This is a genomic window from Shewanella sp. BC20 (genome assembly GCF_003129585.1).
Taxonomy (GTDB): Bacteria; Pseudomonadota; Gammaproteobacteria; order Enterobacterales; family Shewanellaceae; genus Shewanella; species Shewanella seohaensis.
Genome location: NZ_NHRI01000008.1, coordinates 57,672 through 173,014, shown reverse-complemented (window position 1 = coordinate 173,014; position 115,343 = coordinate 57,672). Strand labels below are relative to the sequence as shown.

At 47.2% G+C, this 115,343-nt stretch carries 100 protein-coding genes, 1 tRNA gene, 1 pseudogene and 1 riboswitch (2 of these 103 cut by a window edge); of the genes and pseudogenes, 46 read left to right on the top strand and 56 right to left on the bottom strand.

Annotated elements, in window-relative coordinates:
• Positions 1-65, bottom strand: the start of a protein-coding gene (gene gtfA, locus CBX96_RS10595) for a sucrose phosphorylase (RefSeq protein ID WP_109286666.1). 1,420 nt of this gene lie to the left of the window's left edge; 65 of the gene's 1,485 nt are visible here — the first part of the coding sequence; the start codon lies at positions 63-65; its stop codon lies beyond the left edge, outside the window.
• A 256-nt stretch (positions 66-321) separates the two neighbouring features.
• On the opposite strand from gtfA, the gene CBX96_RS10590 reads away from it, so the two are divergent.
• The 4 genes from CBX96_RS10590 to mog all read left to right on the top strand — a co-directional run bounded on the left by CBX96_RS10590 (position 322) and on the right by mog (position 5,989).
• A complete protein-coding gene (locus tag CBX96_RS10590; protein ID WP_109286665.1) occupies positions 322-1,542 on the top strand; it encodes a sugar MFS transporter in 1,221 nt (406 codons plus the stop codon).
• Between the two features lie 259 nt (positions 1,543-1,801).
• Complete coding sequence (locus CBX96_RS10585; protein WP_011620901.1) at positions 1,802-4,198, top strand: TonB-dependent receptor domain-containing protein; 2,397 nt, start codon at positions 1,802-1,804, stop codon at positions 4,196-4,198.
• Between the two features lie 92 nt (positions 4,199-4,290).
• A complete protein-coding gene (locus tag CBX96_RS10580; RefSeq protein ID WP_109286664.1) occupies positions 4,291-5,250 on the top strand; it encodes a carbohydrate kinase in 960 nt (319 codons plus the stop codon).
• A gap of 205 nt (positions 5,251-5,455) precedes the next feature.
• Positions 5,456-5,989: a molybdopterin adenylyltransferase gene (gene mog / locus CBX96_RS10575; RefSeq protein WP_006083754.1), complete on the top strand. Its 534-nt coding sequence runs from the start codon at positions 5,456-5,458 to the stop codon at positions 5,987-5,989.
• Positions 5,990-6,022: 33 nt separating this feature from the next.
• Here mog and CBX96_RS10570 read toward each other — a convergent pair whose 3' ends face one another.
• Positions 6,023-6,241 carry a hypothetical protein gene (locus CBX96_RS10570; RefSeq protein WP_086902921.1) on the bottom strand — a complete coding sequence of 73 codons (219 nt, stop codon included), beginning with the start codon at positions 6,239-6,241 and terminating at the stop codon, positions 6,023-6,025.
• A gap of 151 nt (positions 6,242-6,392) precedes the next feature.
• On the opposite strand from CBX96_RS10570, the gene CBX96_RS10565 reads away from it, so the two are divergent.
• Entirely contained in the window at positions 6,393-7,436 is a 1,044-nt protein-coding gene (locus tag CBX96_RS10565; protein ID WP_109286663.1) for a GlxA family transcriptional regulator, read from the top strand.
• A gap of 3 nt (positions 7,437-7,439) precedes the next feature.
• On the opposite strand, the gene CBX96_RS10560 is transcribed toward CBX96_RS10565, so the two are convergent.
• The 4 genes from CBX96_RS10560 to CBX96_RS10545 form a co-directional block, all read right to left on the bottom strand.
• The gene (locus CBX96_RS10560) at positions 7,440-7,700 is read right to left on the bottom strand and encodes a hypothetical protein (protein WP_011624712.1); all 261 of its coding nucleotides are present in this window, start codon (positions 7,698-7,700) and stop codon (positions 7,440-7,442) included.
• Between the two features lie 49 nt (positions 7,701-7,749).
• Complete coding sequence (locus CBX96_RS10555; protein WP_109286662.1) at positions 7,750-8,889, bottom strand: ABC transporter permease; 1,140 nt, start codon at positions 8,887-8,889, stop codon at positions 7,750-7,752.
• Between the two features lie 88 nt (positions 8,890-8,977).
• Positions 8,978-9,712, bottom strand: a complete 735-nt coding sequence (locus CBX96_RS10550; protein ID WP_023265913.1) for an ATP-binding cassette domain-containing protein — start codon at positions 9,710-9,712, stop codon at positions 8,978-8,980.
• A 2-nt stretch (positions 9,713-9,714) separates the two neighbouring features.
• The gene (locus tag CBX96_RS10545; protein ID WP_109286661.1) at positions 9,715-11,316 is read right to left on the bottom strand and encodes an alpha/beta hydrolase; all 1,602 of its coding nucleotides are present in this window, start codon (positions 11,314-11,316) and stop codon (positions 9,715-9,717) included.
• Between the two features lie 92 nt (positions 11,317-11,408).
• On the opposite strand from CBX96_RS10545, the gene CBX96_RS10540 reads away from it, so the two are divergent.
• The 7 genes from CBX96_RS10540 to CBX96_RS10510 all read left to right on the top strand — a co-directional run bounded on the left by CBX96_RS10540 (position 11,409) and on the right by CBX96_RS10510 (position 19,728).
• On the top strand, positions 11,409-11,774 hold the full coding sequence (locus CBX96_RS10540; protein WP_109286660.1) for a GntR family transcriptional regulator: 366 nt from the start codon (positions 11,409-11,411) through the stop codon (positions 11,772-11,774).
• A 46-nt stretch (positions 11,775-11,820) separates the two neighbouring features.
• Positions 11,821-12,684 (top strand): ABC transporter ATP-binding protein, encoded by an 864-nt coding sequence (locus CBX96_RS10535; protein ID WP_109286659.1) that lies wholly within the window; start codon positions 11,821-11,823, stop codon positions 12,682-12,684.
• Entirely contained in the window at positions 12,681-13,991 is a 1,311-nt protein-coding gene (locus tag CBX96_RS10530; protein WP_011620911.1) for a hypothetical protein, read from the top strand. Before CBX96_RS10535 ends, CBX96_RS10530 begins: the two co-directional genes overlap by 4 nt.
• A 128-nt stretch (positions 13,992-14,119) precedes the next feature.
• Complete coding sequence (locus CBX96_RS10525; RefSeq protein ID WP_109286658.1) at positions 14,120-15,913, top strand: long-chain fatty acid--CoA ligase; 1,794 nt, start codon at positions 14,120-14,122, stop codon at positions 15,911-15,913.
• Between the two features lie 140 nt (positions 15,914-16,053).
• Positions 16,054-18,543 (top strand): toxin-antitoxin system YwqK family antitoxin, encoded by a 2,490-nt coding sequence (locus CBX96_RS10520; RefSeq protein WP_109286657.1) that lies wholly within the window; start codon positions 16,054-16,056, stop codon positions 18,541-18,543.
• A 107-nt stretch (positions 18,544-18,650) separates the two neighbouring features.
• Positions 18,651-19,061, top strand: coding sequence for a thioesterase family protein (locus CBX96_RS10515; RefSeq protein WP_011624719.1), 411 nt, complete (start codon positions 18,651-18,653; stop codon positions 19,059-19,061).
• A gap of 118 nt (positions 19,062-19,179) precedes the next feature.
• Positions 19,180-19,728: an HPP family protein gene (locus CBX96_RS10510; RefSeq protein WP_089066628.1), complete on the top strand. Its 549-nt coding sequence runs from the start codon at positions 19,180-19,182 to the stop codon at positions 19,726-19,728.
• 19 nt (positions 19,729-19,747) lie between these two features.
• Here CBX96_RS10510 and CBX96_RS10505 read toward each other — a convergent pair whose 3' ends face one another.
• The 3 genes from CBX96_RS10505 to CBX96_RS10495 all read right to left on the bottom strand — a co-directional run bounded on the left by CBX96_RS10505 (position 19,748) and on the right by CBX96_RS10495 (position 21,370).
• Positions 19,748-20,530 (bottom strand): hypothetical protein, encoded by a 783-nt coding sequence (locus tag CBX96_RS10505; RefSeq protein ID WP_109286656.1) that lies wholly within the window; start codon positions 20,528-20,530, stop codon positions 19,748-19,750.
• Positions 20,531-20,615: 85 nt separating this feature from the next.
• On the bottom strand, positions 20,616-20,882 hold the full coding sequence (locus tag CBX96_RS10500) for a GNAT family N-acetyltransferase (protein WP_109286655.1): 267 nt from the start codon (positions 20,880-20,882) through the stop codon (positions 20,616-20,618).
• A 59-nt stretch (positions 20,883-20,941) separates the two neighbouring features.
• Positions 20,942-21,370, bottom strand: a complete 429-nt coding sequence (locus CBX96_RS10495) for a thioesterase family protein (RefSeq protein ID WP_041416664.1) — start codon at positions 21,368-21,370, stop codon at positions 20,942-20,944.
• 183 nt (positions 21,371-21,553) lie between these two features.
• Between CBX96_RS10495 and CBX96_RS10490 the strand changes: the two genes are divergently transcribed.
• Together CBX96_RS10490 and CBX96_RS10485 are read left to right on the top strand one after the other, a co-directional pair.
• Positions 21,554-21,907: a MerR family transcriptional regulator gene (locus CBX96_RS10490; RefSeq protein WP_109286654.1), complete on the top strand. Its 354-nt coding sequence runs from the start codon at positions 21,554-21,556 to the stop codon at positions 21,905-21,907.
• A gap of 71 nt (positions 21,908-21,978) precedes the next feature.
• Positions 21,979-22,557 carry an NAD(P)H-dependent oxidoreductase gene (locus CBX96_RS10485; protein WP_109286653.1) on the top strand — a complete coding sequence of 193 codons (579 nt, stop codon included), beginning with the start codon at positions 21,979-21,981 and terminating at the stop codon, positions 22,555-22,557.
• Between the two features lie 123 nt (positions 22,558-22,680).
• Here CBX96_RS10485 and mtnC read toward each other — a convergent pair whose 3' ends face one another.
• Positions 22,681-23,361, bottom strand: a complete 681-nt coding sequence (gene mtnC / locus CBX96_RS10475) for an acireductone synthase (RefSeq protein WP_011620924.1) — start codon at positions 23,359-23,361, stop codon at positions 22,681-22,683.
• Between the two features lie 242 nt (positions 23,362-23,603).
• On the opposite strand from mtnC, the gene CBX96_RS10470 reads away from it, so the two are divergent.
• Together CBX96_RS10470 and CBX96_RS10465 are read left to right on the top strand one after the other, a co-directional pair.
• Positions 23,604-24,761 carry an alpha/beta hydrolase-fold protein gene (locus CBX96_RS10470; RefSeq protein ID WP_258294449.1) on the top strand — a complete coding sequence of 386 codons (1,158 nt, stop codon included), beginning with the start codon at positions 23,604-23,606 and terminating at the stop codon, positions 24,759-24,761.
• Between the two features lie 210 nt (positions 24,762-24,971).
• Complete coding sequence (locus CBX96_RS10465; RefSeq protein ID WP_109286651.1) at positions 24,972-25,400, top strand: hypothetical protein; 429 nt, start codon at positions 24,972-24,974, stop codon at positions 25,398-25,400.
• A gap of 105 nt (positions 25,401-25,505) precedes the next feature.
• Here CBX96_RS10465 and CBX96_RS10460 read toward each other — a convergent pair whose 3' ends face one another.
• Positions 25,506-27,704: a TonB-dependent receptor domain-containing protein gene (locus CBX96_RS10460; RefSeq protein WP_109286650.1), complete on the bottom strand. Its 2,199-nt coding sequence runs from the start codon at positions 27,702-27,704 to the stop codon at positions 25,506-25,508.
• 354 nt (positions 27,705-28,058) lie between these two features.
• Between CBX96_RS10460 and CBX96_RS10455 the strand changes: the two genes are divergently transcribed.
• Together CBX96_RS10455 and CBX96_RS10450 are read left to right on the top strand one after the other, a co-directional pair.
• Positions 28,059-29,072, top strand: a complete 1,014-nt coding sequence (locus CBX96_RS10455; RefSeq protein WP_109286649.1) for a DUF3137 domain-containing protein — start codon at positions 28,059-28,061, stop codon at positions 29,070-29,072.
• Between the two features lie 84 nt (positions 29,073-29,156).
• Entirely contained in the window at positions 29,157-29,888 is a 732-nt protein-coding gene (locus CBX96_RS10450) for a hypothetical protein (RefSeq protein WP_181382187.1), read from the top strand.
• Positions 29,889-29,978: 90 nt separating this feature from the next.
• Here the strand turns inward: CBX96_RS10450 and CBX96_RS10445 are convergent, their stop codons facing one another.
• Positions 29,979-31,871, bottom strand: coding sequence for a DUF885 family protein (locus CBX96_RS10445; protein ID WP_258294448.1), 1,893 nt, complete (start codon positions 31,869-31,871; stop codon positions 29,979-29,981).
• A gap of 367 nt (positions 31,872-32,238) precedes the next feature.
• On the opposite strand from CBX96_RS10445, the gene CBX96_RS10440 reads away from it, so the two are divergent.
• The 3 genes from CBX96_RS10440 (at position 32,239) to CBX96_RS10430 (ending at position 34,345) form a co-directional block, all read left to right on the top strand.
• Positions 32,239-32,955, top strand: coding sequence for a hypothetical protein (locus tag CBX96_RS10440; protein ID WP_109286646.1), 717 nt, complete (start codon positions 32,239-32,241; stop codon positions 32,953-32,955).
• A gap of 170 nt (positions 32,956-33,125) precedes the next feature.
• The gene (locus CBX96_RS10435) at positions 33,126-33,554 is read left to right on the top strand and encodes a MarR family winged helix-turn-helix transcriptional regulator (RefSeq protein WP_011715375.1); all 429 of its coding nucleotides are present in this window, start codon (positions 33,126-33,128) and stop codon (positions 33,552-33,554) included.
• A gap of 35 nt (positions 33,555-33,589) precedes the next feature.
• Positions 33,590-34,345, top strand: a complete 756-nt coding sequence (locus CBX96_RS10430; protein ID WP_109286645.1) for a siderophore-interacting protein — start codon at positions 33,590-33,592, stop codon at positions 34,343-34,345.
• A gap of 125 nt (positions 34,346-34,470) precedes the next feature.
• Here the strand turns inward: CBX96_RS10430 and CBX96_RS10425 are convergent, their stop codons facing one another.
• Entirely contained in the window at positions 34,471-35,070 is a 600-nt protein-coding gene (locus CBX96_RS10425; protein WP_109286644.1) for a hypothetical protein, read from the bottom strand.
• Positions 35,071-35,745: 675 nt separating this feature from the next.
• The gene (gene hutI, locus CBX96_RS10420; RefSeq protein ID WP_011620931.1) at positions 35,746-36,972 is read right to left on the bottom strand and encodes an imidazolonepropionase; all 1,227 of its coding nucleotides are present in this window, start codon (positions 36,970-36,972) and stop codon (positions 35,746-35,748) included.
• Positions 36,973-37,169: 197 nt separating this feature from the next.
• On the opposite strand from hutI, the gene hutC reads away from it, so the two are divergent.
• From hutC to selB, 9 genes and pseudogenes are all read left to right on the top strand, one after another.
• Positions 37,170-37,877 (top strand): histidine utilization repressor, encoded by a 708-nt coding sequence (hutC, locus tag CBX96_RS10415; protein WP_109286643.1) that lies wholly within the window; start codon positions 37,170-37,172, stop codon positions 37,875-37,877.
• A 123-nt stretch (positions 37,878-38,000) separates the two neighbouring features.
• On the top strand, positions 38,001-39,671 hold the full coding sequence (gene hutU / locus CBX96_RS10410) for a urocanate hydratase (protein ID WP_109286642.1): 1,671 nt from the start codon (positions 38,001-38,003) through the stop codon (positions 39,669-39,671).
• A 47-nt stretch (positions 39,672-39,718) separates the two neighbouring features.
• Positions 39,719-41,260, top strand: a complete 1,542-nt coding sequence (hutH, locus tag CBX96_RS10405) for a histidine ammonia-lyase (protein ID WP_109286641.1) — start codon at positions 39,719-39,721, stop codon at positions 41,258-41,260.
• A gap of 608 nt (positions 41,261-41,868) precedes the next feature.
• On the top strand, positions 41,869-44,883 hold the full coding sequence (gene fdnG / locus CBX96_RS10400) for a formate dehydrogenase-N subunit alpha (RefSeq protein ID WP_109286640.1): 3,015 nt from the start codon (positions 41,869-41,871) through the stop codon (positions 44,881-44,883).
• Between the two features lie 2 nt (positions 44,884-44,885).
• On the top strand, positions 44,886-45,800 hold the full coding sequence (gene fdxH / locus CBX96_RS10395) for a formate dehydrogenase subunit beta (RefSeq protein WP_011624734.1): 915 nt from the start codon (positions 44,886-44,888) through the stop codon (positions 45,798-45,800).
• A complete protein-coding gene (locus CBX96_RS10390) occupies positions 45,797-46,438 on the top strand; it encodes a formate dehydrogenase subunit gamma (RefSeq protein WP_011624735.1) in 642 nt (213 codons plus the stop codon). Before fdxH ends, CBX96_RS10390 begins: the two co-directional genes overlap by 4 nt.
• Positions 46,438-47,346, top strand: a complete 909-nt coding sequence (gene fdhE, locus CBX96_RS10385; RefSeq protein ID WP_011620939.1) for a formate dehydrogenase accessory protein FdhE — start codon at positions 46,438-46,440, stop codon at positions 47,344-47,346. The genes CBX96_RS10390 and fdhE overlap by 1 nt, the downstream gene beginning before the upstream one ends.
• Before the next feature lie 57 nt (positions 47,347-47,403).
• The gene (gene selA, locus CBX96_RS10380; RefSeq protein WP_109286639.1) at positions 47,404-48,825 is read left to right on the top strand and encodes an L-seryl-tRNA(Sec) selenium transferase; all 1,422 of its coding nucleotides are present in this window, start codon (positions 47,404-47,406) and stop codon (positions 48,823-48,825) included.
• Positions 48,822-50,645, top strand: a pseudogene (gene selB / locus CBX96_RS21755) (selenocysteine-specific translation elongation factor); the annotation flags it as partial. The gene selA and the pseudogene selB, both read left to right, overlap by 4 nt.
• 69 nt (positions 50,646-50,714) lie before the next feature.
• Here selB and CBX96_RS21560 read toward each other — a convergent pair.
• Positions 50,715-50,809: transfer RNA gene (locus tag CBX96_RS21560), tRNA-Sec, on the bottom strand.
• A gap of 141 nt (positions 50,810-50,950) precedes the next feature.
• Between CBX96_RS21560 and fdhD the strand changes: the two genes are divergently transcribed.
• The 3 genes from fdhD to yedF all read left to right on the top strand — a co-directional run bounded on the left by fdhD (position 50,951) and on the right by yedF (position 53,360).
• Complete coding sequence (gene fdhD, locus CBX96_RS10370; RefSeq protein ID WP_109286638.1) at positions 50,951-51,787, top strand: formate dehydrogenase accessory sulfurtransferase FdhD; 837 nt, start codon at positions 50,951-50,953, stop codon at positions 51,785-51,787.
• A gap of 125 nt (positions 51,788-51,912) precedes the next feature.
• The gene (yedE, locus tag CBX96_RS10365) at positions 51,913-53,127 is read left to right on the top strand and encodes a selenium metabolism membrane protein YedE/FdhT (RefSeq protein ID WP_011620943.1); all 1,215 of its coding nucleotides are present in this window, start codon (positions 51,913-51,915) and stop codon (positions 53,125-53,127) included.
• Entirely contained in the window at positions 53,127-53,360 is a 234-nt protein-coding gene (gene yedF / locus CBX96_RS10360) for a sulfurtransferase-like selenium metabolism protein YedF (RefSeq protein WP_011070517.1), read from the top strand. Before yedE ends, yedF begins: the two co-directional genes overlap by 1 nt.
• 61 nt (positions 53,361-53,421) lie before the next feature.
• Here the strand turns inward: yedF and CBX96_RS10355 are convergent, their stop codons facing one another.
• Entirely contained in the window at positions 53,422-54,765 is a 1,344-nt protein-coding gene (locus tag CBX96_RS10355; RefSeq protein WP_109286637.1) for a M48 family metallopeptidase, read from the bottom strand.
• Positions 54,766-54,881: 116 nt separating this feature from the next.
• Positions 54,882-55,496 carry a hypothetical protein gene (locus CBX96_RS10350; protein WP_109286636.1) on the bottom strand — a complete coding sequence of 205 codons (615 nt, stop codon included), beginning with the start codon at positions 55,494-55,496 and terminating at the stop codon, positions 54,882-54,884.
• Between the two features lie 354 nt (positions 55,497-55,850).
• Here CBX96_RS10350 and CBX96_RS10345 point away from each other — a divergent pair, with 354 nt between their 5' ends.
• The gene (locus tag CBX96_RS10345) at positions 55,851-56,447 is read left to right on the top strand and encodes an MliC family protein (protein WP_375136846.1); all 597 of its coding nucleotides are present in this window, start codon (positions 55,851-55,853) and stop codon (positions 56,445-56,447) included.
• Positions 56,448-56,449: 2 nt separating this feature from the next.
• Here CBX96_RS10345 and CBX96_RS10340 read toward each other — a convergent pair whose 3' ends face one another.
• Entirely contained in the window at positions 56,450-57,439 is a 990-nt protein-coding gene (locus tag CBX96_RS10340; RefSeq protein WP_109286634.1) for a DUF481 domain-containing protein, read from the bottom strand.
• A 123-nt stretch (positions 57,440-57,562) separates the two neighbouring features.
• Positions 57,563-58,183 (bottom strand): DUF3157 family protein, encoded by a 621-nt coding sequence (locus CBX96_RS10335; RefSeq protein WP_109286633.1) that lies wholly within the window; start codon positions 58,181-58,183, stop codon positions 57,563-57,565.
• Positions 58,184-58,375: 192 nt separating this feature from the next.
• On the opposite strand from CBX96_RS10335, the gene CBX96_RS10330 reads away from it, so the two are divergent.
• The gene (locus CBX96_RS10330) at positions 58,376-58,759 is read left to right on the top strand and encodes a DUF1090 domain-containing protein (RefSeq protein ID WP_109286632.1); all 384 of its coding nucleotides are present in this window, start codon (positions 58,376-58,378) and stop codon (positions 58,757-58,759) included.
• Between the two features lie 231 nt (positions 58,760-58,990).
• Positions 58,991-60,259, top strand: coding sequence for a mechanosensitive ion channel family protein (locus tag CBX96_RS10325; protein ID WP_011620950.1), 1,269 nt, complete (start codon positions 58,991-58,993; stop codon positions 60,257-60,259).
• Here CBX96_RS10325 and CBX96_RS10320 read toward each other — a convergent pair.
• Both CBX96_RS10320 and CBX96_RS10315 read right to left on the bottom strand, forming a co-directional pair.
• Positions 60,256-60,879, bottom strand: a complete 624-nt coding sequence (locus CBX96_RS10320; protein WP_109286631.1) for a LysE family translocator — start codon at positions 60,877-60,879, stop codon at positions 60,256-60,258. The genes CBX96_RS10325 and CBX96_RS10320 overlap by 4 nt on opposite strands.
• Positions 60,880-60,904: 25 nt before the next feature.
• On the bottom strand, positions 60,905-61,465 hold the full coding sequence (locus CBX96_RS10315) for a lysophospholipid acyltransferase family protein (protein ID WP_086902887.1): 561 nt from the start codon (positions 61,463-61,465) through the stop codon (positions 60,905-60,907).
• Between the two features lie 129 nt (positions 61,466-61,594).
• Between CBX96_RS10315 and CBX96_RS10310 the strand changes: the two genes are divergently transcribed.
• Positions 61,595-62,044, top strand: coding sequence for a DUF4440 domain-containing protein (locus tag CBX96_RS10310; RefSeq protein WP_088212699.1), 450 nt, complete (start codon positions 61,595-61,597; stop codon positions 62,042-62,044).
• A gap of 4 nt (positions 62,045-62,048) precedes the next feature.
• Here the strand turns inward: CBX96_RS10310 and CBX96_RS10305 are convergent, their stop codons facing one another.
• Positions 62,049-62,849 (bottom strand): NRDE family protein, encoded by an 801-nt coding sequence (locus CBX96_RS10305; RefSeq protein ID WP_109286630.1) that lies wholly within the window; start codon positions 62,847-62,849, stop codon positions 62,049-62,051.
• Between the two features lie 63 nt (positions 62,850-62,912).
• Positions 62,913-64,550 (bottom strand): metal transporter, encoded by a 1,638-nt coding sequence (locus CBX96_RS10300; protein WP_109286629.1) that lies wholly within the window; start codon positions 64,548-64,550, stop codon positions 62,913-62,915.
• A 294-nt stretch (positions 64,551-64,844) separates the two neighbouring features.
• Here CBX96_RS10300 and CBX96_RS10295 point away from each other — a divergent pair, with 294 nt between their 5' ends.
• Together CBX96_RS10295 and CBX96_RS10290 are read left to right on the top strand one after the other, a co-directional pair.
• The gene (locus CBX96_RS10295; RefSeq protein WP_089066652.1) at positions 64,845-65,438 is read left to right on the top strand and encodes a YhgN family NAAT transporter; all 594 of its coding nucleotides are present in this window, start codon (positions 64,845-64,847) and stop codon (positions 65,436-65,438) included.
• Positions 65,439-65,734: 296 nt separating this feature from the next.
• A complete protein-coding gene (locus tag CBX96_RS10290; RefSeq protein ID WP_109286628.1) occupies positions 65,735-68,545 on the top strand; it encodes an immune inhibitor A domain-containing protein in 2,811 nt (936 codons plus the stop codon).
• A 59-nt stretch (positions 68,546-68,604) separates the two neighbouring features.
• Here the strand turns inward: CBX96_RS10290 and CBX96_RS10285 are convergent, their stop codons facing one another.
• The gene (locus CBX96_RS10285) at positions 68,605-69,174 is read right to left on the bottom strand and encodes a chorismate lyase (RefSeq protein WP_109286627.1); all 570 of its coding nucleotides are present in this window, start codon (positions 69,172-69,174) and stop codon (positions 68,605-68,607) included.
• A 101-nt stretch (positions 69,175-69,275) separates the two neighbouring features.
• On the opposite strand from CBX96_RS10285, the gene CBX96_RS10280 reads away from it, so the two are divergent.
• Together CBX96_RS10280 and rlmF are read left to right on the top strand one after the other, a co-directional pair.
• Positions 69,276-69,686, top strand: a complete 411-nt coding sequence (locus CBX96_RS10280) for a flagellar basal body-associated protein FliL (protein ID WP_011620960.1) — start codon at positions 69,276-69,278, stop codon at positions 69,684-69,686.
• A 59-nt stretch (positions 69,687-69,745) separates the two neighbouring features.
• The gene (rlmF, locus tag CBX96_RS10275) at positions 69,746-70,840 is read left to right on the top strand and encodes a 23S rRNA (adenine(1618)-N(6))-methyltransferase RlmF (RefSeq protein ID WP_109286626.1); all 1,095 of its coding nucleotides are present in this window, start codon (positions 69,746-69,748) and stop codon (positions 70,838-70,840) included.
• Positions 70,841-70,883: 43 nt separating this feature from the next.
• Here the strand turns inward: rlmF and CBX96_RS10270 are convergent, their stop codons facing one another.
• The 4 genes from CBX96_RS10270 to glp are packed head-to-tail and all read right to left on the bottom strand — an operon-like array spanning position 70,884 to position 73,949.
• Complete coding sequence (locus tag CBX96_RS10270; protein ID WP_089066656.1) at positions 70,884-71,180, bottom strand: DUF333 domain-containing protein; 297 nt, start codon at positions 71,178-71,180, stop codon at positions 70,884-70,886.
• A gap of 25 nt (positions 71,181-71,205) precedes the next feature.
• Entirely contained in the window at positions 71,206-71,868 is a 663-nt protein-coding gene (locus CBX96_RS10265; protein WP_109286625.1) for a Bax inhibitor-1 family protein, read from the bottom strand.
• A 54-nt stretch (positions 71,869-71,922) separates the two neighbouring features.
• Positions 71,923-72,684, bottom strand: coding sequence for a molybdopterin-synthase adenylyltransferase MoeB (gene moeB, locus CBX96_RS10260; protein ID WP_109286624.1), 762 nt, complete (start codon positions 72,682-72,684; stop codon positions 71,923-71,925).
• Between the two features lie 11 nt (positions 72,685-72,695).
• Complete coding sequence (glp, locus tag CBX96_RS10255; RefSeq protein WP_109286623.1) at positions 72,696-73,949, bottom strand: gephyrin-like molybdotransferase Glp; 1,254 nt, start codon at positions 73,947-73,949, stop codon at positions 72,696-72,698.
• 328 nt (positions 73,950-74,277) lie between these two features.
• Here glp and ftnA point away from each other — a divergent pair, with 328 nt between their 5' ends.
• Entirely contained in the window at positions 74,278-74,814 is a 537-nt protein-coding gene (ftnA, locus tag CBX96_RS10250; protein WP_011620966.1) for a non-heme ferritin, read from the top strand.
• A gap of 73 nt (positions 74,815-74,887) precedes the next feature.
• On the opposite strand, the gene CBX96_RS10245 is transcribed toward ftnA, so the two are convergent.
• Both CBX96_RS10245 and ribB read right to left on the bottom strand, forming a co-directional pair.
• Positions 74,888-78,121: an EAL domain-containing protein gene (locus tag CBX96_RS10245; RefSeq protein WP_109286622.1), complete on the bottom strand. Its 3,234-nt coding sequence runs from the start codon at positions 78,119-78,121 to the stop codon at positions 74,888-74,890.
• Positions 78,122-78,484: 363 nt separating this feature from the next.
• Entirely contained in the window at positions 78,485-79,138 is a 654-nt protein-coding gene (gene ribB, locus CBX96_RS10240) for a 3,4-dihydroxy-2-butanone-4-phosphate synthase (protein WP_109286621.1), read from the bottom strand.
• A gap of 211 nt (positions 79,139-79,349) precedes the next feature.
• A riboswitch (FMN riboswitch) is annotated at positions 79,350-79,584 on the bottom strand.
• Between the two features lie 240 nt (positions 79,585-79,824).
• Between ribB and CBX96_RS10235 the strand changes: the two genes are divergently transcribed.
• Together CBX96_RS10235 and CBX96_RS10230 are read left to right on the top strand one after the other, a co-directional pair.
• Entirely contained in the window at positions 79,825-81,960 is a 2,136-nt protein-coding gene (locus CBX96_RS10235) for a S9 family peptidase (RefSeq protein WP_109286620.1), read from the top strand.
• A 10-nt stretch (positions 81,961-81,970) separates the two neighbouring features.
• Positions 81,971-82,414 carry a GIY-YIG nuclease family protein gene (locus CBX96_RS10230; RefSeq protein WP_109286619.1) on the top strand — a complete coding sequence of 148 codons (444 nt, stop codon included), beginning with the start codon at positions 81,971-81,973 and terminating at the stop codon, positions 82,412-82,414.
• A 289-nt stretch (positions 82,415-82,703) separates the two neighbouring features.
• Here the strand turns inward: CBX96_RS10230 and CBX96_RS10225 are convergent, their stop codons facing one another.
• From CBX96_RS10225 to CBX96_RS10215, 3 genes are all read right to left on the bottom strand, one after another.
• On the bottom strand, positions 82,704-83,396 hold the full coding sequence (locus tag CBX96_RS10225; RefSeq protein WP_109286618.1) for a hypothetical protein: 693 nt from the start codon (positions 83,394-83,396) through the stop codon (positions 82,704-82,706).
• A gap of 121 nt (positions 83,397-83,517) precedes the next feature.
• Positions 83,518-83,988, bottom strand: a complete 471-nt coding sequence (locus CBX96_RS10220) for a hypothetical protein (protein WP_109286617.1) — start codon at positions 83,986-83,988, stop codon at positions 83,518-83,520.
• A gap of 280 nt (positions 83,989-84,268) precedes the next feature.
• Positions 84,269-85,045: a hypothetical protein gene (locus tag CBX96_RS10215; RefSeq protein WP_109286616.1), complete on the bottom strand. Its 777-nt coding sequence runs from the start codon at positions 85,043-85,045 to the stop codon at positions 84,269-84,271.
• A gap of 270 nt (positions 85,046-85,315) precedes the next feature.
• Here CBX96_RS10215 and CBX96_RS10210 point away from each other — a divergent pair, with 270 nt between their 5' ends.
• Positions 85,316-86,083, top strand: coding sequence for a bifunctional 2-polyprenyl-6-hydroxyphenol methylase/3-demethylubiquinol 3-O-methyltransferase UbiG (locus tag CBX96_RS10210; RefSeq protein WP_109286615.1), 768 nt, complete (start codon positions 85,316-85,318; stop codon positions 86,081-86,083).
• A gap of 24 nt (positions 86,084-86,107) precedes the next feature.
• On the opposite strand, the gene CBX96_RS10205 is transcribed toward CBX96_RS10210, so the two are convergent.
• From CBX96_RS10205 to CBX96_RS10195, 3 genes are all read right to left on the bottom strand, one after another.
• Entirely contained in the window at positions 86,108-88,105 is a 1,998-nt protein-coding gene (locus tag CBX96_RS10205; RefSeq protein ID WP_109286614.1) for a M14 family metallopeptidase, read from the bottom strand.
• A 131-nt stretch (positions 88,106-88,236) separates the two neighbouring features.
• Positions 88,237-89,355 carry an FUSC family protein gene (locus tag CBX96_RS10200; protein WP_011624770.1) on the bottom strand — a complete coding sequence of 373 codons (1,119 nt, stop codon included), beginning with the start codon at positions 89,353-89,355 and terminating at the stop codon, positions 88,237-88,239.
• Between the two features lie 263 nt (positions 89,356-89,618).
• Complete coding sequence (locus CBX96_RS10195; protein ID WP_109286613.1) at positions 89,619-90,848, bottom strand: dicarboxylate/amino acid:cation symporter; 1,230 nt, start codon at positions 90,846-90,848, stop codon at positions 89,619-89,621.
• Between the two features lie 460 nt (positions 90,849-91,308).
• On the opposite strand from CBX96_RS10195, the gene CBX96_RS10190 reads away from it, so the two are divergent.
• Positions 91,309-91,662, top strand: a complete 354-nt coding sequence (locus CBX96_RS10190; RefSeq protein WP_109286682.1) for a hypothetical protein — start codon at positions 91,309-91,311, stop codon at positions 91,660-91,662.
• Between the two features lie 81 nt (positions 91,663-91,743).
• Here the strand turns inward: CBX96_RS10190 and CBX96_RS10185 are convergent, their stop codons facing one another.
• The 20 genes from CBX96_RS10185 to CBX96_RS10090 all read right to left on the bottom strand — a co-directional run.
• Positions 91,744-93,477 (bottom strand): hypothetical protein, encoded by a 1,734-nt coding sequence (locus CBX96_RS10185; RefSeq protein WP_109286612.1) that lies wholly within the window; start codon positions 93,475-93,477, stop codon positions 91,744-91,746.
• 373 nt (positions 93,478-93,850) lie between these two features.
• Entirely contained in the window at positions 93,851-95,170 is a 1,320-nt protein-coding gene (locus CBX96_RS10180; protein WP_109286611.1) for a hypothetical protein, read from the bottom strand.
• A 156-nt stretch (positions 95,171-95,326) separates the two neighbouring features.
• Positions 95,327-95,833, bottom strand: coding sequence for a hypothetical protein (locus CBX96_RS10175; protein ID WP_109286610.1), 507 nt, complete (start codon positions 95,831-95,833; stop codon positions 95,327-95,329).
• Positions 95,834-96,057: 224 nt separating this feature from the next.
• Entirely contained in the window at positions 96,058-98,028 is a 1,971-nt protein-coding gene (locus CBX96_RS10170; protein ID WP_109286609.1) for an IPT/TIG domain-containing protein, read from the bottom strand.
• 305 nt (positions 98,029-98,333) lie between these two features.
• A complete protein-coding gene (locus CBX96_RS10165; RefSeq protein ID WP_109286608.1) occupies positions 98,334-99,047 on the bottom strand; it encodes a hypothetical protein in 714 nt (237 codons plus the stop codon).
• Positions 99,048-99,158: 111 nt separating this feature from the next.
• A complete protein-coding gene (locus CBX96_RS10160; RefSeq protein ID WP_109286607.1) occupies positions 99,159-99,650 on the bottom strand; it encodes a hypothetical protein in 492 nt (163 codons plus the stop codon).
• A gap of 348 nt (positions 99,651-99,998) precedes the next feature.
• On the bottom strand, positions 99,999-100,472 hold the full coding sequence (locus CBX96_RS10155; protein ID WP_146194338.1) for a hypothetical protein: 474 nt from the start codon (positions 100,470-100,472) through the stop codon (positions 99,999-100,001).
• Between the two features lie 47 nt (positions 100,473-100,519).
• Positions 100,520-102,541: an IPT/TIG domain-containing protein gene (locus CBX96_RS10150; RefSeq protein WP_181382186.1), complete on the bottom strand. Its 2,022-nt coding sequence runs from the start codon at positions 102,539-102,541 to the stop codon at positions 100,520-100,522.
• A gap of 269 nt (positions 102,542-102,810) precedes the next feature.
• On the bottom strand, positions 102,811-103,488 hold the full coding sequence (locus tag CBX96_RS10145) for a hypothetical protein (protein ID WP_109286604.1): 678 nt from the start codon (positions 103,486-103,488) through the stop codon (positions 102,811-102,813).
• A 61-nt stretch (positions 103,489-103,549) separates the two neighbouring features.
• Positions 103,550-104,473: a hypothetical protein gene (locus CBX96_RS10140; protein ID WP_109286603.1), complete on the bottom strand. Its 924-nt coding sequence runs from the start codon at positions 104,471-104,473 to the stop codon at positions 103,550-103,552.
• 284 nt (positions 104,474-104,757) lie between these two features.
• Positions 104,758-105,264, bottom strand: a complete 507-nt coding sequence (locus tag CBX96_RS10135) for a hypothetical protein (RefSeq protein WP_109286602.1) — start codon at positions 105,262-105,264, stop codon at positions 104,758-104,760.
• An 84-nt stretch (positions 105,265-105,348) separates the two neighbouring features.
• Positions 105,349-106,029 (bottom strand): hypothetical protein, encoded by a 681-nt coding sequence (locus tag CBX96_RS10130; protein ID WP_109286601.1) that lies wholly within the window; start codon positions 106,027-106,029, stop codon positions 105,349-105,351.
• Between the two features lie 196 nt (positions 106,030-106,225).
• Positions 106,226-106,462 carry a hypothetical protein gene (locus CBX96_RS10125; RefSeq protein WP_109286600.1) on the bottom strand — a complete coding sequence of 79 codons (237 nt, stop codon included), beginning with the start codon at positions 106,460-106,462 and terminating at the stop codon, positions 106,226-106,228.
• Between the two features lie 23 nt (positions 106,463-106,485).
• Positions 106,486-106,878, bottom strand: coding sequence for a hypothetical protein (locus tag CBX96_RS10120; protein ID WP_146194337.1), 393 nt, complete (start codon positions 106,876-106,878; stop codon positions 106,486-106,488).
• 245 nt (positions 106,879-107,123) lie between these two features.
• Complete coding sequence (locus CBX96_RS10115) at positions 107,124-107,813, bottom strand: hypothetical protein (protein ID WP_109286598.1); 690 nt, start codon at positions 107,811-107,813, stop codon at positions 107,124-107,126.
• Between the two features lie 149 nt (positions 107,814-107,962).
• Entirely contained in the window at positions 107,963-108,406 is a 444-nt protein-coding gene (locus tag CBX96_RS10110) for a hypothetical protein (RefSeq protein ID WP_023265420.1), read from the bottom strand.
• Positions 108,399-110,348 (bottom strand): hypothetical protein, encoded by a 1,950-nt coding sequence (locus CBX96_RS10105; RefSeq protein ID WP_146194336.1) that lies wholly within the window; start codon positions 110,346-110,348, stop codon positions 108,399-108,401. The genes CBX96_RS10110 and CBX96_RS10105 overlap by 8 nt, the downstream gene beginning before the upstream one ends.
• 390 nt (positions 110,349-110,738) lie before the next feature.
• Positions 110,739-111,503 carry a hypothetical protein gene (locus CBX96_RS10100; RefSeq protein ID WP_109286596.1) on the bottom strand — a complete coding sequence of 255 codons (765 nt, stop codon included), beginning with the start codon at positions 111,501-111,503 and terminating at the stop codon, positions 110,739-110,741.
• A gap of 156 nt (positions 111,504-111,659) precedes the next feature.
• A complete protein-coding gene (locus CBX96_RS10095) occupies positions 111,660-112,091 on the bottom strand; it encodes a hypothetical protein (RefSeq protein WP_109286595.1) in 432 nt (143 codons plus the stop codon).
• Positions 112,079-115,343, bottom strand: the 3' portion of a protein-coding gene (locus tag CBX96_RS10090; RefSeq protein WP_181382185.1) for a hypothetical protein. 845 nt of this gene lie beyond the right edge of the window; the window shows 3,265 of its 4,110 coding nt (coding positions 846-4,110); its start codon lies off the right edge, out of view; its stop codon occupies positions 112,079-112,081. The genes CBX96_RS10095 and CBX96_RS10090 overlap by 13 nt, the downstream gene beginning before the upstream one ends.

The window sequence follows — 115,343 nt, the reverse complement described above, 5'->3', positions numbered from 1 at the left end:
AGTTGTTTGAGTCCGGCACCGGTTATCCGATCGACATAGGTGATCAATTGCACTTGATTTTTCATACTTTGCCCACGCTTGAGTAGCCTTCCCAGAGTAAAGTTTGCTGGCGGTTATTTATAAATTGCACAAACAAACTTAATCGATTAAGTTGTATATTTAACCAATGTGAAACATTATTCAAGTGGTTTGTTAGATTTTTGAGTTAGTCTTGGTTTTGGGGGGATTAACTCACTGCTGTACATAAATAATGCCTAAAGCTGTTTGGGGCTTAGCTAGCTTCAAAGGGGATTTAGCGCGATAACGATAAGGTGAAACAGTATGGTAAGTGATTCAAATTCTGCAGAAAATCGCCATCACACTCGAATTAGAGTGCTGACGTATTTAATGTTTTTTATGTTCGCTATGACCTCAGATGCCGTGGGCGTGATCATTCCTCAGCTCATTTCTGAGTTTGGCCTCTCTTTATCACAGGCGAGCGCCTTTCATTATATGCCGATGATTTTTATTGCAATAAGTGGTCTATTCCTCGGTTTTTTGGCGGATAAAATAGGGCGTAAACTAACCATTTTATTAGGGCTGTTGTTGTTCGCCATTGCCTGTTTTTTATTTGCGCTTGGGGAGTCGTTTTATTATTTCCTGCTGCTTTTGGCCTTGGTGGGCTTGGCAATTGGGGTATTTAAAACCGGGGCCTTAGCCCTGATCGGTGATATTTCTCGGTCGACAAAACAGCATTCCAGCACCATGAATACGGTCGAAGGATTTTTTGGGGTCGGCGCCATGGTGGGGCCAGCCATCGTCAGCTATCTGCTTATCAGTGGTGTGTCATGGAAGTATTTGTATTTTGGGGCGGGTGTGTTTTGTCTGCTGCTCTGTTGGCTAGCGTTTAGGGCCGATTATCCGCAGGTTAAGCGATCTTCAACGGAAACAATTAATCTGACGAATACCTTCAGTATGATGAAAAATCCTTATGCATTAGGGTTTTCCCTTGCGATTGGTTTGTATGTGGCCACCGAAGTGGCGATTTATGTATGGATGCCTAGCTTGCTGCAAGAGTATCAGGGGGATTACACACTACTTGCGGCCTATGCCTTGACCATCTTTTTTACCCTGCGAGCGGGTGGACGGTTTTTGGGTGGGTGGATATTAAATCACTTTTCGTGGCAACAGGTTATGTTCTGGTTTAGCTTAGCGATCAGCCTTTGCTACCTCGGCTCTATGCTCTATGGCGTTGAGGCCGCTGTTATTCTCTTGCCCCTCTCAGGGCTGTTTATGTCAATGATGTATCCCACTTTAAACTCCAAGGGGATCAGTTGTTTCCCCGTGGCACAGCACGGCTCTGTGGCTGGAGTTATCCTGTTTTTTACCGCGGTTTCTGCGGCGTTGGCTCCCCTGTGCATGGGGTTAGTTGGGGATATTTTCGGCCATGTGAAGTATGGCTTTTACCTCGCAACCGGGTTTGCCGTTTTGTTGTGCCTGTTAGCGGGGGTTAATCTGATTAAAGATCCTTCTCAAGCTCTGTTAAGCCGTGAAACCGCTTGAATTGAAATGTGACAGAAAAATTTTTTCTGTCACATTTTTTCGATTAATCAATTAATTGCTAGCTGTTCCCACTTTAAGTTTGTTGGCTTGTACAAAAAACGCACTTGCTTTTTGTTATTTAGTTGCTAACTTGTTAACTTAATCGATTAAGATGTTTTTGGGAACCAAACAAGACTCACTAATCGATTAACAACAATTCAGTAGAAGTTGCCGTGGGGAGATATAGGCAGCTTCTCAAAATATGGGTGGGGACATAAAAATGATAAATCGCACATCACAACAATTCTTGTTAAGTACCATCGCCGTCTTGGTGAGTTCTCAGCTTTGGGCTGCCGATGCACCCGCGCAGGAAGAAACCAAGAAAGATGCGTTAGGCCTCGAGCGTATTACCGTTACGGGCGTTGCTCGTGGTACCCGCGTCATGGACTCGAGCGTGTCTGTTAGCAGCGTATCACTCGCCGAGTTGGAGGTTAGTACTCCCCGTTCATCTGCCGAAGCATTCCGGATCATTCCGGGGATGAAGGTGGAATCAACGGGTGGTGAAGGTAACGCTAACATTGCTGTCCGTGGCTTACCTGTGGCATCGGGCGGTGCTAAGTTTCTTCAAATCCAAGAAGATGGATTACCTATTCTGCAGTTTGGCGATATTGCCTTTGGTAATGCGGATATCTTCTTACGCTTAGATTCTACAGTGCAAACTATTGAATCGATTCGCGGTGGTTCGGCGTCTACTGCGGCCAGTAATGCTCCCGGCGGTATTATTAACGTGATCAGTAAAACTGGTAGCTCGGATGCTGGCAGTGTGTCTACCACCTTTGGCTTGGACTACGATACCTTCCGCACCGACTTTGAATATGGCACGAGTATCAATGACAGTCTGCGTTTCCATGTGGGGGGATTTGTGCGGACTGGCGAAGGTCCTCGCCAAGCTGGTTATGATGCCAACAAGGGCGGCCAGGTAAAAGCCAACATTACCAAAGAGTTCGATAGTGGCTATGTTCGTCTTTATTTTAAACACTTAGATGATAAGAGTATTGGCTACTTACCTATGCCAATGTATTCGGACGGTAGTTCTGTCCCAGGTTTTAATGCGAAATCCGATGCTATTCAATCAGCTTATTTCCTCTCAACCCTGAGTTTGGGCGCCGATGGTGAGCGTCGTCGCGGTGATATGCGCGATGGTATGAACCCTGAGGTTAACTCTGTGGGTTTAGAAGCGTCTTTTGATTTAGGCAATGATTGGCAGGTCGAAAACCGTTTCCGTTTCTCGGATGTGAGCGGTAATTTTATGGCGCCATTTCCTGCCGAAGTGGCTAATGGTGCCGACATTGCGGCCAGTATTGCCGGCACTGGCGCCAAGTTGATTTATGCCAATGGTCCCGATGCGGGCAATCCTATGGATGGACTCGCTATGCGTATCCATACCTTCGACGTCAAGATGAATGACTTTGGCTCAATCGTAAACGACTTAAAATTGACGAAAACCTTTGACGATACCAGCGTTACTCTGGGTTATTACAATGCCACCCAAAATATCAATATGACCTGGATGTGGAACTCCTATCTGATGGAAGTCAAAGGGGATAACGCCGCATTGCTCGATGTGGTGGCCGCCGATGGTACCGCCTATTCCGATGCTGGGCTCTACGGCTATGGTGTGCCTTATTGGGGCAACTGTTGCCAACGTAATTACGATACCGAATACAACATTAAGGCGCCTTATCTTGCGGTCGCGTCAAGCTTTGGGGATTTATCGCTGGATGCCAGTGTGCGTTACGACAGCGGCGATGCCAGTGGTTACTACGCCGGCAATGTGCAATCGCAAGTCGATATGAACTTGGATGGCGTAATCTCTATTCCTGAGCAAAGTGTCTCTTCTATCGATAATGCCAATCCGCAACCTGTGAATTATGACTGGAGCTACACCTCCTATTCACTCGGCGCAAACTATCAGTTTGACAGTGATTTAGCCGCATTTGGTCGCTTGAGTCATGGTGGCCGCGCCAATGCGGATCGCCTGTTATTTGGTAAGGTTCGTGCCGATGGTTCAGTGGCAAAAGAAGACGCAGTCGATAATGTGGATCAATATGAGTTAGGCGTTAAGTACCGTTACGATGATTTATCGGTGTTCGCGACCGCTTTCTATTCAGAGACCGAAGAGCAAAACTTCGAGGCGACCAGTCAGCGTTTCTTCGACCGTAAGTACAAAGCCAAAGGTATTGAAATTGAATCGGCCTATTTTATCGGTGACTTCGATTTTAGGGGCAATGTCACTTGGACCGATGCTGAAATTGCCAAGGATGCGTTAACGCCAGACGTTGTGGGGAATACCCCAAGAAGACAGGCCGACTTTATCTACTCGCTGATGGGCCGTTATAACTTTGACCAAGGCTCAGTGGGCATCAACCTGATTGGTACCACTGACTCCTATGCACAGGATAATAATGATCTCAAGTTTGATGGTTACAATCAGGTCAATGCCTTTGCAACCTACAACTTGACTCAGGCCTTAAGCGTCTCGTTAAACGTCAACAACCTGTTTGATGCTACGGGTATCACCGAAGCTGAAGAGGGTTCGATTCCTGATAACAATATTATCCGTGCTCGCACCATTAATGGCAGAACCACGAGTGCAACCTTGAGATACGAGTTCTAACTCCGGCGGGTTTGAGGTTTAAAACCGACAATTTAAAAGGCCCATCAAGCATGGGCTTTTTGCTTAACCATTAGAGACATAAAGGGATCCATATGACGGTATTACTCAGTTTCGGTGAGGTGTTAGTGGATTTATTACCCACGGAGGCTAGCGGCAAGTCCCATCAAGCCATTGCGGGCGGCGCGCCTGCAAACGTGGCTGTGGGTTATGCCAAACTGGGGGGCAAGAGTTACTTTGCCGGCGGCATCAGCACCGATGATTATGGGGCTATGTTAAAACAAGCCCTAGCGAATGAAGGGGTTGTAACGGATTACTTGACCCAAGTGCCGGAGGCGCCAACGGCGACTGTGGTGGTAAATTTGGATGAGCATGGCGAACGGACCTTTGAGTTTAACCGCCAAGGGACTGCCGATCTTTGCTATAGCCCGCGCCATTTTGATGCCATTCCATGGCAACAGATGGATATTTTTCATCTCTGCTCCAATACCTTTACCGAAGCGAGCATTTTTAACGCGAGTCTCTATGGCGCTCGTTGTGCGAATTCATTCAATAAGATAGTGAGTTTTGATGTTAATTTGCGCTTATCGCTCTGGCCCGATACCGCATTGCTTGCTGAGCGGGTTGAGCAGTGTTTTCGTTACACACAAGTGCTGAAAATGAGCCGTGAAGAGGCTGAGTATTTAGCATTAACGCGGAATAAGAGTTTCGAAGATTATTTGCAGTTTTGTTTGGCGCAAGGTGTTGAAGTTATTTTGATTACTGACGGCGCCAATCCAGTGCAATGCATCACAGTGAATGAACGATTTAGTGTGCCAGTCCCACAAATTAAAGCCGTTGATACCACGGCGGCGGGCGACAGCTTTATGGCGGGTTTTTTGTTTGCGCTAGGTTCTGAGTTGGCGTTTGATCTCGAGCATCTAACCTTAAAACATCGACTCGCATGTCAGACACAGTTGCGCAAGGCGATTGAGTTTGCGGTGCGTTGCGGCGCCGTAACCTGTGGGCAGAAGGGCGCTTTCCCTGCGTTGCCCACACTGTCACAGGTGAGTTAACTCTTCCTGCAAACCATCAAGCTGAGGTGAGTGATTGCTTGCCTTAGCTTTTTTTCGAGCCTATTGCGCGAACTTCATCACGTTTTACTTGCCCCATTAGTCTAGCATTTATGCTATTTTAGCTGCGGCTTATAGTCGAAGGAGCATAGGTTTCTCCTCTGCTTTCGGTCGATTGGTTTTATTTCAACATGATTGGGGATTTCCTATGAGCAAAGCAAAAATCGGGATTGTTACGGTAAGCGATCGTGCCAGTGCGGGGATTTATGAGGATATCTCGGGCAAGGCCATTATCGACACCCTCAATGATTACCTCACCAGCGAGTGGGAGCCGATTTATCAAGTGATCCCCGACGAGCAGGATGTGATTGAAGCGACCCTGATCAAGATGGCTGATGAGCAGGATTGCTGCTTGATTGTGACTACGGGTGGTACTGGCCCTGCAAAACGTGATGTCACCCCTGAGGCAACCGAGGCCGTATGCGATCGCATGATGCCGGGCTTTGGCGAGCTGATGCGCGCTGAGTCGTTAAAGTTTGTACCGACGGCGATTCTCTCGCGCCAAACTGCGGGCTTACGCGGTGATTCATTAATTGTGAACCTGCCTGGCAAGCCAAAATCTATTCGCGAATGTTTAGATGCCGTATTCCCCGCCATCCCTTACTGCATCGACCTGATGGAAGGGCCTTACCTCGAGTGTAACGAAGCCGTGATTAAGCCTTTTAGACCTAAGGCAAAATAACGCGCCGCACAGCAAGATGACATAAACCCAAGTCTAGCTTGGGTTTTTTATTGGCTTGTTCGGAGTTGGCGGCTTGCTGGTGATCAGCAGCGCCGACACGCCCGTCGCGATAAACAGCACTGGGATAGCCACAAAATGCGCGAAGGCATTGGGCGCAATGCTGAAGTTTAACCAGAGCAAGAGTGTCCAAATGAGGCTGAGTAAGCCAAAGGCCAGCAGGCGTTTAAACTGGCTGAGGGTGCGCTGTGTCATAGTGTCGTCCTGTGTGCTGGAGGTTTAAGCACAGTCTAAAAACTCCCGTATTGGGCTTGAAGTGTCGTTATTGACAATTTTAGGGTGAGTAGTGACATTTTGAGCCAGTGCGCTAGACTCAATGCATGATTAGGCAGGGGAGGGCATTGGAATGAAAAGGATCACTATTTTGGCGACGGACAATACGGTTGCCAGCGGGATTATTGGTTTTCTCGATGTGTTTAGTTTCTGCAATACCTATTGGCGGCGAGTCAATCCACAGGCCGAACAAGACCTGTTTGAGTGCCAAGTTGTGTCGAGTCATGGCGGTGATATCCTAACGAATCAAGGTATTAAAGTGCCTGCCGTTGGGCTTAATACCCCGAGTGATATTCTGCACTCCGATGCGGTGATCTTGGCCTCGGCCATGGTGACCAATAAAAGCGAGTTTCAAACCTATCTCAATGATTTTGAATCCTTATTCGAACCGTTAAGGTTGTTTGCCGACTCAGGTAAACCATTGGCGGCCTATTGCTCTGGCACCTTGATTTTAGCGGCCACCGGCCTGCTGGACGGACGCGAGGCGACGACTGTCTGGTGGCTGAATGAGATGTTTCAGCGACATTTTGCCAAGGTGAACCTGCGGATGGACAAGCTGGTGGTGTCCGACGGCCATCTGCATACTGCAGGGGCGACAACCTCGAATATGAGCCTCGCCCTGCATTTAGTGCACATTTTGGTGGGTGAGCAGTTAGCAAGCCAGATGGCAAAAATCCTGCTAATTGATCCTAATCGCCAATCCCAACAACCCTTTATGACCATGGATCTGATGACGTCGAGCCATAAGGACGAGGTGATTTGGAATGTGCAGCAATGGATGCAGCATCATTTAACCGAACCGCTGTTACTGGATGATATTGCAGATAAATTTGCTTTAGGTAAGCGCACTCTTATCCGCCGTTTTAAAAAGGCATTAAACGAGACTCCGGCCAGCTATGTGCAGCGCCTGCGGGTGGATGAGGCAAAACACCTATTGGAAACGACCAGTTTAGGCTTAGAGGAAGTGGTCACCCGTGTGGGTTATGAGGATGTCAGCTCGTTTCGCAAATTATTCATTCAGCTAACGAGCTTAACCCCGAGGGCCTACAGGCAGCGCTTTAATACTCAGCAATATGAGTTTGATAGCGACAATTGCTGCGAGGCCGAACTGCATTAACGGCTATTTCAGCGCGTCAATCTGTTGCGCAAGAGATGTCTTGGCAGTGTCGTTCTCTGCGTCTGTCACTATGCGCTCCAGCACTTGCACACGCTCGGTAAGCACTTGATTCTGTAAGCTCAACTGTGTGAGCTTATCCTCAAGCTGTCGCTCGTTGCCGCCACCCAGTTGGCGGATTTTCAGGTAATGCTTAAACATTTCTGTGGCACTCACACCCACCACAAAAGTCACCATGATCACCATCAGCACATATTCGTTTTCCATAACTGACCCCTTTAACCCAAGGGCGCACTGTGCCCTTGGGTCGATAGTGTTATAAGCCGAAGACCACTTTTTCACTCTTTAAGGATTTTTCCATACCGAACGCCAAGACGAGGGCGATGGCTAAGGTGCCGAGCGTCGATACCAGCAGTTGCAGCATGCTCATGTCCTTACCTTTGATAAAGTCCATCAGTGCCTGTTGCTGACCGGATACTGGCAACCATTGCAGTATGTCTGGCGCTATGTTGTAGCTGGCCGCCATCGATAGTGCTAAGGGCACAAACAACACCATGGTCAGGTAGGATTGGGCTTCCTTAAAGGTTTTGGCCATAAAGGACACAAACAATTGCAGACAGGCGGCCATCAGCGCGACGGGAATACCGACCAGCAGCATTAGCGCCATAAACTCATTGGTGATGCTGACGCTAAAGCCGAGTTCCTGCCAAGGCACGAAGGTATAGGCGACCTTAGACACCAGTAAAATCAACACTAAGCCGAGCAGGGCAAACAGGCCGACGGCGATGATTTTAGAGAGCACTAACTGGCGTGTGGTCAGCGGATGGCTGAGTAACAATGCCAAGGAGTTGCGCTCACGCTCACCGGCGCTGGTGTCGATGGCCAGATTCATCCCCGAGATAAACACTGAGTAGATCATTGTGAAAATGGCGATGCCTAAGATCATCCCGCCCTTAGAGTCGGTCGTGGCTTGGTCATGCACATTCACTTTCAGTGGCTGCACCACTCGAGGGTCGATGCCACGGGCGATTAAGCGTAGGCTGCCCATTTCGGCGCTGTAGGCCTGTAACTGTTTCTCTAAGCGACGAATCGAGTTTTGCAGTTTTTCCTCTGAGTTATCGGCCACGATAGTGATTTCTGCGCCTTTGCCTTGGTTCATCTGCTTGGCATAGTCGGGGCTGATAATCAGCTCGATGGCTTTCAGATCCTTAGCGCCAGCTTCACCTTGTGTAATGCCCTTGTTGGACAAAAATCTCACTAAGTCAGGTGCTTTGTCGGGGTTAGTGATGCTGATTTTGAGATCGTCTGGGCTGGTCAGCTGGCCGATAAGCACCATAAACAGGCCACACATGATCAGCGGCGTGCCGATGGCGTAGTAGAGTCCCGCCATCACAGAGCGTTTATCGCGGGCGGCGTCTATCAGTTCCTTGCGAACCATTGCGATGATTTTGTTCATGATTATTCCTTATCCCAAGTTTGTCTGTTCGCCATGAGGTCGAAGCAGGCGTTATCGCAATTTGTGTGAGCGTTAATGCTGTGAGTCATCATGCGGCAATCCCCTCATCGGTGCCGATGAGCTGAATAAAGGCATCTTCGAGTGAGGCCTTACCCGTTTGCGCGCAGAGCTGTTCAGGGCTGCCGATGGCGACCACTCGACCCTGCGCCATCACGATCACTTGGTCGCATAATGCTGCGACTTCCTGCATCACATGGCTGGAAAACAGCACACAATGCCCTTGATTCTTAAGGTCAATAAGAATGTCGCGCAGCAAACGAGTACTCATTACATCGAGTCCACGGGTCGGTTCGTCGAGGATAATATTGCTCGGACTGTGGACTATGGCCTGGGCGAGTGCGGTCTTCATTCTTTGCCCCTGGGAGAAGCCTTTACAGCGGCGGTCGCTGATATCTTCGAGGCGCAATTTGGCGATGACATTGTCGGTGGCCGCCTTGGCATCGCTCGCGGATAAACCGCTGAGTTCGGCAAAGTAACGGATATATTCCCGCGGTGTTAAGCGCTCATACAGACCAAACGGGTCGGGGAATAAGCCTAACTGCTGCTTAGCGCCAATCGGGTCGATGGCAACGTCGATACCTTCAATTTCAGCCGTGCCAGTGTCGGGTTTTAACAGCCCGAAAATCGTGCGTAAACAGGTGGTTTTACCCGCGCCATTGGGGCCGAGCAGGCCAGTGATCTGGCCGTTTTCGGCCACGAAGCTCAAATCGTTTAGGGCCTGCACTTCGCCGATGCGCTTAGAAAGATGGGATACTTTGATCATGATTACTCCTTGGCTCCAGTGCTGGGCTTATCCTTGGCTGTTTGGGTTTCGGTCGCGAGTGGCTCAACCGAGCTGGCATTTAAATAGAAGCTACGGCGTACATCCTTCTTCAAACATTCACCATCGAGATCTTTGACCGAACCAGTACGGACTAACTCGGCGATTAAGTTGTTGGCGCAGGACTGATAGGCCACGCCATGGGTGGCGTATGGCGCGACAAAGTGTTTGGCGTTAGTGAGTTTTTCCATCGCCAGTTCACCCCAGCTCGGTGGAGTTGCTGGGTCAATTTCGCCCGACAGCAACAGTGTGGGGATATCGCTCTTGATAGGCTCGCTAAAGTTGGCATCGACCGCTGGCACCTTCCACACAGAGCACGAGGTTTCGAGGCTCTCGAGCATGGTTTTGCCGACATAGGAGTTTTTGGCCTGTTCACGCATCGCCGGAGTGATGCGGTGCATGTCTTCGCCGCAGACGACTGAGGCGTGCATGCCCATTGCCATACCCGCATTATCCGTGGTTAAGGCAAATAACCCGAGTAATGGTTGGTAGTTACCCTTAGCGGTCTGATGAATTGCATGGGGCACTAAGGCGCGCACATTGGTTTGATACAGTGCCATGCGGATCGCGCCGTAAAACTTTGAGCGCGTCATAGTGAGTAGGGTCTTTTCTCCTGTCACAGGGTCGTGCACTTGCTCCATCACTGGCCCTTGGCTGAGTTTAGCGACCACTTGGTCAAACTCGGCCTTGAGCTCAGGAAACTCGGCATGGCAGGCGGCTGTGTCTTGGCAGTCTTTAAACAGCAAGTCAAAGCCGCGTTCAATCGCCGAGCCAATCTCCAATACGCTCTGCTGCATGGGTACAATGCCGTCTATGGTGACTGTGGCTAAGTGCTCGGGATATAAGCGCATATAGAGCTGCGCCATACGTGTGCCGTAGGAGATACCGTAGAGGTGCAGTTTCTTATAGCCTAACTTAGCGCGTACGGCTTCGAAGTCTTGCACCGCATTGAGGCTGCCATATTGGGTGACGTCAGTATCGGGGAATTGATCGCGGCATTTTTGCGCCTCGACCAAGGTATCGACATTATCCTCGTCGATGGCGAGCGGAGATTGCGGGCCTGAGTCGCAGTTCAGTGGATTCGAGCGGCCAGTGCCCCGTTGATCGATAAGCAAAATGTCGCGCTGCTGGCGCACTTTGTTCAGCATGCTATCGAAGCCTGCCGCGTTATCTATGGCCGATTGACCTGGGCCGCCGGCGATCGCCAGTAAGGCCTCTTCGTGGTTGACGTTTTTCACCGCGGGCAAGACCACATAATGCACTTGGATCTGTTTGCCATCGGGCTTATTAGGGTTTTCGGGCACAGTGACAAAGCCGCAGTTTAAGCGGTCCGATACACCCTCCACATAACAGGTGTTGGTGGGTTCAGTGGGCTTTACTGAGTTGTCGCTCGCCCAAGCCGTGGCGCTACCCATGGTGAGCATCAGCGCACTCAAACTGATGATGCTTTTGCTTAACTTGCCCGAGTGCTGGCGCGTATCAATGCGCTTTATTGCCACGTCAGCGCTGGCATTATGGGACTTCCTGTGGATCATGCTATCTATCATGAGCGCTTTCCTTTTTGCATTTCAGGATGAGTGTGTTACTTTAAATACAGTGTATCGGTGTATCAATGTATTAATACAGTGTGTAAAGACTAATGTTAGAACTTTTAAATGTCAACCCCAGCAGTGGTGAGCCAATTTACAAGCAATTACACGAGCAAATCGTGCGCTTGATTGTGGGCGGCCAGTTGCAAGAGGAAGACGTATTACCCTCAGTGCGCCAAATTGCTGAATATCTTGCGGTCAATCCGATGACGGTGTCCCGCGCGATTCAGCAATTGGTCGATCAAGGCTGGTTAGAGCGCCGCCGTGGTCAGGCGACTCGGGTTGCCGCCCGTAGTGAGGCGATGGAGTCGGGCGTGAGTCTGCTTGAGCCGCAATTAGATGCCTTGCTGACTCAGGCAAAACAATTGGGCGTGAGTCTGCCCGAGTTACTGCAATTGATTAATGAGCGTTGGTAGCCTGAGTCGAGCTAAGTGAAAACGAGAATAAAAAGGACGCAATTCGATGGACCAAGACTGTACCCCAATACTAGAGTTTTCTAACGTAAACAAAGTGTTTCGTGGCAAAGGTGCCAGCGAAAAACGTGCGCTCAAGGATCTGACCTTACGTTTATCGGCCGGTATGGTGGTCGGTCTATTGGGACAAAACGGTGCGGGTAAATCGACCCTAATGCGCTGCGCCTTGGGGATCCTCTCGCCGGATTCGGGCGAAATCCGCACCTTAGGCGAAACGCCGGAGCAGCTTTCTTCTGCCGCTAAGGAACGCTTAGGCTATGTTCCGCAGCAACCTTTTGGTTATGAAGGCTTTACCGTCGAGCGCGCCCTCGATTTGCACCGCAGTTTTTATCCCCACTGGGACATGCAGTTAGAGCAGGATTGGCTCACCCGCTTCGAATTAGATGTCACTCAACAGGTACAACGCCTGTCCGTTGGTCAGCGCCAATCCTTGGCCTTGATCATGGCGATGGCCTATCGCCCCGAGTTGCTGATCCTCGATGAACCCGTGGCTAGCCTCGACCCGATAGTCAGACGCAAGTTTATGGTCGATTTGTTCGACTTAGCCCTCGAATCCGGCTCGGCCGTGTTGTTTTCATCCCATATCACCTCAGATTTAGAACGGGTCGCGAGCCATGTCGCCCTGATTAAACAGGGCGAGTTAGTGCTGTTTAAGGAGATAGATGCCCTGCGGGAAGAGGTGCGTTTAGTCAAGCTCGCGGAGGGCGCTGAGTTACCTGAGCTGGTGCGTATCCTCAGCCGCGATGGCGATTCTGTACTGGTGGATAGGGGCGATGTGGAGCTTAATTTGCCCGGCGTGCAGCGCAGCGAAGCGCTGAATTTAGAACAACTCTTTGTGGAGCTGCACAAATGAGTGCCGCGAAACCCATAGCAGAATCAACGACCCGCATCGGTACTAGCCATTCGCTCAATCCTTTTAACGGTATGCTGCGGTTATGGTTTTTTGATGTGGGCAGCGTGAGTTTTATAGGCACTGGCATATTTGGCTTGGCCCTGAGCGTGTTAGCGGGATGGGCGGGGCAAAAGGCGAGTTTCGATATTTTTGTCACTATGGGCCTAGTGTCTACCTCGGCAGCGGTGGCATGGCAGCTGATCCGCCTGATGGCGAGTGAGTGCTCCATCTTAATCCCCCGTTATCGGCAAAATATTTTTATCCAGTGTGAAGTGATGCTGATAGGCGCCTTTAGCCTTGCGGTGTTGCAATGCGTGCTGTTTGACCTGACCGATACTCTGTCGTTACTGGTCTTTGCCCAAGGGATAAGCCTAGGGTTTATCTTGCTGTGCCTGCGGCAAACCCAATGGTTTTACAGCTCATTTTTACTGTTTATCTTAGTGCCGTTTTCCAACGAGTTGGCGGAGCAAGTGCCGCTGTGGCTAAGCATCATAGTGCTGTTTGTGTTAGCGGCCTTAATTTGGCGCCGATGCTTAGTGTTACCTTGGCGGGTAGAGGCACGAAGTGTGTATCTTAACGGCTTGGAAATGGGCTGGTTTTGGCTTCCTAGCCTGCAATCCATACGGATATTGACTCGGTTAGAGCGTTATCTGCATCCGGTTAACTTCTTTATCGGTCCTATGCTGACCGTGTTGCTGCTATTGCTCCCCGTGCTAACCATCGGGCTTGGGATCGTCTCCCACGAGCTGCATTGGAACTTCCCGGTGTTACTGCTATTGGCACAATTTAGTGTGATTAGTTGCTCGTTGGTGCATTGGAGCCGTGTACAACGCTCTCGGGCGACTGAAATGCTGCTGTTGATGCCAAGCTTCGACGGCCGTGCTGGCTTAGTTAAGGCCTTTGGTCGTGGTCAACAACGCTTGCTGCTTCTGCTCAGTTTGAGCGTGTTAATCTGCAGTCTGTTTGTCACTTGGCTCGATGGTGATTTGAGCTTACCTCTGCTGGCACACATAGTGATGAGCACATATTGGGCCTGCGCCTTAGTGTTAGGCCTAGGTTGTTTGTGTCGCCGCGTATTGCAGGTGAGCCTGACCATGCTGGTGGTGCTCGGGCATTCGCTCTGGGTGTCTATTAGCCTCGCAGCGCTGCAACACGAGGGCAGTCTGCTCTATTGGTCGCTGGGTAATCTAGTGCTGCTGATCCTTGGGCAAATCGCACTGATTTGGGGCAGTAAAAAGCTCTGGCAGGGTGATATTACTGGGCTCTAATTGCCCTGAAATGGCGTGATTTGGGCGACATTTGCACAAGATTAGAGCAAAAACTCTTAGTTTTTAGCTTGCCTTCAGGTAGAATGCCGCAAAAGCGGTACACTTGTAAGCTAAAAGGTGAGTCACTCATGTCGCTCGAACAATATCACGTAATTCGACTATTACAGCAGCAAAGCCAGTCATTAAAAGACGCTATTGCGCTGCAAGGTTTTGAAATGGCTGCGCCTTGGCATCAAGTCAGTTGGCAGGCATTCGATCAAATCAGCCATAAAATTGCACAGGTGTTGATTGAACTTGGCGTACAAGTGCAAGACCGTTGCGTGATCCTGTCGCAAAACTGCCCTCAATGGACCTGTGCCGACATAGGTACCCTGAAAAGTCGTGCCGTTGTGGTTCCCATTTACCCGACTAGCACTCTAGAGCAAGCCAGCTTTATCATTAACGATGCGGCGGCCAAGGTGATTTTTGTTGACGACGCTAAGCAATATGCGCTGGCCTGTGAACTGCAAAAACAGTGTCCGACCCTAGAGCATGTGATTGTGTTCGATGCGAGTGTTGAACTGGCGCAGGACAAGGCTCAACATCAGCATTTAGACAGTTTGTTAGCCAAAGAATATGGCCAGAGTGCTGAGCTTGAGCAGCGCTTAAAGGATGCCAATCTCGACGACCTGTTAACCCTAATTTATACCTCTGGTACCACGGGCGACCCTAAGGGCGTGATGCTGGATTACCGCAATATGGCCTCGACTGTGCGCCAGCACGATCAGATCCTGCCGTTTACTACTGGCGATGTGTCGTTAGCTTTCCTACCGCTAAGCCATGTATTTGAGCGTGGTTGGAGCTTCTACGTGCTGTGCCGTGGTGGCCACAACGTGTATCTGCAAAACACCCAAAGAGTGAAAGAGGCCATCAGCGCCGTGCGTCCGCATACCCTGTGCGTGGTGCCGCGTTTCCTCGAGAAGGTTTACAGCGCAGTGCAGGATAAGGTCGCTAAATCCGCCGAAGGCCGTAAAAAACTGTTTGCCTGGGCCATGGGCGTCGGCGAGCGTCAATTTGAGGTGAGCCAAGGCCGCGCTAAGGGCGGTTTGTGGTTATCCTTGCAATGGCGTTTAGCGCACAAGCTGGTTTACAGCAAGTTGCAAGCTGTGCTCGGTGGGCGCTTAAAGTTTATGCCCTGCGGTGGCGCCGCCCTCGATTTAAACGTGGCGTCTTTCTTCCATGCCATTGGTATTCCGGTACTTTGTGGTTACGGCATGACGGAAACGAACGCCACTGTGACCTGTAATACCCTAGATAACCGAGTTGCGGGTTCGAACGGTAAAGTCTTACCCGAAATCGAAGTGAAGCTAGGTAAGGACGATGAGATTTTAGTCCGTGGCGACACTGTGATGCGCGGTTATTACAATCGCCCTGAAGATACCGCAGCGGCTTTCGAGGATGGCTGGTTAAAGACTGGCGATGCGGGACGACTCGATGCCAATGGCAATTTATTTATTACCGACCGCATCAAAGAGTTAATGAAAACCTCCAACGGTAAATACATTGCTCCGCAACGGGTTGAAGGCACTGTGGGCCGTTGCCCCTTTATCGAACAGGTGGCTGTGATTGCCGATGCCCGTAACTATGTGACGGCGCTGATTGTGCCAGCCTTTGAATCCCTCGAAGCCTGGGCCAAGGATAAGGGCTTAAAATACGAGTCGCCTATCGAGCTGCTGCGTCACAGCCATGTGGTTGAACATTTCGAGCAGCGCTTAAAGCATTTGCAGCAAGAGTTGGCGGGTTTTGAGCAAATCAAAAAGTTTACCCTGCTACCTGAAGCCTTTTCGATGGAGGCGGGATTAATCACCCCGACGCTGAAATTGCGCCGCAAAATGATTTACCACAAGTACGCCCATGAAATTAATGCTATGTACAATAATTGATTGTTAAATCTTTGATCTTAAAAGGCCGCTAAGCGGCCTTTTTTGTGTCAGCCACTTCCTGAAGCATCAGACTTCGCTTAAAATTCGCCCCGCTTACTGGTGCGCACGAGGCGCAAGGTGTCGGTGTAAAGGATAGTTAAATGGAACTTTCGATTCGTCGTTTATGCGCCGCGGCTGGTGCGGTGTTGCTCTCTTCTTTTGCGGTTATTCCTGCTGCACTTGCGGCGGAATATGACAAAATGGTTCACGGTCCCGTGGATCTTCCCAATGGCCAATGGCTCAATTTTTATCAAAAAGATCAACAGGTATGGGGCGAAATGCTCTACGGCGATGCGCCGGGTGTGCGTATTGACGATTACGGCCGCGCCGAAATCGTGGCGGTGTTTTACTATGACTTCGACAAGGGCGGCACTAAAGAAGTGATCGTCATGCTCAAGGATGCCGATGGCCAGCATCTTCGGGGTTATGGTTTTGAGGGCGAGGAGTTGACTAAACTGACGCGCCTACAAGCCGTGCTCGATGAAGTCGCACCCACCATTAGCACCTTTACCGTCGGCGGCGTTCGCAAAGTATTAAGCCAGTTACCACCGCAGCAGTACCGTATGACCTATGAGGCTGAGGGCGTCCAAGATCCTGACATCAAAGCGATTCTTGATGGTACCTCTAAACTCAAACCGACCTTAATTGGCTATCGCAATTCTGAAGGCACGGCAACGGATGTAAAAACCGCAGTGGAATACAAGCTGCGCTATCCCCTGACTCGCACCGATAAAGATGCCGAGGGGCGTGAACGAAAATACAGTCTGGTGGCAACCTTTGATCGCAGCGCCTACGTCGAAGAAGATGGTAGCTTTATGCTGGTGGCCATTGGTTACGAGGCCGACGACGTCGATTGGCTTAAAAATGGCAGCGAAAAAATCCCGCGAACTGGGCCTTTTTACGAATATATGAGTATGGGCAGTACTTGGGCTGGCGTTGCCAGTGAAGCCCATTATGTGCAGGGTGAGCTTGATGGTCACTTTGCTGCCTACGATGCCCGCAATGGCAGTGTGATGTATGCCGGTGACTATAAGCTGGGTAAGCAAGTGGGTAAGTGGATTGAAGCCGACAGCCGTGAAACCTATTGGGAAGGCGAGTACCTCGACGGTAAGAAACAGGGTAAATGGGTGTTGCAGTCCATGATGGATGATGCCGATAACTACGGCTTTATTCACTACAACAAGGGCGTGCCCGATGGCCCGAGTGAAATCTATACCCCAGATTACGATTCCAGTACCGAAGGCGCTAAGAAGTTGTCCGAAAAGGGCATCTATCTCAATGGCGTAAAAGATGGCGAGTGGCTTGAGTCCGATGGCAGCAAAGGGCAATACCAAAAGGGCGTAAAACAAGGCGCTTGGGTGGAAAAGGTTACCCAAGGGGATTATCGCTTTCAAACCGGTGAAGGCAGCTATCTCGATGGAAAACGTTCAGGCACTTGGGTATATATTCGCACGCCCGATGAGAACGATGCTTTTACCACTAAGCAATCAGCGACTTATCTCTACAAGACCGAAGTCAACTATGAGAATGGCCTGCGCCAAGGTGAGGCTAAGCTATTCAATAAAGATAATTTTATGTTCGCCCTTAAACATTACGATAAGGGCCGCCTCCACGGTGAAAGTCTATGGTACTCAGCGCCAAATATCGTCAGCAATGTTGCCAATTATCGTCAAGGCGAGTTGGATGGCACACAAATGTGGCTCGAGCCTAACGGCGATCTAAATGAGCTGAGTCAGTATAAGTTTAATGACGCTGTAAAACTTAAACCCTCGCAGGATGAATGCATGATGCGAAAAGAACCCTACGCAGGCGATTGTGAGGGGGTGTTAAGTTCAAAAAATGCTGAAACTAGCTCGATTAAAGACGGTGAGCAGCGAGTGTATCGCGGCGGCCGCCTATCCGAATTAAGCTATTACACTAATGGGTCAGTCGATAAAGAATATCGATTCGATTCTAACGGTCGCCTAATGTCTCTGCAGGCCTATAAGGCGGGTCAGGAATACGGCCCAAGCATCCGCTATTCCACCGACGGCGGCTATTCGCTCGTGCAATATGGTCATCTTATCAATAACCGTCTTTCTGGACCCCATTACACTTTCTACCCGAACGGCCAGTTAAAGAGCTTGTGGAACTATTGCCAGCAAGAAGGTGAAACCTGGAACGGTGAACCCTATTTCTGGGATAACGCCATTGCGCGCTGTGGTATCCAGCGGGAGTATTTTGATAATGGTGCCGTGAGTTGTATCGAGGATCTCGACAGCAATTATGCCGTGGATAAAGTCTGTTACGACCAAAATGGTAAGTTAGCCAGCGAAATGCTGCGTATCGATGAGCAGCATGTGGTGCATAAGCGCTATATCAACGGGGTTATCTATCAAGAGGAACCCGGATTCTCGGATTTTTCCCATGTGACTAAGGGGCGCAAAATCTATCACTTAGAGAACCCTAAAAGCCATGGTGTGTTTAAGTCCTACGACAGCAGTGGCAAGCTCAAATACGAAAAAATATTCGATATGGGTAAGGCTGGCTGTATGAAAAAGTACGATGCCAATGGCAAGCAAACCCCAGAGACCGCGAGCTGTCAGTTCTAGCATCGCACTTCTTATTTCTGTTAGGCTTGGTAGGGATAAACGGGCTAAGTGCCTCGTTTATCCCATTCACAGCATAAAAGTATAAGAACAACAAAAGGGAAGTTTGCATGTCAGTCACCGAATACAGCCTCGAAATTCACCCAAGATTTACCGAAACCGATGGTCTAGGCCATATCAACAACACAGTGATCCCCGTGTGGTGCGAGGCGGCGCGCACGCCAATTTTCGAGATTTTTAATCCCGAGTTGGATTTGCATCAGTGGAACCTCATAGTGGCAGGCTTTACCGTGGCCTTTATCGCGCCGACTTATTACGGCAAGAGCGTCACTGTGAAAACCTATGTCAGCCGTATCGGCAATAGTAGCTTCGAGCTGACTCAAACCTGTTGGCAGGCTGGCAATAAAACCGCCGAAGTGAAAACCACCTTAGTGCACTACGACTACAGCTGCGAAAAAAGCCGCCCCATCCCCGAAGATATTCGTGAAATCTTAGCGAGCCTGAACGGCGAAGCTGCATAAGTCTGATATTCGTTTTCACCGCGCAATTGCAATTGCGCGGTGAAAACGTTAACGTGGCGGCCGCAAATGTGATGCGGATCACTTATCTGCGCCTTTATTCCTCCCGGCCGGATTTAGCATGAGATTTTACTTCACCCGAATGCGTTCTAAGGACATCTGTCCGCCACGACAACCCCTGAAAAAGATCGTTTGGTCATGGGTAGGGGCCTTTTGCGGCATTTACTTAGTCGCCAGTCTCGCCAGTTATATGGGCGATAATCTACTCGGCACCATGTTTGTGATTGGCTCATTTGGGGCATCGGCGGTATTAGTCTATGGCGCGCCGCTGGCAGAGTTTTCTCAGCCACGTAACTTGATTGGCGGCAGTGTGTTATCGGCACTGATTGGTGTGGCTGTTTATCAAGTGTTTGCCGATTATATGGTGCTCGCGAGTGCGCTAGCCGTATCACTAGCCATCGCATTGATGTATTTAACTCGCACGCTGCATCCACCGGGCGGCGCAACGGCATTAATTGCCGTGATAGGCGGTGAGAACGTGCATCAACTCGGATTTCTCTATGCGTTGATGCCTGTCTTTCTCGGCTCACTACTGTTATTGCTGGTGGCGCTGGTCGTGAATAATCTCTCCACCGATCCCAAACGCCACTATCCAGTCTATTGGATTTAGCGATAAGTATTTCAGAAAGCTAGATACTACTTGTTACGGCTATATTTCTAAATGAAATATGTCTTTTCCCTTCTGAATATTCTAGGTTGAAGCTTAACTTTTTTATTAATGTAGGGTTAGATTCAGATGGGTACTTAAAAAATAGCTTCAAGTTTGTTGATGACTTTTTGGTCAAAGAAATTTTTTCATTAGACCTTATAAAGTCATTTGCGATGTGTATACGCTCCAGCTCAGCTTTTGTATTCTCTTGATCGAAAATTTGTGTCCACCCGATACCGCGAATTTCTAAATCTTCATTTGATACATTACGGATAACAAGATTACAGATCACTTGAGAACCAGATTTCGAACAGAACTCAAGTTCTATTTCTACTCCCGACTCTACTTGAACGAGAGCGTAGTTTATACGCTGTTCTTTCTCTAAAAAGTAATTACTAAATGAGGATGATGGCGCGTAAAACTCCCTCAAACTCAATGATAATGTGCCAAGCATTATGAAGACAAAAGTATAATATCCATATCTACTCCAAGCACTCCTAGTCTTAACGTTACTGACGAGTCGATTGACTATAAACAAAATAGCAAATGCTGAGAGCAGTGCAAAAAATGCAAAAATAGCTTGATAAAGTAACAACCCATCAATATTTAACTGAATTACTTGTTTAAGGAATTCAGAGCCTCTAAATGTCGGTACTAGTATCGCGAATAATGTTAGTAAAAAACTTAAGAGAGTATTCGAGTCAGACATATACTCCCTGAGATTTTTTTTCTCAGTTTTTTGGTTATCTGTATCGTTGCCCATCGATGAATAGCCTGTAAAGACAGTTTTAATTGTCGTTATTTTAATGTTGGGTCATTAAATGTAAAAATATTTATGTAACAGTTGATTAGTGTGTCAAAAACTTCTGCACATACCAACAGCTGGCTACTATCTCAAAATCTTGGGCTTTGGCCCACTTTAGGCCATGGCGAACTAAACGTTCGGCAAGGCCTTTGCCGCGCAGCTCGTCGGGCACAAAGGTTCGGTTAAAGTCGATGTGCTGGCCATTGAGTCGGTATTCCAGCACGGCTTCATGCCCGTCAACGGGGATCACAAAGCGTTGTTTATCCTGTTGATGCTCAACAACGACTTCTATTGGCGCTTTTTCTGACATACAGCCTCCCTCTGATATGGCCTAAAGTGTTATGGCAATGTTGCCATAGACTCGGTAGCTTAAGCTTGCTCGTGTTGTTTAAGAATGGCGAGTAATTCCGTGGGAAGCTCGGCTTTTTGACCAGTTTTAAAGTTAAACATCACAGCGACCGAAGTGCCTAAAGTCGTGATGGCCTGTTGCTGCTTACTAAAGGCCTGATAATGCATGGTAAATCTGTCGCTTTGAATATCGCTGATACTCACGCTGACCAATAGGGTATCGGGGAAGGTTACTGGACGTTTATAGCGGGCCTGATTTTCGCTAATCACGGGACCAACACCGGATTTATACAGGGCATCGAGTGGAAAGAGGCGGTTGAAAAAGTCGATACGTGCGGTTTCAAAATAGCGGAAATAGACCACGTTGTTGACGTGTTGCAGCGCATCCATTTCGCCCCAAGCCACGGGGATTTCGGTCACTATAGGGTGCTGTGCGAGAAACTTTTCCATTGGACTTAGTGTTGGACTTTCCATTGCATTACTCATAGTCAAAAGCTCTAGTTAAAACGCTCGTTTAAGGCAGCCAGACTAGCAGTATAAAGTGCGAGCGACAAGCCTAAAGCGCGGTGATATGCTGGCTAAGGCTTGGAGGTTTATGATGATTTTTTCAATTATTTTAATGGATTAAATACTATGTATATTGGTGCTGTGGCGAAGCAAACTGGCCTGTCTATCAAGGCGATTCGCCTCTACGAGGAGTGGGGACTGATCAGTGCGCCGATCCGTAAGGGGCGTTATCGCACTTATAGCTCAACCGATATAAAGCAGTTATTGCTGATCAAAGAGGCCAAAACCTTAGGTATCAAACTCTCGCAACTTAAAGACTTGTTTACCGAGGGGGAGCAGGCGGCGCAGCTTGAGTCTGTGCAGCAGTTTTTATTGAATATCAAAGCCGATTTCCAGCGGCAGATCAGCGAATTAGAAGATAAATTAGTCAGGCTCGATGCCTGTATTGATGGTTTGGATACCTGCGAATCCCGCGCCTAATTGCAGGCTTGACTCTGCCCCTAGGGGCAGAGCTTAAGCTGTTGTCATATTGAATACTCAAGGTTTTTACTATGACAAAAAAGATTCTGGTGGTTTCTGGTCATCCCAAACCCGATAGCCTGTGTGAACATTTAGCCGACACTTACGCCAAGGCTGCGGGCGAGTCGCATTCGGTGCGCCTGTTAAAGCTCAGCGAACTGGAGTTTGAACCTAATCTGGCGCAGGGATACCATCAAGAACAGCCATTAGAGGCGGATCTGCAGCGCTTTCAGCAGGCCATTCTCTGGGCCGAACATGTCGTGATTGTGGTGCCCATTTGGTGGGGCAGCGTACCCGCCAAGTTTAAAGGATTAATTGATCGAACATTTTTACCCGGTTTTGCCTTTCATTATCAGCAGGGGAAAACCTTTCCCAATCGGCTACTCGAGGGGAGAACCTCACGCATTATCATGACCATGGATACGCCGCCTTGGTATTACAAGTGGTTCCAAGGCGCGCCCGCCCTAAAGCAATTAGATATCGCGACATTGGCCTTTAGTGGTTTTAAGCGCGCCAAGAGTCAAATGTTGGGGCCGGTGATCAATGCCAAGGCGCAGCAAGTGCAAAACTGGCAAGCGCAAGTTGAACGGCATGGTAGGTTGGGGCGTTAATCCCTATGAATTAGGCGATGTGCCGGTTTGCGATGGGGTGAATCACCCGGCGGACAGGTAGATGTGATTTGCCCGATAAACAAAAAGCGACCCTCGGGTCGCTTTTTGTGTGCAGTGCCGATGTTAGTCGATCACTAGCTCATCAAAACTGTTGATAGTGCGAAAATCGCCGGTGCGTTGTTTGCTGTCGCGCACCATTTGGCAGGTCATCATGCCTGCGGCTTCGGCGGCTTTAAGCTCTTCAACCACGTCGGACACAAACAGCACTTGCTTAGGGCTTAGGCTGATGGTGTTGAGTATGTTGGCGTAGGCTTGTTTATCTAATTTGTTGCCGGTACGGGTATCAAAATGGCCGCTAAACATTTCGGTTAAATCGCCGCCATCACTGTGGCTGAACAGCAGTTTTTGGGCTTCAACCGAACCCGAAGAGAAGCTGTAAATACGCAGTTTTTGCGCGCTAAAACGGTTAACCGCTTCGATAAAGTCGGGGAAGATATGGCCTGTAAATTCGCCATGGGCGTAACCTTGCTTCCAAATCAAACCCTGTAGGGTTTTGAGTGGGGTCGCTTTGCGGTCTTCATGTACCCATTGCTGCAAAATTTCAGTCACGCGGGCTAAATCGGCATCGGGTTCGAGGGCGATATCTCGGGTGTCGCAGATACAGTTTTCCACCAAGACATTGTGTTGGTTCTGCGCTAAAAAGTCTGGTAAGGCTTTGACAGAATAGGGGAATAGCACATCTTGGATAAAGGTTAGGTCTGTCGTGGTGCCTGCTGTGTCTACGACTATGGCTCTGATACCCATAATGTTTTGATACTCCACAATATGTTGGCTTAAAAATGCAACTCCGATCCTAAGCGTTATTGGTGAAATTGGCTAGTCTATTTCGCGAGTCTTACCACCGCCATCACAACCAAAATGGGAATGGCTAATATTGGGTATGTGTTTGGCGAAAGGGTTAGGCCGTGAGATCGGATTTACTTTCAAGAATACGGGTGTTAACTTCGGCTGATACTTATATAGTTGATTTTCAAGGAATGAAATTTATGCGTACGCTATTAATTCTGCTGGTGATTTACTGCTTTGCATTCTTCAGTGTGTCAGCAAATGCCGATAATACCTTTCCCGCTCAACCACAGATGTTAAAGGTCAGTTCGAGCCTGTTAACTGAGCCCGCTGACTTTAAGGTGACATTACCAGCGAGTTACCAATCGAAAGCGGATAAACGCTATGTGGTGCTGGTGGATTTACATCCTCGTAGCCATGGCTATCTCGCTGGAATGGAAGACTGGATGAGTCATAACGGTGGCTGGCCTTGGCTGGAAACCATTATCGTGACGGCGCCAGATGGTCATGCAGGCTTAGGTGAGTTAAAAACTTTAGCCATTAAGCAGCAAGAAAATCAGCAGTTTTTGGATTTTATGGAACAAGATCTACTTCCTGCCATCGACAAACAATATCGCACAAATGGTTTTCGGATCCTTAATGGCTTCACTGGCAATGCCACTTTTAGTCTTTATACGCTTTTGAATCGCCCAAGCTTATTTAATGCTTACATCGCCGCAAGTCCGGTACTGGATGATAACTACGCTTTTGTAATGGCAGATGCTGCAAAGAAGCTCGCAGGGATGAAAGGGAAGCCAAGATTCCTTTTTATGAGCACTAGCGACAGTGATTTCGAACAAAATCAGTTAGCTGACTTTGGCAAGCTTGAAGCCATCATCAAAGCGAACGCCACGGATTCTCTCGACTACCGCATCAAGCGCTTCGATGGCACTTACTATATGACGCAACCTATTTTGGCGACGGCTTATGGTATTGAAGCTATTTTTAACGATGTACACCAAGTGCTTAAGCCTGACTCGACCATATCACGTCAAGGCGTAGCCGCTATTTTGGCGCATTATAAAACCCTGTCGAACGACAAATATGGTTTTGACGTGCCCGCTACCGATTCGCTTATCGCGTTGGCACGTTCCTTCGAGACGACTGATCCTGCCAAAGCTATCGACATTTATCAGCAAACCTTAAAAGCGAGCCCAACAGCATTCGAGGCCAGCCATGCATTGGCAAGTGTCTATGCGAGCCAAGGTCAGCGAACTGAAGCGATTAAGTATGAAAAGCAAGCGCTTGAGTTAACGGACCATCCATTCTTCCAAGACAAATACCGTAAACAGTTAGCTGAATATCAGGCGGATAAATAAGTGAATTAACATTTGGCGCTTGCGTTTTACCTGTTTGCTCACCGTATATCGCGCACGGGTTTGTGCTAGCCATAAGACTATGGTCTTAATAGCTAAGGGAAATTTTGGCTGTTATTGTAGTTACAGTCCTTTTTCTATCCTGTGGTTTCTATGCAGTGGTTTTTCGGGAGATGAGACTGCGTATTTTCAGTTGCGAATAGAGAGAGATAAATGAAATATTTACCCGCATTTGGTTTTGGTATCTTATTAGTGTTATTGGGTTTTATCAGTTTCTCATTAGTTGCTAGCGCGGGTTATATGCTAGATATGTTAAGTGCTGTACCCAAGATTACGCCGAACAGTGTGGAGTACCTGCTGTTAGGGGCTCACGATGCGAGTTTGCTGATATTGCTAGCGGGTTTAGTGCTTTACGCTTACCACAGGATTTTTCCTAAACTTCCCTTCGATTGGTTCACCGCTGTGTTTATCCAAATGCCACTGGGCTTGGCTGTGTTAGCGTTAGATGGTTTTAGCTTAAACCTATTGTCATTCAAAGGTTTTGCGCTGACGCTGACCACCTTAGCCGCTTCCTTTGGGGTGTTAATCATCTTCTGGTTACTACAGCGTAGAGCTAAGCGTTTCGAGTTGAGGTTGAGCTAAAAAATTGAGTAGACTAAAAATATAAGGCCATTAAAGTTGTTTTCAATGGCCTTGATTTTGTGAATTTACAATTTAGTCAGAAGATAGTGTTCGTTGATGCATTTTCTAGAATTGATAACTGAGTGCCAGTTTGTAGTTACGTCCAGGTAAGGTTTTTTCCTCATCATCAGGCCAAACTGAGTAATTCTCATCCATAAGATTCTCAATACCTGCCCTGAGTTCTAGGCTCGCTAACCAAGGCGCCTGATAAGTTAGGTATACACTGTGAAGCTGATAGCCTTCTGCATCCATCTCTCTTTTGAGTTGTGCTTCGGGAAGACGGGTCATATCCATAGCAAAACTCGATGTCCATGACAGTCTCAGTTGTGATATCAGCTGCCAGCTAATCCCTAGATTGATTTTATCTTGGGGGGCGCGGTTGTAGGGCTGGCGAATATCTTCAATGGTACCTAGGTAGAAGTTGGGCATGCCCTCGACATCCATCTTCACTTTGCTGTAATTAGCAAACATATCAATATCATTATATTGATAGGTTAATTCTGCCTCGATACCGCTTGAATAGAGCATGCCAATATTTTTACTGGAATAATCTCTGTGTGTGGCTTCTGTTGGGGAAGCTGGTACTTTTTGGCCATCGACAATTTTGTACATATAAGGTGCCGTGTCGATATAATTTTCGACTTGGGTATCAAACCAGTTTAGTTTGAATAAGAGCCGATCGGCATAAGCAAGTTCGTTGAATACTAAGCCAAATCCAACTTCATAGTTACGGCTATTTTCGGCCTCTAAGTCTGGTTGCGGTTCGCTGTAGCATTGTTTGCTTGGTCTATGACAAATCCATTCATCTTTCTTGTATAGCTCCCTTAAGTTTGGCCCACGAAAGCTTTCACTATAGCGACCATAGAAGCGTAACCAGTCTGTCGGTCGAATGGTTAAGCCTGCATTAGCTGACCATGCATTATCCCTATTCTCACCAAATTGTGGGTAGTTATCGGATTCATTCTGATAGGAGTCAAAGCGAAATCCTGCTTCTGTACTCAGCCAAGTGCTGTAATCAGATTCATGTCTTAGGCCAAAAGCGAAGGTTTCTCCTTGGCTTTTACCATAGTAAGTGCCATTGGTATTCGTGAGTCGATTAAATTCTTCGTCTTGAAATTGGCTGTAATCGAGATTGGTAAAAAGAGTAACTTCACCACGCCAATGGTTAACTTCATGACTTATGCCATTACTCAAGTTAAGGCCGAAGCTCTTATCCTCGAAAGTATCTTTTTTATCGAATGGATATTCAGTTGGGTTGAGTATGATCTTGCCTTGCTGTTCGCGAACTCTTTGGTAGTCTTGATAATAGACTTGTGCTTGCAGATTGATCCAAGGGGAGTGGCTATCGAGGTGATAGGCCAATGACTGGCTTAAACGCTTACCCGTTTCACTTTCGTTTAAGGGTTGATCAATCCAATTAGTGTTATTACCAAAGGGGAGTTCTGCTATTTTGGAATTAGTGTAAAAGGTATCCGAGTCGAAACGGCCTATTGGAGTTTCCAAATTGAGTTTTAAGCGCAGGTCATCATTTTTGCCATCATTTTTTAATATTTCAGTTTGACCTCTAAGTGAGTCTTCATCATCCCTTGGATTAACTTCGACATCGCCAAAGGTACGTCTATTGGCATGCAATGCGATACCTAAATCTTCAGTCGCATAGTAAGCGGTAATTCCACCGCGCCGCATGGAGTCGACATCACCCATACCAGCTCTTACTAACACGCCTGCCCCCGCGTTTCCAGCGGTATAATCCCACGCATTTTTAGTGACAACTTTAATTTGTCCCCCTATAGCACCGCTTCCCGCTGATATGCCGTCGGCTCCACGAGTGACTTCTACTGCTTTAACGACACTGGGGTCTAAATCGAGCGGGCTAATATAACCATTAGTATTGCTTCCATCGCTATACTGTTTGTAATTTACCCCGTCAACTTGGAGGTTAATCCTTTCATTTCCAAAACCGCGAATACTGATATCCCCCATAAGAGGCCTATCGTTATTATTTACACTGATACTTGGGGTTTGCATTAATACATCGGTCAGCTCGGACGCTTGGGTATCTTCGATATATTTATCAGTAATAACAGTAATAGACCTAGGGATTTCAAGTGCTTTTTGTTTTAAATCGAGTTTAGTTCCAATAACTTGTATGACCTCTAGTTTAGTGGCTTCTTCTGTCTTCTTATGGATATCTTCTGCAACTGCGTGGAAGGATAAAAAGGGAAGTAAAGCATAATAGAGAAGAGAATATGGATGAGCTTTCATACAACTAAGTCCTTTTATAGAGAGGCTTTAAAAATCGCAGAGATTTTAAGCTTGTAATGCACAAATGCAAACGATTCTCATTTAATTTACGTTATTCAAACAAAGTAAATGTGTTTTGTATGGATGGTTTTATATTTTATAAGACGAGGGATTGCCGAGTTGAAAATGGACGCTGGATTTTAGGGTTGAAATGCCTGTGACGCTCAGAACTGAATTAGAGATTTAATGTGATTGGTATTACTTATTGTTTATTACTAGTAACTGTTTTACAACAGGCTGCTTAACTGTTTTTCGGTCACTAAATTATGTAAAATCATTGGCCTAAATGGATTTGAATCGTAAGAGTAGGAGCCAATGAGTTCGATTGAATTTGATATTCCCGAAGATCACCGTATTCCCTTTCAGAAGTATTACAAACAAAAAATCGCCCCTAAATGCGCCCCGTTTGAAGCAAAGCGTGAAGGCGTGAACCAAAGGCGGCGTGAAAATGCCAAGTTCACCACCCCAATCTACTACATATGCATCACGGTGATTTTGGGTGCCTTCGCTGGGCTGCTCGGGGTGCAGTTTATGCTGGTGCCTATGGATTATTTTGTGCCTTTGATGATTGGCGTGTTTCTGCCGACTCCCGTGATAGCGTTAGTGGCGATTGCCTCGGGAAAGGAAAGCAATGAACTCTATAATGCCGCCTTTGAAAAACTCTATCCCATTAGTCTCAAGTACTTCGGCAATGATTATGCGTTAACGAGGGAACCTAAGGTGGATTTCTCAACCTTCCTTGAGTTGGGGTTGCTGCCTAAAACCGATAAGCAGTATGCGCAAAATTGCCTTAAGGGAACCTATAACAAGGTGCCGTTTCAGTTTTATGAGGTCGATGCTTACAACACTAAATCGAATAACAATGGTTCGGTTGAGCGAGAGACCATTTTCAATGGTGTGCTACTGGTGTGCAATATTCCCAAGCGATTCAACGGTACGACCTTGTTAGTCACGGATAAGGGCAGTTTAAAAAATCGTATTGAGGGGTTTAAGACAAAGCTGTCGCGGGTCAAGCTTGAGGATGTACGTTTTGAGCGTTGTTTTGAGGTGTATAGCAGTGACCAAGTCGAGGCGCGCTACTTACTCAATCCCTTGATGATGGAAAATCTCTTGGCCCTAGGCCGCGAGCTAAATGCCGAGGTGGAAGCCTGTTTCTATCAAAAACAATTGTTGATTAAGATCCCGACAAAACACCATTTCTTTATCAATCAACTCGATTTAGATCGCCCCATCGATTTTAAGCTCAATATCGAGCGGATGTTTACCGAGTTAGGTTATACCTTCTCGATCATCGATACCTTAAGGCTCGATAAACATACCGGGTTATAGCGACAGCTTAAAACATGACTTTTGGCACTTATGGGTGACTCCCCGTGCTCGTTAATATCAAGCTTCAAACTTTGATGGAGCAAGATGATGAACACGATTTTCACCCTGTCGCAATTTGTGCATATTACCGCGGGCGCATTGGCATTAGTGTTATTTTGGATGCCTGCCATGCTGAAAAAGGGCAGCGCGAACCATAGTCGTTTTGGCCGTTATTATGTTTATGCCATGTACACAGTGGCGGCGACGGGCGTGGCGATGGCAACGACGGGCCTCATTGATCCGCTCGCGGTGATTAAACAGCCTGCGGCCAACGCCGATTCTTTAGCAGCGCAGATTGCGGATCGTAAAAATGCTTGGATATTTCTCATCTATATCAGCTTGTTAACTCTAGTAACCGTTAGGCATGGCGTGTTGGTTCTGCGTTATAAGGCGCAGCGTCAGCAATTAAAATCGCCGCTGCATCTGTCGTTAATGCTGAGTTTGACGTTACTTGGCCCTGTGATGGCGATATGGGGATACCAAGAAAAGCTGATCCTCGCGGTGATTTTCGGCCTATTAGGCACTACGGTTGGGGCGGGATTCCTGCGTTATAGCGTTAAGGCGACTTTGACCAAATTAGAATGGTGGATTGAGCATTTAGGCGCCATGATTGGCTCGGGTATCGCCTGTTACACCGCCTTTTTCGCCTTTGGTGGCAGCCGTTTGTTTATCGACCATGGCAATTTGCGTCTGCTGTCGTGGACACTGCCAGGTGTTATCGGTTTTGTGGTGATCCGCTATTTAAGCGGCAAGTATCAGCGTCGTTTTGCGGATTAACCTGAAACGTAAAAGCATAGGGAGCCGTAAAAAGACAGGGGCCGCCTAAGCAGCCCCTATATTGAGATGATGTGAGCGGTTTTACCCGAGTTACACCTTGGTCTCGGCGGCATTGGCCGCCTTAGCGGATTCGAGCCACTGATCCATCTTTTGCTCCAATAAATCTAAGGGCAAGGCGCCATTTTCAAGCAGCCTGTCGTGGAAGACTTTAATATCAAACTTATCGCCCAAGGCTTTTTTGGCCTTAGTGCGCAATTCGATAATTTTCAGCTCGCCTAGCTTGTAACCTAAGGCTTGCCCCGGCCAAACCACATAGCGCTCGATTTCGCCCGTAGCTTCAGAGAGGTGTATTCCCTCAGTCGTCACTGCATAATCAATGGCTTGCTCACGGCTCCAATCCTTAGCATGCATCCCCGTGTCGACCACTAAGCGCACCGCGCGGTGTAACTCAGACTGCAAGCGACCAAGGTCATTAATCGGATTATCCTGATACATGCCCATCTCGGCGGCTAAGCGCTCTGCATACAGCGCCCAACCTTCTCCCGCGGCATTAGAGTAAAAAATGGTACTCAGCAGCGGCAAGGTATCAGACAGACCGATGAGCGTCTGTAGATGATGGCCGGGATTGGTCTCGTGGTAGGTTAAGGTTTGCAGCGAATAGGAGGGCAGCGCCGCCATATCGTACAGGCTTATCCAGAAGGTGCCCTTACGTGAACCATCTTGAGAAGGCGCATCGTAAAATGCACCGCTGGTTGCGGCGGCGCGACTGTCTGGCACGGCTTCAACCGCAACCTCTTGATTCGGTAACAGCCCAAACCACAGCGGTAATTTGGCATTCACTTTCGCTAGGTAGCCGTGAATGTCCGTCATTAATTGCTGTTTACCCTCGGCGGTGTTGGGATAGATGTATTTAGGATCCTTAAGCAATCGCTGCATGCGCTCGCCAACTGTGCCTTTGCGGTAACCCACTTGTTTGAGTAACACATCCATCTCGGCGGTAATGCGGGCAACTTCGTCTAATCCTAGTTGGTGGATCTCATCTGGGGTCATCTCCGAATTGGCGAGGTGCTTAATCATCGCCTTGTAGAGTTTAGCGCCTTGAGGTTGGTGTCCGAGTCCCGCCACATGGGTGGCCTTGAGGCGCACGGCTTGCAGTGCGGAAATCAACTGGCGCGTCGCAGGGTAATATTTTGTCTCCACCAGTTCGGCGGCTGAGTTCACCAACGCCTCACTTTCTGGTACTTGAGCGGCGGTTAATTTGGCTTTAAAACTGCTGACCAAGGGATGTTCATTAGCATGGTGCACTAATTGTTGCTGCAACACGGCTATGGTCTTATCGATAATAAAATCGGGTGGGATCACGCCCATTTGCACGTCTTGATCCAGCTTATCGATAACTGTGCCCATGGCGGCAGGATACATGGTTAAGCGGTTGAGGTAGGCCTTAGCTTGCTCTGGGGTGGTGACCGCAAACTTATCTTCCATATACCCAGGAAATTCAACATGCAATCCAGATAAGTGGTTGACGACATATGGTAAAAACCAAACGCCGTATTCACCGAGCATAGTGCCATAGGCCACGGTTTCGGCTGGCAGCAATGCGCCGGCGATTTCAGATTTTATCGAGCCTAAACTCACTTGCTCCGAGGCGCTAAGCTGGCTGGCATCGATAGCATTGAGTTCGGTCAATATGGCCTTAAGCACTTTACGGCGATGATTTTCCCCCGATGGGCTGTAATCGGTCAGCTTAGAGAGTACATCCTTGCCAGCCTCATCTTCTGCCACGCCATAATAGGTGGCGATTTCGGGTCTAAGGGCAAAATAACGCTGGGTGATTGGCGCAAGTTGCTGCTTAAGGCTCAATACTTGGACGGCCTTTTCGGACTTGGCCTGCTCAGCGGTTTGATTGGTCTGTGTTGGGTTTGGATCGCTACAGCCCGTTGCTAACATGGCCAGCATTAAAGCATTTATTATTCTTTTCATCGGGTTACTCATACAAAGACATTGAGGCAAATCCGTTATCGAACTGACACCTCAAGCGTTAAACCGTGTTTAGTGTGATCAAGCTCAAATTTGAACGGTTATCCTAGCAGTTTATTGCATCTAAACCGCAAGAATTTTGTTACTCGTTTTGAGAGGGGCTCTAAGGTGAGAGTTAGATGAATATCTGAGCAGCACCAGCTAAGAAAGAATAAATGGCAAGTTGGCTTGAGTTCATAAGGTATCGCTCTGTGATTATAAAACTTCAATCCAGTTGAAAAACGTAGTTCAGGAGTAACTAGTTGACCTATTTTTTATAATAAGACAAAGTGCAGTTAAAAGTTTAATGTTAATTCAAAGGTTAAAATAAATGCCTAAGTTAAAAAATTCAATAATTTCAGAAATCATAAGCAATCTAAATGATGGTAATTTTTGCAGAGAAGATTTTAACGTAGATTTTCCTGATGACTCATCTGCGTTGGCTAAATTAGTTTTTTTGGCAATGCCAAAATATCAATTTGTGATAGAAGAACAAGTAAGAGCTGATAATAGTTTGGCTGTGGCATTATTTCATCAGCAGCAGGCTGAGAGGAAGAAAGTCATTCGTACAACTGAGAGTCCAGGAGATTATCTAAATAATGAGTCGCATACGCATGATAACATCTCTGCTGCGGTAGACAGAGTGAGTGACTGGGTTGTGAATATTCGAGAAGATCTGATTCATTCAAGGAAAGCTGTAACAACAATCGTTGATGATGTCACTAGTGAGTTTCAATCTAGTATTGATGAACATATAGAAAACCCTAATGAATACTTTCAAGAGCAAGAAAAAATTGATTTGCTTGCTAAGTTGGAGGAGCTTCAAAAAAGAATCGAAACTCTCGAGTCTGAAGTCGGTCTAGATCCGCAAAAGGCTAGACAAATTGAAACTGCAATTGAAAAAAGCAAAGCTGACGTGGAGCTATACCCAAAGGGAGTTTGGTATAAAACCGCGGGAACGAAGTTGATAAAACTCTTTAAAGAAGCACTTAAAACTAAAGAAGGAAGAGAAATTGCTGCTGATATTATTAAAAGATTAATGTCATAAATATTGAATAAATAGTTTGATAACGTCACTGTTGAAAAATCAGGCGTTACCCGTCATTAAAATTCTAGTAAGTAAGAGTTCCATGGACTGTGTTTGTAAGTCTAAATTTAGTTGATAAAGTCAACAACTTTTGGCATTGTTGACATTGTCAACTATCTCGAGATGTCATTATGTCTGCTATTTCCCTCGGTGAAACCTTGCACAGATTAGTGCATGCCTACAAAAAACAGCTGCGTGCGGATATTGCTGCGCAGCAGATTGAATTACCTGTCACCCATATTCGGGCGCTCAAGGGGATTTGCCGTCATCCCGAGGCCACGGCGCAATCTATTGCCCTACGTATGCAGCGGGATAAAGCTCAAATTACGCGGGTGCTCAATGAGCTACAGCAGGCTGGTTATATCCTAAAAGTCGATAATCCTAAGGATGGCCGTAGCCAGTTATTGAGACCGACGGCTCAGGGCGAGCAGTTGATGACGCAAATTATTGCCGCCGAAAAAGCCACCGTTGCCCATATGACCCAAGCACTCGATCAGGATGAAATTGCGGTGTTTATCCGTATTGCCAACCAGATCAGCGATAGCGTGGCGGAAAGCTAACCATTGAGTGCCATTTATCTTTTTGGAGTTTAAGTATGAACAGACCCGCCCCGCGCGAATTGACCGTGATAGGTAAAACCCAAGTCACGCCACATATGCTGCGTATCACCTTAGGCGGCGCTGGCTTTGCAGGTTTTCCCGCCGATCAAGAAAGCGCCTATATCAAATTACTGTTTCCGCAGCCGGGGGATGAGCGGCCATTAATGCGCACTTATACCATTCGTCAGCAGCGGATGAATGAAATCGATGTGGACTTTGTGCTGCACGATACCGATGGCCCCGCATCCCGTTGGGCAAAGTCGACCGAGATTGGGGATACCATCCAAATCGGTGGCCCCGGACTGAAAAAACTGATCAACTTAGATGCCGAATGGTTTTTATTGGCAGGGGATATGACGGCCTTGCCCGCCATCAGCGTGAACTTGGCGCAATTGCCAAGCAATGCAGTGGGTTACGCTGTGATTGAGGTATTAAGTGAAGCCGATATTCAGCCCTTAGTGCATCCTAACAATGTGCAATTGCACTGGGTGATTAATCCAGAGGCCGACCCAGAAGATAAGCCCTTGGCCGAACGCATTGCTCTGTTGCCAAAACTCGAGGGGCAAGGTGCCGTATGGCTCGCCTGCGAATTTAGCAGTATGCGCGCCCTAAGAAAGCTGCTTAAGCAGACATACGACTTACCGAAAAGCCATTTTTATACATCAAGTTACTGGAAAATCGGCTGTAATGAAGGCGAGCATAAGTTGGTAAAACAACAAGATGAGCAGTTAGAAAATAATACCGTGGGCTAAAAGTTTTAGCTGTTTGGTATCTAGTGTTCAGTGCCGCTTAATCGCATTAACTGATGTGGCTGATAGATTGTTTTTCCTGCTGGCGTGAATACGCCACGCCAGATCAGGAGCCAGTAGAGCAAAGTTTAATCGAGCTTAATATTACCGTCATTGGTGTAGGTAAATGTACGAGTATCCTTATCTTGGCCGGAAATCTCCCCCTTACCTGCGTTAGGTGTCAGCTCTGTAGTGGTGAAATTAAACTCAAATGGAATAAGAGTTTTACCACCGAACATTGCATCTTCAGGTTTGCTTACCTCAAAGTGTGAGTCAGTTAATTCAACGGCGTAAAGCGCTCCGTTATTAATATCTTGAGTTAACACAAGCGAATTGCCATGGGCAAATAACGATACTTTGAAAGACTGTTTACCATCATCCGACTTTATCTTCAGTGCACCTTCGGATGTGACGGTATATTTACTGACATCACCACTGACTTTTAATGTGCCTTCAATGCTGCCATTGGCATAAGAAGCATCAACTTCACAGTTTGAGTCAGTACCACATTCCAAGGCTGCTTGGCTGATCACTTCTAAACCTAACGCGAATGCTTTAGCTGACGCTTTAATTGCAGATGAGTCGTAAATATCGACTCCTGCTTTAGATTCTGCGGCATTTTGAATGTCATCTGCGTTACAGCCCGCGAGCGTTCCGAGTACCAGTACAGGAAGGAGTAATTTTTTCATGAGCTTCACCTATTAAGTTTAAAAAATCTATTCAGGAGATTATTTCTCCGTGGTGAAATAACTATCGACTGGAAGATGTAATAAATAAACAATATTTTAGTTATTTTGATACATTTTGTGACACGCGTAATTAAAGTTTACATTTTTGATGGCTTTATCATGAATTTAATTGCAATAAATATGTATGAATATTCAGTTGTTGTAACTGCAAATGCGTAGTTGTTAAGTGTTTCCTGTTTATTTCCTTGTTTATCAATCGCTTGGTATTTTTGTTGATGTGCCTTTATTGATGCAAGGATGTTGCAATCGAGGGGGGGAGATAAAGTTGGAGTGTTAACCATGTGAATTATTTTAGTGTTTATCTCGTGGTTAAGCTGACGTTCAGTATGTTTGTGATAAAGGCATTTGAAACAGATGGTTAAGGTTTTGCTTTTCTCGGTTGGCAGCTAAAAAATGGTCTCTCTATTAGCGTTTTTAATATGATGATATTTTTTGTTTTTTTATATTTCTTCACAAACAGAACGAGCACTATTTAGCGAATAATTGCATATTTTTATATTTTACAGTTTTGTATTTTTTATGAAATTACGAGATGGCGGTATCCATCAACCCTAACTTCCTTGTTAGGATTAACTTACGTGAAAAATGCTGCTGCGATTGGGCTAAAGCCTAGATTTATTGATGCACTAACTTACCGTTTTTCACCACATCCTTGCAGGGATTCACGCCGTAGCTATAGGCGAGTTGTGCTGGGGTGGCTATATCCCACAGACAGAAATCCGCTTGTTTACCAACTACTAAGCTGCCGACATTCTCTTCAATCCCTAGTGCCTTGGCTGCATTCAATGTTAAACCCGCAAGTGCTTCCTCTGGGGTTAAGCGGAACAGGGTGCAACCCATGTTAAGCATCAACAGGGTCGAGCAGATGGGCGATGAGCCGGGATTAAAGTCGCTGGCGAGCACCATAGGCACACCGTATTGACGCAATAAGTCGATAGGCGGTTTTTGGGTTTCCCGCAAAAAGTAAAACGCGCCCGGTAACAGCACGGCGCAGGTGCCACTTTCACTTAGGGCCTTAACGCCAGCCTCATCTAAATATTCAATATGATCAACCGACTTAGCGCCTAAGCGTGCGGCTAATTCAGAGCCGCCCATATTGGATAATTGCTCGGCATGCAGTTTAACTTGCAGGCCAGCCGCCTTGGCGGCGCTCAGTACGCGCTCGGTTTGCTCTAGGTTAAAGGCGATGTTTTCACAGAATACATCCACCGCATCGGCGAGGTTTTCGGCAATCACCGCAGGCAGCATCTTATTGATTATTAGGTCGACATAGCCGTCGCTATTGTCTTTAAACTCGGGCGGCACCGCATGGGCACCGAGGAAGGTGGTCTTCACATCCACATGATGATGTTGGCCGAGTTCGCGGGCGACGCGCAGGATTTTGAGTTCGGTTTCGGTATCTAAACCGTAGCCAGATTTAATCTCTACTGTAGTGACGCCTTCCTTCGCCAAGGCGTTTAAACGCTGGCGACCGAGATCAAATAACTCGGCTTCGTCGGCCTCACGGCAGGCGTTAACCGTGGAAATAATGCCGCCGCCAGCACGGGCGATTTCCTCGTAGGTGGCGCCCTTTAGGCGTAGCTCGAATTCGTTGGCACGATTACCTGCAAACACTAAATGGGTGTGGGCATCAATGAGCCCTGGAGTGATCCAACCGCCCTTGCCCCTGTAAACAGGAATGGACAACACATCGAAGGCGGGCAGCTCGCTGCGCGGGCCTAACCAGGCTATTTTACCGTCTTTTACTGCGATAGCTGCATTGGTAATTGCGCCGTAAGGTGCTGATATGGAAGGGTCCATTGTTGCTACGTTAACGTCTATCCAAACCTGATCCCAAGACATTGTTATCCCTCGCTGCGTTGGCTTTTTGGCCCCGCAAACTCTTTATTATCGAAAGTTATGTGAGCTAGCTTGTATTTACTTGTATATACAAGCTAGGATTGTAGCCGCAATTTTGAACGTTTGAAAGTGGCTCAGTGTTTTGGTGTGTGAGTATCTACCACGCCAAATCTAGGCAGATTTTATCTTGAGGAAGTGTTTTGGCTACGCCTAAGTTTGCAGAAATTAAGCAATATATCATTGGCTGTATCGAGTCTGGTGAGTGGGAAGAAAATGCCCGCGTGCCCTCAGAAAACCAGCTGGCTGAACTGTTTGTCTGTAGCCGGATGACGGCGCGTCGCGCCTTGACTGAGCTGACGGACAACGGCGTGCTTGAGCGTTCACAGGGGCTGGGCACCTTTGTGGCGGGGCGAAAGTCGCAATCCTCCATGTTGGCGATCCGTAACATTGCCGATGAAATCAAAGACCGTGGTCATGGTTACAGTGTGCAGCAGTTGGCACTTGAGCAAGTGAATGCCACCGCGCCTATTGCCATCGCACTGGCGCTGGAGCTCGGGAGTCCAGTATTTCATTCGGTGTTAGTGCATTGCGAGCAAGGCGTACCGCTGCAAGTTGAGGAGCGTTATGTGAATCCGGCCTTTGCGCCAGACTACCTAGCGCAGGACTTTAGCGAGCAGACACCCCATGAATACCTGTCGCAGGTGGCTCCGCTGACCGAGGCGCACCACACCATCGAAGCCATTATTGCCAGTAGCGAATTGCAGCAGAGGTTAGCCATTCCGGCGACTGAACCCTGTTTACAGATTTCACGCCGCACTTGGTCGCGCCAAGGGGTGGTGAGTTTTGCCAAATTAGTACACCCGGGTAGCCGCTTTAAGCTCGGCGGACACCTGATATTCAATAAATAACGTACGCAAACAGAGGTGAAGGCTTACGGCATTAATCCGATGTTTAGCGACAAAAACACAATAAAAACAATAGCACTTAGCCTAATGGCAAGTGAGTTCAACAGGTTGAAAGAGGACATCTCAATGGACAAGCGACACGACCCAAGCCGCCGTATTATTGCGCCCCATGGTAGCCAATTAAGCTGTAAAAGCTGGTTAACCGAAGCGCCAATGCGCATGTTAATGAACAACTTACATCCCGATGTGGCCGAGCGCCCAGAGGATTTAGTGGTTTACGGCGGTATCGGCCGCGCGGCCCGCGACTGGGACTGCTACGACAAGATTATCGAAGTGCTACAACGTCTCGAAGATGATGAAACCTTATTGGTGCAATCGGGCAAACCTGTGGGCGTATTCCGCACCCATACAGATGCTCCACGGGTGCTGATTGCTAACTCTAACCTAGTGCCACATTGGGCAAACTGGGAACACTTCAACGAGCTAGATAAACAAGGTTTGGCCATGTATGGCCAGATGACCGCGGGTTCTTGGATTTATATCGGGACTCAGGGCATTGTCCAAGGCACCTACGAAACCTTTGTTTCGGTGGCAAAGCAGCACTTTGGCGGCGTGGCTGCCGGTAAGTGGATCCTCACCGGTGGTTTAGGGGGTATGGGCGGCGCGCAAACGCTGGCCGGTACTATGGCTGGCTTCTCTGTGCTTGCCTGTGAAGTGGATGAAACCCGTATCGATTTTCGTCTGCGTACCCGTTATGTGGATAAAAAGGCCACTTCATTAGACGAAGCCTTGGCTATGATCAACGACGCCAATGCCTCGGGCAAACCCGTTTCTGTCGGCCTGTTAGCGAACGCCGCCGATGTCTTTGCCGAATTAGTAAAGCGTGGCATTACTCCTGATGTTGTCACCGACCAAACCTCTGCCCACGATCCACTGAACGGCTATTTGCCACAGGGCTGGACCATGGCGCAAGCGGCTGACATGCGTAAAACCGATGAAGCCGCCGTCGTTAAAGCGGCTAAAGCCTCGATGGCGGTACAGGTGCAAGCCATGCTGGATCTGCAAGCGGCGGGCGCGGCGACCCTCGATTATGGTAACAACATTCGCCAAATGGCCTTCGAAACTGGCGTTAAAAACGCGTTCGATTTCCCCGGTTTTGTGCCTGCTTATATTCGTCCACTCTTCTGTGAAGGTATCGGCCCGTTCCGTTGGGTTGCCCTGTCTGGCGATCCTGAGGATATCTACAAGACCGACGCCAAAGTGAAGGAACTAATCCCCGACAATCCTCATCTGCACAACTGGTTAGATATGGCCCGTGAGCGTATCGCCTTCCAAGGCCTACCAGCGCGTATCTGCTGGGTGGGCTTAAAGGACCGTGCGCGTTTAGCTCAAGCCTTTAACGAGATGGTGAAAAACGGCGAGCTGTCGGCGCCGATCGTCATTGGTCGTGACCACTTAGACTCAGGCTCAGTCGCCAGCCCTAACCGTGAAACCGAATCTATGATGGACGGTTCAGACGCAGTCTCTGACTGGCCATTACTGAACGCTCTGCTAAACACTGCCAGCGGCGCGACTTGGGTGTCGCTACACCACGGCGGTGGCGTAGGCATGGGCTTTAGCCAACACTCGGGTGTAGTGATCGTGTGTGACGGTACTGAGGCCGCCGCTAAACGTGTTGGCCGCGTACTGTGGAACGACCCTGCGACAGGCGTGATGCGCCATGCGGATGCGGGTTACGAGATCGCGAAAAACTGCGCAAAAGAGCAGGGCTTAGATCTGCCCATGCTTAAAGACTAGCTATTCAACAAACCGTGAAAAACAACGACAAGAATACGGATGTAAAAATGAAATCAGTCAATCATTTAGTATTAACGCCCGGAAGTTTAAGTCTGGCGCAACTGCGTGAAATCAGCCGCCATAAGCTGACACTCGAACTGGCGCCAGAGGCGATAAACGATATCAACACCAGCGCGCAAATCGTGCAAAAGGTGTTGGATGAAGGTCGCACCGTTTACGGCATCAACACAGGTTTTGGTCTGCTGGCCAACACTAAGATTGCCCCGGAAGATCTGCAATTACTGCAACGCTCTATCGTGTTATCCCACGCTGCGGGCACGGGCCAATACATGCAGGACGCGACTGTGCGCCTGATGATGGTGTTAAAAATCAACTCTTTAAGCCGTGGTTTCTCGGGTATCCGTTTAGAAGTGATTCACTTCCTTATCAGCCTAGTGAACGCCGAGGTTTATCCTTGCGTGCCTGAAAAAGGTTCTGTGGGTGCCTCAGGTGACTTAGCGCCGTTAGCCCATATGTGTTTGCCGCTGTTGGGTGAAGGCGAGATGAGCTATCAAGGTCAGATTATTTCGGCCGCCGAAGGCTTAGAAATCGCCGGCCTCAAACCAATCGATTTAGCCGCGAAGGAAGGCTTAGCCCTGCTCAACGGTACTCAGGCTTCTACTGCACTGGCGCTGGAAGGTCTGTTCCACGCTGAAGACTTGTTTGCTGCAAGCTCAGTGATTGGCGCCATGAGCGTCGAGGCCGCCATGGGTAGCCGCAGTCCGTTTGACCCACGCATTCATGCGGCCCGTGGTCAGAAAGGACAAATCGATGCGGCCATGGTGTTCCGTCATCTGCTGGGCGAAGAGTCTGAAATCAGCTTGAGCCACATCAACTGCGAGAAGGTGCAAGATCCTTACTCACTGCGCTGCCAACCACAGGTATTAGGTGCGTGTTTAACCCAAATCCGCCAAGCGGCCGAGGTGTTAGGCACTGAGGCCAATGGCGTGACCGATAACCCGTTGGTATTCCAAGATACTGGCGATATTATCTCCGGCGGTAACTTCCACGCCGAGCCCGTTGCTATGGCAGCCGATAACTTGGCGATTGCGATTGCCGAATTAGGCGCGATTGCAGAGCGTCGTATCGCGCTGCTCATCGACTCTAGTCTGTCTAAACTGCCACCTTTCCTGGTTAAAAACGGTGGAGTGAACTCGGGCTTTATGATCGCCCAAGTGACGGCGGCGGCATTGGCCTCTGAAAACAAAACTTACGCCCATCCAGCATCGGTCGACAGTTTACCGACCTCGGCCAACCAAGAAGATCATGTGTCTATGGCGACTTTTGCGGCGCGCCGTTTACGGGATATGAGCGAAAACACCCGTGGCGTGTTAGCGGTTGAGTTATTGGCGGCCGCCCAAGGTTTAGACTTCCGCGCGCCATTAATGCCAAGCAAAGCAGTGGCGCAGGCAAAGGCCGAGCTACGCGAAGTGGTTGCCTACTATGATAAAGACAGATACTTTGCGCCGGATATCGATGCGGCAACGGATCTGCTTTATACCGCCAGCTTCAATGCTTACTTGCCCCAAGGCGTATTGCCGAGTCTGTAATGCACAGTCTTTGGTGCCGATAACCCATCAGCGGGTGAAAAGTGCTGAAGCAAGCGACCAATAAAGTGAAAGGCATAGCGATTTGCTATGCCTTTTGTCTATCCTATGCGGCGATTTCGCTGTTTTTGCACTTTGTACTTTAGGTGTGTTTAACACCGCAGGATGAGTGCTTTTTTATCCAATCTTTACATTGTCAGCTTTGATGGCTGTCTATCCATCCAAAACCGGTAAATTTGAGGTGTTTTTAATCATCTCTTATTTCGTTTCGGCTTTAAATCCACACTTTATATAACCTTAATATGCCATTGTGAGACAAAATGCCCATTAAGTGGTGGACAAAATGTCTTTTGATGGTTTTTGGGTTTATATATTTATTTATGTCGTTTATCTGAGATTAAGCTCTGATAATGTCAATTTAAAATCTATTTTGTAGTCGTTTATTCTTTAGCTGGTGAATTGAGATCTCGATCTCATGTCATTATTTGTTATCTAATTTCACTTTAAGGATAATCTTAGATTAAGTGGGGGCTTTGTTGACTCACTCAAACGATTGCAGCGTTACCACTGCAATTACCAAACTCATAACGACAAAAGTGTGAGAGAACGCTATGAACAGACGCCAGTTTTTTAAACTGTGTGCGGCCGGAGCGGCAACCTCAGCGATTTCAGCGCTGGGATTGATGTCCGAAAAGGCCTATGCAGCAGTGCGAGAGTTTAAGCTGATCGGAGCCAAAGAAACCCGCAACAACTGTCCGTATTGCTCGGTAGGCTGTGGCCTGCTGATGTACAGCCAAGGCAGCGGGGGTAAAAACTCTGAACATGCTATTTTCCATATCGAGGGTGATGCCGATCATCCAGTAAACCGAGGTGCATTGTGCTCTAAGGGTGCTGGCCTTGTGGATTATGTTAACAGTCCACACCGTTTACAGTATCCAGAATATCGCGCCCCCGGCAGCAACAAATGGGAACGGATCAGCTGGCATGATGCCTTTAAACGTATTGCTCGTTTAATGAAAGATGACCGTGATGCGAACCTAATTGAGAAAAACGCCGATGGCGTAACGGTTAACCGTTGGTTAACCACAGGGATGATGACCTCATCCGGTATGGCCAATGAAAGCGGCTTAGCAACACAAAAATTTGCGCGCGCTTTAGGCCTAGTAGCTATCGATACTATTGCACGTAACTGACACTCCCCAACGGTAGCAAGTCTTGCTCCAACATTTGGGCGCGGTGCCATGACCAACCACTGGATCGATATTAAAAATTCTAACGTAGTGATTATTATGGGCGGTAATGCCGCAGAAGCTCACCCTGTCGGATTCGGCTGGGTTACAGAAGCTATGCAGCATAACAATGCTAAGTTGATTGTGGTTGACCCACGTTTCAACCGCAGTGCGTCATTGGCAGATCACTATGCCCCAATCCGCTCAGGAACTGACATAGCATTCCTTCTGGGTGTGATTCGCTATTTGATTTCGACCAATCAAGTTAACTTCGATTATGTGAAAGCCTATACCAACGCCAGTTATCTGGTGCGGGATGATTTTGACTTCCATGACGGCCTATTCTCAGGCTTTGATGAAGCAAAAAGCGAGTACAACAAAGAATCTTGGTTCTACCAACTCGACGAAGACGGCTATGCCAAAGTGGATGAAACACTTGAGCACCCGCGTTGTGTGTGGAACTTACTCAAACAACACGTAGAACGTTATGATTTTGCAACGGTAAGTAATATCACTGGTACGCCAACAGCGGACTACCAAGTGGTATGTGACGCCATTGCGAGCACTCATACTAAAGACCGTGTGGCAACCTTTATGTATGCGCTGGGCTGGACCCACCATAGTAAAGGTGCGCAGAACATCCGTTCTATGGCGATGATCCAGTTATTACTGGGCAACATTGGTCAGTTAGGCGGTGGTGTTAACGCATTGCGCGGTCACGCCAACGTTCAAGGTTCAACCGACATGGGGCTACTGGCCCAAAGTTTACCCGGTTACCTTAAACTGCCAAACGATAAAGAACCAACCTTAGCGGCTCACTTGGCGGCGAATACGCCTAAGCCATTGCGCCCTGGCCAAACCAACTACTGGCAAAACTATCCGAAGTTTTATGTGTCCCTGCTTAAAGCCTTCTGGGGTGAAAACGCGACGCCTGAAAACGAGTTCGGTTATCAGTGGTTACCTAAGTGGGATCAGATGTATGACTTCGGTAAGCATCTGGACATGATGTACCGTGGTAAAGTGAACGGTTGCATCGTGCAAGGGGTTAACGCCATTAACTCTATGCCTAACCGTAACAAGAACATCAAGGCACTGAGTAACCTTAAGTACTTAGTGGTGCTTGATAACTTGTCATCGGAAACCGCCACCTTCTGGCAAAACGAACCCGGTTTTAACGAGGTCGATACCGCCAGTATTCAAACCGAGGTCTTCCGCCTACCTGCGACCGTGTTCGCAGAGGAAGAAGGTTCGATCGTTAACTCTGGCCGCTGGATGCAATGGCACTATAAAGGCGCTAATCCTCCAGGCGAAGCAATGTCGGACTCAGAGATTGTCTCTGGTCTGCTGCAGGAGCTAAAACACCTTTATCGCGAAGAGGGTGGCAAACTGCCTGAACCCATTGAAGCGATTAACTGGAACTATATCGATCCGCACAACCCAAGCTCTATCGAACTGACGAAAGAGTTGAATGGTTACGATGTTGCGACCAAGCGTCAGATCAGCAGCTTTGCTGAACTGAAGGCCGATGGTAGTACCGCCAGTGCCTGTTGGATTTACGCGGGTTCTTGGACCGAAGCCGGTAACCAAATGGCTCGCCGCGATAACCATGATCCATCGGGTAAAGGTATTACGCCGGGCTGGGCCTTCGCATGGCCGCTTAACCGCCGCGTCCTCTACAACCGTGCCTCTTGTGATGTGAACGGTAAACCTTGGGATGAGCACCGTAAGATTGTCGAGTGGAAAGACGGCAAGTGGGAAGGGATAGACGTGCCCGACTTCAATGCCAAGTTGAATCCACAGGAAAGTGCGCATCCTTTCATTATGCAGGCTGAAGGCGTAGGTCGTTTCTTCGCGCTCAAACTGCTTAAAGAAGGACCGTTCCCAGAGCATTACGAGCCGGTCGAATCGCCCATCGGCACCAACCCTCTGCATCCGAATGTGGTGCACAGCCCTGTGCTGCGTTGGTTCGAAGGGGTGAAAGACACTATCGGTACTAAAGAGGAATACCCCTACGCCTGTACCACTTACTCACTCACAGAACACTTTAACTTCTGGACGACACACTGCCGTTTAGCGGCGATTGCCATGCCAGAGACCTTTGTGGAAATGAATGAGCAATTGGCGGCAGAAAAAGGCATTAAGAATGGCGATTGGGTGAAAGTGAGCTCGAAACGTGGCCACATTCTCACTAAAGCCTTAGTGACTAAGCGTATGCGCCCATTGCAGGTCAATGGTCAAACGGTACACACACTCGGTATTCCACGTCACGGTAGCCATAACGCGCTAACACGTAAGGCTTATAGCTGTAACGTCCTTACCACTGAGATGGGGGATGCCAACACGGGTGTGCCTGAGTACAAAGCGTTCCTCGTGAATGTTGAAAAGGCGGAGGTCTGATAATGGCGACTCAAGATATCATTCAACGTTCCGGCACTTCGCAAGCGACTCCACCTGCACAGGCGAGAGTCGGTGGCGTGAAGCAAATTGCGAAGCTGTTTGACGCGACTAAGTGTAATGGTTGTAAAGCCTGTCAGGTCGCCTGTTCTGAATGGAATGACCTGCGTGAAGAGGTGGGTTCGTTCCAAGGGACTTATCAAAACCCTGCATCTCTGTCGCCAGAGTGCTGGACCCTGATGAAGTACAACGAGATCGAAGACCAAGGCAAATTACGTTGGCAGTTTACCCACAGTGCTTGTATGCACTGTGCGGATCCCGCCTGCTTAAAGGCCTGTTCTACCTCTGGTGCGATTGTTCAACATGCCAATGGCACTGTGGATTTCGATTCGGACAAATGTATTGGCTGTGGTTATTGTGCCAGTGCCTGTCCATTCGATATCCCGAAGATCAGCGCCGTCGACAACAAAGCCTACAAGTGCACTATGTGCTCTGACCGCTTGGCTGTTGGGCTGGAGCCTTCCTGCGTGAAGTCCTGTACCACGGGTGCACTGCGTTTTGGCACGCGCGAAGACATGCTGTTCTACTCCGAAAAGCGTGTTAACGAGCTGAAAGAACGTGGTTTTGCTAAGGCCGGACTCTACAACCCTGAGGGCGTGGGTGGCACAGGCATGCTGATGATATTGCACGATGTCACTCAGCCTGAAACCTACGAAATGCCAAAGGATCCGCAAATCCCATTGTCTGTCACCCTGTGGCAGGACTGGGTGAAACCACTAGGTACTGTCGGACTTCTTGCAACGGCGGCTGTGGCCTGCCTGCATAAGATCACCGTCGGTCGCAACATAGTGGAAGAGGACCAACCCGGCTATCAGCCGCCAGAGGACAAGGCGCAAGCGGAAGAGGAGGCCAAGAAATGAGCAAGCATAACAAGCAAGAAATGGTAGTGCGTCACAAACTGTTCGACCGCATCTGTCATTGGTTCATTGTGGCCGTGGGGCTAGTCACCTTTCTGACGGGCTTTTCCTTCTTCTATCCCTCCTTCCAATGGTTAGGCGCGATAGCGGGCACACCGCAATTGGCGAAGTTTATTCACCCAATTGCTGGCCTGATGATGTGTTTACCGCTGATGTTGATGTTGGTGCGTTATTACCACCACAACAAATGGGAAAAACACGATCTGGCTTGGATGCTCGCCATCAAGGACGTGATGTTCGAGAACGAGGAAAAAATCCCGCCTATCGGCCATTACAACCCTGGTCAAAAAGTGCTGTTTCGTGCCTTTGTGCTGACTTCCATCACCTTAACCGTGACGGGATTCATCATGTGGCAACCCTACTTTGCACCTTACTTTTCGGCCACTGTGGTGGGCTGGGCGATCGTGCTACACGCCATTTGTGCCTTGATCATGCTGATGTTTGTGATGGTGCACTTTTGGATGGCGACCTGGGTGGAAGGTTCTATCACAGGCATGCTTTACGGCAAGGTCTCTAAGGCTTGGTGCCGTAAACATCATCCGCTGATGTTGGATGAACATTCGGACGTGGAGAAACATTAATGAGTCATACAGCCGAGATACCTATGGTCCCCGGCAGCGAATCGCCGCTGGAGCTTAAACCCTTAAAGGCGGTGGACCCTAAAACTGTGTATCACAGACGGGCGCAGCGTTTGTTGTCGTTGGCCAAGGACTCGCCGCTGGCTGACTACTTTGAGCTATGCCGCCGTGTGGTTGCGATTCAGGCCAGATTGGCGGCGGAGGCTGACTTTGGTCAGCTTCTCGCTTGGGGGAAAGATGAAGCGATTCCGCTTTCCCACTTGGGTTCAGAGGCAGATAGCTACTGGCAAGGACTGCTACAACAACTGTTAAGCGATTTGCTGCCGCAGGTGGATGAGGATATGGCGCGAGTGCTGCGGTTGTTGATGCAGCAATCTCCTGAACAACTCACCTCCTGGGGCAGTGCATTGCGTCAGGGACATATGAGCGAAGTGCCCGCGCGCTTCAGCTTGTTTATCTGGGCGGCGATGGGGGTCTACTGGTCCCATTGGGCACCTATGGTGATTAAACGGATCGATCAACGCAAAGTCGTGCAGCAGAACCTATGCCCGATTTGCGGGTGTCATCCCGTGGCGAGCGTGATCGTCGACCAGCCGCGAGCGGGTCTGCGTTATCTGCATTGCAGTCTGTGCGAGAGCGAATGGCATTACATTCGCGCCCATTGCACTAGCTGTGGTCAGGATAAAGGGACGACGCTCTGGTCATTCGATGATGCCAAGGCGCAGGTGCGCATCGAGAGCTGCGACGAATGCCATGGTTACACCAAGATGCTGTTCGTTGAAAAGTCACCGCTGATGGATGTTGCGGCCGACGACTTAGCGACCCTGATGCTCGACAGTGAGCTAAATGCCAAGGGCTTTGGGGCGACCACGGTCAATCCATTGCTGCTGGCCCACGAAACTGAGCAATAACCAAAGTCGGGAAGGGCTCACTGAGCTCTTCCCCTTATATTTATCAAGATGATACAAATGATGACCCAAGTACCCGATACACCCCAAGCCCTGTACCGCGCGCTGCCGTCGATGGACAGTCTGCTCGCCGATGCGGCGTTAGCCCCTTTGCTGCAACGCTATGGTAAAGCGGCGGTAAAAGCGGCGTTGGATAGTCAGTTACGCACGGCGCGTGAGCTGATTGCCCAAGAGCGGCGCTTGCCCGCTTGGTGTGCTAACCCGGCGTTATTGAACGGATATTTGGTTGATCAATTGTCTAAGGACTATAGCCATAGTCTAAAACCCGTGTGGAACCTCACGGGAACCATCCTGCATACCAATCTTGGCCGCGCCCAGCAGTCTGAGGCGGCCATTCGGGCGGTGACCTCTGTGATGCGTTATCCCACGCCGCTGGAATTTGAATTAGCCGCCGGTGAGCGCGGCCATCGAGATAATGCCATTAGTGGGTTAATCCAGCGTCTAACAGGCGCTGAAGCCTGCTGTGTGGTGAATAACAACGCCGCCGCTGTGCTACTGATGTTGTCGGTGGTCGCGGCGGGTAAAGAAGTGATCGTCTCCCGCGGTGAGCTGGTGGAAATCGGCGGCGCCTTTCGCATTCCAGACATTATGCGCCAAGCGGGCTGCACCTTAGTGGAAGTCGGCAGCACTAACCGTACTCACCTTAAGGACTATGAGCAGGCGATAACTGAAAATACCGCCGCCATCATGAAGGTGCATACCAGCAACTACCATATCAGTGGCTTTACCGCCTCGGTGGATGAGGCCAGATTAGGCCAACTTTGCCGCGAGCGCGGTATTGCGTTGATCTCGGATCTTGGCAGTGGTTCGCTCACCGACTTACGCCGTTTTGGCTTAAAACAAGAGCCGACGCCCCAAGCCATGTTGGCGGATGGGGTCGATCTGGTTAGTTTCTCCGGCGATAAACTCCTCGGCGGCCCGCAATCGGGTTTGATTGTCGGTAAACAGGCGTTGATTAACAAACTCCAAAGTCATCCGCTAAAGCGTGCATTGCGCTGCGACAAGCTGATTCTCGCGGCGCTCGAGGCGACGCTGATCCACTATCTCAATCCCGAAACCTTGGATCGGGAACTGCCGATTATGGCTAAATTTGCCCGCAGCCAAGCTGAGTTGCGCCAGATTGGTGAGCGCCTGCAGCGCGCCTTAGCACCGCTGTTTGCCCCGAGCTATGACATCGAATTAGTGGAGTGCCAAACCCAAGTCGGTAGCGGTTCGCAGCCCGATACCTTTTTGCCCTCAATCGCCCTGTGCTTTAACGCGCAAGAGGGCGGCAGTTTAATGCTGCTCGAGCAGCATTTTAAGCAGGCGCAGCGGCCTGTGATTGGCAGAATGACCCAAGATCAACTTCGTCTCGACTTGCGCGGTATCGATGATGAGGACGAATTGTTAGCCGAACTCAGCACCTTAGGTGTGCAGCTATGATTATGGTCACTGCGGGCCATGTCGACCACGGCAAGAGCACGTTGATCCGTGCCTTAACGGGCATGAATACCGACAGGCTCCCCGAAGAAAAACGCCGTGGCATGACCATCGACCTCGGCTACGCCTTTATGCCACTGCGAGATGGTACTCGCTTAGCCTTTATCGATGTGCCCGGCCATGAAAAATTTATCAATAACATGCTGGTGGGTGTGAGCCATGTGCACCACGCGCTGCTGGTGTTGGCCTGTGACGACGGGGTGATGCCACAAACCCGCGAGCATCTGCAAATTCTCGCGCTTTTACCGCTAAACAGTTTGACCTTAGTACTGACCAAGCGGGATTTGGTCGATGACCAAACCGCCGCCAAGTTGACCCTAGAGGGGATGGCGCTGCTTGCCGAATACGGTATCGAGGCCAGCGGCGTGTTTGAAGTCTGCGCGAATGATGCAGGCGATGCGGGAGTAGACACCCTTAAACAACATATTTTAGAGATCGCCGAGCAGCAATCGACTCAAGCGGAAGATGCCAGCAGCTTTAGGATGACGCTCGATCGCGCCTTTAGCGTTAAAGGCGCCGGCTGCGTGGTCACGGGCACTGTGATTAGCGGCAGTGTGTGTATCGGCGATAGTCTCTACAGTTCTGGGCAAAAGGCCAAACTACGGGTGCGCGGCATTCATTGCCAAGGGATGGAAGTTCATAGAGCACTCAGTGGCACTCGGGTCGCGTTGAATCTTACCGGGGTCGATAACCATAGGGCGCCTGCCCGTGGTGACTGGTTAAGCAGCCTGCCTCAGGCTGAGCTGTGCGCTAGACCTGTGGTGCAAATTCGCAGTTTCGAACCCATCAGCCATTGGCAAAATGTGCATTGTCACCACGGCGCCGACCATACCTTGGGGCGAGTATCGCTTCTGGATGAAGCCGATGAACAGGGGCGTTATCTGGCCGAAATTGTGCTCGATAAGCCGCTGCTGCTATGTCAGGACGATCCGATAGTGCTCAGGCATATTGGCGGCAAGCAAACCCTGGGTGCAGGGCGGGTGCTGGCATTAAAAGTCCCCAACCGTAAGAAGCGCACACCGGAGCGTGTCAGCAAGTTGCAACAGCTGGCTCAGCTCTCCAATCCGGTGAATGTACTGGCGCTACTCGGCCAGAGCGAAGCGCTCAGTATTGATGAAATCCGTTGGCGCTGGCAGCTAACCGATGAAGGGCTGGCCGCCATGCTGGCGCAGGCGGGGCTGACTCGCCTCGGTGCCTATGGGCTATCGACCCAGCTACTCGAGCAAGAAAAACAGCAGTTTATCGAGCTGTTACGTGAGTATCACCAACAGCATCCCGACCAACTAGGGCTAGGGCGTAATCGTCTGCAACGCATGAGCCACAGCATATTACCCAACGAGCTGGCCAATAAGGTGCTCGATAGCCTCTGCCAAGATGGGCAGATGGTGCTGCGCGGCGCCTTGCTGCAGTTGGCGGACCACAGGATTGTCCTCGATAGCGAGGCGCAGCAGTGCTGGCAACGCTTGGCCCCTTGGTTGGCACTACAAACCTCGCCCGTGTGGGTGACTGAGATGGGGGAATATCTCGAACTTGAGCCAGCCAAACTCAGATTGCTGTGTTTTCAACTGGTGCAACAGGGCTTTATTACCGCCGTAGTGAAGGATAGATATCTGCTGAGCGAGCAGCTGTGCCATTACGCCAATTTGGTGCGTGAGCATGTGGAAACCCACGGCAAGCTCGAAACCGCAGAGTTTAAGGATCTGATTGGCCTAGGCCGTAAGGTCAGTATTCAGCTGTTGGAGTTTTTTGACCGCAGTGGTTTTACCCGTAGGAAGTATCGCAGTAACAGTCGGGAGATCCGGGATGGGGAACTGTTTTATTCCCATGAGAATTGGCGGAAGAACATAGGAGTCGAACCTACCCAGGACTGCTGGCAGCCCTACCCGGATTTGAAATCCGGACGCCTCACCGGAGACGACGTTCTTCCATTCGAAGACAGACCGATAGTAGAAAATGCTTAAACCTGAATCAAGCGCATTCGTATTTCGTTAGTCGCTTTGTGACTTGAGTCGAACTTTACTGGCAAACCAATTGTTTTTATTTGAATTAATGAGTTTAGAGGGTCGCTATGGAATATCATTCACACGCCGTGGTTACTGAAAGAAAGGTGACCCTTTTAGAGCAGGGACAGGCCTCCGAGTTAACCGATTATGTGGCTAACGAGGTACGAGTGGCGCTGGTGTATAACGGCATCGCCCACACTGTGATGCTCGCCAGCCCAGAAAATCTCGAAGAGTTCGCCATTGGCTTTACCTTGTCGGAGCGGATTGTTTCCCATGTGAATGAAATCAAAGGGGTGGATCTGGAGTTCACCCCCGAAGGCGTGCTCATTCAGGTGGAGATCACCCAAAGATGCTTTATGGAACTCAAGCAGCAACGGCGCAATATGGCGGGGCGCACGGGCTGTGGCCTTTGCGGTGTGGCGCAGCTAGAAGAGGCGGTTAAGCCCGTTATCCGCGTCGACTCGGACGTCAGATTTAATATCGATCATCTGCAGCTTGCCCTTGAGCAGATCAAAGAGAATCAACATCACTTTAAGCTCACGGGTGCAACCCACGCCGCCATGGGTTTAGACGAGGAAGGACAAATCATCGCCGCCTTTGAGGACATAGGTCGGCACATTGCACTGGATAAATTAATCGGTGGATTTTCAATGCGTCAGGCACAGCGACCTGTCGCCGTGTTGCTCACCAGCCGCGCCAGTTTTGAAATGGTGCAAAAGGCCGCCAGTGCCAATATCCAAATTCTGTTTGCTATGTCCGCCGTGACTTCACTGGCGTTGGAATTAGCAGAGAAAAGCAACATCACGCTTATCGGTTTTTGCCGTAATGGTAGAGCCACGCTCTACACCCATAGTTATCGACTGTTGGGGATAAATCGTGGCTGTTTAGCGAAAGCCATCTAAAGCGTGTCGCCACACAATTAAGATTCTTTAGCACCTTATTTTTAAGGGATTGTGCCTTGCTTGTGTGGCAACAGGTATAAGCCTTGTGCTTATTTTTTTATAGTCTCGTTCATTAGGGTAATGACATGACATGGCAACAATTTAAACAACAATATTTAGTCCGTTTTTGGGCTCCTATGCCGGCGGTTATCGCCGCTGGTATCCTTTCTACTTACTATTTTGGGTTAACTGGCACTTTTTGGGCTGTCACGGGGGAATTTACGCGCTGGGGCGGGCACTTACTGCAACTGGTAGGGGCAAATCCTGAAACTTGGGGTTATTTCAAGGTGATTGGTTTACAGGGCTCGCCCTTAGACCGTATCGACGGCATGATGATCATCGGCATGTTTGGTGGTTGTATTGCGGCGGCGCTGTGGGCGAATAACGTTAAGCTGCGTATGCCACAGAGCCGTATCCGCATAGCTCAGGCACTTATCGGCGGCATTATTGCGGGCTTTGGTGCGCGTTTGGCGATGGGTTGTAACTTAGCGGCCTTCTTCACCGGTATTCCGCAGTTTTCCTTACATGCGTGGTTTTTTGCCCTCGCAACGGCAGCGGGTTCTTACTTTGGTGCGCGTTTTACGCTACTGCCTATGTTTCGCATTCCTGTGAAATTGAAGAAAGTCGATAAGGCGACGTCGGTTAAACAGGATGAAAACCAAGCCAGACGACGTTTTCGCATCGGCATGTTAGTGTTCGCGGCCATTATCGGCTGGGGATTACTGACTATGTTCAATGCGCCTAAGCTGGGTATCGCCATGCTCTGCGGCGTGGGTTTCGGCCTGTTGATTGAGCGGGCGCAAATCTGCTTTACGTCGGCATTTCGCGATATGTGGATCACCGGACGCACCCATATGGCCAAGGCGATTATTCTCGGTATGGCGGTGAGTGCCATCGGGATTTATAGCTATGTGCAATTAGGTGTGCCGCCCAAAATCATGTGGGCTGGCCCGAATGCGGTGATTGGTGGCCTGCTGTTTGGCTTTGGCATTGTGCTGGCGGGCGGTTGTGAGACGGGTTGGATGTACCGCGCCGTCGAAGGTCAAGTGCATTTCTGGTGGGTTGGTTTAGGCAACGTGCTGGGTTCAACTCTACTGGCCTATTACTGGGATGATTTAGCCCAGCCATTAGCCACAAGTTGGGACAAGGTTAACTTGCTTTCAAGCTTTGGCGATAAGGGCGGTTTATTGCTGACTTATCTGCTGCTGGCGCTGTCGTTTGCGGCCATGTTGCTGTGGGAAAAACGTTTTTTTGCCCGTAAGGCAAAGCGGGATGAACAACTGATCGCGGAGGCGGCGTAATGAGTCAATATATTCCAGATTATCAACTCGATATGGTGGGCGAGCCTTGCCCTTATCCTGCAGTGGCGACCCTTGAGGCTATGCCGACACTGAAGCCAGGGGAAATATTAGAAGTGATCAGTGACTGCCCACAGTCAATCAATAATATTCCACTCGATGCCAAGAATCATGGCTATAAAGTGCTAGAAATTGAGCAAAACGGGCCAACGATTCGTTATCTGATCCAGCGCTAATTAAGCCATTCGAGGCCATCACGGCAAATAAAAAGCGCTGCATTGGCAGCGCTTTTTGATCTTATCCTTGGCAATCGGCTGGTAGATATTCGTCGGGAATATCGTTACTACTACATACCCAAGTGACATTATTTTGCTCGTCGACTTGGGGTGATAAATACACATCAAAGCCTTGATAATCCCCTAAGGCTTCGCCGGCAACAAAACCAACAATCCCCTCGGAATAGAGATTAAAGGTGGTTAGCTGCTCATCAGTAAAGCCAAGTGGCTCTATCTCGGTCGGCCAGGCTTTATGGCTTTGGTAGTACTGAGTCAACACCCCGGTAATCGGCGCTAATGATTGATGTAACTGGTCTATATGTTCGATTGCCAGTGCGACATCGGGCACTTTAGCGGACTCAGTGTCCATTTGCGGAGTACTGGTGGCGTAGTTGGCATCATCATAGTTAATGCTGGCTGCGCCCGCTTTCTCTTGGTATTCCTTATAAGCGGGAATCGCGACCGCAGCGGCCACACCGATAATCGCCGCAAGGATGATAATCCCGCCGCCCGCCGTACCCATACGTGGCATAAACAGGCTAAAGAGGTAGGCAAATACACTGCGAGAAGGTGCTGAATATACTTTGCCTTGCGCGGTCGCTTGTACTCTTGCCATACGTTTTGTCAGCCATGGATAGCTGCTGTTCAGCTCATGGAAGGACATCCAAAATCCGCTCGACTCTTGGGTTTGGCGAATATATTGATCCACATTCATCCGTTTCCACTGCTCAACCCCAGCGGCTAATACGGCAACCGCATTGGTGGCCGAACGTAAGCTATTGCAGCAACGCAGACCGTGTAGGTCGCAGGTGTACTCGCAGGCGCGGGCGTAGGCGGCGCCCACTAACGGCAGCCAAGTAGCGAACACTAACAGTGGCTCTTTACCAATATGGTTACGGCGAATATGGCCAAGCTCATGGCCGATATAGAAGTTAAGGGCGTCTTTATCGGACTCGAGTGCATCCACAATCGATGAGAACAGCACTATGTAGTTACGGCGCAGGAAGCGGGTAGCGAGGGCATTTAGCATACCATCGGCGGCTAACAGGTAGGCGCGGGGCGGTTCTTTCACCTCTAAACGCTCACAGCAGGCGAGGTATTGCTTGTGTAAGTCGGGGAACTGCTCAGGGCTGATCTCAACCGCAGTGCCCTTTAAATAGCTGATAAACGCCGAGTGGGTGAACAGATAAATGATGAAAAACATCAGCACATAAATCAAGGCGAGACCTTTGGTGGCTAAGATCAGCACGGCCCAAATCAGTCCCGAAATAATCGCTAAAATTGTAAACAGTGACTTTTCTTTCGAATAGACGGTATCGGCTATTTGAATGGGGTTGTCGTTCCCTGTACTAATCGCTTGTTCCATGTTGATCCTTTTCCTAGTGAAATAACAAAGCGGCGTGAAAATAGTCAATTTCACTAGGAAATTCAATCTCTATAACTGGAATAACGGATAATTTATCTTTAGGTGCTAAAAATAGCTTAAGGTGCCAATACGGCGGTGCCATTTTTTATCGCGTTTTGCGCCAGTTCGTAAACCTGCTTCTCGGCGACATTAACTAACTTTTGGTGTTCATCGCCGAGTTGTTCCATCTCTTTGCCCATAACTTCCATCGACGCGCCTAGACTTTCGATTTGCGCGTTAACCTCAGTATCTTTTTCACTTGAGGCGAGATTGATTAAGAGTTTGCTGGTTTCGGCGCTGATGGCATCGCCCTTAACCTGCATTTGTTCACCCAGACGCTGCATCTTCTCGCCTTGGATTTGCATTGGGCGCACCGCCTCTTTCACCTGATTAACGAGAGCCGGATCGGTAATCACATAGCGGTTTCCGTCAGTCTTAACCCACAGATAGTCCGTTTGATACGCATTGCCTTGGCGTTTGAGTTTGTTCCAATCTTGGCTCTCACCCGCGCCGATAGTGAGTTCGCCATCTTGACGCACATAAATCCACGAAAAATCGGGATAATTACGGCTATTGATCGAGATTTGGGTGTCGGTCGATGATTGGGTGCTTGCCTGCTGTGCTGCCCAAATCCCACAGGGGATAAGTGCGAGGATTAATAAACCGCCGAATACTTTGGTGTGAGTGTTCATAATGCTTCCTTGTATAGGGATAAGTGTGATGACCCACTGACTAGGCAGAATATGTGCCAACTAAATATTCATTATTTATCAATCAAATAAAAACACTGTCCGCTTGGTAAGCCTAAAGTGTCCGCACTTTGGCTGTTAATGTGTCCGCGCGATTGTCCGTTGAGTGGACACTCTTGGGATAACGTCTGTGGCTGCACTACACTTATTCGGGTTTATGAAATGTCGAGCTGCTATTGAGGGGTATTTTGCTTAAGTCAGCTTAGGTTAAGCCGAGATAGGGTTAGCTATGGACAAGAGATCGCTCGGGGTCCAGATAAAGGGAATGAAACAATGAAATTTACTAAGATAATCAATATGAAAACCGCTGCAGTGGCGGGAATTTTCGCCATGACGCTAGGCACGCCTGCGATGGCTGCAGAAAAACCGTCCTTTGATTGCAGCAAAGTGCGCGCCGGCAGTATCGAGGAGCTGGTGTGTCAGGATGAGGGCTTAATTAAGCTCGATCAACAGCTTGCCGAGGTGTATACCAAGGCCACGGAAAAAGCCCAAAACGAACAACCGCCCACCCTCAAAGCCATGCAGCGTGGTTGGGTGAAGGAGCGTGATGAGTGTTGGAAGAGTGAAGATAAACGCGCCTGTGTTGAATCGACTTACCAGACGCGGATTGCTGAGTTACAGGCGCAGTATCGTTTGGTGGAAATGACAGGCCCGGTGTTTTATGCCTGCGATGGCAACCCCGCCAATGAGGTGGTGGTCAGTTACTTTAAGACTGAGCCTGCCACGTTAATTGCCGAGCGTGGCGATCAAACGTCCTTGATGTTTGTTCAGCCCAGTGGCAGCGGTGCTAAGTATCAGGGACGAAATGAGAGTCTATGGGAACACCATGGCGAAGCTAAAATCGTCTGGGGATACGAAGCGCCCGAGATGACCTGTGTAGTTAAGCCCCAATAAGCCTAGAAGTTGACTCCCAGACCTAGGGTGTAGGAGATATCCCGCGAATGCTGCACAGTCGATTTAGTCTCATTGATGTCGTATTTGAATGAGAGGTAAATCTGCTGTGTCAGCAGATATTTAAGCCCAAATGTGGAGTCCGAAATATATTCAATGGTGGGAATATCGGGGAAGGCGATTTGCAGATCCGCATAGGTTTCTAACACGCCGTCGAACCAATACTGCTTGTAGTTGATGGTTGCAGCCCAAGCATTTAGCTCATAGGTAAATACTTGATAATCTAGCCAGAAATGGTTGTAAGTAAGCACAAAGTCGAGCTTGTCGCGGTTGACCCCCCAGAAACGATAACCGGGACCTATAGCCGCATAGTAACTGCGAATATCGAGTTCGAGGTTCTCCTCCCTAAAGTAATCTTCCTGACGCACTAACCAATGGTCACTGATCAAGTAGTCGACGCTGTAATGGGCTTCGAGGGTATTACGTTTGGTGGTTTTTTCTTCGGTCTCGTAGCGGACTTCACTCTTTAAATTATGGCGCCACTGTAAGGTTTCGGCGGTTACATCGCCCTTGGCATGCAGCTTTTGGGTGTTTTTGCTGTTATCGGTGACATCTATCGCGGCTTCGGCGCTGCCACTGTAGCGCCATTCTGACTGGTTTAAGGTCTCGGAATAGATTAATTCACTGATGGGGATTTGCCGTTGATTGACTATCACAAAACTCTCTAAGTCAGAGGCTTGAATCGTGACTTCCTCTATCGAGCGGTTGATGCTCCAGTGCTGTGACTCACGGGTTTCAAAGCTGCGAACCGCGCTGCGTTCGATAGTGATTTTAGGGGCGTAGCTGGGCTTAATCACTAGATTCTGTTCGTCTAGCGCTTTAATTTCACCTGTGATTTTATCGCCATTGGTAAGAAACACAGTATCGGCAATCGCCGGATAGCTCAGGGCACAGAGCAAGAGGGCAAGGCTGAGATTGAGGTCGCGTTTGGGCATCTTGCATCTGGCTCACATGGGAAATTAGGGCTTGGTGGAGAGTCTAGCTTATCCTGCACACCGCAGCCGAGTGAGATGGCAAGGAATTGAAACTCATGCTCAATTCCTTACCCGTATCTTTCATTAGCGTGAATTAATCTCGGTGATTTTGAGGTTGAGCAGTTGTTTTTGCCAACGGCTTTTATCGACACCTTCAACCCAAATGACTGGACTCTTACGCTGCTCACCTTTACGTAGGTAAGTTTCTGGCATGCGGAAAATCGCTTCCCAGACGTCAAGCTTCTCGGTTTTGAGCAGGGTACCATCGTCGGCAAAGAAACTGGTTTCCACTTCAACTAAGGTCACATGTTCACCGCTGGTGCTGGCAAGCTCGAAGGTCAGGCCGAGTTTATCGCCCTTCCATTGACTCTCACTGAAGGTGACTTTAATGCCATCTTTAGCGGTAGAGCCTAAGAGCTCAGGGCGCGCAATGGCGTTAGCCGTTAGCGTGGTGACAGGTTGGGCAGCTTCAACGGCCACCGGGGTTGAAGCAACGGCTGCAACGCTAGGCGCGGCTGCAACTGTGGCTACCGCTGGCGCTTCGGCGACTTTAGTCTCTGTGATGATATATTCCCAAGTGAAGTCATCTTTTAATCTGACTTGAGCGCCATTCTCTAAGGTGATGGTCGCCACATCGGCCGCCATCACAGATGAAGAGAGCAACAATAATGAGCTGAGCGCGCTGAGGCGAAATGAACTGGGCATGGTTTCTGGCTCCGATATCCGTCTGAGTCAATATTTTGCCCTAACATAAACAATTTACTGCCATTAAGTCACTGTCTAAGTCGCATTTGTACCAATAAAATCGATTTTAAACCCCGACAATACAGCTTGTGCTTGTTGGCTGTGGCACTATCAACCCAAGAGCAGTATTTAAGTCCGCTAAAGGAGATTGCCATGTTTTGTCGATATGGATGTTTAATCGCATTGTTGTGCAGCGGGATTGCCGCTGCGCAGGAGGATGCGCCCAAGGGCTGCGGAGCTAAATTAGCGGCGATTGAGGCGCAGCTTGCCGAGGCTAAAGCGGCGGGAAATCAAAATAAGGTCAATGGATTAACAACAGCACTGGAGGCGGTTATCGCCGATTGTGAGGATGACGCCCTATACGCCGAGCGTTTAGCTAAGGTCGAGGCCAAGCAGGCTAAATTAGTCGAGCGCCAAAATGAACTTAGCGAAGCCATTGCTAGTGGCCAGTCGATGGAGAAGATCAGCAAAAAACGGCAAAAGGTCGCAGAGGCGCAGGCTGAGCTGCATCAAGCCGAGGCCGAATTGGAGCAATAACGGCAGTAAAACCGAGCCGAAAGGGAGCCATTGTCGACTCATGCGGCATTTTACATAGATACGCCCTTTGAGCACTGGGTCTCGGATGCTAAAATCGTTTTAAAAATATATGGTTGTGAAATATTTGTTGCGCAGATGCCGCGTTGCACGTCATGTGCTCGCAACCTTAAGCCCTTATCTTGGCATGGCTGACCTGGGCAGATAACCCAGCCGTTTTTCTAGGAGTAGATTGTGGATCAAGAAATTCGCCTTCAAATCTCGAACTGGTTATCGAGTATCGGGATCGACAGCCAACCATCCGACGGCATATCGACCAGCATTATGCTGCTTGCCTGTGTGCTGGTGGCGGCCATTGCCTATTTTATTATGCGCCGCGGGGTGATCCGTGCGGTCAACATGGTGATCCTGCGCTCCAAGGCGACGTGGGACGACGTATTTATGCGTTACCGGGTGCTGGAAAAGCTGGCAATGTTAGTGCCTGCTATCGTGCTAAACCTGCTGGTGCCAATCACCTTAACCGAACATCCCGTACTCAGCAGTTTAGTCGACCGTCTATTGAGTATTTGGCTGGTGATCCTGATGATCCGCGCCATTTATGCAGGGCTCGATGCGGTTAATGAGATTTCCGATGTCAATTTGGTCAGCCGCCGCTTGCCCGTAAAAAGCTTTGTGCAGCTGATTAAACTGTTCCTGTTCTTTGTCGGTCTGATCGTGTCGATTTCTGTACTGGCGGATCAATCACCCGTGTACTTCCTCAGCGGTTTAGGTGTGGCAACGGGTTTTGTGATGTTAGTGTTCCGCGACACCATTTTAGGCTTCGTGGCGGGGATTCAGCTGGCAGCCAACCGTATGGTCAGCAAGGGCGACTGGATCCAGATGGACAAGTACGGCGCCGACGGTGCGGTGGAGGAAGTGTCTTTAACTACGGTCAAAGTGCGTAACTGGGACAAGACCATCACTATGATCCCCGCCTATGCCTTAGTGTCGGATGCGTTTCGTAACTGGCGAGGTATGTCGGAGTCGGGTGGTCGCCGTATCAAGCGTGCGGTTAATATCGATATCAACAGCATTAAGTTTTTAACCGAGGAAGAACGTAGTCGACTCAGTAAAATCAATTGCTTGAAAGAGTATTTCCCCGCCAAGATCAGCGAGATCCAAGAGTCGAATGCCAAAGTGTCGGATCTGGATATGAAGGTCAATGGTCGCCATCTGACCAACGTTGGCACCTTCCGCGCCTATTTGCAGGAGTACCTGCAACGCCATGATAAAGTGCACAAAGATATGACTCTGATGGTGCGCCAACTGGCTCCAACGACCGAAGGTTTGCCGATTGAGATTTATATCTTTACCAATGACACACGTTGGGCTTTTTATGAGGCGATACAAGCGGATATCTTCGATCATATCTTTGCCGTGTTACCCGAGTTTGGTTTGCAGGCCTTCCAAGCGCCGACAGGCAACGATATCCGCAGTCTAAAATCGGTGAAAGTCGAGGGCTAATCCCGACTGACTAAGATGGCGGCGAGGGTGATAAACACGCCGCCGCTGGTACGGTCAAACCAATGCAGTTTGTTGCTGGCCTTTAGGCTCGGGGCCAGCACATTGGCCATAGAGGCGTACAGCATCACAAAGCTAAAATCGACCAGCGCCCAGGTGAGGGCAAGAATCGTCAGTTGTGGCATTTGTGGTGCGCTTAAATCGATAAATTGTGGAAATAACGCCGCAAAAAACAGTAAGTCTTTAGGATTGCTGATCCCCACTAAAAATGCCTGCTTATAGAGTTGTTTCGCTGTCCCTTTTCCTTCGGTTTTCGTCACTTCCAGCTTTTGCCCCTGCGACTTGGTGAGCACGAGTTTAATGCCCAAAAACACCAGATAGGCGGCGCCGCACCATTTGAGCAAGCTAAAGCCGTATTCCGAGGCGCTGATAATGGCGCCCAATCCTGCCGCCGAAGCCGCCATCAGCACCAGCGCGGCGCTGACACTGCCAAGCCCTGTGGCTATGCTACGTTTTTTACCGAAATGAATGCCATGGGACATAGACAACATGGCGATAGGCCCGGGGGAAATCCCAATCAAAACAATCGCAAAAAGATAGAGTAACCAAGTTTCGGTCTGCATGTTTTGCTCCGTAATTTCTCAGGCATTAACGTCTGTTGTCTGGCGTATAGTCTGGGATCGTTTTGGGATGACGCCCTTTAATGCTGCGGTAAAAACGGAGGATTTCCGCCATATCTTGTTCTATTTCTTTTGGTTGCAGTGGCGGTTGGATCACCACGGCCTTACGGGCAAAGTCTAAGCCCACTGGCACTATGGGTACCTGCGCCTTGGAGGCGATATGGTAGAAGCCGCATTTCCAGCGGGTCACTGGGCTGCGAGTACCTTCGGGGGCGAGCGCGAGTTTATAGTCGGGCTGAGTGGCAAACAACTGCACGGCAGCATCGACTAAATTATTGTTTTTACGCCTATCCACAGGGCTGCCACCGATAGCGCGGAAGAACCAACCCCAAGGCGGAATAAACAACTGATGCTTACCGAGGAAGTGTATACGGGTGTTTAAGGCGCCGCGGGCGAGCACGCCGATGATAAAGTCCCAGTTACTGGTGTGTGGTGCAACAATCACAATGTATTTGGCCTGAGAGGGTAACTGCCCTTGGATTTGCCAGCCTGAAATTTTGAGTAGCCAGCGGCATAAATGTGTAAACATAATTTGGTGCTCAGAGTCGAAAAATGAATAATATCATCAGCTTTTTTTAATTATAAATCGGCTTTGACAAGATAGTCTGCGCCAATTTGGTTATAGTACAGTCTAACCTGATAGTTGGGGAGCGATACTATGTTGCGACAGGGATTGATGAAAAAACACATTTTACGGTGCCTCGCGGTACTGATGTTGCTGTTTGTCGGGCAGGTGAGTGCTGTGCCGACGGATGACATTGCCCAAATGCTAAAAGGTCAGGAAGATGCGTGGAACCGCGGCGATCTTGACGCTTACATGCAGGGTTATTGGAAGAGCGAACAGCTTAGATTTGTCTCTAATGGAAAGTTTCGTTACGGCTGGGATGAAACCCTTGCCGCCTACAAGAAAAACTATCCGAATAAAGAGGCTTTAGGTGAGCTTAAGTTCACCATCAAAGAAATCAAAATGCTCAGTAACTACGCCGCTATGGTAGTTGGGCGCTGGGATTTAAAGCGGCAAAAGGATGCGCCCACGGGGGTGTTTACCCTGCTGGTGGAAAAAATTGATGACCGCTGGGTGATCACTATGGACCACAGTTCGGACTGAACCACTAAAAATGGGCGAGACAGTCCGGCTCTTTAGGTAATTGTGACGGCAGGGTGAAGTGAAAATCCTGCTGCCCTAGTCGTCGACCCTTACCGTCATATCTTACCTCGGTAAACTGGACTTCCCCTTGGGCATTTTGCAACAAAATGCTGGTGGAGCGGGTGCCATAGTCGGGGTGACGAATATAAATTGCCGCGAGTCGGCGTTCCCACTCTAGCCCGACGCCAGTGTCGGGTAGCTCGTTATCCTCTGGTCGCGAATCATCCTGCATCAACTGAATGAGCGACTCTAACTCGAGTGGTCCCGCTTGTTGGATAAGGGATTCGAGCGAGCGTTGGCCTTTAGCCATTTTCGGCCAGATATCATCGAGTGCGCCATTGCTTATGGCGTGGAATCCTGCCGTGAGTTTTACCGTGTTCCGCTTAAGACTGTTAAAGCAGTAGAGATTCGTCCCTTGGCCAAACACGAGATTAAATGGCTGATAATCTTCGGCGTGCTCCTCAAGCCAATTTGGGCAGATAAGCGAACCCGAGCTTAAGGCTTTAATGATCAGCTCGCCGCGGCTGCGCATTGGCTCTTGGGACTTTTGCGCCACCCTTAGGTTAGTGACTCCCGCAATTTGCCCCTGTTTATTCACCCCAAACCAAGTACCCCCCGCCTGCAAATCTTTGCCCGCGAGCATATTCTGCTCCGGTGGCCAAAATTGTGCTGGTGTTGTGGGTCTGTGGTGAAACTCATCCCGATTGGCGCAAATGATCAGCGGATACTGGGGATGAGTTTTAAGGGCGACAAAGAGTATGCACATAACAGGCTAAATTTATCCTAGGAGTAGGATTAACTTAGCCTGTCTGTGATCAAATGAACAGTGCTAGTGATGGTGCTTATTTGCATCGCTATGGCTGTGGCCGCCACTCTGATGTGAATGAGAGTGTGTATGGCCGTGACTATGGGGGCTTTCTGCAACCGAGGCATGCGCGTGTGCATGGTCATGGCCGTGCTTATGACCATGGCTAGCCGGTTTTAACATCATCAAGCGGCGTAAGAACTTACGTGGCCCTAGGCGCAGTAAGCTCGCGGCAAATAAGCCTGATAGAACCAGCAAGGCGGCCAAGTTAATCGCCTCAGGCAAGGTGATTAAAGAGAACCACATAGGTAACCTGATAGCGGCAACGAGGGTGACGGCAATTATCGCCAGTAAAACACCGCGCTGTGGCCAGCTCATAAGTTTAAGTTGGGCGATGTTCAGTACGGGCGCTGCAATCAGAGGCAGTATGATGGCAATAGGGCTCCAGCCGCTGTAGGCGAGGGCAATCGACAGTACTGCTGCACCTAAATTACAGAAGCGCATAGGTAAAAAGACCAACAAGAGTACGGCAATCTGCAGCATAGGATTGCTTAACGGTACCGAAGGATGGCCGATCAGATTGACTAGCACTAGGCTGAGGAGCACCCAAGGGGCACTGCGATCAACCAGATGGGCAAAGCCGAAGCGCAGCGCATTGTTGGGCAACTTGCTGTGGGGATCGGTTATCTCGACCCGTGCATGGGCCATATAAGCACTCATAATAAACACCACGAGTAGTTGGAATAGCGCCAGCCAAGGGCCAAGTAGTAGCGCGGTGAGCACAAGCGCCTCTGGGCCCGCTAAGCGTTGGAACCAACGGCGAGCGAGGCTGTTATCCTGCGGAGTTAACCCTAGTTGGAATCGCAGCGCGGCCGCGGCATAGCTGAGTAAAAGTACCGGTGCTATGGTCATTAACCAAGTGGTGAGCTGTTCGGTGCTGTGATCGTGGTGGGCATGTTCATGGCCGCCCGAATCCATCAGTAACAGCACCATCAATAATCCAATCCCCAGTAAACTGCCGATACCGGCCTGATATTCATACTGGCCTTGCTTATCGGTGTCGTGTTGACCATGGGGTTGATGCAGCACGACGTGCAGGATTGAACCTGTCACAAAGGCTTGTAAATAAACGGTATTATCTAAACTGAGTTGGGATAATAATTGTTCGCCCGCGAAATAACCCACGCCTGTGAGCAGCATCATGGCGACTAATACTAAACTCGCCCAACGGGTGCCGACTTGAGGTTTGAGTAACCACCAAATGGCGAGACCCACAGGTAGTCGGTGCAATATCACCCCGAGCGCCAATAGGCTGGAATTGCCATCTTGCTGCGCCAGCACCATAGCGCCACCATCTGTGATGGTATGCAGTAAAAGACCGCCAATCCCAAGTGATAGGGTCAGATTATGGGTGATCTCCGAGTAGCGATGGAATAAGCGTTCGCTGGCTGTCGGTCCCCAGAGGCCGAGGACGACAAAGACGATGGCCAATAGGCCGCCATGCTCGAGCAATTCAGGCAAAATATGGATCAGCACTAGCCCGCCTAAAGAGACGAAGATAAAGCCATCGAGTCCCTTCTGTAAGCCGCTGCCCGATGAAAAGTAGCGATAAAACAGTGGCCCGATTAATAGTGCGATACAGCTAGCGAGAAGATAGAGCATGGATTCCACGAATTTTGCTGAAAAAACGCCATAGTATACCAGTTGTAATCAAAATGAGCAGCGCCTTACTGGCAATTTACTAAAGTGACATTTACCTCTCATTGCAGGCGCAGAAATCCCTTTAATGCTTGAGGGCGTAATCTCAGTGCGCTTGGTATTTGTCGGGGGGGAAATTGACAATGGCATGCTGGCTTAGGGCCATCATTAGGAATTTTATAGATAATTTTTCACATCTGTAACGCGAAAAAGTTATACAATATCGACTCATGTTGGCTTGGGTGTTGATAACGTTAAATGGATATATTTTCTGCTGCGGTAATGTTGTTTTTGATTATGGATCCCCTCGGTAATTTACCGATTTTCGCGTCGATTTTAAGGCATATCGACCCGAAAAAGCGTCGTAGGGTTTTGATCCGTGAGCTGATTTTCGCATTATTGATCATGTTGGCCTTCCTGTATGCCGGCGAAGCCATCTTAAGTTTCTTAAATCTACGTTCTGAGTCCGTCAGCATTGCTGGCGGGATTATTCTATTCCTGATCGCCATTCGAATGATTTTCCCTCAGCCGGGCGGTGTGGTGGGTCTCGCGGCGGGAGAGGAACCCTTTATCGTCCCTATGGCCATTCCGTTGATGGCGGGGCCATCGATTCTGGCTGCGCTTATTTTACTCGCGCACACCGACAGCACTCGCATGGGTGACTGGACGATAGCGCTAGTATCAGCTTGGGGAGCGAGTGCGGTTATCCTAATGTTCTATAAGCTCTTTACCCGCATGTTGGGTGAAAAAGGACTAACGGCCGTTGAGCGCTTGATGGGGATGGTACTGGTAATGATATCGGTGCAAATGTTCCTCGATGGGGTTTCAAATTATATGAAAACCGCCAGCTAAACCCTGCTATGTGTTGCAAGAACCGCATTGACACTGTTGATGCGGTTTTTTTATGCCTAAATGGCTATCAAGCGGGTTTGCTGAATAACAGCTGACAAAACGTAAAAAAGAATCTCCTTCCTGAATGTATCAAGTTGTTACATTAAAGTGGTCCTGATATGTTTTTGCATCCCACGAAAATCGGGGAATATATTCAACACCGCGAGCCGCTAAAAACAAACTTGCCACAGAGCAAATTGGCACTAGCCTTTAAAAATAGCTTGGTTACAGCGCACATTGTGACGGAAGGAAGAGTAATGCGAAGTTCAAAAAGTATCACAGCGTTAGGATTGATGTTGGCCTTGCTGAGTGGCGCAAGTATTGCGGCGCCCAATCATACGCCAGCGGATGCGGGTGTCATTAATAAAGAAAGGATCCTTTATTGGTTGATCAAGCGGGGTGAAGTCTCCGCCGATGCTAGCGACAGCGTTAAGCAAGCGGCCGTTGAAGCCTATATTGCCCGTGCCAGTCTAGCTCAGCCCAAAGAGCCGAGAATGGTGATTGAGGCCGAACATGACAGACTGCAGAAAGTAAAATCGACAGCGATGATGCGCGCACCCGCACAGCGGGTGTTAGCGGATGCAGACGTGACCAAAACGGTGAAAGTATTAACCGTACTGATTGATTTTCCTGATTTAAAGTATAGCAACAATGGTTTGACGGCGAGTGATACCGACATGTATTACTCAAGTTACCCTGCGTCTCACTATAAAAATTTACTCTTCTCCACCACTGGCTTTACGGGCCCGCAAGGTCAGACCTTAGACTCCGCCTATCAATATTACCAAGCCGTTTCAGGCAAGACTTTCTTCTTTACTGGCGACGTGAAAGGTTGGTACACAGCAAGCCAAAATGCCGATTACTATGGCGCCAATAATGCTGGTAGGGGGAGTGATGCTAATGTGACTGAGCTGGTTAAAGAGGCGGTGAGCCAAGCGGTTGTCAATATGTCGGCGGCGGAACTCGCAACCTATGATATTGAAGATCCATACGATTTAAATAATAACGGCAATTTAGATGAACCCGATGGCATTATTGACCATGTGATGATTTTCCACTCCAGTATTGGTGAAGAAACTGGCGGCGGTAAATTAGGGGACAACGCGATTTGGTCACACCGTTATTATGTTGACCAGAGCACGCAAGGTTATAGCCTACCTGGGTCGACCAAAAAACTCTTCGGTTACACCATTCAACCAATCGATGCGGCGACAGGGGTCTGTACCCATGAGTTTGGCCACGATCTGGGCTTGCCCGATGAATATGACACGACGGAGAACACCAATAAAGATGGTTCTCCCGTGGGTGCTTGGTCTTTAATGTCTTCGGGTAGCTGGACTGGCGCTCTTGCGGGTACTAAACCTAGCGGTTTTAGCCCCTACGCGCGTTCCTATTTACAGAAAAAATATAAAGGTAAATGGCTGAATGAGCGTGAAATCAGCTTAGACAGTATTCCTAGATCTGGCATGGAAGTGACACTGAATCAGGCGTCAAATCAAGACGTAGTAAACCAGATATCGATTCCTCTCCCCGCTGCACAAATTGCCTTTAAAGCACCCTATCAAGGGAGTTACCAGTATTATTCTGGCCAAGGAAACATGCTGAGCAACAGCATGAGCTTTACGGCAAATTTGCCGTCGACGAGTGAAAAATTCACGCTTGCGATGCAGGCGAGTTGGGAGATTGAAGCCGACTACGACTATATGCAGGTCAAAGTGAACGGTGTGGCGATTGCGGGCAATTACACTAAGCCCGTCAACGCGATTAACAGCGCTCGACATATTATTACGGGTAAATCATCGAGTATTTCGACAGCAGTAGGCAGTGATGCTTGGGTGGGGTTGGAATATGATTTATCAGCCTACGCAGGCAAAGCTGTGACGATTGAATTGAACTATGTGACCGATGAAGGGGTGAGTGAATCAGGTATTACTATAGACAATATCAGTATCAAGCAAGGTGTAACTGAGCTGTATGCCGATAATGCCGAGGTTGCTGGTCAAGCCACTCTGGCAGGTTACAATCGTATTACCGACACCCGTCCAGGCCCTGCATCCCGTTATCTTATTCAGTTACGCAGTCACAATGGTGTCGATGCCGGATTAAAGAGTGAAGGTTTTGATCCAGGCGTACTCCTGTGGTTAGAGGATTTTAGTTACTACGATAACAATGTGTCTGATCATCCCGGCCGAAGCTTAATAGGCGTGATTGATGCGGATCAGAATATGATTGGCACTAATTCTACCGATGTACAAATCCGTGATGCGGCCTTTAGCCTAGTCAGACAAACGGCTTACACTGGCGACACTAACCTCGAACCTATGAGTCTGTTTGACGATAGTTTCGATTACAGTGCACCGCTCCAACCACAGTCGGGGATGGTGCTGCAAAAGCTGGGCTTGACGATGCAAGTGGTCTCTCAAGCCAGTGATAACAGCACTGCGGTGATCCGTTTAGCCAATGCGAATGCCGATCCTGCGTTAGCTCCCTTAACGGCGGCAATCAATCTGAGTCAAAGTGGCTTAACTGCTACTGTGGCTGCTGTGGTTGATGGTGGCGAAGGCGCATACACTTATGCTTGGGATTTTGGTGTTGCGGGAGCGACCAGTACTTCAGCGTCGGCGACTTATACCTACGCGAATGCAGGAACCTATACACTGACCTTAACGGTAACCGATGCCAAAGGCACAATCGCGACTGCCACTAAAACGTTTGTGGTGAGCTTGCCCTTAACCGCTGGTTTTAGTGCCAGTGCCAACCAGCTTACGGTGAACTTTAGCAACACCTCGGCAGGTGGCGTTGGTAGCCTAAGTTATACATGGAACTTTGGCGATGGCACCTCAAGCACTTCGGCATCGCCAACCCACACTTACACTCGCGCGGGCACTTACACTGTCACGCTGACGGTCAAAGATACTCAAAACGCTACCGCAAGCAGCAGCTCAAGCGTTACCGTGACGGTACCAACGACGCCTACTGAAACGTCGAGTGGCGGCGGTGGTGGCAGCCTTAGCTGGTTGAGCCTGATATTGCTCGGTGGTTTTGCGTGGCGCCGCCAGCGTCAATAAGCGGATGTGCTAACGAAAAATGCCTCTGATATAGAGGCATTTTTGTTTTAGCTTAGAGGTTAGGGTTGTAGCCTAGCCATAGCTTGTACTGCGGCTGGGAGGAACATTTCGCTGACAAACATTTCCTCCTCGTCATGGTGAAAATAGCGGCGGCGTCCCCAGAGTTCGTGTTCGACGTTTTGCGCTAAGCTTTGGGCGAGTTGGGCGAGGCGACTGTCGGTGGTAAAGCGGGCGATTTCGATGCGACCGGGCACAAAACTGTCTTGGCTAAACAATAATTCACCGAGTGGACGTGTTCCTAGGCCTAAAAAATCAGCTTGGCGGGTCGATAATAAAGACTGCGGGATCAAGGTTCTAGCAAATACCCAAGGCACGGAATCGAGGCAGAGTAACACTTCTCGCACCCAAACGGCGTTTTGCTTGGGGTATTCGCCTTCGAGCGGGGCACATTGGCCTTCACCGAGGATTTTGACTTCGAACTTATCGCAACAGCCCTTGAGCTTTTGAGTCAGGCTTCCCGGCGCCAGTAACCATTCTTTGAGGGGAGAAGAGGGAAGGTTTTTGGCGTTATCGGCACAAAACCATTGAATAGATTCGCCATAGGGAAAGCTTAAGCTGGTCACACTCATTAAATACTCGTTACAATATAAGCAAACGTCGGCAGTCTACCAGATAGATTGGGAAGTTTCTTCCATTGACCATTATTGTTTTTAGGGAGCTGTAAACCGCGATGAAAAAATTATTATCAGCCTGCCTGATCTTATTCAGTGTTGTATTGAGTGCATATGCGGCCGACGAGAAAGAAGCGGCTCCCGCTGGAGATTACGCTTACTACGGTTTCGAACCCGAAATCGTGACTAACTATATTTCAAACCGCAAGAAGCTGGGGTTTGTGAAGATCAGTGTCGAGCTGATGGTGAAAAATCCCGATGATCTCGTCATCCTCGAGCGCCATGACCCGCTGCTGCGCGCCGCGATTATCGAAGTGCTGGGTAATCAGGCCGAAGAAAAGATTAAGTCCCTCACTGGCCGCGAAGAAATCCGCCGTGAGTGCTTCGATATGGTGAATAATCTGCTGACCAAAGAAGCGGGTAAACCTCTCGTGGTCAACCTGCTGTTTACCTCTTATCTTTACGATTAATCTCGCCACTATGCTAAGGGCTGAACTTTGGTTCAGCCCGCCCTTGTTGATAAGTCATTATGCCTAAACCCGCCATTAAAACTGCCGCAAAACCCGCGACGTCATCCGCAGGTAAACGAGGTAAGCCAAACACGCCAAAATCGGTAGCCAAACCCAAAACTGCGAAACCGAAAACGGCCAGCAAGCCCAAAGTAAAGCCCGGCGAGAAGAAGCGCCTACATCCACGTAATTTGCATATTAATGGCTATGACTTTCCGGTACTGATGGCGAGTTACCCTAAGCTAAAAGCCTTTGTTCGGCCCACACCTTATGGCGCCTTATCGATCGATTTTACCGATCCCTTGGCGGTAAAAACTCTGAATGCGGCCCTCTTGCAACATCATTATGGGCTGGCATTTTGGGATATTCCCAAGGGCGCGCTGTGCCCACCAATCCCTGGACGGGTCGATTATCTGCACTACTTGGCCGATCTGTTATTTGAGGGCGGCAAAGTTAAGCGCGCTGCGGCAATCCGTGCCTTAGATATAGGCACTGGGGCGAATGGTGTTTACGCCATCTTAGGGCATCAAGTGTATGACTGGCAGTTTGTCGCCTCGGATATTAATCCTCAGTCGCTTACCAATGTGCAGCGGATTATCGACAATAACCCGAGTTTGCAGGGGCACTTATCCTTAAGGCGGCAGCAGGATGACAAGGCGGTCTTTAAGGGGATCATTCAAGCTTCTGATCGCTTTGAGTTAACCCTGTGCAATCCTCCCTTTCATGGATCGTTAAAAGAAGCGAGTGAAGGCTCGCTGCGTAAGGTGCGTAATCTGCAACTTAATCGTGGTGAGCAGCCTAAAGCGACCAGCGCGACCTTAAACTTTGGTGGTCAGGCGGCGGAGTTATGGTGCCAAGGGGGGGAAAAGCAATTCTTAGCCACTATGATCCGCGAGAGCCAAGTATTTGCCGAGCAGTGTTTGTGGTTTACCAGCTTAGTGTCGAAGCAGGAGAATCTAAAGCCCTGTTATCAGGCTTTGGAAAAGTTAGGTGTCGATACCGTTAAAACCATCGAGATGCAGCAGGGCAATAAGGTCACTCGGGTGCTCGCATGGAGTTTCCATTCGCAGGCTAAACGTTTGCAGTGGCGAAATCAGATAGTTAGCGGGACATAAAACAACAGGCGCCGAGTGCGCCTGTTGTTTTATGCAGCCTCAATTACTGGGCTTTTTCCTGTGGATGGTCACGGCGAAATAGCGCCCATTCATCAATTTTTTCACCGCTTGGCAAAGTACAGACACCCTGTTCACCTTCAGCAGTCTTTTGGATTTCCGAGGTGCCGCCCAGTGAGACGCAATATTCGGCGGCTGGATTGGCTATTTTCACTTTAGTCGCTGCTTTAGCTTCAGTTTTTACTTCGGCTGGCGCTTGGGTTGCAGGCTCGGTTTTGTCGCCGCAGCCGGCTAAGCTGCCGCACATAATCAGGCCGATTAACAGTGGTGATGTTAACTTCATGCTGTTTTCCTTGTCGTTGAGTGACTTATTTACGTCCTAAAATCCGCAGGATGCGCAGAAATAGGTTGATGATATCCATGTATAACGCGGCGGCGCTGTCGACGGCATTATCGACGGTTTTAGGGATCTGATTCGCGCGCCCCCAGTCGTAGCCAATATAGCCGCAGAAAATAACCACAACTATCCAGTCTAAAATACCGTGATGGGTATTAAAGATAAATATTTCAATCAGTTCAACTACTATCACCAGTAAGAGTGCCATAGTCAGCACCCCAGCAATTTTTTGGAAGAAGGCCGGAAACAGCGTCCCCAAACACATCATGGCGATAGTCACTAGGCCCGTTATCCGAATCGCTTCGGTCACCAGCTCGGGGTCGTACTGGCTGACGACCATATTAATGATCAAACCGAAGGGCACGACCACAAAGTTGTAGCCGATAAAGCTGACGAGGGGATTGCTGGAGCGTTGGAACAGATAAATACCGAAGAAACAGGAGGCGAAATAACCGATAAAGAAAATCCACGGGTTAACGCTGGCAATCGCTTCGGGGTCGATATGGCTGACCATCATATAGTTCACGGCAAAACCCCAAAGCAGGGTTAAGCCAATCACTAAATTATAAAGTCCCGCCCCTATGATAGTGTCATCGGTTGTACGGCGGTCGAATACGCTGTTTTCAGAATCCATTGATTTTTATATCCTTAATTGTATAAAGCGTGCTAAGTGGTGAAGGTTACTCTGTTACTCACCACAAATCTTGCAGTGGGGTTGTTTAGGGAGTTTCATTTCGCGAAATTCCATGGTCATGGCATCGATCATCAATATTCGTCCGGCGAGTGTTTTGCCCATTCCCGCAATAACTTTAATGGCTTCGACGGCCTGTAAGCAGCCGACCATGCCCACCACGGGGGCGAGAATGCCCGACTCGACACAGCTGAGTTGCTGCTCGCCAAAGAGTGAACTAAAGCAATGATAACAAGGCGTTTGTGCTTGATAGTCGAAGACGGTGACCATGCCTTCCATACGAATCGCGGCGGCCGAGACCAGTGGGATCTTGTGCTTAAAACAGCTCTGATTTAACTGTTCACGCACACTCACATTGTCGGTGCAATCGACCACGATACTGTGGCCGGCGACTAAGGCATCGATCTCATGGTCATCCAATACCGCATTGATGGTATTGATTTTAACGTGAGGATTGAGCCGATTAAGGCTCTGCTTGGCCGACTCGACCTTAGGTTGGCCGATAGTGGCATCCTGATGCAGTACTTGGCGCTGCAGGTTAGAGAGTTCGACCGTATCGAAATCCACTAAAGTTAGCTCGCCAATGCCCGCAACGGTTAGATATTGCCCCGCCGCGCAGCCTAAACCGCCGGCGCCAATCATCAAGACTTTGGCGAGTTTTAAGCGCTCTTGGCCATCGATATCCATCGCTTTGATTGAGATTTGGCGACTGTAGCGGGTGAGTTCACCGTCGCTGAGGATCTCTAGTTGTTCATTCATCGAGGCGCACCTTAGCAGAGCACTGAATTAAAAGGTTCAACCGTCACTTGCGTGCCCACAGGGGTGTCACCTTGGAATTGCTCCAGCAGCACGAAACAATTCGCCAGACTCATAGAGGTCAACATGCCCGAACCTTGGCTGCCCGTGATGGCCACTTCCGATTCGCCCTGTGCATTGCGGGATAAAATGCCGCGCTGATACTCGACGCGGCCGGGCTGTTTACGCACTGGGGTTGTCAGGGTGGCGGACAACATCAGTGGCGCTTTCGGGGTTAAGCCCTGCATCTTATTTAAGATTGGCCACACCAACTTGTAGAAGGTCACCATGGATGAGACTGGATTGCCCGGTAAACCGCAGAATACTGCCTTGCCTATGCGTCCCATCGCGAAGGGTTTACCCGGTTTAATCGCGAGTTTCCAGAAGGTGATTCTGCCTTCCTCATCAAGTATTTGTTTGGTGAAGTCAGCTTCACCGACCGAGACGCCGCCCGAGGTTAACACCATATCCGCTTGGCTTGCGGCATGGCGAAATGCGTGGCGAATCGCCTCTGGGTCGTCGGCTATCACGCCTAAATCCAGCCATTCCACATTGGCGCGGCTGAGTAAACCTTGGATGGAATAACGGTTCGAATCGTAAATTTGTCCCGGCGCTAAGTCACTGCCCACGGGGCGTAGTTCATCGCCTGTGGAGAAAAACGCCACTTTGAGTTGGCGGTAAACCCGCACCTGACTCACGCCAATGGTGGCGAGTACGCCAAGTTCTGCGGCTTTAATTTCGATGCCCGCTTTCAGCACTTTGGTGCCTTGTCGCAATTCTTCACCACGGCAGCGAACATTGGCACCCTTAGCCTTAGGGTGATTGATTTGGATTTGGTTGCCCTGTGCTTGGGTCTCTTCCTGCATTTGCACTGTGTCATAACCCGCTGGCACCGGCGCGCCCGTCATAATGCGCACGCAGGAGTGAGGGGTGATTGCACCTTCAAAACCATGGCCCGCGAAGGAACTGCCAATCAGTGTCAGCGTGGTTTGATTGGTGTCAGTCGCTAAATCGGCAAAGCGAAAGGCGTAGCCGTCCATCGAAGAGTTATCGAAGGGCGGCAAATCGATACAAGAGGCCAAATCCTCGGCTAAAACGCGGCCAAGCGCGTGGGGAAGAGTAACGACTTCGGTGTCTGACACTGGGCTAACCTGCTCAAGCAGAAGGGGAATGGCTTGATCTGGATGCATTAAGCTAGGTTGCGAACAAGGATCGGCTTTCACGGACATCGGGTCTTCCTTATGGGCAAAAGATTGGGCAAATATGGGGGCTATTATGCCACGCTGTGCTTGCTTGGCTATGATCTGCATAGGAGTTTATGTGATTTGTCAGACAGTTTCCCCCTTAAGTGTTGCCTAAGGTGAATCCTTCTACTTTGTGATTTTGCACTACAGCTCAGGCGGCGCTAAACGCGAGTCTGTGAACAAATGAAAATCATTTTTATCAACTAATCATTAACTTAGCTCAATAAACAAAGGTAAATTTTGTTGCTTTTGGCGACGCCCTTCATGACAATGTGTGCCAAGATTTCAGTTCTAATGCCCAAGAGGATTAACTATGCTGTCTGCAACCATGATCGAAAAGTTGAATGAACAAATTAATATGGAGTTCTTCTCCTCTAATTTATACCTGCAAATGAGTGCATGGTGTGAAGATCAAGGCTTTGAAGGCGCAGCAAAATTTATGCGCGAACATGCGGATGAAGAGATGGGCCACATGCGTCGTTTGTTCACTTATGTGAGCGAAACTGGCGGCTTACCGCTACTGGGTGCAATTGAAGCGCCGCAGTCGCAGTTTGATTCACTGCTGGCGTTATTCGAGCTGACCTATGAACACGAGCAATTGATCACCAGTAAGATCAATGCCTTGGCCCATGCAGCCTTTTCAAACCAAGATTATTCGACCTTCAATTTCCTGCAATGGTATGTCGCCGAGCAGCACGAAGAAGAAAAGCTGTTTAAGTCGATCGTCGATAAGATCCGTTTAGTGGGCGAAGATGGTAAAGCACTGTTCTTTATCGATAAAGATTTAGCTAAGTTGGCATCAAAGGGCGGTGAGAGCATTATGAACCCCCAAAGCCAGCCACAGGCCTAAGCCATTGTGATGATAAAAAAGCAGCCTAGGCTGCTTTTTTGTTGGCGATCATTCAGCTTAATGAGCCTTTATATCAACTGTTTACGCATTTCTCACGCTGCTCTAAGTGCAACATTTTCGGCAAGGTCTGGCCGAGTAATGGGGTTATCTCATCGAATGGCAGCGGTTTCGAGAGTAAATAGCCTTGTGCATAGTGGCAGCCTAAGTCACGCAAAAACTTCCATTGGGCCTCGGTTTCGATTCCTTCGGCGACAAGCTCCATCTCAAGACTTTGCCCCATCATCACAATGGCCTTGACCAGATTGGCGTTAGAACAGTTTTCGAGGGCGTGCTCGACAAAGCTGCGGTCAATCTTGATGACCGAAATTGGGAATTTCTTCAAATAACTCAATGATGAATAGCCAGTGCCAAAGTCATCTATATAAATCTGCGAGCCTAAGTGGCGGATGGATTCGAGGGTGCTTAAGCAGTGGCTGGCATCACCCATCAGCATGCTCTCGGTGATCTCGATATGCACGTTTCTAGGATTGATATGGTGACGGTTAAAGCATTCCTGCAACACTTGGTCGAAGCCGATACCCCGGGTGTTTATGCACTGACGGCTGGAGACATTGATGGCGACATTCAGGTTGAGCCCCATATGCTGCCATTGTCTTAAATCGTGCATGGCTTGGTTGAGCACCCATTCGCCCATAGGTTCGATAAGCCCTGTCTCTTCGGCGATAGCGATAAACTGGTCTGGCGGGATCAGCCCTAAGTCGGGATCTTGCCAGCGGATCAGCGCCTCAACGCTGCAAATTTGCCCCGTCTTCATATCGACAATCGGTTGATAAAATAGGGTAAATTCATCCTGTGCCACGGCGCGGCGCAGTCGTTGTTCCAGCTCCATGCGGGCAAACATGGCTTGGTTCATGCCGGAGGTAAAGTACTTAAAGTTATTCCGCCCAGCATCTTTGGCCTGATACATGGCCATCTCGGTATTGCGGGTCAGCGAACTCACATCGAGCCCGTCCTCGGGGTAGACGCCGATGCCGAAGCTGGCGGAGATCTGGATTTCCCGCTCATTTAAGTTAAAGGGCGCGGCTAAGGTTTCAATGATCCGGCTCGCCATATGTTCAATCGCGAACTCATTGGTAACGCGGGGGAGGATAAGCACAAATTCGTCGCCACCGATGCGGGCGACAAAGTCGTTCTTACCAGCAATATTTTCCAGCCGCTTAGCCACGTCTTGCAACAAGAGATCGCCCGTCGCATGGCCTTGTACATCATTGATATATTTGAATTGGTCTAAGTCGATCAGCAGAATCGCCAGCTTGCGGGAGTCGTGTTGGGCGAGTTGGATTTCATGCTGCAGGCGCTCGTTAAACAGCTTACGGTTGGGGAGACCAGTTAAGGTGTCGAAGTTTGCCTGATACCAGAGGTCTTGTTCGTATTGCTTGCGCTTACTGATATCCATAAATAAACCAATATGTTGGATTATTTCGCCCTGTTCATTACGCACCACAGTAATGGCGAGGTACTCGGGATACACTTGGCCATCTTTACGTTTATTCCAGATCTCGCCTTCCCATTTGCCCTCTTTATGCAGTGCTTCCCACATGGCGGTGTAGTAATGATGCGGGTGGCGATTCGAGCTTAAAATCGAGGGGCTGCGGCCCTTCACCTCTTCGAGGCTATAGCCGGTGATCTGGCTAAAGGCCGGGTTAATCAACTCGATATGGTTATCGGCATCCGTGACCATAATGCCTTCGGCGGAATAGTTAAATACGGCGGCGGCGCGACTCAGCGCATGGTTGGCCTTTTGGCGCTCGCTGATCATCCGATTCATGGCTTGTGCCATGCGGGCCAGCTCGTCGGTGCCTGAGGCATCGATATTGATATTGAGCAGCGGATCGGCGGCCATTTGCTGCATATCATTGGCAATCTTAGTGATTTTGACCATAAAGCTACGAATGATTTTGCGGCCGAGCCAGAGGGTAATTGCCGCGGTAAAAATCGCGGAGAATAGATATAACCCGAGCAAACTGAGTGACTTAGTCTGCTCAACCTCACTCTGATGAGCCATTTTTTCGGTGATTTCATCACTGATGGCGTGCAACTTATTGATCCTATCGCTGGTGAGTGACCACCAGTGCTTGCTGCTGACGGGATGTGGCGGCATAAGCAATTTATTGATGGCGGCACTTAGATCCTGATCATCCACTTGGATAAGGGCGCTGATTTCTTCGAGTGAGAGCTGTTGATGCTTCAACTGCTGCAACTGGGTCATGCAGAATTGATATTGATCTATGCTGTCCTCAATGGTTTTTACCGCAGGCTTAAGATCAGGAATATTGCGGATCTCATGATTTAACTCGTCGAGATTGAGCTGAATAATCGATAGCGCCTTAGTAAATCGTTCCAGCGCGGCACTGTTTCCCTTAATCAAATAGTCTTGAAAACTGTCAATCAAGCCACCGTAGCCTAAATGGGCATTGATATTTTGCACTAAGGTACTGACGCGGATTTGCTGTTCGATGCGTTGGCTTATCTTGAGGATACGCAGGTTTTCGGGGGAGGTTTGTACCTTGCGTATTAAGGATTGGCGGTCGGAAATCGAGGCATTGCTCGCATGTTCAACTGCTTGGCCATATTCGTACATTATGGTGCTGATCGCGCGGTAGTCGTTAATGCTCAGCGTCTGCGACTGTAACATCCGATTAATTGCATCGCGCTCTTTTACCGCCAGCTGTTGCACCATGAGTATATTGAGTAAATCCGTGTAGGCCCTAGATTGGCTGATATTGCTGGTTTGTAGCTGTAATTGCTGGATAAGTTTGACCAATTCAGTGTTGAACTGGTTGTATAAATCGATAAATGCCTTGGGATGTTGGTCTAAAGCCTCTTGGCGACCCGAAGCCAGTTTATGGCTCAGCAGTGTCAGGGTATTGAGCTGCTCCTGCAACTGCACGGCGGCGAGTTGATTGCGACCCAATGCGGACATCAAGTTGCTTAAGGCTGAGCCGTTGAGCAGGGTGTCTAAGGCATTGGATGTAATCTGTTGCTGCTGTAGGAGGCGAGTTTCTTCTTGGGGGAGCGCGGGGGCTGAAAGCTGGGCGCTGAGGCCATATTCGTTATGCAGTTGGTAGAGTAGTTCAGTGGTTTGGGCGGTCGCTTGGATTGCCAAGTGATTCTGATTGGCGGAGCGATATTCCTTCACTAGCACATACATCCGCGACAACACAAAAATACTCATCATCAGCAAAGGTAGCAGTGAAAACAGAATCAACTTCTGCTTCAGGCTGAGATGCTGTAGCGTGGATGGCATGTAAACTTACTCCTACTTTTGCCTGGTTGGAGACATAAAAAATCAAGGCATAACCTTGATATGTTGAAAGCGAAAAAAACCAGACACTGGGTGTGGATATTTAACATAGAAGCAAGAGGGTCGCGACCCCTAGTTTATGGATATCTAATCTAGCTCACGAAATTCAGTTATTTATTATATATAACTAACATACTATTTTTATTAGTGTATTTACTCACCTAGCAAACAAATAAATTGCCTGTCTGTGATATCCGATGGGATTTGATACAAAAGCTAAGATTTTGTGCCAAGGATAATTGGCCAATAAAAAAGGACGTGGGCAGGGCCGACGTCCTTTAAATCGAATTCCGCTTGTGGGGTTAATTAGCCAACGTTGGCTAATAACGACTTACGGTAAACGACGATATCTTCAATCGTCAGCACTGGCATATTGTGCGCTGCACCAAAGGCGATAATTTCTGGCAGACGCGCCATAGTGCCATCGGGATTGGTGACTTCACATAACACGCCCGCAGGCTTGAGTCCGGCCAGTTGCATTAAATCGATAGTGCCTTCGGTATGGCCACGGCGAGTTAATACGCCGCCGGGTTGGGCGCGCAGTGGGTACACATGGCCTGGGCGAGCTAAATCACTCGGCTTAGCATGGTCGGCAATAGCGGCTTTAATGGTGGTGACGCGATCCGCAGCCGAAACGCCAGTGGTAACACCCACTTTAGCTTCGATACTCACGGTAAACGCGGTGCCATATTGGCTCGAGTTGTTTTCGACCATAGGTGGCAACTCGAGGGCTTTGACCTTTTCATCTGGTAAACACAAACACACAATACCGCTGCATTCGCGGATCAGCATGGCCATTTGCGCATTGGTCAGTGACTCGGCGGCAAAAATTAAGTCGCCTTCGTTTTCTCTATCTTCGTCATCAACGACCAACACACCTTGGCCTTGTCGCAGGGCTTCAAGACCCGCTTCAACGCGTTCGATAGCAGTACCAAAAGGAGCAAGTAAAGACTGATTCATGGTTAATATCCTTCAAAAATACGACATGGGAATTTCCAGAATCAGGGCGTGCAGAAATACAGCTTTTACCCCAATGGGGATTGAGCTGTAGCAATAGACCCATTTAAGCTCAATGGCTTACGTCGGCAATTGCAAAATATGAGGCTAACATTCAGATGACGATGGCTTTCGCTCATTGGCTGAAACGAAGCGCCTGCATCCTAATGTTGTCTTACATTCTCTTCCATCCGGACTCAGTACCGTTGCAATGTATGCAAACAGTCCATTACCGTCGGCTCTGGAATAGTAGCGCTCGATAGGCGTTAACCAAAACGAGACAAGCTAAGTCACCAGATCTGCTGACCCCGAAATTGCGTTCGGGCGCTCGCGGGCTTTAGTGGGAGTGAAAACGACTCACGCCACTATTTACCGCCGGTGGGGAGTTTCACCCCGCCCTGAGAATTGTTGTTAGGCCTTGGCCTAAAAACGCGGTTATGTTGCGCCTATTTAGTTGGAATGGCAATAAAATCGCGCCATAAATTGGGCAATGTTTGCGCAAGCGCACAACTAGCCGCCAAGCTTAAACCAGCATCATCTTTAGGAAACTCGCAACAAGCGCTAGCTTGGGTATATCATATCCGGCACATCAACTTATTGGCTTGCCGTCGTGCCCCACGATGGTGTTTGAACGTCACAAGGACGTATAAATGCGCACTCTGCTGCTTACTTTAGGTCTCGCTATGCTATTACCCGGTTGCTCCACTCCAAAAGGGCAAGTCTCTGCGCCCGTTGCGGAAAAAATTCCCCATGTGATGACCTTGCACGGGGTCACGCGCACCGACGATTACTACTGGATGCGCGACGATAAACGCCAAGATCCTAAGGTTTTGGCGCATCTGAATGCCGAAAACCGTTACACCCAAGCTTACTTTAAGCCGCTTAAGTCATTGCAGGATGGGCTGTTTAACGAACTGACTGGGCGCTTAGTGGCCGATGAGTCGAGCGTGCCTTACCAATGGCACCAGCACAGCTATTACCGCCGCTACCAAGAGGGCGGCGAATATCCGCTGATCGCCCGCAAAGGCAGTGACGGGGTTGAGCAAATGATGCTGGACGTGAATGAGCGCGCTAAGGGCCATGAGTTTTATGGTTTAGGTGGCGTCAGCGTCAGCCCAGATGAAACCATGTTGGCCTTCGGTGAGGATGTGTTAAGCCGCCGCGTGTATAACATCTACTTTAAAGATATTGAGTCCGGCGCCATGATCACCGATGTGCTTGAAAACACAGAGGGTCGAATCGTTTGGGGCAATGACAATCGCCATGTGTTTTATATTGCCAAGGATCTGCAAACCCTGCTGGGTTACCGCGTATATCGCCACGAACTCGGCACGCCACAATCGCGCGATGTGTTGGTGTATGAGGAGCAAGATGATGCTTACTACATCTCCCTTGGCAAGAGTTTAGACGAGTCGCAAATTGTGCTGTTCCACGAGAGCACCACAACCAGCGAAGTGTCAGTGTTGGATGCTAATGATCCCCTAAGCCTGTTCAAACCTGTGCTCGCGCGGGAAGAAGGCCATGAATACAGCGTCTCTAAGCTGGGCGATAGCTATTACATCCTGACCAACTGGCAGGCGACTAACTTCCGTTTGATGAAAGTGGCGATTAAGGATGCCGCCGATAAGTCCAAATGGCAGGAAGTGGTTGCCCATAATCCCAATGCGCGCATCGAAGACGAGCTAGTGCTGAAGGATTATTTGGTGATTCAAACCCGTGAAAATGGCCTAACGCGCATTAAAGTGATGCCATTCAATGGTCAAAAGCCCTTTGAGCTGAGTTTTGACGAACCCGCCTATGTGCTCGGTTTAGATGTTAACGCCCAGCAAGATAGCGATAAGTTACGGATTTTCTACTCGAGCCTGACTACGCCCGAGGCGATTTATGAGTACCACTTAAGCAATCCCGATAGACGCGATTTGCTTAAGCAGGAGCAGGTGCTCGGCGGCTTCGATGCCAGCCAATACCGCGCCGAACGTTTATTTGTCACCGCCCGCGATGGCGCTAAGGTGCCAGTGTCCTTGGTGTATCGTAAGGATAAGTTCAAGAAAGACGGCACCAACCCTCTGTACCAATATGGTTATGGTTCATATGGTTACACAGTAGAGCCTGACTTTTCGTCGTCGGTTATCAGTCTGCTCGACCGCGGCTTTGTATATGCCATCGCCCATGTGCGCGGCAGCGAAATGTTAGGTCGTCCTTGGTACGATGCGGGTAAGTTGCTGAATAAAAAGAATACCTTTAATGACTTTATCGATGTCACCACCGCCTTAACCGAGGAAGGTTATGGCGATAAAAATAAAGTGGTGGCCTCGGGCGGCAGTGCTGGTGGGCTATTAATGGGCGCGATTGCTAATATGGCGCCTGAAAAGTACTTTGCCATTGCAGCACACGTGCCCTTTGTGGATGTGGTCACGACCATGCTCGATGAGTCAATTCCGCTCACCACCAATGAGTACGATGAATGGGGTAATCCAAACGAGAAGACCTATTTCGACTATATGCTCAGCTACTCGCCCTACGACAATGTTGCCGACCATGAGTACCCACACCTGTTGGTCACCACAGGTTTGCATGATTCACAGGTGCAGTATTTCGAGCCAGCGAAATGGGTAGCAAAACTGCGTGAAGTGCAAAATAAATGGTACAAACTGGACGATAAGGTGTTGTTATTCGACGTCAATATGGATGCTGGCCACGGTGGCAAGAGTGGCCGTTATCGCCAATATCAAGACACGGCGCAGGAATATGCCTTCTTCTTAAGCTTGCTCGGCATGGCTAAGTAGGCACCAACGGGTGACCGATTTAGTGATTGAAGCCGCTAATTCAACTCCCTCGGCTAGCCCCCAAAAAGGGGCTAGCCAAGCGCAAGTTGTTAACAAATATAAACTTTCGAGCAAGCCTGAAGCGCAAGTAGCTGAGCAAGCTGTGACTTCGGAGCAAGGCGCAACGTCAGAGATAGAACAAGTCTTGACGTGGTATCTGTACCTTATCCGCTGCGCCAATGGCCACTTATACACAGGCATAACCACAGATGTCGCACGCCGCTTTAACGAACATCAATCAAGCAGCCCCAAAGCAGCAAAGTACCTGCGCGGTAAAGGGCCATTAACTCTAATGTATCAAGAACAAGTTGGCACCCGCAGTGATGCCCTAAAGCGTGAGATTGCGGTTAAAAAGTTAAGCCGCAGTCAAAAGCTGGCGTTGATTGAATCAGCTTTTGAGCATAGTGCTCAATAAAAAAGTTAACACCTTAAAATGATTGAGCTCTGTCATTCCAGTGACACGCCGCCCTTTCATTTAACAAGAAGTATCCCTATAGGCTCGACCGTGACATCTGCTGCATAAGGAAGTGCGAATGCCGCGATCACATGGATGTGAAAGAGCGGCCATGTCACGGACGGTCACTTCCATGTCAGTGCTTAATCCCGTTAACCTCTGAGTATCTTATTTGCATGAACATATCCAAATTCAACAGTGGTTTTCTCGATAAACTTCTCTCGAACTACCAGTCCGGTCTTTTTTATGTTTAATTTACAATCCCAGGTAGAGCTTCTCTTAAAAGTGCCAACTCCTTTTTGTTTGCTTTAATCCATAGTTTTTTCAAGTTTGGTATCGAGGCCAAGATTTCTACTGTCTCTTTAGCTTTCATTACGTTAGTTTCAACCAGATACAACGCAAAAATATTTTTATTTCCACGCAATTCGTCAATGCTGGTCAATTGTGAGTTTCCACTGAGGTCTAAAATTTTTACGCTGTCAAGCGTAGGAATGATAGAGCCAAAATCTAACTTTTGACATTTGTTTAAAGATAAGTAACTTAAATTCTGGATGTTTCCGGTAATTTCAGAAAGTTTGCTTGCATGGGATACACTTAATGATTCGACTGAATCTGAGCATAAATTGATTGACTCTAATGAACGAACAATAGAGCAATTTAATGAAATGGCGACATCAACTTCTAGATTAATAACTTTGGAGTTGAATATATTCACATGCTTAATCCCGTCAACTAATTCTGATGATTCATTTTGCTCAACATAACCTTTCCGAATGAATGACATTATGGCTTTCCAATCATCTCGCTGCCACTCAATGTTATAGACATAATCTAATATTGGTAATATAGAATCGAAGTTAGGTAATGAATTTTCCCACTTCTGCCATTCTGAAACATTTTCTGGTGCTAACTTTATATATTTCTTAAAAGATGAAATGTCCATATTATCACTTAATTAAAATTGGGTTGTTGAATTCAGGTCGCTGATCTCTTCCGGTATGTTTTTGCATTTCTTTTGAGAAATGGCTCTAAATTCTAATGATTTATTTTGTCACTCTATCCCTTTACTCACTCATATTTGAGCTGACTAAGGTTTTAAACCGAAGGTCGCTTTTGCACAAAGGCGCGAGTGCTTCGGCTTTATTGAGATACTCCAACGCGGTGCGAATAGCGTCTTGATGATGGCTAAATTCCCTAAAAATACGCTTTGCAATCAACAGATTTAGCTGCTGTTGGCTCAATGCGGCATGCTCATGCTGCATTTGTAAAATAGTCTCCTCTAGGGAAATGGGGGGTATTTCTCCTAGGTTAATGAGGAAGGTTTTGGCGACTGATCTGGCGTGTGAGAAATAGTCCGAGTGCGCATCTAAGGCGTAAATATGCTCGAAAATGTGTTTAGCGAGGGCTGTATTACCATTCTGATAAAAGGTTTCGCCATCAAAACAAATATCCCCTAGTCCTTCCATTATTTCTCTTGGGTTATCCGATAGGGAAAGCGATTCAATTTCTTGTTGGTATTCCGAAAACTGATCCATATTTTCGACCTTACAGGCAATACTGCGTGACTATCGAGCGGGAAGGTGAATTATCTTAACAAATTCGCGGAGTTAAAGTCTGGTTATCGCAAATTTAAGTTTTATGGTCGCACAAAAAAAGATGCCACTACAAGGGGTTAGTGGCATAAAGTGCATAAGAATGTCCATGGAACGGTAACGCAAAAGGGGTGGGTAGAAGACTGACATTTGGTTGGGTACTGCAACATCAGTCTCTACGCCGGGAAGTTGGTGGAGCGGTAACGCTGTTGGTCTAACGGGCTTAGTGTTTACTGACGGGGCCATCGATTTTATCGAAGCTCACATCCCCTGAGCCTGCCGAGAGAATGGTTAAGCCCTTAGTGTTCACCACATTGATATCGCCTGAGCCATCGTTGATGGTGACTGTGTTTTGCACATTGGCGACGTTGATTTCACCTGAACCATCATCAATGGTGATGCTGCCTTTAATATCATTGACTTGGATGCCACCAGAGCCATCGACAATCGCCAGATTACCGTTGACTTGGCTGACTTCAATCGCGCCAGAACCATCGTCGATGCTGACATTATTGCCGCCATGAATAACTAGTTCGCCCGAGCCATCCTTGACCTTGATATCCTCCGTCATCTTGTTGATCAAAATCGCACCTGAACCATCGTCTATGTCCAGCGCTAATCCGGCGGGCACTTGTAACTTAAGGTCGATATAGGGTGAGTAATTGCTAAAGCTGCTATGGGATTCAAAGTCGGCCTTAAGCTGGGCTTTGTTGGCCTTTTTCTCGAGGGTGAGAATGACTTTGCTATCGTCATTGCTATAGATATCAGCGACTAGCTTAATTTGGGTCAGGCCTTCGACACCGATAATTTCAAGGCTGCCTGCACCTGTTTCGGCGACGAGCGCCTGTAGGTCTTGAGCATCGAGGCTGAGTTCACGTTGTTGGTGGTCTAAATCCGGCATGCCAGCGGCGTTCACATTGATAATGCAGCCAGTGAGTGACACGCCAACCGTAAAGAGGGCGACAAATCCGAGGGTGAATATAAAAGGGCGTAGTGACATTTTCTTCTTCCTTGTTATCGACACTCGACGACCGACTGAGTGCTGAGCTATGAGCGATAAACTTGATATCACTTGAATTAGCACATCCTATGCCAATTTTAAAATGTATTAATAATCATGTAGATAAATAAAATGTGTCCGCTTGATTGTGGGCGGACATGTCCGCTGAATGAGTGATTTTCCCCAAAGAGTGGTGAAATTACTCACTTATTCGGTTAGCGTGTGTCCATTCAGCCCGCTTGGCTAATCGCATGACTAGAAAGGACTCATATGGATTACTTAACGACCAATAAAATCGCTTGGGATGCCCGCACACGAGTGCACTTAACCTCTGATTTTTATGATGTTGAAGGCTTTTTGAGTGGCAACAGCTCCTTAACGGAAATCGAATTAAATGAGCTTGCGGTGGCGGGCAAAAGCCTATTGCATCTGCAATGTCATTTTGGTTTAGATTCCCTGTCGTGGGCGCGAATGGGCGCAAAGGTAACTGGGGTCGATTTATCCGAGGTGGCGATTGCTGAGGCGCGCAAGCTGGCGCTGCAGACTGAGTTGTCCGCCGAGTTTATCTGTAGCGATGTCTACAGTGTGGCGGGCAAGGTTGAGCCGCAAGATATTGTTTTTACCTCCTATGGTGCGATTGTTTGGTTGCCGGACTTAACACTCTGGGCGCAGACCATTGCGGCGTGTTTAAAGCCCGGCGGACAGTTTTATATGGCCGAGTTTCATCCGGCGCAGCAGCTATTCGATGGGTATAGCTATTTTAATCGCGGTGAGCCAGATATTGAGCAGGAAGGGACCTATACCGAGAATGCCGGTGATGAGCAGCAAACCTTAATGTGCTGGTCCCATAGCTTGTCTGAGGTGATCAATGCCTTATTGCAGGCTGGCTTAGTGTTGGAGTTCTTCCACGAGTTTGCGTTTAGCCCCTATAACTGTTTCGAAGGGCTAGAGGCGCAAGCCGATGGCCGTTATGTACTAACACATCAAGGGCAACAGGTGCCCTTGGTGTATAGCATTAGCGCGCGTAAGCCTGCTTAATCCTTGCTGTTTTTAACTGCGGGATTAACGGCTGCGGTAGACTGGATACTTAAGATATTGATTGTCGTAGTAAGGGCTGCGCTCATAGAACCAGCGTAAGCGTGCCTCGGGATCGGCGGCAAACTCTGGGTTTTCCAGTGCTTTGTTAAATTCCGCCTGTAGCTTGGGATCTTCCTTAAGCATCTTGGCGGCCAGCGGCTCTACTGCGTAGTCCTCAATGTATTCGGTACGGGTAAAGATCGGGTTAAAGAAGCCCCATTGCAGTAACGAGTCCGGTGATTGTGGCTCGAGCAGTAAAATCGCCAGATCGCCTAAGGGTTGATCTGTGCTGATTTTCACTGTGCCCGCGGGCAAGGTGGTGGTCAGTTTGGCCAGTGTCGAGTCGGCCTTCACTGTGAGTCGTCCCTCGAACGCCTTGGTATTAAACACCGGATTGCTCAAGCTGTATTGCTGCAATTTAAGCTCTGTTGGCTTGCTTAAACGTGTCATCCGAATGCCGTGTAGATTTAAGCGGTCGATCACTTGTGTCCACTGGGCGGGAATATAGTAAGCACTCGGGCGAGTGACTTTAATGTCGGGCACAGTTTCGGCAATCACAGGTAGGTTCGGGTACAGCTTGGGCTCGCCTGTCCAGCGCACTACCTCGGTGCCGCTAATCGGACTCTGCTCAAGCTTGTAATCTATACCTTTAAAATCCCAGCCTTTAGCCAGTGGCGCCGATTTCCACGTTAATGTGATCAGTGGCGAGGCGCGGTATTTATCCTCTTGAATCGCACTCTTTAACTTAGTCGCTTGGTCACCTACGGTTTTCAGGGTTTGCTCTAGCATCACATAGGTGCCAAGTACGCGCTGCTTAAAGGGTTTTAAGCTGTGATTCTCAATCAAAATGGTGGGCAGATGGCGGGCATCACCATAACCATTAGAGAAGCGTGGGCTAGGGTTCCACAGTGACATGCCTTTAGTGATATCGGTATTGTCGACGGCGAAAATCAGCGGACCTGGGATATGACCTTGGGCGGTTAATGCCGCTTCGACCGCTGGGCGGTAGCTATTTTCGAGCCAGCGGAAACTGGCGGGGCTCAAGCCTTGGGCGAGGTTGTAGCCAAAGGTGACGTCGTACTGGTAGTCGATACCGTCGGTGACATGCACATCGATATACAAATCCGGTTGCCACACATTGATTGCCCGCAGCATATGCTGCATTTCTAAGGTGTCGGCTTTGGCGTAGTCACGGTTCAGGTTGAGGTTATTGGCATTGGTGCGCCAGCCCATATTGACAGGGCCGCGCTGATTTACGCGGTTAAATTCGCCGCTGCGCTCATGGGCATCGACACTAAACATCGGCACAAACAGCAAGTTAGCCTTTTCGAGTAGGTCGCTCTTGTCGCCTTTGATGATATCCCGCAGCAGCATCATGCCGGCATCTTTACCGTCGATTTCACCGGCGTGGATCCCCGCCTGCACCAGAATCGTCGGCTTAGTGTTTTGCTTTAGCCGTGCAGATTCGTTAATGCCTTCGCTGCTGGCGACATACATCCAAATGTCGCGCCCTTGAGGGCTCTTACCTAGGCTGACTTTCTGCAATTTGGTGGTTTCGGCCGCCAATCGGTCGAGCCATGTAATGGTATCGTCATAGCTTGGGCTTTCGGTGCCGTTGCTTTGCTCGAAGGGCGTCGCCCATTCGTTATCGGCGCTGAGTAACAGAGCTTCGCTGCCACCGTGCCAAGTGATGCTTGGCGGGAGAATGGCGTCATTCACAAAGGTATTGGCGCGAGTCGGTGTCGCTGCCACTGCGGCTGCGGGAGTGGCTTCTGCCGCGGGCGAAGCGCTGCTGTCGGCACTGGCGTTAACCGCGTCAGTTTTAGCGGCTTCAGCATTGGCAACTTCAGCGTTGGCAGCTCCAGTTGTTGTCACTTCGGGTTGCGCGACTTCGGTATTCGCGGCAACGGCTAACTGGGCGGTGAATAGTGAACCCGCCGATAAGCAGGCAATGGCGATAACGGAAGGGGAAAACAAGCGCATGAAAACAGTCCACACATCGAATTTTTATTAGGGCGGTATCTTTTCATTAAGCCCCTGCGAGTGCAAGGGCTGCCAAGGGTTTATCTTGGTTCGGGTGAGTGATTTTTGCTGCCATGCCCCGTGGTAACAGTCTATGAAGGTTTGGCGGTTTTATGTAACACGGTTTGTCCGCTATAGGCGATTTCGATAATCTCGATATCGGCGTAGAGCGCTTCGACGGCAATGGCGAGTTGATAGATAAGCCAGCCGTATCCCGTGAGGGCAAATCCTTGCGCAACTTCATTGGCTAAAGGGGCCGAATTTGGCGTTTGAGCGGCCAAGCTGAGTTGTAATCTGTGCTGCAACTCCTGCTCTAATGAATTTGGTAGTGTGGGCAATGTGGCTGTTTTGCCCGCAACAAATTCACTCAGCCTGTGAAGATAAGCCGTAAGCTCGGCGGCGACACGGTTGATTTGGTGGTATGCCTCTTTGTCGGCCTCCTGCCAGCGACTCAAAGGTAATAGCTCGAGTAGGGTGATCAGCCGCACCTGTTTATTGACTAATTCCGCCAGCAGCACTTTATGTTTTTTCAGGGTTTGGCTTTCCCACTCGAGGGAGAAAAACAGTTTCTTCTGGGTTAATACCGCCTTCATTGCCGCCTCGAGTTCGGCGCGAAAGTCTAAATCATGGTTGGCGGGGGCCTGTAGATGTTGGGTAAGCACTTTGGCCATACTGTCTATGGCATTGGCGAGCTGGCTGCGCCAGTCCTGTTTGGCCTTAATCGGGAAGATAAACAGCGATACCAGAATGGCGATAACACAACCGAGCAGAATATTCGCCGTGCGCCAGAGTGCCTCTGAGGTATCGTGGTTCGCATCGCCCACCACGATAATAATGGTGAATCCTGCCACCAGATAGGCATAGCTGTAGCGCCCCGCCGAGATAAAACAGATCAGCGTGACCCCTAAGATCAGCAGCCCCATAATCAGCCAATAACTGTCGATAGTGGCCACTAACATCACGCCATAAGCCGAGCCTAAACAGGTGCCTACCGCCCGTTGCAGGGACTTTTCAATTGCGCCGCCCACCTGTGGCAGACTCATCATAATGATCACTATGGTCACCATGCTCCAAATGAAATGCGGCGGCGACCAAATGGCGTTAATGGTGACGGCAATCAGCAGGGCGAGGCCGAGTTTAAGGGCGTGAATGGCGCGGAAATGACGATAGATAAAGTCGGCAAAAGGGCTTGCAGGGGCAAATACGGACATAATGCAACACTCCTTTGGACTGATGGTAGCTAAGCCATTATCGCAGAAAGGCACTGTGTCCGTGTGGCTTGGCGGATAAAGAAATACGAATTGCGAGGCGGCGCCGTTTGAGCTTAGACCAAGGCGTCGCCAAGATCACATAAAACTGCATTAAGTGATACAAAATCAGTGGGATAAGATGCGGTATCCCGAGGGTTTAGCTATAAAAAAGGCTTGAATAAGTAAGCCTATTCAAGCCTTGGTGTATCAATGTATTTATGCTGTTAGTTCGAGCTTGGCTCTGCGGTGTACTTATCCATAATGATGGCGCAGGCGGCATCACCCGTGATGTTGAGCGCGGTGCGGATCATGTCAAACACTCGGTCGAGGGCGAATAACAGTGGTAAACCATCAATTGGAATCCCTGCGGCCAGTAGTACAGCGACCACTAAAAATGACGGGCCGGGGACACCCGCTTGGCCAATGGCGCCTAAGGTAGAGGTAAAGATAATCGCGGCATAGGCGGTCATCGACAGATCGATGTTGTACATCTGCGCGAAGAACATGGCGACTAAGCCATAGTAAATCGCGTTGCCGCTCATATTGATGGTGGCACCTAAAGGCAGCACAAAGGCGGTGGTAGCCTTGGATACCTTAAGATCTTCTTCGCAGGTTTCCATATTCACCGGCAGCGTGGCCATAGACGATGCCGTCGACAGTGCCATCACCTGAGGTTTTTTCATCGCCGAAATAAATTGGCGTGCCGATACCTTAGAAAACAGCTGTACCACTAAGGGGAAGAACACAAAACCGTAGATCAGAATCGCGGCCACAAACACGGCAAACAGCTTAAACACGACTTCTAAGGCATCGAAACCGAAGGTGCCGACGGAATCGGCCATCAAGCCAAATACCCCAATGGGGGCAATCACCATCACACAGTTGATCATCCACACAAAGGCGTCAACCACGGTATTTAACGCCGCCATGATGGGCTTAGCGCCATCGCCTTTTACCTTGGTCAGTGCGATACCGAAAAATATACTAAATACTAGAATTTGAAGGATATTTCCGCCAGTCAGTGATTCGAACACATTGGTTGGGATCATGCCAATAAAGGTGTCCATTACTCCTGGCAGCGCGCCATGCTCGGCGGTCACTTCCATCAGGCCGCTACTGCTATGGGCGGTAAAGTCGACACCTGCGCCGGGTTTAAACAGATTGCCCATGACCAAAGCTAAGGTCACGGCAATCCCCGAGGTGACAATAAAGAAACCGAAGGTGCCGACACCAATCTTACCCGCCGAGGGGCTATCGCCTAAGCTAGCGGCGCCGCTGATGATAGACACCAGTACCAGTGGGATCACTAGCATTTTGATTAAATGGATAAAGATGGTACCCAGCGGGGCGAAGATGCTCGCGCTTTCACCCATGATAAAACCGACCAGTGCGCCAATAATCATGGCAATAACCACTTGCACACCTATGTTGCCTAATAAACTCTTGCTCTTCATTCTTGCGAAACTCCCCAGTTACAGCAGTATTTTGTGTCTTAAGACTAGTTATCTATTTACAGGCCTGCCCTCGCTTTTGGCGTAAAAGCTCAGCCCTGACACGTTTTTTTGGGCGCTTAAGGTACCACAGTTGGCGTAAAGGGTTTTGTGAAACATCACCAACCTTGGTTTGAAAATAACCAAAACCTAAATAACACACAATTTAAATGGATAATATTTAAAAATATATACCTAAAAATGATGTTTATTTAAATTTGAATGGTTTTTTGTCCATCGAATTGATGAATTGTGATTTTGGCTTTGATGGACGCAGATGTCCTCTCGTATTCTTGGGGCGGGTTGAGTCGCGAGAACTCCCATCTGTTACTTGTATGCATCTTGGGAGTGGTGAATAGCCTCTATGACCATGCAACTTAGTGGCTCACTCGGTTTTACTATGACAACGCCATTCGAGGACATTATGAATATCAGCTCATTTTTCGGTCAGCCCGAGTCGTTACAGCGCTGGATAAGAAAGTGCATCGAACAACCGGGATTAAGTTATTGGCTGGTTTATCAAGATCTGGAACAAGGTGAATCTCTACAGCTGACCACGCTATTGTTCCCGATAGTGGCTGATAGGGATCTCTCGGATGATGAAATCGATGCCTTTGAGGATGGCTTAGGCCGCAGTGACTATGGTTATCTGCTGAACACGGATCAAATAGAGGATGTGATTGATAATCTTAAGCAGCAAAAAGCTCAGCCCAGTGAACAGGAACTGCTTGAAGCCATTATCTTTTACTATGAGCGAGATGCGTTTATCTGCCTCTAATGGGCTCTTTGTGGGGGTCGCGACTTAAGCAGATATAAGCGCCCCCGACGAATCAACGCTGGGGCGCGGATGGAGTAAGCTTTACTTTGCTAGCGACTTAAAGTGGTTGCGCAGGGTATTGCTGAAGCTGCTGTCGTAGGTAAAGTTGTAGAGTTGTTTATTTTCAGCGGTATCCAATGCTTTGAATAGATCTGCCTCTGTCAGTAAGTTTGCCGTCACTAGATAGTAGTGTGCCTGAATGGTTTTGCTAGTAATCGGGTCCGCCTCAATTTCAGTGATAGTTAGTAGCTTGCCGCCGTTTGGACTAGTGCTAATGTCCCATTCATATTGGTGTTCTGGCTGACCGAAACTATCGAGAATGGTGAATTTATGTGGTGAGTCCTCAATGTAACTCTCGGGGTAAGAGTACGGCCACAATAGCTTCACGATCAAGCTAGAGGAAAGCTCGCTCGCGGTTTCTACACCCGTTTCATAGGTTACGGGATCTTCTTCGCGGCAAATCACGTCGGCCGATTGCTTGATATCGATGCGATATATTTGCGAAGGCCAACTGAGTGACGCCAGCTTAAGGTCGCTCGGGAGGTTTGCCAGCAAATCCTGCCAGTCAGCGGCCGTGTTTTGATACTTATGGAAATTCATTTCGACAGGGATTTCAGTGCCGGCATGAACGGTTTTTATTTTGTTACCTTCAATCACAGGTTCTTTCAGGAGATAACCTTGGTCGTTACGCGAAGCATTGATCCATTTTTTCATCGGCTCATTCCAGCATTCAGTACGATTAGGCTCCCCTGATCCGTTGTCGAATAACACCACTGCATCACCTGAAACAACTCCAAAAAGACTATCATTATCAAGTCCATAAGATAAGGCGATAAAGTGGCTATTGCGAACAGTTTCGATATTGAGCAAATGAGATTCGCCTGTTGGATTGAATATACTGCTAAACACTGTATCCCAGTCAGTGCTGTTCATCGCCTTGTCATCAACCGGCGCTTCCATATAACCGAAGGACACTAAGGTGCTCTCCACCTTATTGGTGACGGCAACGGGATTAGTTTGCAGATAAGCCTCAGTGCCAAAGCCATACCCTAGGATTAAATTCTCGAAGGCTTCAAATGCGGCGATTAACACTTCGATAGCTGCCAAAATTTCCACTGTGCGCTCATTGGTGAGGTTTAGCAGGTAATCGTGTAACAGCAGTGTGTCGATAAATGTGGGTTGCAGGGTGATTTCTGGCGAAAGACTAAATAAATCGGCTTCGACTTGTTTAAATCCAGTGGCGTATAAGGATTTGAGTTTGGCGCGGAACTCAATCACTTGCTGTGGCGTTAAGTCGGCCTCAATCATCTTGCGATAGCGTGAAAACTCAATATTGGTCAGCGCGTTGATATGACCCGCATGATCGGGCAGGGCAACGATGTTCATGCCGCCAGTGGTGGCGTTGGTGTTAGCTGCGGCGGAGCTCATCGCCAATGCTGAGCGTGCAGATGACGGTGCGGTATCAATCCAATTGGCTAACAGGTAATAGTTAGGTTTTTCGGTCTCGCTTTTCCAATCGATTTGATACTTACCGTCAGTGCCCGTAGTGGTGCTCGGTTCACCCTCTGAGCAGCTTAAGTCTTGGTTGAGATCGACGCACACGTTGGCCCCGGCGATAGCGCCGATATAAGTGACCTGACCCGTGACTTTATGTGCGTATTCAGTGGGTGGCGTCGGCTCTGGCGTCGTGGTGGTGTTATCTTTATCGTCTGAGCCAGAACATGCCGTCAGCAAACTGGTGGCGATCAGCAAAGAGAGCAGTTTAGGTTTAAACATCTTGTGTCCTTACATTAATTCGGCAATTTCCATTGTGCTTATTGAGGGTGAAGCCATCTGATCACTTTGCTTATTCAAAGTGTTATAGCGTTAATCACTACCAAGCCAAATGGTGTTAACTTGAGTTTCTGTTGCTAAGAAGGTTGGTAAGTATCAGTCTGAGGGATATAAATTGGCAGCATGTGCGCTAACGCGCCCTGCATATTGGAGATATCCCTTTCACGACAACGTTTGGCATCCTTCCTGTCGTAACACAGCGCAGTAAAATTGCTGTATTAGTAGCGCGTATATTTTCCTTTTTGTTTAAAAATCATACAACTATACAAAAGTATGATAAGGGGCTCTTAGCGGCTTACGTCGGTTGGATACATTTTTAGATTGCACATTCGATCATTAACAGTGGTATGCCATTAGCTTCTGCTTGTTGCATACGTTCGGCCATTTCTGTTGGGCTAAGTCCTGGATGAATAGGGATCAGCTTTTCCGATGTCAATAGAGGCTTGAGTTGATTGCAATCAACGGTGTTATCAATACTAATTGTCTGGGCGTTAAGGGATAGTAAGCTTGACCAATTGTTAGAATTCACTTGGCTGATTAGCAAACTATCTAGCTGTAGGTTTTTCGATTTAAAATCAGTAACTTTCATATTATTCAACATAAGTGTTTTCAGATTCTTGTTGTTCAGATTAGAAAGTGAAGTGAGCGAGCCACCTTTCAAGCTAAGGGTGTCAAGATGACTAAAGTCGTTGAGGTCGTCCAATGTCACCATATCGGCGGGATTAAACTGACAATTCAGCAAGTTGAGTTCTTGGCTTTGTTGAATCGCGAGCAGTTTCGCCTGTTGTTGAATACAGTCCCCCAGTGGCTTGTTGCTAAATTTTAGGGCTGAAATGGGCTGTGAAATCTCACTTGTGGCCTCTGTTTGAGGCCCATCAAAGGTGCCATAATCTTGATCTGGTTTTTCTTGGATAAGCCCAGGCTCGTCTATCTCACTGAATTGGGAAATATCTTCAGTATCATTCTCTGACATATATTCGGGTGCAGTAGGCGGAATCACTCCTTGTTTGGCTGCAAATGTACTGATAAAGGCATTGGCTATTGCATCTCCTTTCTCGCCGCTGAGCCCCTCGACCAAGGCTGGTGAATCATCGCCTAAAACACAGATCCGAAATCGATGAAATAGACTCGTTAGGGTATTGACCCGTGCCTGGCTGATATTCATGTCCATTAACGCTGGGAAGGCATCGCCTAGATTTTGGATATTAGAGTAAGTGTTAAGTCTATCTGCATAGGCAGTTAGTTCTTTGATTTGCGAGTTAAAATCAGCCATCAGCTGCGGTTGATGGCATTGGCTTGTATGCGGAATTTGCTGCTGTAATTCTTTAAAATACTTAAGGTATTCATCCGCTAATGTGAGTTGTTGCTTTGCTTTAATCGCCAGACGTTGAGGTATACCTTCCTTTAAAACGGCAACTGCATCGCCTTGGTGACGCTCTAGCGCATCGTCAATTTTGTCCTCTGGCGCGGTTTCCCCTAATACAATTGCTTGCTTTAGCAGTGGTGCTGTTTTGCTGTCAAAAGTTGCCAATGCCAGATCTCTATCCTGTGCTGCACCTGCAGGAAAGCTACTCCAAACAAGTAAGCCATATAGGACGATGAAAGAGAAAAACCTGGGGAAGTGGGCAGAAGGCATAATAAACTTCCTTGTGATGAAAACGAATTTTAGCCAACAGATTGGCTCGCGAGACTGACAAATATAATGGCTGACGTTTTTCGTTAGCCATTTTTGCGTCTAGAGTCCATCTCCTCAATCACGCTAAAGTATTAACTTGTGTTAGGTACCGTTTGGTTAAAACGGGAGATTATCTTCGAAATACCATTTACCAGCAGCTTCAAACAGAACGCAGTTCACGCTTCCTTTTTGTTTTCTGCCATCAGGTCTCACAAAGTAAAAGTTATAATGCAAATCTGCCATGTTTGTCATATCGGGATATTGCCCTATGTTATCTTTACTTGGGTCTCGAAAACTGGATTCTTGCTCGGAGAATACGATTTTATCTAATGGAATTTGACCGAACATTTCATTTTTATAACCATTGATGCTAAGCATGGCCATCTTCTTCGCTAACTTACCCTCATTCCATGTCTGTAACATGGGATGAAACTCTTTAATCATGTCATCCATTTTGTTATCGCGAATATCCTGCATCATTTTGTCACAGCGGGGTTTAAGCTCGGCAATTAATTCAGCAGGTAACTCTGAACCAGTGGCGTACATGGGGAATATCGCTGCAAGCCCTAGCAGTAGAGATATAGGTTTACCAAGTTTAAATAGGCAGAGTTTCTGTAATTTCATATGAGTTCCAATATCAAGAGTGTTATGCCACAGGGTTGAGACCCGTATTGCTGACTTATATTTCGTAAGAAATACGCTATTTCTTCTCTGCTTGTCATCGCTGTGCTGTTACAAACAGGGGGAGGTATTTCTGTCATTGAGAATAATCGCATCGCGTTACTGCATCAGCTTGCGAGTGCGTCATGGTTATAATGGGTATCTCGTTATTTCTGGTAGTTATCTCGCTATAACGTATTGAGTAATCTGTTCACTGCATCGCCTGCCGCCGAGACCCTCTGAAAAAAAGGCGGTTGATTAAACGTTTCGGGCTGTGTGATGTGGCTACGAATATACTCTTCGAGTTGTTTAACTTCGGGTAGAGATTGGGTTTGTACAAAGAATGATTGATAGTCAGGGATGAACGTTGTGCTTTTAATGCCGCCAAATTGCCAAGCACGTGATACCGCTGTAGTTGCATAATCAACAGTGATTTCAGACTGACCATAATAGACGGCATTAAGTATTTGTTGATCGCCTAAGAACACCAATATTTGATCGTACCCTCTGTTGGAGACTGGTAGTAGTAACTCTTTTTGAACACTAAAAAAGAGAGCATCTTCATTATCACCGCCCATTGATAGCGCTGATAAGGTCGACGCGTTGAGAGATACATCAGAGGCTATTTTTAGTAACACTGAGCTACCTACTTGTACATTAAGGGTATTGCTCTTGCCGTAGGTATTTTTGACATATAATTCTCCCGAAACAGCGCTATTGGGAATATCAAAAACTAATTCACTTGGGTTGATTGAGCGGGGCGCAATTTCCTGTCCAAGGAAAACCACTTTAGTCTGTTCATTAAAGCGGCTGCCTTTCAGTAATATTTCACTGCCTGGTTTAGTACGGAGAGTTGTTTGCTCGAGTATTATGGGGATATTTTCATTACGATAAAGGATATCAATACCATTGGCGCTGATTAGATTTGAGGCAACAAAATACATTTGGGTTGCGTCCTCTGGCAAAATGAAATCCACACTTGCATCTTGATTGACTTTGACTGGCATATTAATTGGTTCACCAGACTTACGGGCAAATACAAGTAAACCGTCACTCAGGCCATCACCCAATATTCGATGTTTTTTATTCGCAATTAAAACGTCTTTTATTGGAGTCTGTCCATCATGTAGATAATAGATAGTTCTAATTTCTTTATAATTTTCAGATGGGTAGGCCGCAGATCTTACTCGTGAATGAGGTTCTATATCATTGACATCTAAAATAAGATCATCGTCGTCATCGAGATCGATGAAATCAGCCAGTGCATCACCATCAAAATTGAGTGGAGATTGACTATTCTTACCTACTTCCATGGCATCCAATACCGAGTTTCCATCGGCATCAAGGTCAGCAAACGCTGCTAATCCGTCATTATCTAAGTCAGTCGCACCCTCCAAGCCATCTTTTATTCCATCTGCATCAGTATCATCATCGAGCCAGTTGGGTAAGCCATCTCCATCGACGTCATGCAGCATCAGATTGTCAGATTTTAATACATAGAACTCTTCCCCGTCATAAATACCATCATTATCAGTATCCTGAGAATAAGCTTCAAAACCGAAGGCAGGTTCTATTGCGTCATCAATGGCATCTACGTCATTATCAAAAAATGCCGCTATCTTATAGTTAAAATCAGGCCTGCCGCGGAAAAGTTTGTCATTGATTACCAGATAATAAACGCCTGATGTCCTCGGTTTTACTTGGATTGCGCGCTTATATTTTCCGACAGGCTGATAGTTTGGTGCCCATGCAAGGATAGCTAGTCCCTCGCTATCTAACACTGCCATACCTGGTGAGAAATCATGACTTGGGGAAGATAATAAAAACGTGACTGATTTGCCTGCCTCTAGTTTTATCTGGTAAAAATCGAGATCATTGACTTGTTGTATAACCCCAGAAATACGCGATGGGATTCGTTGGACATGAATTGCAACATCTTGATTATTATTGAACTCTTCTTCAGTAACTAAGGCGTACTGACTTTTATATTTATCAAACGGATAATCATCTAGTTCGTCGGGCACGCCATCGCCATCTTCATCTTTGTTTGCCCAAGTGCCATGGTGTTCTGTGGGCGTGACAGTTGTTGCTTGTGTAAATAGCGGCAGAGCTAAAAAGGTGATTAAGGATAGCGCAAGGGCTGAGTGGGGTAGTCGCAAAATAAACATCCTTGTGATGAAGCGGCTCTTGGCGAAGAGAGTGATTAAGTGATTGACATCAATGTCAGTCTGTCGTTTTTTAGTCAGTTATTTTTGCGTCTAGAGTCCATCTCCTCAATCACGCTAAAGTATTAACTTGTGTTTGATGTAGTTTGATTAAAACGGCTGGCCGTCTTAGACATACCATTTATACGCAGTTTCAAACTGCGTACAGCTGACGTTTCCTATTCGCCACCTTCCAATTGACCTCGAAAAATCGAAGCTATAATTCAGCCCCAGCATTAGTGTCATATCGAGATATTGACCTACAGTTTTAGATGAGAGACCTGTATTACCATAAGGGCTGTTAGCGCGAAATGAACCACTACAGGGAATGCTAAAAGCACGATTTTAAAAATATATTTAGCAGAGCAATGTCGTTGAATAATTTTGACTGGGTAGTCAAAATATACCATTAAATAAAACATATGTTTCAGTGGGTAATGAAGGACGTCTAGCTTTAGTGACTTACCTGATACTAGGCAGATATGGGTTTCGTAAATGGTACGAGTGGTTACCCCCTTGTTGGTTTGCACCCAATACACAATATCTATACCGCTGATATCTGTTTTTGCTAGCTCCAATTGACCATTTGGCTCATTTACTAGACTGTTGACAGGTAATGAAATTCTGTCGTTATTGATGTGTATCTGTTGCGTACCATTCAATTTGTATTGTCGCTTGATTAAGTAATGTCTGATTATAAAATGCCCAGGGACTAGGCACATATTGATAATAACAAGTGTCAGTGGCACTGTTGGGAACTGTGGGAATAACGCAATTGCACCAGGGGTGATAAAAGGCAATAAGCCCATTAATAGCAAGCCCAAAGACAGCAGTAACTGCTTAGGCATAGACAGGGGATAGAAAAAAGAAACCACTTTAAATGACATATCGCTAGTGGTGCTAAGGTTTTCCATTCCTTTAAAATGAGTTGTTTCAAACCAAGATTTGTCATTAATAGTTAACTTTTCTTGCATACTCTCGCCTTTGCTGCAGCAATCCAATGGATTACTGCAATGCCATATTTAATATTGTGAGTCTAAACTGAGGCTAAACAGAGTCAATATAGTTGTTCGCAATTTAACGCTTTATAACAAGTTAAGCAGATACCAATTATCTTCCACTAAGGCGAAGCGACAATGACCTGAACTCCCTTCTTCTTTATTGGTTTGGGGGTTAATTGAGTCAAAATGGTAACCTATCCAGAGTTGAATGTTATGATCTCGACGTTTTGCTTCAGAGCTTACTGTATTATTTTTTGAATTTTTAGCATCTTCGAAATAATAATTAGCATACTCGGCTAAATTAAAATTCTTTATCCCGAAATGATTTTTTGTGTAGTATTTATCATGTGTTATTTTTAGATGTTGTGCGATTTGCACATCCGTTACCGAAATCGGGTAAAAAATTTCTTTGAAAAGTGCAACATCTTGGTTTTTTACTACATCAACGGCTTTTAAGCAGTTAGCTTGCGGTACTGAAATATCAAGCTCTGCTGGCGGTGGAAGCAAATCATATTCAGTGGCAATAGTATTGCTAGATACCAGCATTATCGAAGCTGAAAAAAATTGTTTTAGCATTTAACTTCCTTATTAATAAAATATGTTAATTGAATGATATCAAAAAAAGCGCCCATAAGGGCGCTTTTGTTTAGTTTGTAGTAACTGGGCACTCGGTTGTATCTTCGACACTTTCTTGTTGCAACATCATAGGAACTGTAGAGCCTGCTTGGGTGATTTTGTTGCTACGGCGCCACTCTCTACTGTAATTTGATACAACTTATGTGTATTAGGACATAAATCTCGTCCAGATAACTCATCTCCGCTGACACTAATAACATCACCTTGTAAATTGTATATAGTAAGTTGCAATACCGTCATCAGCCTTAAAGTCAAAGGCGCCCATGGGACGCCTTGTTGCGGTAAGGGTCAGGGATGCTGACCCAGGTACCAACGACTATTCTCATGCTGCTCAAAAAAACAGCGGCTTCGTCTATCTCCTTTTACGCCTCGCCCCTGATATTTCAGTTTTATGGATCGGGTAGCTTTACCTTTATATTCTCCCTGTTCCATCGGACCTACTTCCAATATCTGATAGCTTGGCTCGGTCAGTCCCTTGAACTTCTTCTCGAAAGATCGGGCAATACCTTTGCGGATATCCGCCTCATATTCTGCCGCTTCAGGCGGCAGCAGTTTGAGGTAAAGGGTGACATCGTTATGAATGAAACCCTCGCGCATATAGCTCTCACATAGGGCGGTGAGATTGGCCTCGCTCGCATCGGCCGTGCCTTGAAATAATCCATCGCTCCGTGGGGCTAACATTGCGCCCTCTGCCGCTGTTACAGCGGTTGGCCAGCCTAGTGAGGCCAGTAATAAGGCCATTAACATGAGAATTCGCATCATTTATCTCCTACCGTATTCGATTTGAATATTTTATCTGATATAAAGTTTTAGTTAATTTTTTTATCTTTATTATTTTGAAAGCCGGTTAGGTGAATGATTTTATTTGTGTACTCATCTAATTCGGAAGCGCTTTCGAAACCAAAATAATAAATATTATTTTCTAATTTCTTTAGAAGAAAATCATAAGTTTCTGAGTATTTAGGACTGTTTTTAAGTTCAGATATGTTTCCACTAAAACCGTATGCTTTTGACCAAGCATGGATGGTACTGTCGATGCTGACTATTTGGTTATCTGATTGAGAGTTCACTTGGAATATAGAACGTAAAAATTTTATGTATTTACCGTTTCTGTTTATATATAAGATTAACTCAGGATTTGATAGAGCAGGAGCTAATACTTTGTTTATTGAAATCTTTGAAAATTCAGAGAAATTGCCGCTGGCATCGATATAAAATATCTCAGGAATTGAACTGTAAATTGTTGATGGTACATCCAGTATGGCACTAAACTTATTTGCAATGTTCAAAGAGAATTCATTTCCTTTCCCCCATCCGTTTTCAAGCTGAATCGTTTGCTGCTCCAAAACATTTGGCAGAGCAAAAATAACCTCATTACTTGAGACTAATTCTTTCAGTTGATGTTGTCTGCCCCCGATCCATGCTTTCGTCGCCGGAGTAAAGTTCCAACCTTTAATACTGATCCTATCACCTGAAGTATAGGTGTCTCCACCAAGACTGCTGATAATTGGTACTTGTGGATCCAATACCGTTAGCGAATAACCATTAGAGATATTGTCGATTAGATCATAAATAGAAATTGTTGCCTCTTTATTGCCAAATTTAATCTTTGTGGACTGAGGAATGGTCGCGGAAATTACACCTGCGTTTGTCGCATTTATGTTGATGTTGTATATTTCATCCTCAAGCTCAATGATTAAAATATACCTTTGATTGGGTGTGAAGTTACCTGTTACATCTAAACTGTAGCCTCTCAGTCCTTGTTTATATAGCGAATAGGATTCACTTACTTTTGTCTTTGCTGCAGTGATAGACAGGCGATTTGGGTTGTTGAATGCTGAAGGAATAATCGCTACTGTTCGTTGTGCGTCATATATATCTAAGATGTTGTCTGAGTCATCATCCAGATCCAAATAATCAGCTACGCCATCCAAATCCGTATCAATAGGCCGTAACGGTTCTATGGCTTCAGCATAGTCAAAAATACCATTCCCATCAGCATCCAAGTCAGCAAAGTTTCCGAGCATATCGCCATCTAAGTCTGTTCCTGTTTCTGAAGTATCCTTCAGCCCATCGGCATCAGAGTCGTCATCCATGAAGTTGGGAATACCGTCTTGATCGATATCGATAAGCAGCGTGTCATTAATATCAGGGACAAATATTTCTATGGCATCGTTAATTCCATCCCCATCAGTATCTTTTTTGTTTTTGTCTGCACCAAGCGAAGCTTCTAATTGATCACTAACACCATCAGAATCTGAATCAATAAAGACTTCAGCTACGTAGTCTGATGGTGTGTCCTGAGAAGTTGATGAAACACTTAAGTAAACACAGCCAGATACCCTTGGCTGATAGATAAAATGATACTTTAAGTATCCAGTTGCAGTAAAATCGCTTGGCCTAGTAGTACCCAAGGCATTGCCATTAGCGTCAAATAGATTAGCTGTAGGGAAGAAATTACGCCCTTTCCCTTTTATGATGAAGCTGAGACGAGATCCTGATTCGATAACACTATTTGGTATCTCAATTTTAAATACATCAGTATCGCCGCTATTGGGTAAGACACCATGAATCCTAAGCGGAATCTGAGAGGTAATATCTGCACTTGAAATAAGGTTATTTTCTTCGGACTCTTCGAATATTTCAAAAGATGTTTTTCCTGCATCAAACGGATAATCATCCAACTCATCTGGTACCCCATCACCATCTTCATCTTTATTTTCCCAAGTGCCTTGGTTTTCTAAGGGAGCAACCGTTGTTGCTTGTGTAAATAGCGGCAGGGCTAGAAAGGTAATTAAGGATAGAGCGCGGGCAGAGTGAGGCAGTCGCAAAATAAACATCCTTGTGATGAAGCGGCTCTTGGCGAAAAGAGTGATTAAGTGATTGACAACTAGACCTGTTTACCTGTTTGTTCGTCAGTTATTTTTGCGTCTAGAGTCCATCTCCTCAATCACGCTAAAGTATTAACTTAACAACTAGAATAAGCCATTGTTCAACAATGCTTATTCATCTTGCCAAATCCCTACCTAAGTTGGTGGGCATAACGCTAAATAGCGTAACTTTATAGTAGAGTCATTAGTCGATTTGGTTTCTGTTAAATCTACAGAAAATACTCTTTAAACAGCAAGCCTGTTACCGCCACTAAGGCGACTAAGGGAAAAGCGACGAATATGCTGCGGGCGACAATGGTTAATGAATGTCGACGCTTTTGCAGCGTGATTGGATAGTCGAAGTAGACCAGCAGGTAAAGCAGAGGCTTAATCGGAAAGTAGAGGCTCTTTAAGCTGATTGATTTGTCCGATTGCAGCGTGATGATTAGCTCACAGACATCATAGGTGGTGCGCAGGTCGCGCGTGCTGGGCCAAAATCGAACGCAGATTTGCTTTATGTCTTGTCGCTGAATTTCTATCGGGCCAGCTTTGGTCTCGATAAGATGACTGCCGGGGATATTGAGTCGTTTGGCGTTAATCTGACAGACATGCTCTTTCACCCGACCATAAATGCTATCGATGAATAGCTTTTTGAGCATCAGACTACCCAAGATGGTACCTATACTCAGCGCCAACCAGATTTCAGGGAGCATTAGTTGGGGATTGATAAAGGGTAAGATGGCCAATGCCAGCGGCCCAATGAAAAAGAGCATCTCTAAAGGCAAGGGAAGTGGGTAGAGTAGCCTTGATGACTTAAGGCGAATGTCACTGTCGCTAGTGAGTTGATTTTTCCCTTTGAAATCGGTGGTGCCAAACCAGGGGGTGTCGTCAAGGGTTAGCTTTTCCATGCTTGTCAGGTTCCTTTTAAATTGAGGGAGCTAGTGATTGCCGCTATTTGAGCAGATTTAATCATGTACCATTGCCATCAGCATCTCGATCTAAAAAATTTGGAATGGCGTCATTATCTAAATCATTACTTCCCTCAAATTTATCGCTAAATCCATCGCCATCAGAGTCAGAATCCAACCAATTTGGAATAGAGTCATTATCAATATCTATACTTTTATTAATAGTGCCGAAGATAAACTCGAGTCCATCTAAAATTTTATCCTTGTCCATATCATTTTCTAGCAGGTCAGAATCCACAGCTCGTTCTTTCATATCATCAAATGAATCAACATCAGTATCGTTAAAAAATACAATTTCGTAGGAAAGATCTGGCCCACCTGAAAAGTTTTCATCAATTAAACTTAATTGATATGTACCCGGGTCATATATTGGAAAGTTTACTACGTAAATATTCGGTTTTGTGTATTGATATAAAAAGATGTCATTAATAACAAGACCATCTTCATTTGAAATATACACTTGTGGTTTAAATCGAGCTGATGACGTTTTGAAGACAGCTGTGTATTGTTTAAGCTCGGTTGTTACAAACTTAAACAGATCTCCTTTGTCCAATTCAGAGCTTATAACCCCTCGTACTATGACCCCTTGATCTATTTCGATTGGTGTGGCCACTGATGGGTTGTCATTCGGTTCCTGCTCTATAAATACTGGATATTTATTTCTGCTTGAATCAAACGGATAATCATCCAATTCGTCGGGCGCGCCATCACCATCTTCATCTTTATTTTCCCAAGTGCCATGGTGTTCCACAGGAACTGTGGTGGGTGGTGTTAGGGGATCGGTTGTTGGAGGTATCGGTGGCGTGCCACCCTCGCTGGGTTCCAACTCGCCGCCACAGGCGCTTAAGCCTAGACTGAGTGCGATTAAAAGTACCAGCTGCAGTGATTGTTGTTTGATATTAAAATCCTTTTTTATCAATTCCATACCGTACAAAAAATCTAAGTGAGGCGTATTTTATCAAAACTGGCATAGCAGAGGTATTATTACTTAAGAGGTAAACCAATGGCTAACGTAATGAATAAATAGCCTAATGGCTATAAGGCCCTTTGTAACCAAATAGAAAGAGGCCAGTGCTTCGGTGCGACAGACCTAAGTCAATACTTGATTATTTTAATAGTGAGTGCCTTCACTCACCGGGAGCGTCCACATATGGCCATATTAATCTCGCGATAATCAGCAATTAGCATAATCTGGTATCATATGATTACCTACAATAACGTAATAACCTTCCACTGGTTTTGTAAATAGGCTAGTTTGCAAGTTCCAAACCCTTGTATAGCCTTGTTAGTCTTTGGTGATATCGTGTCGAAACGGTATGTAACCCACAACTCTAAGTCATGTCCACGCTGCTTAGCGTTTTCACTAACTAAACTGCTGCTAGAGTTTTTAGCATCTTCAAACGCTAACGCCTCATTTTCATCTATTTGATAATTATCGATACCTAAATATGATGTTTTAAAATATTTGTCATGTAACTCAGATAAATATACTTTTACTTGCTCATCCGTTGCTGGTATTGCAGCAAACACCTTTCTGAATAAGTTTACATCTTGATTTCTAACAACATCGACTGACGCTTTACACAATGCATTCGGCACTGACTGATCAATTTTTTTTGCTGCTGCCAACCACTGAATTAAATCTTCATCATCAGGAGAACCCATTGAAGGCGTCGATATAAGTAGAAATGAAATAATAGCGATCAATTTGTACATAAACATCCTTTTAATTTTACGTTATTGCTTTACTAACTCTTAAAAATTCACAATCAATCATATATGTAATCAGGTGAATATACACTAGAAAAAATAGTGTTTCACTAGCATGCCTGTGACAACGACATTGGTTAAAACAGGAAATGTGAGGGCTATTATATTAGGCAAAAAAGTCCATGACCAATTGCCGTGCTGCGTTGTCATTGGATAGTCAAAAAAACGCAGCAGATAAACAATCTGCTTAAGCGGGAAATACATCGCATTAAGGGTAATGACTTCACCGTTTTTTAGCTTAATATCACACGCGGTAATATGATTGCGCACATGTAGACGATGCATTTGAGATTTATACTTTACCGTGAGGCGCGCAATGTCATCGCGTTGTAACTCCAACGTTCCCAATGTTTTTTTGATTATTGCATTAGCTGGAATGGCTAGACGCTGCTGGCTCACATAGCAACGTAATGTCCCGCTAATACCGTAATGCCGCCTCACCAGCCAATACCGCCCTATTAAATAGACAGGTAATAATCCCACGTTGATTAATACTAATGCACGAGCAAGCTCAGTATTAGGGAAGTTAAGAGGTAACACAGTCAAACCGACCATAAAAATAAGCAATGACAGCGAAATACCGAAAGGCAGAGGGTAAGCTATATTAGCGACATATAAACTCACATCACTCTGTGCATTAAAGTTACGCATCCCTTTAATGTTCAGGTTATAAAACCAAGATTTATCATCTAACTCTATTTTTTTAGCCATATTTACTTCTAATTATTTGTTATTTCTATAAATTCATTCTTTATTCTCATAATTGTTTTACACTGACCTGACCATCGCAGAGATAAAACGACAATAAGTAAACAGCGGTTAAAGTATGCCACATCATGCGAATAAGCGTTTAATACATAAAACTGCGCCCCTTTCTGGGCGAGTTAAATTAATTACCAGTCGTAGGTCACTCTGTTGGCTCAGTTGCAGACTCATTCAGTAATACTAATGGTACTGAAAGCTTAGATGTACTTTTGCTGACAACATTAGAGCCACTTTTAACCGTTAGCTGATACGTCTTATGTGTATTAGGGCATAAATCTCGTCCAGATAACTCATCTCCGCTGACACTAATAACATCACCTGCAAATTCTATATAGTAAGTTGCAATACCGTCATCAGCCATAAAGTCAAAGGCGCCCATGGGACGCCTTCTTGCGGTAAGGGTCAGGGATGCTGACCCAGGTACCAACGACCATTCTCGTGCTGTTTAAAATAGCAGCGACTTCGTCTATCTCCTTTGACGCCTCGCCCCTGATATTTCAGTTTTATGGATCGGGTTGCTTTACCTTTATATTCTCCCTGTTCCATCGGGCCTACTTCCAATATCTGATAGCTTGGCTCGGTCAGTCCCTTGAACTTCTTCTCGAAAGATCGGGCAATACCTCTGCGGATATCCGCCTCATATTCTGCCGCCTCAGGCGGCAGCAGTTTGAGGTAGAGGGTGACATCGTTATGAATGAGACCCTCGCGCATATAACTGTCACACAGGGCGGTGAGATTGGCCTCACTCGCATCGGCCGTACCTTGAAATAATCCATCGTTCCGTGGGGCTGACATTGTGCCCTCTGCCGCTGTTACCACCGATGAAGCCATCAAGGTGAGAATGGATAATACGAGTGTAAATATGGCAACGGGAAAAAAACGCGGCATACATATCCTTATGATTTAAAGCATTCAACATCAATGTTATAGCGGAATGTTGTCCCGCTATTTTTCCCTTAAGCTGCCGTCATCACAATAGCACCTAAGTATTAACCCAAATGCCGAATCAGACATTTATAGCTTTATCTGCGGGCTCAAGGTCAATGCCAGTGGGCTGCAATCATAACTAGATTGAATAACGATGTGATGACCGCCAAGGCGATAACCATAATAACCAGCCGTTCCCTTGGGGGTGGCTGCTCGATAAGCTCCACGGGATAATCAAAAAATATTGCCAGATAGAGCAAGCTTCTATGGGGGTAGGCCATACCGGAAAGCTGGTAATGCTTGCCGTTGTGCAAGTTAATCGTCACACCATGGACCCGATTGCGCTTTTGCATTTCACTGAAATAACTAACCCAATGGAAAGTGATTTTTTCAATCTCAACTCTAGGTATAGTGCTGTTGCCGCCGCAGATATGTTGGGGCAACCTGATACAGTGGCGATTGAAAATTAACTGTGTATTAGCATCGAGCTCCGCCTTATTGATGGACAACTGACGCCACACCCAGCGCTTGCGCCAGCTCAAATATGTCAGCAACCAAATCAGTGTAATGCCTCCGGCCGCAATCAATACGGCAACAGAACCGACACGGCTCAGTACAAGTCCCAGAAGGAGAACGGGAATGGCAGAGGATAATAATAACAGCTCCTGCCTGAGTGGCAGTGCCGTAAACCCAAGTGAAACCGGCAACCTGAATTCATCTTCCAGACGGATCCTGAAAAACTTGCTTTTAAAGCTGATATCAAACCATTTGAGGTCATTGAGCATGTACTTCAATGAGTTCATCCCTGCTGTTCCTTCCTCTTGTGTAACTTATATCGCCAGCCGTGAACTGGCATTTGATTGTATGACAATCTGAGATCATTAATGGAAAAGGGGCTTGCGCCCCTTTTTCATTTGTCGATACGCAATCTAAGCTCAGATATCCTCGACTATCAGAGTCTCAGCTCTCTAAAATACCAGTTCTCACCAATCCGCAAGAACTTGCAGCTGGTTGAACTACTGGTATCACGCTCATTTGATATTTCAATTGACACTTCTTTTCCTTCCACGGCACCAAGACGTTCCTTTTCAATCTTGGTCGGCTCCACTGGGTCTATTCCTTCAATAACGATGGAGGCCGGCTTTCCCTGATAGGTGTTCATATATTTCTGGTGCCTTGCGGACAATTCATTTTTCAACACCTTCTCGCCAAAAATACCCAGCCAAGGTTCAGGAAATGCCGCTACATAGGCATCAAAATCTTCATCTCTATATATGTCTAACATTCCCATACAACGTTGTACTAAAGGCTCTTGGCTGAAATCCTGTGTCGGGGCTGAGGCATTGGCGAAACCAGACGTGAGCAATAAAAACAGCGTCAATAATCTATTATTCATGTTGTAACATCCTTGCTTGATTCGTTGTGGCATTAACATAGGCACAATTTGTAATTTTGGGATTCACCCCTTTAACCACTTTTATCCTGTAAGACTTAATCATTTCAATAAAGTCAGGATCTGATGCCGCCATCTTACTAATTAATGGTATCAACAAAATGTTCGATAGTGCCAGTCTCTCAGCATTAATTTCGACAGACTTTTCCTCCATGAAAATAGCAACAGTGGAAGTGGGAATATAATCATTTGAATTTTTAATATACAGTTCGTTATAGCTGATATCATTTTTATTTATATCTACATTCACACTATTTTGTGTTAAGCGAAAATAACTTTTCCCATTGTTATCTTTTACATATACCTCTGAATAACCGATTATATTTTCAATGCTATCTGATTTAAGGGTAATAGTTTCCTCGATATCAAAATAAATCTTATTACTGATTAGTTGCAGTGACTCTACGTATAGAAAGCCAGAAACTGCATTCGCAGGGACTGTTATTGTTGCCTCACCATCAACAACCGAATCAGGAGAAACTACAATATCCCCCAAATGCACTGTCATGCCTGGCTGTAGGTTTCTTCCAAAGATCTTTATAATGTCTCCAGCTTTCAGAGAAGAATCCTCCAAATCTTTTATAACTGGAGTTAGAGGAGATGAAACAGTGAAATATCTAGAGTTGCTTTTAACACTGCCACTAGCTAAATAGTATTCATATTCAGCTTCATCAAGAATGTTGTCAGGTAAATAAAATGAGAATCCACTTTCTGCGACATCAGATAGTTTAATGTTATAAAGTTTTGATTGACCTTTTATTACCAAGAATGAATCTGAAACAGGAATATTTTGGCCTTGAATATATACTCTTTCTCCAGGGAGAGCTCTATCAGTCATTGTCACCCCAAGCTTGTCATCAAATCTTAAAGCAAAAACCTGGAATTGTTCAGTTAATGATAGTTTTGAGAGCCTCTCAATATCATTTATATCAAGCAAGCCATCTGAATCATCATCAAGATCCAAAAAGTCGTAGATACCATCACCATCAGAATCTAATGGATTAGCTATATCCACAGCTTCTTTGCTATCAGCTATGGCATTTCCATCCGAATCTGTATCAGCGAATGCACCTACACCATCTAGATCTAAATCTGTAAGTTTTTCTAAATTATCAAGTAATCCATCATTGTCAGAGTCACTATCAAGCCAATTGGGAATATTGTCATTATCCAAGTCAAGTTGTAATGCACCAAAGGCTTGAACATAGACTTCGTTACCATCGTAAACCCCATCTCCATCACTGTCGGGGTTAGATGCATCCATAGCTAATGCGTTTTCAAGCTCAGCAGGTAAACCATCATAATCAGTATCAATGAATGCTTTTACTGAGTATGTTGCATTGGCTCCCCCAGCAAGATTTTGTTCCGCTACTGCAACGTAATAAACCCCAGTTCTTTCAAATGATACAGTTGCTATCGCACCGATCTTTCCGATTGCCTCTGTATTGTTTTTTATTTCGAATATTGCTCGCCCAGTTTCATCCAATATACTGATTGTTGGCTTATAACTGAAATCATTCATAAATAAAACAAAAGTGACGGGAAGAGCAGCATTCACCTGAGATTGATCAATTTGGAATTGATAAACATCCCCATCTCCCCTTTCTTCTAAGACACCCTGCAATTTGAAAGGAAATGAATCTGAAACCACAGTGGCTACCGATGGATTGTCGTTGAATGAGGATTCAGTAGTCGTGCTGTAACTTTGCTTTTTAGCATCAAACGGATAATCGTCCAATTCGTCGTGTACGCCATCACCATCTTCATCTTTATTTTCCCATGTGCCATGGTGTTCTGTGGGCGTGACAGTTGTTGCTTGTGTAAATAGCGGCATGGCTAAAAGGGCGATTAAGGATAGGATCCGAGCTGAGTGGGCAGATGGCAAAATAAACGTCCTTGTGATGAAGCGGCTCTTGGCGAAGAGAGTGATTAAGTGATTGACATCAATGTCAGTGTCATTCTGTCGTTTTTTTAGTCAGCTATTTTTGCCTGTACAACCCATCGCCTCAATCACGCTAAAGTATTAACTTATTTTAGATTGGGTTGGATGAGTCTCGGATAAATTGCGTTAACCAACTGTGGATCGCAAAGTTATGCTTATCAGGTAGTTTATAGGCTAATTTTTCAGCACCATTTTTCGTCAATAGATACGTAACATTTGTTACCTGTGAGACGCCCCAGACATCGGCAAGTTTTTTCCCTTTCTTGTTGAGAATTAACATATCATTCACGACAGCTAACAGATGAGAATTGTAATTTTTACAAATGTATGTAATTAAAATAAATGGTCGCCACTGAATATTTTATAAAATCCCAATACCGTTATCCATAAAAGATAAAAAGCTACTGAAATTATCAAAATAAACCTCCATAACATTGGCCTCTTTTCTACTCTTAGCAGTTGTGTTTCGTAGCCGAGTTGAAACAATGTTTCCATAAATCTATTACAATCGAATGATGTGCCTGGGAGTAGAATATGCTGAGCATTTTCCAGTTCTAAATCCAATAAGAAAATATAACCAGAATAGTAATTATGGTACGAGATATTATTAAGCGCCTTACACCAATTCCAGTAGACAATAATGTTTCTGATTTTACTTTTATCTATATCTTGAGGCATATTATTCTCAAAATATATTCCGGGTAATGAAATCTTGTTTTCATCAATTTTAATAATAGCCTTTCCGTACCCCATGGGAAAGAATTGTCTGTAGGCGATACGGTGTCGATAAAGTATTGTAGCGCAAAAGCCAAGAGTGATTATTACTAGTGAGGCGATCCAATTCTGAGTGGAATATAGAATAAGCAGAGTCAATCCTAAAGCTGTATAAGTCGGGATTAAGGCGCGCTGCTGTTTAGCGACAGGTAAAGGCATTTGCCAGAGATTACATGGAAATAGTCGGAGGATTTTCTCTTTGAAAAAAGGTAGTTGGATATCTTTAAACCGAGCTAGACTCTCTTGGTCTAAGCGTTCTACTTTATCAGGAGAATAATTCAAGGGAATATCTGATTTAACGTTTGAAAGCGATTGTTCCTGCACTTTTTTCTCCATTAAACTAATTCAACTGAATAATATTATTGTCAATAAGTTCAATTTTTTAGGGGCTTCAAACATAAGTCTGCCCCTAGAACTAATGGATAATGCTAGGGACGGACTCGAACATTAGTGACGAATAAAATTGGCGACAATTAACCTTTAGCTACCTGGCATAATACCCCATGATTTCCCTTTAATACGCTTAAAAGTGCATCCTGAATTTCCATGTCCCTTTCCTGCGTCAAACTCATAAAGAATTCTTACATGGGCTCTGTCAGGATTGGCTAGCTTAGCTAGGGAAAAACTTGTTTGCTGGTAACCAGGCTTGCCTACCTCTTTCCTGTATCCTTGAACCAATTTGCGTAAAGCGGTGGTTAACCCTGGGTGGGCATAAAAGTCTGGGTCAGTAAAGGATTTAATTGTCTCCAAATTGCCATTATCTAATGCGTTTCTAAATGCCTTACATTGCTCCAAAAACACAGGGTCTAGATTATCTGTGGCATGAAATTCAAATCGATTTTCAGCTGTTGTGGCGGTCAATGGAAAGAAAAGTGCCATGACTGTAATATTTTTCATTGTTATTCTTGCCATAAAATTTTTACCTTATTGGTGATGGGATCAAAATAGTTGCAATCTACCGGAGAAGAAGGCTCTGCAGAATCCACTTTCATCGTTAAAATGGTGGAAAATTGCTCCCCAGGATTAAAATCAACTTTGGCAGAGGTTTGCCCGCTCAGCACCTTCACATTATTTGAAAAGCACACATAATAGGTTGCTCTAGAATCGGGAACCGTAATGCCTTTCAATTCCAATTTTACCTCACTTGATGTCAATGATACCTCTTTTGTCCGCTTTCGCTCACCAGCTGTCGACTCATCTACAGTTATACCGTTTATAAGTATTTGGAAACTGTCATCTGTCTGATTACCGTTATCACCAAATGTAAAAATCATCTTTGTTGTGTTGATTTGAATATTTGCTGCGGCTTCATTGTTGTCCACTACAACGTATACTTTCCCTGATACTGCATCTTGAGGGACTGTAACAGTAAGCTGTGATTGTGTCGCGCTATCGACATCAACTAATATCCTATCTCCATGTCTATTGGTAAAATATACCTTATTATCAATAAGTTGATCTGAAAATCCTATGCCGGATATGCTGAGGGAACTGCCTGTATAAACCGGTTGTGGCGAGAGTTTATCCAATTTCAGCCCCGTCCCAAAAGTTAGATATGGAGGAGTACTATTCTGCGCTTCACTGTTTGCGATCTCACCTTCAAGGTCAAATTCAACTGTTACTTGTGAATCTTTGGTAACCTTGTCTAAAAGCGTAGGTGGAACATAAATGCTGGCCTCAGTACAAGTATTGTTTACCATATATGAGTCATAAAGTTCACCCATATTCTTAATAATTAATTCCATTTTCTCACCGGTCGATTTATCAGTAAATGTGATTACCGGATATATAGGTTCTCCCCACACACTTTTTACAGGGCAAATGCCAATACCAGTTATTTTTAACTTCACTATTTGCTCATCCAAGGAAATGATTCCAGGATCCAGCTGTAGAAGGCGCAACCCCCAAGTAACTCTATATTCGTATTTCTGATTTAATGTTAATAAATTATACCAAGCTTCACCAACATTCATTCCTGTGCTTAGAAGTTCTAAGCCCTCAATGGCTCTTGCACTTATTCCATAATATGGAATGAAGCTTTCAGCAATTTTAGCAATCACCTTATTCCTAATATCTTTCAGTAGTGCAGCCATATCGTAGCCTGCATAAGAATAAATTGCAGTAAAAACTGGTCCCAATTTTAATGATTGGAATGCTTCTAGTTCTGCATCCATTATTTTTTTAACTTCATTTATGATATCTTTTTCTTCGTCAGGTGTTATTTCTCCATCCGAATAAGCATCAGAAACTGAGTCTATAACATTAGGCATTACTGAGATAAAGATGTCAGTAATATGGATAACCATATCCGGTTTACTTGGGTTTTTTACATAGCCATCAAGTGTAATTCCTTGTTTGTTTTGATCTGTTGATGTGGCATAGGAAACTAAGCCTGAAATCGTTTTAAAAGTTGGCCATATTACTCTGTCGATGAGGTTTCTTATAAAAAGCTGTTTAGCAACCTCCTTCTTTTTTAGTTCTGTTATTGGCTCACCACTTGGACCTGGAGTAATGACTTCAATAAGACAATCTTCAAATCGACAGACATCTAAGTTTGTATCTTTAGACCAGAAAGAAATTGAAAATGCTGCATAATCAACAGGAGATATCATATCTCTATCTACCATAGATGTTATATGCTCATATATTTTTTCTTTTTTATTATCATTTGGGTCTAATCCGACTGCTGGAGCTGTGTTTACGTTCAAGTTATTATCAATTCTATATACAGCAGTACTCAGGTACATTTGAGTGGAGTTTTGGAGTTCAGTGAAACCATCATAATCAAATAAGTCTGAAAGCCCACCTCGTGTTGGTTCTACTTTGATACCATCTTGAGACTCGGTTGGAGTAATAGCCGGGCGTTGTTCATCATTAGAAGAAGACGGTTGAATTTGATGATCTTTAGATAAAAGCTTAGGCTTTACAGAAAGTTGGCTGTTAATTTCCTGTTGTATATCATATATAAGCACTGCTAATTGCATATTAGTTACTGACATAGTTCCTTCTATATCCTTATCTATGCCTTTTTTTATATAGTCAATTAATGTATTGTAACTATTAATCTTTGGAAGTAGATCTAATATTCTTTTTACTTCTTCACTGGGTTTGTCTTGTATAAATCCAGTTAGTGCAATTGCTTGTATTGTGCTTTCCAGATTAAATAAAACTTTTTCATCATTAGGAAATATAATAGTGCTCAAAACTCTAGTGTTGTTTGCGTTAGAAATAATAATGGTATCCGGTCCAGTTTGTTGAATCTGATACATTATTCCAGAGATATCATTCAGATTTGTATATGTTTTATCCGAAAAGGATAACTTGAATGGCCCATTTAATGCGTTGTATTGTTCAGGAATACTCACCGTCACAGGTATTGTTCGGGTAACATTAAGCCAAAAAGTTTCGCTTGTACCATACTGGTTTGAAAGGGCTAAATTTCCAGATGTTGAATCTTCTGGCAAAGTAAATTGTGCATTGTTTGGTCCTAAAACCTCCAATTGTATACTACTATTTCCTAGAATTGCTTGAGTACCTTGAAAGAGTTTATCGCCATTAATTGATATTAACTCTCCCGGTTTGGCTGATTTGGGTGAAATATCATATAAAATAGGGGTTTTTTTATCCATTAACCATACTTTAATTGAGTTGGTTTTTTTTCCGTCAATTATCATGAATAGGCTAACTTCTTCCCCTCCTAGATTTGTGCTAGCATAATCTGGAACGACAACTTCTATAGTATCGTTATTTTTGGCTGATACTCTTATATTTACTGGTTTCCCATCGTCATTTAGTTTATTTAATACAATATACATCAAACTACCAGAAAGATTTTTACCAGATATAGTTATAGCTCCCTTAGGCATCATTTTGTTCATGGCATAACTATTACCATAAATATGATACACCACACCATTCAGTAGAGAGTTTTCTGATGTTATTAATGGTTCTTTTGGTGAGGAATCTAAAGTATCAAGTAACAGATCTCCGTCATCATCCATATCCGTATAATCAGGAATTCCATCGCTATCAGTATCTTGCATAAAGCCTATAGCATTATCGAAATCATTACTATCTAGGATACCGTTTCCATCACTGTCAATATCTACAAAGTCAGGATATCTGTCCCCATCCGAGTTTCTTGCTGTCTCAATCAGATCTGAA

Excerpts from the sequence above, each read along its gene's own strand:
- CBX96_RS10580 (WP_109286664.1), top strand. The coding sequence starts at position 4,291 with ATGACGGTATTACTCAGTTTCGGTGAGGTGTTAGTGGATTTATTACCC.
- ribB (WP_109286621.1), bottom strand. The coding sequence starts at position 79,138 with ATGAATCAGTCTTTACTTGCTCCTTTTGGTACTGCTATCGAACGCGTT.
- CBX96_RS10520 (WP_109286657.1), top strand. The coding sequence starts at position 16,054 with ATGGAACTTTCGATTCGTCGTTTATGCGCCGCGGCTGGTGCGGTGTTG.
- CBX96_RS10215 (WP_109286616.1), bottom strand. The coding sequence starts at position 85,045 with ATGTCACTACGCCCTTTTATATTCACCCTCGGATTTGTCGCCCTCTTT.
- CBX96_RS10570 (WP_086902921.1), bottom strand. The coding sequence starts at position 6,241 with ATGACACAGCGCACCCTCAGCCAGTTTAAACGCCTGCTGGCCTTTGGC.
- ftnA (WP_011620966.1), top strand. The coding sequence starts at position 74,278 with ATGCTGTCTGCAACCATGATCGAAAAGTTGAATGAACAAATTAATATG.
- CBX96_RS10245 (WP_109286622.1), bottom strand. The coding sequence starts at position 78,121 with ATGCCATCCACGCTACAGCATCTCAGCCTGAAGCAGAAGTTGATTCTG.
- CBX96_RS10430 (WP_109286645.1), top strand. The coding sequence starts at position 33,590 with ATGAACAGACCCGCCCCGCGCGAATTGACCGTGATAGGTAAAACCCAA.
- CBX96_RS10535 (WP_109286659.1), top strand. The coding sequence starts at position 11,821 with ATGGACCAAGACTGTACCCCAATACTAGAGTTTTCTAACGTAAACAAA.
- CBX96_RS10565 (WP_109286663.1), top strand. The coding sequence starts at position 6,393 with ATGAAAAGGATCACTATTTTGGCGACGGACAATACGGTTGCCAGCGGG.
- hutI (WP_011620931.1), bottom strand. The coding sequence starts at position 36,972 with ATGTCTTGGGATCAGGTTTGGATAGACGTTAACGTAGCAACAATGGAC.
- CBX96_RS10110 (WP_023265420.1), bottom strand. The coding sequence starts at position 108,406 with ATGAATAATAGATTATTGACGCTGTTTTTATTGCTCACGTCTGGTTTC.
- CBX96_RS10485 (WP_109286653.1), top strand. The coding sequence starts at position 21,979 with ATGACAAAAAAGATTCTGGTGGTTTCTGGTCATCCCAAACCCGATAGC.
- CBX96_RS10120 (WP_146194337.1), bottom strand. The coding sequence starts at position 106,878 with ATGTCAGCCCCACGGAACGATGGATTATTTCAAGGTACGGCCGATGCG.
- CBX96_RS10145 (WP_109286604.1), bottom strand. The coding sequence starts at position 103,488 with ATGGAAAAGCTAACCCTTGACGACACCCCCTGGTTTGGCACCACCGAT.
- CBX96_RS10390 (WP_011624735.1), top strand. The coding sequence starts at position 45,797 with ATGAGCAAGCATAACAAGCAAGAAATGGTAGTGCGTCACAAACTGTTC.
- CBX96_RS10525 (WP_109286658.1), top strand. The coding sequence starts at position 14,120 with ATGTCGCTCGAACAATATCACGTAATTCGACTATTACAGCAGCAAAGC.
- CBX96_RS10315 (WP_086902887.1), bottom strand. The coding sequence starts at position 61,465 with ATGTTTACACATTTATGCCGCTGGCTACTCAAAATTTCAGGCTGGCAA.
- CBX96_RS10335 (WP_109286633.1), bottom strand. The coding sequence starts at position 58,183 with ATGCCCAGTTCATTTCGCCTCAGCGCGCTCAGCTCATTATTGTTGCTC.
- yedE (WP_011620943.1), top strand. The coding sequence starts at position 51,913 with ATGACATGGCAACAATTTAAACAACAATATTTAGTCCGTTTTTGGGCT.
- CBX96_RS10180 (WP_109286611.1), bottom strand. The coding sequence starts at position 95,170 with ATGCCTTCTGCCCACTTCCCCAGGTTTTTCTCTTTCATCGTCCTATAT.
- CBX96_RS10125 (WP_109286600.1), bottom strand. The coding sequence starts at position 106,462 with ATGGGCGCCTTTGACTTTATGGCTGATGACGGTATTGCAACTTACTAT.
- CBX96_RS10095 (WP_109286595.1), bottom strand. The coding sequence starts at position 112,091 with ATGGCAAGAATAACAATGAAAAATATTACAGTCATGGCACTTTTCTTT.
- CBX96_RS10495 (WP_041416664.1), bottom strand. The coding sequence starts at position 21,370 with ATGGAAAAGTTTCTCGCACAGCACCCTATAGTGACCGAAATCCCCGTG.
- CBX96_RS10310 (WP_088212699.1), top strand. The coding sequence starts at position 61,595 with ATGTTGCGACAGGGATTGATGAAAAAACACATTTTACGGTGCCTCGCG.
- CBX96_RS10220 (WP_109286617.1), bottom strand. The coding sequence starts at position 83,988 with ATGGATCAGTTTTCGGAATACCAACAAGAAATTGAATCGCTTTCCCTA.
- glp (WP_109286623.1), bottom strand. The coding sequence starts at position 73,949 with ATGTCCGTGAAAGCCGATCCTTGTTCGCAACCTAGCTTAATGCATCCA.
- selA (WP_109286639.1), top strand. The coding sequence starts at position 47,404 with ATGATGACCCAAGTACCCGATACACCCCAAGCCCTGTACCGCGCGCTG.
- fdhD (WP_109286638.1), top strand. The coding sequence starts at position 50,951 with ATGGAATATCATTCACACGCCGTGGTTACTGAAAGAAAGGTGACCCTT.
- CBX96_RS10265 (WP_109286625.1), bottom strand. The coding sequence starts at position 71,868 with ATGGATTCTGAAAACAGCGTATTCGACCGCCGTACAACCGATGACACT.
- CBX96_RS10235 (WP_109286620.1), top strand. The coding sequence starts at position 79,825 with ATGCGCACTCTGCTGCTTACTTTAGGTCTCGCTATGCTATTACCCGGT.
- CBX96_RS10165 (WP_109286608.1), bottom strand. The coding sequence starts at position 99,047 with ATGCAAGAAAAGTTAACTATTAATGACAAATCTTGGTTTGAAACAACT.
- CBX96_RS10340 (WP_109286634.1), bottom strand. The coding sequence starts at position 57,439 with ATGCCCAAACGCGACCTCAATCTCAGCCTTGCCCTCTTGCTCTGTGCC.
- CBX96_RS10270 (WP_089066656.1), bottom strand. The coding sequence starts at position 71,180 with ATGAAGTTAACATCACCACTGTTAATCGGCCTGATTATGTGCGGCAGC.
- CBX96_RS10155 (WP_146194338.1), bottom strand. The coding sequence starts at position 100,472 with ATGATGCGAATTCTCATGTTAATGGCCTTATTACTGGCCTCACTAGGC.
- CBX96_RS10455 (WP_109286649.1), top strand. The coding sequence starts at position 28,059 with ATGAGTTCGATTGAATTTGATATTCCCGAAGATCACCGTATTCCCTTT.
- CBX96_RS10210 (WP_109286615.1), top strand. The coding sequence starts at position 85,316 with ATGGATTACTTAACGACCAATAAAATCGCTTGGGATGCCCGCACACGA.
- CBX96_RS10355 (WP_109286637.1), bottom strand. The coding sequence starts at position 54,765 with ATGGAACAAGCGATTAGTACAGGGAACGACAACCCCATTCAAATAGCC.
- fdhE (WP_011620939.1), top strand. The coding sequence starts at position 46,438 with ATGAGTCATACAGCCGAGATACCTATGGTCCCCGGCAGCGAATCGCCG.
- fdxH (WP_011624734.1), top strand. The coding sequence starts at position 44,886 with ATGGCGACTCAAGATATCATTCAACGTTCCGGCACTTCGCAAGCGACT.
- CBX96_RS10550 (WP_023265913.1), bottom strand. The coding sequence starts at position 9,712 with ATGATCAAAGTATCCCATCTTTCTAAGCGCATCGGCGAAGTGCAGGCC.
- hutU (WP_109286642.1), top strand. The coding sequence starts at position 38,001 with ATGGACAAGCGACACGACCCAAGCCGCCGTATTATTGCGCCCCATGGT.
- CBX96_RS10540 (WP_109286660.1), top strand. The coding sequence starts at position 11,409 with ATGTTAGAACTTTTAAATGTCAACCCCAGCAGTGGTGAGCCAATTTAC.
- CBX96_RS10585 (WP_011620901.1), top strand. The coding sequence starts at position 1,802 with ATGATAAATCGCACATCACAACAATTCTTGTTAAGTACCATCGCCGTC.
- hutH (WP_109286641.1), top strand. The coding sequence starts at position 39,719 with ATGAAATCAGTCAATCATTTAGTATTAACGCCCGGAAGTTTAAGTCTG.
- CBX96_RS10195 (WP_109286613.1), bottom strand. The coding sequence starts at position 90,848 with ATGAAGAGCAAGAGTTTATTAGGCAACATAGGTGTGCAAGTGGTTATT.
- CBX96_RS10450 (WP_181382187.1), top strand. The coding sequence starts at position 29,157 with ATGATGAACACGATTTTCACCCTGTCGCAATTTGTGCATATTACCGCG.
- CBX96_RS10555 (WP_109286662.1), bottom strand. The coding sequence starts at position 8,889 with ATGAACAAAATCATCGCAATGGTTCGCAAGGAACTGATAGACGCCGCC.
- mog (WP_006083754.1), top strand. The coding sequence starts at position 5,456 with ATGAGCAAAGCAAAAATCGGGATTGTTACGGTAAGCGATCGTGCCAGT.
- CBX96_RS10300 (WP_109286629.1), bottom strand. The coding sequence starts at position 64,550 with ATGCTCTATCTTCTCGCTAGCTGTATCGCACTATTAATCGGGCCACTG.
- CBX96_RS10130 (WP_109286601.1), bottom strand. The coding sequence starts at position 106,029 with ATGGCTAAAAAAATAGAGTTAGATGATAAATCTTGGTTTTATAACCTG.
- CBX96_RS10175 (WP_109286610.1), bottom strand. The coding sequence starts at position 95,833 with ATGAAATTACAGAAACTCTGCCTATTTAAACTTGGTAAACCTATATCT.
- rlmF (WP_109286626.1), top strand. The coding sequence starts at position 69,746 with ATGCCTAAACCCGCCATTAAAACTGCCGCAAAACCCGCGACGTCATCC.
- CBX96_RS10200 (WP_011624770.1), bottom strand. The coding sequence starts at position 89,355 with ATGTCCGTATTTGCCCCTGCAAGCCCTTTTGCCGACTTTATCTATCGT.
- CBX96_RS10505 (WP_109286656.1), bottom strand. The coding sequence starts at position 20,530 with ATGGGCAACGATACAGATAACCAAAAAACTGAGAAAAAAAATCTCAGG.
- mtnC (WP_011620924.1), bottom strand. The coding sequence starts at position 23,361 with ATGGGTATCAGAGCCATAGTCGTAGACACAGCAGGCACCACGACAGAC.
- CBX96_RS10590 (WP_109286665.1), top strand. The coding sequence starts at position 322 with ATGGTAAGTGATTCAAATTCTGCAGAAAATCGCCATCACACTCGAATT.
- CBX96_RS10500 (WP_109286655.1), bottom strand. The coding sequence starts at position 20,882 with ATGTCAGAAAAAGCGCCAATAGAAGTCGTTGTTGAGCATCAACAGGAT.
- CBX96_RS10305 (WP_109286630.1), bottom strand. The coding sequence starts at position 62,849 with ATGTGCATACTCTTTGTCGCCCTTAAAACTCATCCCCAGTATCCGCTG.
- CBX96_RS10350 (WP_109286636.1), bottom strand. The coding sequence starts at position 55,496 with ATGAACACTCACACCAAAGTATTCGGCGGTTTATTAATCCTCGCACTT.
- CBX96_RS10460 (WP_109286650.1), bottom strand. The coding sequence starts at position 27,704 with ATGAAAGCTCATCCATATTCTCTTCTCTATTATGCTTTACTTCCCTTT.
- CBX96_RS10225 (WP_109286618.1), bottom strand. The coding sequence starts at position 83,396 with ATGGACATTTCATCTTTTAAGAAATATATAAAGTTAGCACCAGAAAAT.
- CBX96_RS10140 (WP_109286603.1), bottom strand. The coding sequence starts at position 104,473 with ATGGAATTGATAAAAAAGGATTTTAATATCAAACAACAATCACTGCAG.
- CBX96_RS10280 (WP_011620960.1), top strand. The coding sequence starts at position 69,276 with ATGAAAAAATTATTATCAGCCTGCCTGATCTTATTCAGTGTTGTATTG.
- CBX96_RS10295 (WP_089066652.1), top strand. The coding sequence starts at position 64,845 with ATGGATATATTTTCTGCTGCGGTAATGTTGTTTTTGATTATGGATCCC.
- CBX96_RS10490 (WP_109286654.1), top strand. The coding sequence starts at position 21,554 with ATGTATATTGGTGCTGTGGCGAAGCAAACTGGCCTGTCTATCAAGGCG.
- CBX96_RS10445 (WP_258294448.1), bottom strand. The coding sequence starts at position 31,871 with ATGAAAAGAATAATAAATGCTTTAATGCTGGCCATGTTAGCAACGGGC.
- CBX96_RS10515 (WP_011624719.1), top strand. The coding sequence starts at position 18,651 with ATGTCAGTCACCGAATACAGCCTCGAAATTCACCCAAGATTTACCGAA.
- CBX96_RS10135 (WP_109286602.1), bottom strand. The coding sequence starts at position 105,264 with ATGTACAAATTGATCGCTATTATTTCATTTCTACTTATATCGACGCCT.
- CBX96_RS10545 (WP_109286661.1), bottom strand. The coding sequence starts at position 11,316 with ATGATAGATAGCATGATCCACAGGAAGTCCCATAATGCCAGCGCTGAC.
- CBX96_RS10285 (WP_109286627.1), bottom strand. The coding sequence starts at position 69,174 with ATGAGTGTGACCAGCTTAAGCTTTCCCTATGGCGAATCTATTCAATGG.
- CBX96_RS10185 (WP_109286612.1), bottom strand. The coding sequence starts at position 93,477 with ATGTTTAAACCTAAACTGCTCTCTTTGCTGATCGCCACCAGTTTGCTG.
- CBX96_RS10115 (WP_109286598.1), bottom strand. The coding sequence starts at position 107,813 with ATGAACTCATTGAAGTACATGCTCAATGACCTCAAATGGTTTGATATC.
- CBX96_RS10190 (WP_109286682.1), top strand. The coding sequence starts at position 91,309 with ATGAATATCAGCTCATTTTTCGGTCAGCCCGAGTCGTTACAGCGCTGG.
- CBX96_RS10470 (WP_258294449.1), top strand. The coding sequence starts at position 23,604 with ATGCGTACGCTATTAATTCTGCTGGTGATTTACTGCTTTGCATTCTTC.
- CBX96_RS10510 (WP_089066628.1), top strand. The coding sequence starts at position 19,180 with ATGAGATTTTACTTCACCCGAATGCGTTCTAAGGACATCTGTCCGCCA.
- CBX96_RS10345 (WP_375136846.1), top strand. The coding sequence starts at position 55,851 with ATGAAAACCGCTGCAGTGGCGGGAATTTTCGCCATGACGCTAGGCACG.
- CBX96_RS10435 (WP_011715375.1), top strand. The coding sequence starts at position 33,126 with ATGTCTGCTATTTCCCTCGGTGAAACCTTGCACAGATTAGTGCATGCC.
- CBX96_RS10440 (WP_109286646.1), top strand. The coding sequence starts at position 32,239 with ATGCCTAAGTTAAAAAATTCAATAATTTCAGAAATCATAAGCAATCTA.
- CBX96_RS10205 (WP_109286614.1), bottom strand. The coding sequence starts at position 88,105 with ATGCGCTTGTTTTCCCCTTCCGTTATCGCCATTGCCTGCTTATCGGCG.
- CBX96_RS10330 (WP_109286632.1), top strand. The coding sequence starts at position 58,376 with ATGTTTTGTCGATATGGATGTTTAATCGCATTGTTGTGCAGCGGGATT.
- CBX96_RS10465 (WP_109286651.1), top strand. The coding sequence starts at position 24,972 with ATGAAATATTTACCCGCATTTGGTTTTGGTATCTTATTAGTGTTATTG.
- CBX96_RS10290 (WP_109286628.1), top strand. The coding sequence starts at position 65,735 with ATGCGAAGTTCAAAAAGTATCACAGCGTTAGGATTGATGTTGGCCTTG.
- moeB (WP_109286624.1), bottom strand. The coding sequence starts at position 72,684 with ATGAATGAACAACTAGAGATCCTCAGCGACGGTGAACTCACCCGCTAC.
- CBX96_RS10160 (WP_109286607.1), bottom strand. The coding sequence starts at position 99,650 with ATGCTAAAACAATTTTTTTCAGCTTCGATAATGCTGGTATCTAGCAAT.
- CBX96_RS10530 (WP_011620911.1), top strand. The coding sequence starts at position 12,681 with ATGAGTGCCGCGAAACCCATAGCAGAATCAACGACCCGCATCGGTACT.
- yedF (WP_011070517.1), top strand. The coding sequence starts at position 53,127 with ATGAGTCAATATATTCCAGATTATCAACTCGATATGGTGGGCGAGCCT.
- CBX96_RS10560 (WP_011624712.1), bottom strand. The coding sequence starts at position 7,700 with ATGGAAAACGAATATGTGCTGATGGTGATCATGGTGACTTTTGTGGTG.
- CBX96_RS10425 (WP_109286644.1), bottom strand. The coding sequence starts at position 35,070 with ATGAAAAAATTACTCCTTCCTGTACTGGTACTCGGAACGCTCGCGGGC.
- CBX96_RS10320 (WP_109286631.1), bottom strand. The coding sequence starts at position 60,879 with ATGCAGACCGAAACTTGGTTACTCTATCTTTTTGCGATTGTTTTGATT.